Origin of the sequence: Pseudarthrobacter chlorophenolicus (genome assembly GCF_000962805.1) — a bacterium.
Classification (GTDB): domain Bacteria; phylum Actinomycetota; class Actinomycetes; order Actinomycetales; family Micrococcaceae; genus Arthrobacter; species Arthrobacter chlorophenolicus_A.
In genome coordinates, this window is the sequence record NZ_JZTW01000001.1 from 284,937 (window position 1) to 397,104 (window position 112,168).

Annotated in this window: 109 protein-coding genes and 3 tRNA genes (2 of these 112 only partly in view); 69 read left to right on the forward strand and 43 right to left on the reverse strand. The window is 66.9% G+C overall.

The features are described 5' to 3' along the window. Positions 1-584 carry the 3' end of a 2-succinyl-5-enolpyruvyl-6-hydroxy-3-cyclohexene-1-carboxylic-acid synthase gene (menD, locus tag UC32_RS01265; RefSeq protein WP_200896290.1) on the forward strand. It extends 1,207 nt beyond the left edge of the window, so only the last 584 of its 1,791 coding nucleotides appear in the window; the start codon falls outside the window, past its left edge; its stop codon occupies positions 582-584. A 19-nt stretch (positions 585-603) separates the two neighbouring features. Here menD and UC32_RS01270 read toward each other — a convergent pair whose 3' ends face one another. The 5 genes from UC32_RS01270 to UC32_RS01290 form a co-directional block, all read right to left on the reverse strand. Continuing rightward, positions 604-1,431 (reverse strand): VOC family protein, encoded by an 828-nt coding sequence (locus tag UC32_RS01270; protein ID WP_045729473.1) that lies wholly within the window; start codon positions 1,429-1,431, stop codon positions 604-606. A gap of 115 nt (positions 1,432-1,546) precedes the next feature. Next, positions 1,547-2,335 carry an amino acid ABC transporter ATP-binding protein gene (locus UC32_RS01275; protein WP_045729474.1) on the reverse strand — a complete coding sequence of 263 codons (789 nt, stop codon included), beginning with the start codon at positions 2,333-2,335 and terminating at the stop codon, positions 1,547-1,549. A gap of 11 nt (positions 2,336-2,346) precedes the next feature. Then, complete coding sequence (locus tag UC32_RS01280; RefSeq protein ID WP_015937991.1) at positions 2,347-3,138, reverse strand: amino acid ABC transporter permease; 792 nt, start codon at positions 3,136-3,138, stop codon at positions 2,347-2,349. Positions 3,139-3,256: 118 nt separating this feature from the next. Next, positions 3,257-4,057 (reverse strand): ABC transporter substrate-binding protein, encoded by an 801-nt coding sequence (locus UC32_RS01285; protein ID WP_045729475.1) that lies wholly within the window; start codon positions 4,055-4,057, stop codon positions 3,257-3,259. Between the two features lie 168 nt (positions 4,058-4,225). Next, entirely contained in the window at positions 4,226-5,659 is a 1,434-nt protein-coding gene (locus UC32_RS01290; RefSeq protein WP_045729476.1) for an isochorismate synthase, read from the reverse strand. A gap of 117 nt (positions 5,660-5,776) precedes the next feature. Between UC32_RS01290 and UC32_RS01295 the strand changes: the two genes are divergently transcribed. The 4 genes from UC32_RS01295 (at position 5,777) to UC32_RS01310 (ending at position 10,250) form a co-directional block, all read left to right on the forward strand. After that, entirely contained in the window at positions 5,777-6,550 is a 774-nt protein-coding gene (locus UC32_RS01295; protein ID WP_231994318.1) for a demethylmenaquinone methyltransferase, read from the forward strand. 3 nt (positions 6,551-6,553) lie between these two features. Further along, a complete protein-coding gene (locus UC32_RS01300; protein WP_045729478.1) occupies positions 6,554-7,885 on the forward strand; it encodes a geranylgeranyl reductase family protein in 1,332 nt (443 codons plus the stop codon). Further along, positions 7,882-8,982: a polyprenyl synthetase family protein gene (locus tag UC32_RS01305; protein ID WP_045729479.1), complete on the forward strand. Its 1,101-nt coding sequence runs from the start codon at positions 7,882-7,884 to the stop codon at positions 8,980-8,982. The genes UC32_RS01300 and UC32_RS01305 overlap by 4 nt, the downstream gene beginning before the upstream one ends. A gap of 428 nt (positions 8,983-9,410) precedes the next feature. Continuing rightward, positions 9,411-10,250 carry a DUF559 domain-containing protein gene (locus UC32_RS01310; RefSeq protein ID WP_045729480.1) on the forward strand — a complete coding sequence of 280 codons (840 nt, stop codon included), beginning with the start codon at positions 9,411-9,413 and terminating at the stop codon, positions 10,248-10,250. 157 nt (positions 10,251-10,407) lie between these two features. Here UC32_RS01310 and UC32_RS01315 read toward each other — a convergent pair whose 3' ends face one another. Further along, on the reverse strand, positions 10,408-10,833 hold the full coding sequence (locus UC32_RS01315) for a hypothetical protein (RefSeq protein WP_045729481.1): 426 nt from the start codon (positions 10,831-10,833) through the stop codon (positions 10,408-10,410). 60 nt (positions 10,834-10,893) lie between these two features. Next, positions 10,894-11,550, reverse strand: a complete 657-nt coding sequence (locus UC32_RS01320) for a trimeric intracellular cation channel family protein (protein WP_045729482.1) — start codon at positions 11,548-11,550, stop codon at positions 10,894-10,896. Between the two features lie 60 nt (positions 11,551-11,610). On the opposite strand from UC32_RS01320, the gene UC32_RS01325 reads away from it, so the two are divergent. From UC32_RS01325 to UC32_RS01375, 12 genes are all read left to right on the forward strand, one after another. Next, on the forward strand, positions 11,611-12,357 hold the full coding sequence (locus tag UC32_RS01325; protein ID WP_045729483.1) for a sirohydrochlorin chelatase: 747 nt from the start codon (positions 11,611-11,613) through the stop codon (positions 12,355-12,357). Positions 12,358-12,524: 167 nt separating this feature from the next. Then, complete coding sequence (locus UC32_RS01330) at positions 12,525-14,270, forward strand: nitrite/sulfite reductase (protein ID WP_045729484.1); 1,746 nt, start codon at positions 12,525-12,527, stop codon at positions 14,268-14,270. Then, complete coding sequence (locus tag UC32_RS01335; protein WP_152642528.1) at positions 14,270-15,088, forward strand: phosphoadenylyl-sulfate reductase; 819 nt, start codon at positions 14,270-14,272, stop codon at positions 15,086-15,088. The genes UC32_RS01330 and UC32_RS01335 overlap by 1 nt, the downstream gene beginning before the upstream one ends. Next, on the forward strand, positions 15,085-16,029 hold the full coding sequence (gene cysD / locus UC32_RS01340) for a sulfate adenylyltransferase subunit CysD (protein ID WP_045729485.1): 945 nt from the start codon (positions 15,085-15,087) through the stop codon (positions 16,027-16,029). The genes UC32_RS01335 and cysD overlap by 4 nt, the downstream gene beginning before the upstream one ends. Beyond that, positions 16,029-17,444, forward strand: coding sequence for a sulfate adenylyltransferase subunit 1 (locus UC32_RS01345; RefSeq protein WP_045729486.1), 1,416 nt, complete (start codon positions 16,029-16,031; stop codon positions 17,442-17,444). The genes cysD and UC32_RS01345 overlap by 1 nt, the downstream gene beginning before the upstream one ends. Positions 17,445-17,726: 282 nt before the next feature. Continuing rightward, the gene (locus tag UC32_RS01350; protein ID WP_045729487.1) at positions 17,727-18,863 is read left to right on the forward strand and encodes an ABC transporter substrate-binding protein; all 1,137 of its coding nucleotides are present in this window, start codon (positions 17,727-17,729) and stop codon (positions 18,861-18,863) included. A gap of 27 nt (positions 18,864-18,890) precedes the next feature. Next, positions 18,891-19,616 (forward strand): ABC transporter ATP-binding protein, encoded by a 726-nt coding sequence (locus UC32_RS01355; protein WP_045729488.1) that lies wholly within the window; start codon positions 18,891-18,893, stop codon positions 19,614-19,616. After that, a complete protein-coding gene (locus UC32_RS01360; RefSeq protein WP_045729489.1) occupies positions 19,606-20,562 on the forward strand; it encodes an ABC transporter permease in 957 nt (318 codons plus the stop codon). The genes UC32_RS01355 and UC32_RS01360 overlap by 11 nt, the downstream gene beginning before the upstream one ends. Positions 20,563-20,751: 189 nt before the next feature. Further along, positions 20,752-20,919 carry an SRPBCC family protein gene (locus UC32_RS21145; protein WP_412178011.1) on the forward strand — a complete coding sequence of 56 codons (168 nt, stop codon included), beginning with the start codon at positions 20,752-20,754 and terminating at the stop codon, positions 20,917-20,919. A gap of 30 nt (positions 20,920-20,949) precedes the next feature. Next, positions 20,950-21,237 (forward strand): SRPBCC family protein, encoded by a 288-nt coding sequence (locus UC32_RS21150; protein ID WP_412178012.1) that lies wholly within the window; start codon positions 20,950-20,952, stop codon positions 21,235-21,237. 74 nt (positions 21,238-21,311) lie between these two features. Next, the gene (cobA, locus tag UC32_RS01370) at positions 21,312-22,574 is read left to right on the forward strand and encodes a uroporphyrinogen-III C-methyltransferase (protein WP_045729843.1); all 1,263 of its coding nucleotides are present in this window, start codon (positions 21,312-21,314) and stop codon (positions 22,572-22,574) included. 87 nt (positions 22,575-22,661) lie between these two features. Continuing rightward, entirely contained in the window at positions 22,662-24,128 is a 1,467-nt protein-coding gene (locus UC32_RS01375) for an FAD-dependent oxidoreductase (protein WP_045729490.1), read from the forward strand. A gap of 73 nt (positions 24,129-24,201) precedes the next feature. On the opposite strand, the gene UC32_RS20875 is transcribed toward UC32_RS01375, so the two are convergent. From UC32_RS20875 to UC32_RS01395, 3 genes are read right to left on the reverse strand one after another with little or no spacing between them, the layout of a single operon-like run. Further along, complete coding sequence (locus UC32_RS20875; RefSeq protein ID WP_235423561.1) at positions 24,202-25,422, reverse strand: SRPBCC family protein; 1,221 nt, start codon at positions 25,420-25,422, stop codon at positions 24,202-24,204. 28 nt (positions 25,423-25,450) lie between these two features. Next, positions 25,451-26,281, reverse strand: coding sequence for a DUF1206 domain-containing protein (locus tag UC32_RS01390; protein WP_045729491.1), 831 nt, complete (start codon positions 26,279-26,281; stop codon positions 25,451-25,453). 3 nt (positions 26,282-26,284) lie between these two features. Beyond that, positions 26,285-26,575, reverse strand: coding sequence for a hypothetical protein (locus UC32_RS01395; RefSeq protein ID WP_045729846.1), 291 nt, complete (start codon positions 26,573-26,575; stop codon positions 26,285-26,287). Between the two features lie 156 nt (positions 26,576-26,731). On the opposite strand from UC32_RS01395, the gene UC32_RS01400 reads away from it, so the two are divergent. Next, on the forward strand, positions 26,732-27,268 hold the full coding sequence (locus UC32_RS01400; RefSeq protein WP_045729847.1) for a hypothetical protein: 537 nt from the start codon (positions 26,732-26,734) through the stop codon (positions 27,266-27,268). Between the two features lie 99 nt (positions 27,269-27,367). Here the strand turns inward: UC32_RS01400 and UC32_RS01405 are convergent, their stop codons facing one another. The 3 genes from UC32_RS01405 to UC32_RS01415 all read right to left on the reverse strand — a co-directional run bounded on the left by UC32_RS01405 (position 27,368) and on the right by UC32_RS01415 (position 30,658). Then, complete coding sequence (locus tag UC32_RS01405) at positions 27,368-28,531, reverse strand: AI-2E family transporter (RefSeq protein ID WP_082071851.1); 1,164 nt, start codon at positions 28,529-28,531, stop codon at positions 27,368-27,370. A gap of 108 nt (positions 28,532-28,639) precedes the next feature. After that, positions 28,640-29,320: a FadR/GntR family transcriptional regulator gene (locus UC32_RS01410; RefSeq protein WP_045729492.1), complete on the reverse strand. Its 681-nt coding sequence runs from the start codon at positions 29,318-29,320 to the stop codon at positions 28,640-28,642. 6 nt (positions 29,321-29,326) lie between these two features. Then, entirely contained in the window at positions 29,327-30,658 is a 1,332-nt protein-coding gene (locus UC32_RS01415) for an MFS transporter (protein ID WP_235423562.1), read from the reverse strand. A gap of 151 nt (positions 30,659-30,809) precedes the next feature. Here UC32_RS01415 and UC32_RS01420 point away from each other — a divergent pair, with 151 nt between their 5' ends. After that, the gene (locus UC32_RS01420; RefSeq protein ID WP_045729493.1) at positions 30,810-32,429 is read left to right on the forward strand and encodes a CYTH and CHAD domain-containing protein; all 1,620 of its coding nucleotides are present in this window, start codon (positions 30,810-30,812) and stop codon (positions 32,427-32,429) included. Positions 32,430-32,500: 71 nt separating this feature from the next. Here the strand turns inward: UC32_RS01420 and map are convergent, their stop codons facing one another. After that, positions 32,501-33,283: a type I methionyl aminopeptidase gene (map, locus tag UC32_RS01425; protein WP_045729494.1), complete on the reverse strand. Its 783-nt coding sequence runs from the start codon at positions 33,281-33,283 to the stop codon at positions 32,501-32,503. Between the two features lie 113 nt (positions 33,284-33,396). Here map and UC32_RS01430 point away from each other — a divergent pair, with 113 nt between their 5' ends. Then, a complete protein-coding gene (locus UC32_RS01430) occupies positions 33,397-33,696 on the forward strand; it encodes a helix-turn-helix domain-containing protein (protein WP_045729495.1) in 300 nt (99 codons plus the stop codon). Positions 33,697-33,730: 34 nt separating this feature from the next. Here UC32_RS01430 and UC32_RS01435 read toward each other — a convergent pair whose 3' ends face one another. After that, positions 33,731-35,167 carry a PucR family transcriptional regulator gene (locus tag UC32_RS01435; RefSeq protein ID WP_045729496.1) on the reverse strand — a complete coding sequence of 479 codons (1,437 nt, stop codon included), beginning with the start codon at positions 35,165-35,167 and terminating at the stop codon, positions 33,731-33,733. A 166-nt stretch (positions 35,168-35,333) separates the two neighbouring features. Between UC32_RS01435 and UC32_RS01440 the strand changes: the two genes are divergently transcribed. The 7 genes from UC32_RS01440 (at position 35,334) to UC32_RS01470 (ending at position 45,920) form a co-directional block, all read left to right on the forward strand. Then, positions 35,334-36,764, forward strand: a complete 1,431-nt coding sequence (locus UC32_RS01440; RefSeq protein ID WP_045729850.1) for an aminobutyraldehyde dehydrogenase — start codon at positions 35,334-35,336, stop codon at positions 36,762-36,764. A 13-nt stretch (positions 36,765-36,777) separates the two neighbouring features. Beyond that, entirely contained in the window at positions 36,778-38,148 is a 1,371-nt protein-coding gene (gabT, locus tag UC32_RS01445) for a 4-aminobutyrate--2-oxoglutarate transaminase (protein WP_045729497.1), read from the forward strand. Positions 38,149-38,664: 516 nt separating this feature from the next. Then, on the forward strand, positions 38,665-39,210 hold the full coding sequence (locus tag UC32_RS20675) for a hypothetical protein (protein ID WP_045729498.1): 546 nt from the start codon (positions 38,665-38,667) through the stop codon (positions 39,208-39,210). A gap of 2 nt (positions 39,211-39,212) precedes the next feature. Next, a complete protein-coding gene (locus UC32_RS01455) occupies positions 39,213-40,550 on the forward strand; it encodes a glycosyltransferase family 2 protein (protein WP_045729499.1) in 1,338 nt (445 codons plus the stop codon). Positions 40,551-40,569: 19 nt separating this feature from the next. Beyond that, entirely contained in the window at positions 40,570-42,342 is a 1,773-nt protein-coding gene (locus tag UC32_RS01460) for a polysaccharide deacetylase family protein (protein WP_045729500.1), read from the forward strand. Between the two features lie 56 nt (positions 42,343-42,398). Beyond that, complete coding sequence (locus UC32_RS01465) at positions 42,399-44,192, forward strand: polysaccharide deacetylase family protein (protein ID WP_045729501.1); 1,794 nt, start codon at positions 42,399-42,401, stop codon at positions 44,190-44,192. 42 nt (positions 44,193-44,234) lie between these two features. Then, entirely contained in the window at positions 44,235-45,920 is a 1,686-nt protein-coding gene (locus UC32_RS01470) for an endo-1,4-beta-xylanase (RefSeq protein ID WP_045729502.1), read from the forward strand. Positions 45,921-45,930: 10 nt separating this feature from the next. On the opposite strand, the gene rarD is transcribed toward UC32_RS01470, so the two are convergent. Continuing rightward, entirely contained in the window at positions 45,931-46,974 is a 1,044-nt protein-coding gene (rarD, locus tag UC32_RS01475) for an EamA family transporter RarD (RefSeq protein ID WP_045729503.1), read from the reverse strand. A gap of 105 nt (positions 46,975-47,079) precedes the next feature. On the opposite strand from rarD, the gene UC32_RS01480 reads away from it, so the two are divergent. The 8 genes from UC32_RS01480 to UC32_RS01515 all read left to right on the forward strand — a co-directional run bounded on the left by UC32_RS01480 (position 47,080) and on the right by UC32_RS01515 (position 56,711). Then, complete coding sequence (locus tag UC32_RS01480; RefSeq protein WP_045729504.1) at positions 47,080-48,078, forward strand: DNA topoisomerase IB; 999 nt, start codon at positions 47,080-47,082, stop codon at positions 48,076-48,078. Positions 48,079-48,130: 52 nt separating this feature from the next. Further along, positions 48,131-49,603 carry an FAD-dependent oxidoreductase gene (locus tag UC32_RS01485; RefSeq protein ID WP_152642529.1) on the forward strand — a complete coding sequence of 491 codons (1,473 nt, stop codon included), beginning with the start codon at positions 48,131-48,133 and terminating at the stop codon, positions 49,601-49,603. A gap of 175 nt (positions 49,604-49,778) precedes the next feature. Beyond that, complete coding sequence (locus tag UC32_RS01490; protein WP_045729505.1) at positions 49,779-51,125, forward strand: helix-turn-helix domain-containing protein; 1,347 nt, start codon at positions 49,779-49,781, stop codon at positions 51,123-51,125. A gap of 151 nt (positions 51,126-51,276) precedes the next feature. Beyond that, on the forward strand, positions 51,277-52,800 hold the full coding sequence (gene exaC / locus UC32_RS01495) for an acetaldehyde dehydrogenase ExaC (RefSeq protein WP_045729506.1): 1,524 nt from the start codon (positions 51,277-51,279) through the stop codon (positions 52,798-52,800). A gap of 37 nt (positions 52,801-52,837) precedes the next feature. After that, on the forward strand, positions 52,838-53,860 hold the full coding sequence (gene adhP / locus UC32_RS01500; protein WP_200896291.1) for an alcohol dehydrogenase AdhP: 1,023 nt from the start codon (positions 52,838-52,840) through the stop codon (positions 53,858-53,860). Continuing rightward, a complete protein-coding gene (locus UC32_RS01505; RefSeq protein WP_045729508.1) occupies positions 53,860-54,267 on the forward strand; it encodes a DUF779 domain-containing protein in 408 nt (135 codons plus the stop codon). The genes adhP and UC32_RS01505 overlap by 1 nt, the downstream gene beginning before the upstream one ends. 192 nt (positions 54,268-54,459) lie before the next feature. Continuing rightward, on the forward strand, positions 54,460-56,022 hold the full coding sequence (locus UC32_RS01510) for an amino acid permease (protein ID WP_045729509.1): 1,563 nt from the start codon (positions 54,460-54,462) through the stop codon (positions 56,020-56,022). A gap of 89 nt (positions 56,023-56,111) precedes the next feature. Then, entirely contained in the window at positions 56,112-56,711 is a 600-nt protein-coding gene (locus UC32_RS01515) for a TetR/AcrR family transcriptional regulator (RefSeq protein ID WP_015937945.1), read from the forward strand. Between the two features lie 3 nt (positions 56,712-56,714). Here the strand turns inward: UC32_RS01515 and UC32_RS01520 are convergent, their stop codons facing one another. The 3 genes from UC32_RS01520 to UC32_RS01530 form a co-directional block, all read right to left on the reverse strand. Further along, entirely contained in the window at positions 56,715-57,350 is a 636-nt protein-coding gene (locus UC32_RS01520; protein ID WP_045729510.1) for a DUF2461 domain-containing protein, read from the reverse strand. A gap of 160 nt (positions 57,351-57,510) precedes the next feature. Further along, complete coding sequence (locus tag UC32_RS01525; protein WP_045729511.1) at positions 57,511-58,995, reverse strand: catalase; 1,485 nt, start codon at positions 58,993-58,995, stop codon at positions 57,511-57,513. A 7-nt stretch (positions 58,996-59,002) separates the two neighbouring features. After that, the gene (locus UC32_RS01530) at positions 59,003-59,488 is read right to left on the reverse strand and encodes a Fur family transcriptional regulator (protein ID WP_045729852.1); all 486 of its coding nucleotides are present in this window, start codon (positions 59,486-59,488) and stop codon (positions 59,003-59,005) included. Between the two features lie 116 nt (positions 59,489-59,604). Between UC32_RS01530 and UC32_RS01535 the strand changes: the two genes are divergently transcribed. Together UC32_RS01535 and htpX are read left to right on the forward strand one after the other, a co-directional pair. Beyond that, positions 59,605-60,876, forward strand: coding sequence for an MFS transporter (locus tag UC32_RS01535; protein ID WP_045729512.1), 1,272 nt, complete (start codon positions 59,605-59,607; stop codon positions 60,874-60,876). Between the two features lie 28 nt (positions 60,877-60,904). Further along, a complete protein-coding gene (gene htpX, locus UC32_RS01540; protein ID WP_045729513.1) occupies positions 60,905-61,774 on the forward strand; it encodes a zinc metalloprotease HtpX in 870 nt (289 codons plus the stop codon). 202 nt (positions 61,775-61,976) lie between these two features. Here htpX and UC32_RS01545 read toward each other — a convergent pair whose 3' ends face one another. Further along, on the reverse strand, positions 61,977-62,468 hold the full coding sequence (locus UC32_RS01545) for a YajQ family cyclic di-GMP-binding protein (RefSeq protein WP_045729514.1): 492 nt from the start codon (positions 62,466-62,468) through the stop codon (positions 61,977-61,979). Between the two features lie 185 nt (positions 62,469-62,653). On the opposite strand from UC32_RS01545, the gene UC32_RS01550 reads away from it, so the two are divergent. The 3 genes from UC32_RS01550 to UC32_RS01560 all read left to right on the forward strand — a co-directional run bounded on the left by UC32_RS01550 (position 62,654) and on the right by UC32_RS01560 (position 63,794). Continuing rightward, positions 62,654-62,908: a hypothetical protein gene (locus tag UC32_RS01550; RefSeq protein ID WP_015937938.1), complete on the forward strand. Its 255-nt coding sequence runs from the start codon at positions 62,654-62,656 to the stop codon at positions 62,906-62,908. Positions 62,909-63,087: 179 nt separating this feature from the next. After that, a tRNA-Tyr gene (locus UC32_RS01555) sits at positions 63,088-63,169 on the forward strand. 199 nt (positions 63,170-63,368) lie between these two features. Then, positions 63,369-63,794, forward strand: coding sequence for a CBS domain-containing protein (locus UC32_RS01560; protein WP_045729515.1), 426 nt, complete (start codon positions 63,369-63,371; stop codon positions 63,792-63,794). A gap of 101 nt (positions 63,795-63,895) precedes the next feature. Here UC32_RS01560 and UC32_RS01565 read toward each other — a convergent pair whose 3' ends face one another. Both UC32_RS01565 and UC32_RS01570 read right to left on the reverse strand, forming a co-directional pair. Further along, the gene (locus UC32_RS01565) at positions 63,896-64,930 is read right to left on the reverse strand and encodes a LysM peptidoglycan-binding domain-containing protein (RefSeq protein WP_045729516.1); all 1,035 of its coding nucleotides are present in this window, start codon (positions 64,928-64,930) and stop codon (positions 63,896-63,898) included. Between the two features lie 346 nt (positions 64,931-65,276). After that, complete coding sequence (locus tag UC32_RS01570) at positions 65,277-66,011, reverse strand: potassium channel family protein (protein WP_045729517.1); 735 nt, start codon at positions 66,009-66,011, stop codon at positions 65,277-65,279. 85 nt (positions 66,012-66,096) lie between these two features. On the opposite strand from UC32_RS01570, the gene UC32_RS01575 reads away from it, so the two are divergent. Continuing rightward, positions 66,097-66,642, forward strand: a complete 546-nt coding sequence (locus tag UC32_RS01575) for an acyl-CoA thioesterase (protein WP_045729518.1) — start codon at positions 66,097-66,099, stop codon at positions 66,640-66,642. A gap of 89 nt (positions 66,643-66,731) precedes the next feature. On the opposite strand, the gene UC32_RS01580 is transcribed toward UC32_RS01575, so the two are convergent. Both UC32_RS01580 and UC32_RS01585 read right to left on the reverse strand, forming a co-directional pair. Beyond that, positions 66,732-67,556 carry an ABC transporter permease subunit gene (locus tag UC32_RS01580; protein WP_045729519.1) on the reverse strand — a complete coding sequence of 275 codons (825 nt, stop codon included), beginning with the start codon at positions 67,554-67,556 and terminating at the stop codon, positions 66,732-66,734. After that, complete coding sequence (locus tag UC32_RS01585) at positions 67,553-68,476, reverse strand: ABC transporter ATP-binding protein (RefSeq protein ID WP_045729520.1); 924 nt, start codon at positions 68,474-68,476, stop codon at positions 67,553-67,555. The genes UC32_RS01580 and UC32_RS01585 overlap by 4 nt, the downstream gene beginning before the upstream one ends. Positions 68,477-68,623: 147 nt before the next feature. Between UC32_RS01585 and UC32_RS01590 the strand changes: the two genes are divergently transcribed. Continuing rightward, positions 68,624-69,046 (forward strand): thioredoxin family protein, encoded by a 423-nt coding sequence (locus UC32_RS01590; protein WP_015937931.1) that lies wholly within the window; start codon positions 68,624-68,626, stop codon positions 69,044-69,046. 67 nt (positions 69,047-69,113) lie between these two features. Here UC32_RS01590 and UC32_RS01595 read toward each other — a convergent pair whose 3' ends face one another. Then, the gene (locus UC32_RS01595; protein WP_045729853.1) at positions 69,114-69,392 is read right to left on the reverse strand and encodes a putative quinol monooxygenase; all 279 of its coding nucleotides are present in this window, start codon (positions 69,390-69,392) and stop codon (positions 69,114-69,116) included. A gap of 102 nt (positions 69,393-69,494) precedes the next feature. Here UC32_RS01595 and UC32_RS01600 point away from each other — a divergent pair, with 102 nt between their 5' ends. Then, on the forward strand, positions 69,495-71,171 hold the full coding sequence (locus tag UC32_RS01600) for an AMP-binding protein (RefSeq protein ID WP_045729521.1): 1,677 nt from the start codon (positions 69,495-69,497) through the stop codon (positions 71,169-71,171). A 25-nt stretch (positions 71,172-71,196) separates the two neighbouring features. Here UC32_RS01600 and UC32_RS01605 read toward each other — a convergent pair whose 3' ends face one another. Further along, positions 71,197-71,751, reverse strand: coding sequence for a hypothetical protein (locus UC32_RS01605; protein ID WP_052690498.1), 555 nt, complete (start codon positions 71,749-71,751; stop codon positions 71,197-71,199). A gap of 49 nt (positions 71,752-71,800) precedes the next feature. After that, a complete protein-coding gene (locus UC32_RS01610; protein WP_045729522.1) occupies positions 71,801-72,811 on the reverse strand; it encodes a DNA-3-methyladenine glycosylase family protein in 1,011 nt (336 codons plus the stop codon). Between the two features lie 121 nt (positions 72,812-72,932). Here UC32_RS01610 and UC32_RS01615 point away from each other — a divergent pair, with 121 nt between their 5' ends. Beyond that, the gene (locus UC32_RS01615; protein WP_045729523.1) at positions 72,933-73,367 is read left to right on the forward strand and encodes a VOC family protein; all 435 of its coding nucleotides are present in this window, start codon (positions 72,933-72,935) and stop codon (positions 73,365-73,367) included. Positions 73,368-73,397: 30 nt separating this feature from the next. Continuing rightward, a complete protein-coding gene (locus UC32_RS01620; protein ID WP_045729524.1) occupies positions 73,398-73,775 on the forward strand; it encodes a DUF1304 family protein in 378 nt (125 codons plus the stop codon). 40 nt (positions 73,776-73,815) lie between these two features. On the opposite strand, the gene UC32_RS01625 is transcribed toward UC32_RS01620, so the two are convergent. Beyond that, positions 73,816-75,003 (reverse strand): SLC13 family permease, encoded by a 1,188-nt coding sequence (locus UC32_RS01625; RefSeq protein WP_045729525.1) that lies wholly within the window; start codon positions 75,001-75,003, stop codon positions 73,816-73,818. A 59-nt stretch (positions 75,004-75,062) separates the two neighbouring features. Here UC32_RS01625 and UC32_RS01630 point away from each other — a divergent pair, with 59 nt between their 5' ends. The 5 genes from UC32_RS01630 to UC32_RS01650 all read left to right on the forward strand — a co-directional run bounded on the left by UC32_RS01630 (position 75,063) and on the right by UC32_RS01650 (position 80,435). Further along, positions 75,063-76,448, forward strand: coding sequence for a cystathionine beta-synthase (locus tag UC32_RS01630; protein ID WP_045729526.1), 1,386 nt, complete (start codon positions 75,063-75,065; stop codon positions 76,446-76,448). Positions 76,449-76,513: 65 nt separating this feature from the next. Then, positions 76,514-77,677, forward strand: a complete 1,164-nt coding sequence (locus UC32_RS01635; protein ID WP_045729527.1) for a cystathionine gamma-synthase — start codon at positions 76,514-76,516, stop codon at positions 77,675-77,677. Positions 77,678-77,728: 51 nt separating this feature from the next. Beyond that, on the forward strand, positions 77,729-78,235 hold the full coding sequence (locus tag UC32_RS01640) for a winged helix-turn-helix transcriptional regulator (RefSeq protein ID WP_045729528.1): 507 nt from the start codon (positions 77,729-77,731) through the stop codon (positions 78,233-78,235). Further along, on the forward strand, positions 78,232-79,629 hold the full coding sequence (locus UC32_RS01645; RefSeq protein ID WP_045729529.1) for an MFS transporter: 1,398 nt from the start codon (positions 78,232-78,234) through the stop codon (positions 79,627-79,629). The genes UC32_RS01640 and UC32_RS01645 overlap by 4 nt, the downstream gene beginning before the upstream one ends. 35 nt (positions 79,630-79,664) lie before the next feature. Continuing rightward, positions 79,665-80,435: an SDR family oxidoreductase gene (locus UC32_RS01650; protein ID WP_045729530.1), complete on the forward strand. Its 771-nt coding sequence runs from the start codon at positions 79,665-79,667 to the stop codon at positions 80,433-80,435. A 115-nt stretch (positions 80,436-80,550) separates the two neighbouring features. On the opposite strand, the gene UC32_RS01655 is transcribed toward UC32_RS01650, so the two are convergent. From UC32_RS01655 to UC32_RS01670, 4 genes are read right to left on the reverse strand one after another with little or no spacing between them, the layout of a single operon-like run. Next, a complete protein-coding gene (locus UC32_RS01655) occupies positions 80,551-81,738 on the reverse strand; it encodes an acyl-CoA dehydrogenase family protein (RefSeq protein ID WP_045729531.1) in 1,188 nt (395 codons plus the stop codon). Continuing rightward, a complete protein-coding gene (locus UC32_RS01660; RefSeq protein WP_045729532.1) occupies positions 81,735-83,228 on the reverse strand; it encodes an APC family permease in 1,494 nt (497 codons plus the stop codon). Before UC32_RS01660 ends, UC32_RS01655 begins: the two co-directional genes overlap by 4 nt. Continuing rightward, on the reverse strand, positions 83,225-84,436 hold the full coding sequence (locus UC32_RS01665) for a glutathionylspermidine synthase family protein (protein WP_045729533.1): 1,212 nt from the start codon (positions 84,434-84,436) through the stop codon (positions 83,225-83,227). Before UC32_RS01665 ends, UC32_RS01660 begins: the two co-directional genes overlap by 4 nt. Positions 84,437-84,438: 2 nt before the next feature. Further along, a complete protein-coding gene (locus tag UC32_RS01670) occupies positions 84,439-85,089 on the reverse strand; it encodes a hypothetical protein (RefSeq protein WP_045729534.1) in 651 nt (216 codons plus the stop codon). Between the two features lie 140 nt (positions 85,090-85,229). Here UC32_RS01670 and UC32_RS01675 point away from each other — a divergent pair, with 140 nt between their 5' ends. The 9 genes from UC32_RS01675 to UC32_RS01715 all read left to right on the forward strand — a co-directional run bounded on the left by UC32_RS01675 (position 85,230) and on the right by UC32_RS01715 (position 94,921). Further along, positions 85,230-85,886 carry an MOSC domain-containing protein gene (locus UC32_RS01675; RefSeq protein ID WP_045729535.1) on the forward strand — a complete coding sequence of 219 codons (657 nt, stop codon included), beginning with the start codon at positions 85,230-85,232 and terminating at the stop codon, positions 85,884-85,886. Positions 85,887-86,293: 407 nt separating this feature from the next. Further along, on the forward strand, positions 86,294-88,378 hold the full coding sequence (locus UC32_RS01680) for a DEAD/DEAH box helicase (protein ID WP_045729536.1): 2,085 nt from the start codon (positions 86,294-86,296) through the stop codon (positions 88,376-88,378). Positions 88,379-88,746: 368 nt separating this feature from the next. Next, positions 88,747-88,818, forward strand: a tRNA-Thr gene (locus tag UC32_RS01685). Between the two features lie 61 nt (positions 88,819-88,879). Beyond that, positions 88,880-88,953, forward strand: a tRNA-Met gene (locus tag UC32_RS01690). Positions 88,954-89,047: 94 nt separating this feature from the next. Beyond that, positions 89,048-89,854, forward strand: coding sequence for a membrane protein insertase YidC (gene yidC, locus UC32_RS01695; protein ID WP_200896292.1), 807 nt, complete (start codon positions 89,048-89,050; stop codon positions 89,852-89,854). Next, positions 89,851-90,507: an SDR family oxidoreductase gene (locus UC32_RS01700; RefSeq protein ID WP_045729538.1), complete on the forward strand. Its 657-nt coding sequence runs from the start codon at positions 89,851-89,853 to the stop codon at positions 90,505-90,507. Before yidC ends, UC32_RS01700 begins: the two co-directional genes overlap by 4 nt. 15 nt (positions 90,508-90,522) lie before the next feature. Next, entirely contained in the window at positions 90,523-92,094 is a 1,572-nt protein-coding gene (locus tag UC32_RS01705; RefSeq protein ID WP_045729539.1) for a Na+/H+ antiporter, read from the forward strand. A gap of 138 nt (positions 92,095-92,232) precedes the next feature. Then, positions 92,233-93,945, forward strand: coding sequence for a glycoside hydrolase family 13 protein (locus UC32_RS01710; protein WP_045729540.1), 1,713 nt, complete (start codon positions 92,233-92,235; stop codon positions 93,943-93,945). A 34-nt stretch (positions 93,946-93,979) separates the two neighbouring features. Further along, a complete protein-coding gene (locus UC32_RS01715) occupies positions 93,980-94,921 on the forward strand; it encodes an aldo/keto reductase (RefSeq protein WP_045729541.1) in 942 nt (313 codons plus the stop codon). 55 nt (positions 94,922-94,976) lie between these two features. Here UC32_RS01715 and UC32_RS01720 read toward each other — a convergent pair whose 3' ends face one another. Together UC32_RS01720 and UC32_RS01725 are read right to left on the reverse strand one after the other, a co-directional pair. After that, complete coding sequence (locus tag UC32_RS01720) at positions 94,977-95,618, reverse strand: winged helix-turn-helix transcriptional regulator (protein ID WP_045729542.1); 642 nt, start codon at positions 95,616-95,618, stop codon at positions 94,977-94,979. Positions 95,619-95,623: 5 nt separating this feature from the next. Beyond that, the gene (locus UC32_RS01725) at positions 95,624-96,058 is read right to left on the reverse strand and encodes a VOC family protein (RefSeq protein ID WP_045729543.1); all 435 of its coding nucleotides are present in this window, start codon (positions 96,056-96,058) and stop codon (positions 95,624-95,626) included. Positions 96,059-96,193: 135 nt separating this feature from the next. On the opposite strand from UC32_RS01725, the gene UC32_RS01730 reads away from it, so the two are divergent. The 8 genes from UC32_RS01730 (at position 96,194) to UC32_RS01765 (ending at position 102,898) form a co-directional block, all read left to right on the forward strand. Next, complete coding sequence (locus tag UC32_RS01730) at positions 96,194-97,375, forward strand: DUF1648 domain-containing protein (RefSeq protein ID WP_052690499.1); 1,182 nt, start codon at positions 96,194-96,196, stop codon at positions 97,373-97,375. Between the two features lie 70 nt (positions 97,376-97,445). Next, on the forward strand, positions 97,446-98,309 hold the full coding sequence (locus UC32_RS01735; RefSeq protein ID WP_015937903.1) for an HpcH/HpaI aldolase/citrate lyase family protein: 864 nt from the start codon (positions 97,446-97,448) through the stop codon (positions 98,307-98,309). A 29-nt stretch (positions 98,310-98,338) separates the two neighbouring features. Beyond that, on the forward strand, positions 98,339-99,280 hold the full coding sequence (locus UC32_RS01740) for a DUF2797 domain-containing protein (RefSeq protein WP_082071855.1): 942 nt from the start codon (positions 98,339-98,341) through the stop codon (positions 99,278-99,280). Between the two features lie 59 nt (positions 99,281-99,339). Further along, positions 99,340-99,564: a DUF3188 domain-containing protein gene (locus UC32_RS01745; protein ID WP_045729544.1), complete on the forward strand. Its 225-nt coding sequence runs from the start codon at positions 99,340-99,342 to the stop codon at positions 99,562-99,564. Between the two features lie 61 nt (positions 99,565-99,625). Further along, the gene (locus UC32_RS01750) at positions 99,626-100,087 is read left to right on the forward strand and encodes an FAS1-like dehydratase domain-containing protein (RefSeq protein ID WP_045729545.1); all 462 of its coding nucleotides are present in this window, start codon (positions 99,626-99,628) and stop codon (positions 100,085-100,087) included. A gap of 2 nt (positions 100,088-100,089) precedes the next feature. After that, positions 100,090-100,527, forward strand: coding sequence for a MaoC family dehydratase (locus UC32_RS01755; RefSeq protein WP_015937899.1), 438 nt, complete (start codon positions 100,090-100,092; stop codon positions 100,525-100,527). 10 nt (positions 100,528-100,537) lie between these two features. Continuing rightward, positions 100,538-101,818, forward strand: a complete 1,281-nt coding sequence (locus UC32_RS01760) for an MFS transporter (RefSeq protein WP_045729546.1) — start codon at positions 100,538-100,540, stop codon at positions 101,816-101,818. A 12-nt stretch (positions 101,819-101,830) separates the two neighbouring features. After that, complete coding sequence (locus UC32_RS01765; protein WP_045729857.1) at positions 101,831-102,898, forward strand: UDP-N-acetylmuramate dehydrogenase; 1,068 nt, start codon at positions 101,831-101,833, stop codon at positions 102,896-102,898. Here the strand turns inward: UC32_RS01765 and UC32_RS01770 are convergent. Further along, positions 102,879-103,379 carry a hypothetical protein gene (locus tag UC32_RS01770; protein WP_152642530.1) on the reverse strand — a complete coding sequence of 167 codons (501 nt, stop codon included), beginning with the start codon at positions 103,377-103,379 and terminating at the stop codon, positions 102,879-102,881. The two genes, UC32_RS01765 and UC32_RS01770, sit on opposite strands and share 20 nt — an antisense overlap. A 54-nt stretch (positions 103,380-103,433) precedes the next feature. Between UC32_RS01770 and UC32_RS01775 the strand changes: the two genes are divergently transcribed. Both UC32_RS01775 and UC32_RS01780 read left to right on the forward strand, forming a co-directional pair. Further along, a complete protein-coding gene (locus tag UC32_RS01775; RefSeq protein ID WP_045729548.1) occupies positions 103,434-104,570 on the forward strand; it encodes a winged helix DNA-binding domain-containing protein in 1,137 nt (378 codons plus the stop codon). 149 nt (positions 104,571-104,719) lie between these two features. After that, positions 104,720-105,697: a type IV toxin-antitoxin system AbiEi family antitoxin domain-containing protein gene (locus tag UC32_RS01780; RefSeq protein ID WP_045729858.1), complete on the forward strand. Its 978-nt coding sequence runs from the start codon at positions 104,720-104,722 to the stop codon at positions 105,695-105,697. Positions 105,698-105,754: 57 nt separating this feature from the next. Here UC32_RS01780 and asd read toward each other — a convergent pair whose 3' ends face one another. From asd to UC32_RS01820, 8 genes are all read right to left on the reverse strand, one after another. After that, positions 105,755-106,897 (reverse strand): aspartate-semialdehyde dehydrogenase, encoded by a 1,143-nt coding sequence (gene asd / locus UC32_RS01785; RefSeq protein ID WP_045729549.1) that lies wholly within the window; start codon positions 106,895-106,897, stop codon positions 105,755-105,757. A gap of 124 nt (positions 106,898-107,021) precedes the next feature. Further along, positions 107,022-107,240, reverse strand: coding sequence for an NF038396 family protein (locus tag UC32_RS01790; RefSeq protein ID WP_045729550.1), 219 nt, complete (start codon positions 107,238-107,240; stop codon positions 107,022-107,024). A gap of 4 nt (positions 107,241-107,244) precedes the next feature. Further along, complete coding sequence (locus UC32_RS01795; protein ID WP_045729551.1) at positions 107,245-107,829, reverse strand: dihydrofolate reductase; 585 nt, start codon at positions 107,827-107,829, stop codon at positions 107,245-107,247. Continuing rightward, a complete protein-coding gene (locus tag UC32_RS01800) occupies positions 107,826-108,629 on the reverse strand; it encodes a thymidylate synthase (protein ID WP_015937891.1) in 804 nt (267 codons plus the stop codon). Before UC32_RS01800 ends, UC32_RS01795 begins: the two co-directional genes overlap by 4 nt. A 9-nt stretch (positions 108,630-108,638) precedes the next feature. Further along, positions 108,639-109,133: a DUF1648 domain-containing protein gene (locus UC32_RS20000; RefSeq protein WP_052690500.1), complete on the reverse strand. Its 495-nt coding sequence runs from the start codon at positions 109,131-109,133 to the stop codon at positions 108,639-108,641. Next, on the reverse strand, positions 109,123-109,527 hold the full coding sequence (locus UC32_RS01810; protein ID WP_045729552.1) for a GntR family transcriptional regulator: 405 nt from the start codon (positions 109,525-109,527) through the stop codon (positions 109,123-109,125). Before UC32_RS01810 ends, UC32_RS20000 begins: the two co-directional genes overlap by 11 nt. Continuing rightward, positions 109,524-111,143, reverse strand: coding sequence for a hypothetical protein (locus UC32_RS01815; RefSeq protein ID WP_235423563.1), 1,620 nt, complete (start codon positions 111,141-111,143; stop codon positions 109,524-109,526). The genes UC32_RS01810 and UC32_RS01815 overlap by 4 nt, the downstream gene beginning before the upstream one ends. A gap of 84 nt (positions 111,144-111,227) precedes the next feature. Then, positions 111,228-112,168, reverse strand: partial view of an NUDIX hydrolase gene (locus tag UC32_RS01820; protein ID WP_045729553.1) — the 3' portion only. Its footprint extends 28 nt past the window's final position; the window shows 941 of its 969 coding nt (coding positions 29-969); its start codon lies beyond the right edge, outside the window; its stop codon occupies positions 111,228-111,230.

The window sequence follows — 112,168 nt, forward strand, 5'->3', positions numbered from 1 at the left end:
AGCACGCCCGCGGCCAGCTGCTCCTGGGCTCCTCCAACGGCATCCGCGACGCTGACCTGGCGGCCCTGCCTGCCCCGGACCCCGCCGCAAACGTGTACGCAAACCGGGGCCTGGCGGGCATTGACGGCACCATTTCCACGGCCACCGGACTGGCCATTGGCGGCCGCCAGGAAACCACCGTCCTGCTGGGCGACGTCACGTTCCTGCACGACGCCGGCGGCCTGCTCCTCGGCACCGGCGAGGAGGTGCCCGACCTTCGGATCGTGGTCCTCAACGATTCCGGCGGAGCGATCTTCGACCTGCTGGAGCACGGCGCGGTGCGCGACGGCGGCCGCTACGGAGACGCCGTCGAACGCCTGTTCGCCACCCCGCACTCAGCCGACATTGCGTCTCTCGCAGCGGGCTACGGCGTCGGCCATTCTCTGGTGACCACGACGGCGGGAGTCGCCGAAGCGCTCGGCAGGCCGGTCAAGGGACGCAGCATTGTGGAGGTCCGTACCGACCGCAGCGCCCTGCGGCAGCTCCACGGACGGATTAAGGATGCAGTGTCCGCAGCCGTGACAGGCGTGCTCGCTGGGCAGTAGGCGGTAAACCCCGGGGCGGTCAGCCGCCCGGGGGAGTGAACTGGCTGGCGGAGAAGATGGCTCCCTGCGGGTCCCGGATGAGCGCCTCGCGTGTCCAGTCGGACTCGTCCCGGCGCAGAACCTCGGCACCCAGCCGCTCGGCGTCGGCGGCGGTTTGGTCCCGGTCAGCCACGGTGAAGGTGACGTGCCAGTGCGGCGGCCTGTCCGGACCTGTGGTGACGATCCAGGCAATCGCGTCCTCAAAACCGGGCGGAGCAGCGATGTCCGACTGCCGCGCCCTGATGTCCGGGTCAACCGTCGCTTCCAGATGGTCTCCGTAGCCGGGCCGCCGGACCAGCATTCCGAAGCCGAGGTCGTCCACCTCCCACCCGAAGGCCTCCTGGTAGAAGCTGATGGCCGGGCCCGGGTCCGGTGTATGCAGGTCGCTGAAATTCCAGGATCCCGGCACGTTCGCCACCTGCACACCTGGCCTCCGTCTTGCCTGCCAAACGTGGAACCCGGCCCCCTGCGGATCTGCCAACGCCGCGTCCCGTCCGCCCTCGCCCGCGTCCTCTGGCTGGGAAAGCAAGGTGGCACCTCCGGCAACAAGCCGCTGGACGGCGGCATCGGCGTCGTCAACGGCAATGTACGTGCTCCAGGCGGCTTCCGCGCCGCTGCCGTTTCCCAGGCCTGCGACGTCCCGGCCGTCGAGCTTGGCGATCAGGTACCGGCCGGGGGCGCCGGGCGGCAGGACGTCCTCGAATGTCCAGCCGAACAGCCCCGAGTAGAAGGCCGCGGCGGCGTCAACATCGGGCTGCGTGGTATCGATCCAGCACGGGACGCCCGCCGGATAGGTCCTGGGATTCATGCTTCACTCCTGTTCCTGGATGGCCACATTGTCCCATGACGCACGAAATCCCCGGCGCTGCGGCGATACCGCAGCGCCGGGGATTCCTGGCGTTTTATAGCCCGAAGGACCTGGCCTAGTCCTCGATGTTGATGTGCGTGGGGTCGAGCACGCGGCGGAGGAACTCCTTGGTGCGCGGCTGGGCGGGGGAGCCGATGACCTGCTCGGCCACGCCTTCCTCCACCACAACACCGCCGTCCATGAAGACCACGCGGTCAGCCACCTCGCGTGCGAAGGCCATCTCGTGGGTGACCACCAGCATGGTCATGCCTTCCTTGGCCAGGTTCCGCATGACGGAGAGGACATCACCAACGGTCTCCGGGTCCAGCGCCGAGGTGGGCTCGTCAAAGAGCATCAGTTCGGGGTTCATGCTCAGGGCGCGGGCGATGGCCACGCGCTGCTGCTGGCCGCCGGAGAGCTGGTCCGGGAAACGGTCGGCGAGGTGCCCCAGGCCCACGCGTTCCAGGTTGTGCAGCGAGACCTTGTCCGCTTCGGCCTGGGAGCGCTTCAGGACCTTGGTCTGCGCAATGGAACAGTTGCGCAGGGCGTTCAGGTGCGGGAACAGGTTGAACTGCTGGAACACCATGCCCACCTTGCGGCGCATCTTGTCGATGTCCACATCGGGATCAGTGGCTTCGAAACCGCCCACGTGGATGCTGCCCTGGTTGGGCTGTTCCAGCAGGTTGACGCAGCGCAGCAGGGTGGACTTGCCGGAGCCGGAGGGGCCGATCAGGCACACCACTTCACCGGGCTTCACGTTCAGGCTGATGCCCTTGAGGACCTCGTTGGAACCGTAGGACTTGCGGAGGTCTGAGATGTCCACCCCGGCTGCGTGCACGGTGGTGGTGGGTACGACGTCGTTCATGGCTTCCCTGCCTATCGCTTGGTCCGCGCGGAGCGGCTTTCGAACTTCCGGGCCAGGAGGCTCAGGGGGATGGTGACCACCAGGTAGAAGGCACCGGCCACCAGGAGCGGCGTGAGGCCGGCGCCCAGGCTGGAGATGCCGTCGCGGCCGAACTTGGTGAGCTCGTACTGCGAAGCTGTCAGGCCCAGGACGTAGATCAGCGATGAGTCCTTGGTGAGGAGGATGACCTCGTTGGTCAGCGGCGGAAGAACGATCTTGAAGGCCTGCGGAATGACAATGGTGACCATGGCCCGCCACTGCGGCATGCCCAGGGAACGGGCTGCCTCCAGCTGTCCCTTGGGCACTGCCTGCAGGCCGGCGCGGAGGGTTTCGGCGATGTAGGCCGAGGCGACGATGCCCAGCGAGATCATCACGATGATGGTCACGTTCCACTGGACGCCGAAGGCCAGCGGGACCCCGTAGCCGAAGGCGATGAAGACCAGCAGTGCCGGGATGCCGCGGAAGAACTCGATGTAGCCGGTGGCAATCCAGCGGTAAAGCGGGAAACTGGACAGTTTCATCAGGGCCAGCAGCAGGCCGCCGCTGAGGCCCACCACGAAGCCGAGGAACGTGTAGATCAGTGTGTTCTTCAGGCCCACCAGGAAGATGTCCGGGAACATCGGCCCGATCTTGCCGAAGTTGAAGACGTTGGTGGCCATGGTCTTCCAGTCCGTGGCCAGGATCAGTGCGGCGATGGCCACCACAAAGATTCCGGCCTGGACATACAGGCTTACTCTGGCTCGCTGGCGTGCGGTCATTGCCATTGGGGTGCTCACATTCGTTGTGCGTGGCTAAGGCCCCGGGCGGCTGCCGTGCGTGCCGACCGGGGCCTCATTGCCTGAAACTCTGTTCACCGGGGCCCGGGGTGGCCCCAAGCGGTGGCTACTTGGCGGTTTCGCCGAACCAGGTGGTCTTGAACTTCGCCAGGCTGCCGTCATCGGTCAGGCGCTTGAGCGTGCCGTTGACCTGGTCAAGCATTGCGGTGTTGCCCTTCTTGATGGCAATGCCGAGCTTCTCGCCGGTGGCGTAGTCCTCAACGCGGGTGAACTGGGTGTTGTCCTTGATGGCGTAGCCGAGCACGGACTGGTTGCCCAGGGCGGCGTCGATGGTGCCGGCTTCGAGGGCCTGGACCAGGAGGCCGGAGTCCTCGAACTGCTGTGCCTCAATGCCCTTTTCCTGGGCGTACTTGGCGCCGGTGGTGGCCTGCTGCACGCCCACCTTCTTGCCCTTGGCGGAGTCGATGTTCTCCACGCCGGAGCCTTCCTTCGCCACAAGGGTCAGGTCGTCATCCATGTAGGGGTCGGAGAAGTCCATGACCTGCTTGCGGGTGTCCGTGATGGACACGGAGGAGATGGAGACATCGCAGCCGGTCAGCGCGGTACCGGTCTCGATGGCCTCGAAGGAGCTGTCCACGATGTTGAGCTCGGCCTTGAGGTCCTTGGCCACCTCATTGGCGATGTCGATGTCGAAGCCCACCGTCTTGCCGTCCTTCTGGAACTCGAAGGGCTCGTAGGGGACATCGGAGCAGACCGTGAGCTTGCCTGCGTTGATGAGCTGGATGCCGCCTTCGGAAGCTGCGGGGGTGGAGCTGCCGCCGCACGCCGTGAGGGTGAGGGCTCCGACGGCGAAGAGTGCTGCTGCCTTGGCGGTCAATTTGGCCGTGGCCAGGGACTTGAGCTGCATGTTTCTTACCTTTTGTTGCAGGGGTATGCGGTACTAAATCGGTTGATAGTGTATCGCCGATTGTGAGATGTGCATCACAGGAAACTTAGTTTCACTATTGGATAACTAAATTACCCGCAGTTTCAAGCCTAGGCGAAGCAATGCTGTCTCGGATACCGGACGTTTGGGCTAACTGCGGATGCCGAGGGATTCAAGCATCGGCCTGAACTTGGCCCAGGTCTCGGCCAGCTCTGCCTCCGGCTGGGAGCCGTCCACGATGCCGCAGCCGGCATACAGGCGAACCGTGTCCGGGGCTTCGATCACTGCGCCGCGCAGCGCGATGCCCCACTCCCCGTTGCCTGCGGCGTCCAGCCAGCCCACTGGGCCGGCGTAGGGTCCGCGGTCCAGGTGCTCCAGTTTGCGGATCAGGGCACCGGCCACCTGGGTGGGTGTTCCGCAGACAGCAGCCGTGGGATGCAGGGCGTTGATGAGGGCCAGGCAGGTGGGAACGTGGCCTTCCACCTCGGCGAGTTCGGCCTTGACATCCGAGGCCAGGTGCCAGACGTTGGGCAGTTCCAGGATGAAGGGTTCGTCGTGGGCGTTCATGGCCTCGGAGAATGGGGCCAGCTGGGAGGTCAGCGACTGGATGGCAATCTCGTGCTCATGCCGCTGCTTCTCCGAACCAGCCAGTACCCGGGTGGCGTAATCCATGGGCAGGCCGTCCTCGCCGTGTGCGTCCCGGCGGTCCAGGGTGCCGGCCAGCACGCGCGCCTGGGCGGTCCGGCCTTCCACCTGGATGAGCATCTCCGGAGTGGCGCCCACCAGTCCGTCCACACCGTAGGTCCAGCATTCGCGGTAGCGGGCGGCCAGTTCGCGCAGCACCCGGGAGGCGTTCACGCCGCCGGGAATCGTGGCCACCACGTCGCGCGCCAGCACGAGTTTCTCCAGGGCACCTGTCCGGATTTCCTCCACGCCCGCAGCCACGGCGTCCATCCACGCTTCTTCGCTGAGCGAGCCGGTGTGCAGTGTTGCGCCCGCGGCCAGGGGGAGGGGGCGTACGACGGCGCCGCCCTCCTTCGCGGGGACCGCACCCTGGCGGGCGTCGCCGGCTGCTTCCGCTGCCGCCGTCGTAATTCCTGAAGCTTTGGCTCCCGCCGACGCACCGGAGCTGACGGGCCCTCCGCCGAGCCAGCGCTCCAAGGCGGCGAGGGCGCCGGCTTCGGTGAGCGGACCGTCGTCGAACGTCAACTGGGTGAGCCACGCCGTGTTGTCCCGCACTCCCACGACGATTTCCGGGACGATGAGCCGGGACTCGTGGGCGGAGGTTTTGGAGAAGGCGAAGGACCCGAAAGCCACGGGCCCGGTGCCGGGAAGCTCTACGGAATCGGTGACGCGGGCTTCGAGGACCAGATGGCGCCACCAGATATCGGCCTCGAGGAAGCGCTCGGGGCCGGTTGCGGTGAACCGGGCGATCTCGCCGAAACCTGCAAGGCCGGCTTCCCGCCGGGTCCAGCAAAGGACGTCGTCCCGCACCAGAAACGCAGGAAGCCCCCCGGGGAAATCTTTTCCATCCAGGGGGACTGTCAGGCTTTTCAGGAGTCCGGTGCCGAGCGTGCTTGTCATGATGGATCAACAGTACCCCCGACAGTAATTCGCAGTACTTCGCAGTAACTATCCGCCCCTCGCCGCGGCGAACCCGCACTGGTCCGGACCCGCCGGAACATTTGAGACAATGTCATGGTGAACCGAGCATCCTTGGATAAGCGTCCGGACGAAGTAGCCACGATGTTTGACGACGTCGCACCGAAATACGACGTCGTCAACGATGTCCTGTCCATGGGGCAGACCCGCCGCTGGCGGAAAATCGTGGTTGATGCGATGGAAGTCTCCAAGGGCCAGCGGGTCCTGGACCTTGCCGCCGGAACCGGAACGTCCAGCGAGCCATATGCCGATGCAGGCATAGACGTAGTGGCATGTGATTTCTCGCTCGGGATGCTCAAGGTGGGAAAGCGCCGCCGCCCGGACATCGACTTCATTGCCGGTGACGCCACCAACCTGCCCTTCGCGGACAACACCTTCGACGCCACCACCATTTCCTTTGGCCTGCGCAACGTCAACGAGCCCAAGAAGGCCCTCGCGGAGATGCTCCGGGTCACCAAGCCCGGCGGTCGGCTGGTCATTGCCGAGTTCTCGCAGCCCGTTGTCCCGCTCTGGCGCACCATGTACACCGAATACCTGATGCGTGCCCTGCCCGCCATCGCCGTCAAGGTTGCCTCCAACCCGGACGCGTACGTCTACCTCGCCGAGTCCATCCGGGCCTGGCCGGACCAGGACCACCTGGCTGCGTGGCTGCAGGACGAGGGCTGGGAGAACGTCAACTACCGCAACCTCACCGGCGGCATCGTGGCGGTCCACCGCGCGTTCAAGCCGGCTGGCGCCCCGGATAGCGCAGCCGCCGCGATCGCCGCGCACAAGGGCCCGGTGGCCAAGCTGCGCCGCAACATCGCCCGCTGACCTGTGAAGGTACTGATTGTCGGCGCGGGTCCGGCCGGATCCACCGCCGCGTATTACCTGGCCAAAGCCGGTCTCTCTGTCACGGTGCTGGAGAAGACCAGCTTTCCGCGCGAGAAGGTCTGTGGAGACGGGCTGACGCCCCGGGCGGTCCGCGAGATCCAGAAGCTCGGCCTCCCGCATCCTGAGGGCGAGGGCTGGCGCCGGAACAAGGGACTGCGGCTGATTGCCGGCGGCCGGACCATCGAACTGCCCTGGCCCGAGGTGTCCGACTTTCCGCAATACGGTCTGATCCGCACGCGCTTGGGCTTCGATGAGGAACTGGCACGGCATGCCGAGTCCGCCGGCGCCACCATCCTGGAACGGCACAGCGTCACCGAGGCACTTAGGGACGACGCCGGCCGCGTGACCGGTGTCCGCGCAGCCATCCTGGACGAGTCTGGACGCAAGACGGGGGAGACGCGCGAGTTCAGTGCCGACGTCGTCCTTGCTGCAGACGGCAACTCAACCCGCACCGCCGTGTCCCTCGGCATCCAAAAGCGCGACGACCGTCCCCTGGGCGTGGCCGTCAGGACTTACTTCACCTCGCCCCGCACGGACGACGACTGGATGGAAGGCTGGCTGGAGCTCCCCGGCCGCGACGGCAAGCTGCTCCCCGGCTACGGCTGGGTGTTCGGCGTCGGCGACGGCACCTCCAACGTGGGCCTGGGCATCCTGAACTCCTCCAGGGACTTCGGCAAGCTCGACTACAAGCAGGTCCTGCGCGAATGGACCGCAGGCATGCCCTCCGAGTGGGGCTTCACCCCGGCGAACCAGGTGGGCGAAATCCGCGGCGCGGCCCTCCCTATGGGTTTCAACCGCACCCCGCACTACTCACCCGGTCTGCTGCTGCTGGGTGACGCCGGCGGCATGGTCTCGCCCTTCAACGGCGAGGGCATCTCCTACGCTATGGAGTCCGCGCGCTTCGCCGCCGAGTTCATCATCGACGCCTCCTCGCGCACGGCTTCCTCGGGCGGATCGTACGACGCCGATGCCCACCTTTCCCGGTACGCGGAGTACGTGCGGGACCAGTGGGGTTCGCACTTCACCCTTGGCCGGGCGTTTGCCACGCTGATCGGAAAGCCCGCCATCATGAAGCTCGCGCTGCGGACCGGCATGCCTATTCCGGTGCTGATGCGGTTCGTGGTCCGGCTCCTGGCCAACCTGACCGACCCGTCCGCGAAGGGTTTCGAGGACCGGGTGATCCGGGTCCTGGAATCACTGGTGCCGGCCACATCCAATGCCCCCGCGGCGACGAACCAGCGGTATCCGCAACAAAAAGTTAGGGTTAACCCGTGACCAACTCCGCAGACCACAGCTGGACGCATGCCGGGCACGGCCTGCCGGACTCCGAACCCAGTCTCAACACCACCGCCATTGCCACCGGCCTCCAGCTGCCGGCGGGCTTCGCCGCCATCGCCGGGGACCCCGAGCTGGGCCCGGCCATCACCAACAACCTGGCGCGCGTCGAAAAGAAACTGCGTGAGGCCATCGCCAACTCGGATCCGCTGGCTGACGCGACGTCGCGGCACCTGGTGGAAGCCGGAGGCAAGCGCATCCGGCCGCTGCTGACCCTGCTCTGCGCCCACCTCGGGGACGCATCGCTGCCCGCCGTGGTGCAGGCCGCCGTCGTGGTTGAACTGACGCACCTTGCCACGCTGTACCACGACGACGTCATGGACTCCGCGCCGTTCCGCCGTGGGGCTCCCACGGCCCACGAGGTGTGGGGCAACTCGGTGGCCGTCCTTACCGGCGACCTGATCTTTGCGCGCGCCTCCATCCTGGTGTCCGAACTGGGCGGCCGCGCGCTGGGCATCCAGGCGCGGACGTTCGAACGGCTGTGCCTGGGCCAGCTCCACGAGACCGTGGGGCCGCGGCCGGATGAGGACCCCATTGAGCATTACCTGTCCGTCATCGCGGACAAGACCGGCTCCCTGGTGGCCGCCTCCGGCCAGTTCGGTGCCATCTTCTCCGGCGCCGATGAAGCGTTTGAGGACGTGCTGGTGGAATACGGCGAGAAGGTAGGTGTTGCCTTCCAGCTCGCCGACGACGTCATCGATGTCACTGGTGTGAAGGTGAAGTCCGGCAAGTCCCCGGGAACCGACCTGCGCGAAGGCGTCCCCACGCTGCCGGTCCTGTTTCTCCGGCGCGATGCCGCGGCCGGCGACCAGTCCGCCGTCGAACTTCTGAAGCTCATTGACGGGGACCTCTCCTCCGATGAGGCTCTGGCCGCCGCTGTGGCTGGACTGCGGGAGCACCCTGTGACCGCCGAATCCTGGGTTGTTGCCCGCCGGTGGGCCGATGAAGCCATCGCTGCGCTGGCGCCCCTGCCCGAGGGAGTCGTCAAGGACTCGCTGTCCAACTTCGCCGTTGCCGTGGTGGACCGCGCCAGCTGAGTACTTTATGCGTCGAAGCCCGGTGCCTTTCAATGGTGCCGGGCTTCTGCGTGTAGTGGGGTTCTGCGTCGGTGGTCCTTGGTGGTCCGGCTGCAGGTTGCTGTTAACGGGATAGCCCCGGTGCCCAGCAACCGAAGCTGCTGTGAACCGGGGCTATCTCTCCGTTCGCATCAGATCCGCCGGAGGCGTTTAGCGGATCCGTGAATAGCTTATGACACATCTGTCACAGATTGCAACTCCTAATTTACTGAGAGTGTCACAAGCTTTTCGTGCTGAGATTCCCCGCCGTCGTGGGGCACTTTGAGCATCTATGAGGACGCCACGACGCCTATTTGCAGTGTGTCCGCGTCAATGTGACCCGGGGCCGTTGTCCACATGGCGCCAAATGCCCTTCCAGCAAACTGCGGCTTCGGGCGACCGTTGGAAACATGAACATCGAAGAGTTTCTCCAGCACAGGGGAGGCATGGCGAGAACAGTCACCCTTCGCGCAGCGGGGCACACCCGGACTGACGTGGATAAGGTGCTGGCGGCAGGTACGGTTGTCCGGATCCGCAGGGGCGTTTACGGCCTTCCGAACCAGGCGGGTGCACTGAGCTTTGCCCTCGAACACAACGCGCTCCTGACCTGCCTTTCCGCCGCCCCGGCCTATCATCTGTGGACGGTTCGGGAGCCGGTGGCCCTGCACGTGAGCCCGGGGCACAAAAGGACAGTGCCTGGAACTGTGGCCCATGGAAGGCCCCGCCACCCTGCCCACCCATGGCTGCCAATTGCCGGACTGGCGGACGCTTTGATTCATGGCCTGCATTGCTTGCCGGAGATCGAGTCGCTGGCTATGGTCCAGTGTGCCGCGCAACGGGGTGACGTAACGGTGGAATTCCTGCGCCGCAAGCTGACCGGGAACCGGAATGCCCGGGCGAGGTCGGTCCTGGACCACGTCGTTCCGCGGGCTGACTCCATCCTGGAAGTCCTGGCCAACTACCATTTCCGGCGGGCCGGACTGCACGTGCGAAGGCACGTGGAACTTCCCGGTGTGGGGGAAGTGGACTTCCTCATCGAGGAATGCCTGGTAGTGGAGACGGACGGCGCCACCCACCTGGAGCCCAAGCAGGTCAAGAAAGACCGGTCGCGGAACAACGCGACGGTTGTTGGAGGACGTTTGGGCCTCCGGTTCGGTTACGACGACGTGGTCCACCACCCGGAGCGGATGGTGGCACAGGTTCTGGCTGTACTTGAGCAGAGCCGCCGAGGATCCTACCGCGCAAGGTAAGTCCCGCCGTCGTGGGGCACTTTGAACGTCTAAGAGGGCGCCAGGGAGCTTTCCGCCGGCGTGTCCGTGGCAATGTGCCCCGTGACGGATGCCCAGGTTGCTCGGACTCCGAGTCAGGCGCCAGGTAACCCGGCAGTCGGCAACCCGGGGGAGGTCCCTAGTCTTCCTCGTCCCCGAAGGCCCACTCGAACATGTCGAAGACGAACTCGGAGAAGGTTCCTTCTTCGGACTTCCACTGGCCGCGGGCGTTGTTGCGGCGGTAGACGATGGGGTCAGGGACGCTGAGGTCGCCGGCGCGGAAACCCCAGGTGTATTCCTCTTCCTCGTCCTCAAGGAACATCAGGAAGCCTTCGTCATCGACTTCGAGCTCGTCAGGGTCCCAGAAGTAGTGGTAGGCCTCCATCAGGTCCTCGCAGCCACCCACGGCGAGGTAGAACTCGCGGAGGACCAGCGGGATCTGGAACTGGTGGTCGGCCAGGGCCTTGTCCAGCTCCTCGGCGGACAGGCCATCCTCTTCCTGCCATTCGTCCTCGAGATACTTTGGAACAAGCGCGCGGAACTTCTCGAGGAACATGTCAGTCATGCTCATATCCTAGCCAATTGCAGGCCGTCCCAAATGCCACCGGGGGCGCCCTCGACGGCGTCAGAGGCTGCTGTCTTTGCCCCGCCGGTTCAGCCCGTGGACGGCCAGGGGAGCCTGCCAGGACCGGCGCCAAGCCAGCACGCGGAAGGTGAAGACGACGGCGGCCACAACCGCGGCGGTGAGGACATTGAAGACCCCCGCCATCCACAGCACCGTGGTCATCACGGCCCCTACGAAGGCAGGCACCGCGTAAATCGATTTCGCGTTAAACAGCTCGGGTACCTCGTTGGCCGTCACGTCTCGGAGCAGGCCGCCTCCCACTGCTGTTGTGACCCCCAGGAGGACTGATGCCACGGGGTTCATGCCCGCGGCCAACGCCTTCACGGTTCCGGTCATGCAGAACAGGGCCAGCCCGCCGGCGTCGAACAGCGTGAGCATGGAGGTGTAGCGCTGGACGTAGGGAAAGAGGAAGTACACCAGCGCCGTGGCCAGGACCGGGGGCACGAGGTACGCGGGCGTGGTGAACGCCGCCGGCGGGCCGCTGTTGAGGATGATGTCCCGGATCACGCCGCCGCCAAGCCCCACCAGCGAGGCCAAGAGCAGGGAACCCACAATGTCAATATGCTTCCGCGCGGCGAGCAGTGAGCCCGACACGGCAAAGAAGAAGACACCGAGCAGATCCAGCCATACCGGGGCGTTGTCAAAGGCGAAGGTCATCAAAGGTCCAGGTAATTCAAGTAGGGCGGACGGGGCGGCTCCAACGTTACGCTAGCCCCTATGAACAGCCCCATCATGATCGCCTGTGCCCACGGGACGTCCAGCAGCCAGGGAGCGGCCGAGGTCAACGCCCTGCGCTCCGCCATCGCCGAGCTCCGGCCGGGACTTGATGTCCGCGAAGCCTACGTCGATGTGCAGCAGCCGGACCTGGTGGACGTGGTGGCAGGCCTGCCTGAGGGGGAACCTGCAGTGGTGGTGCCCCTGCTGCTCAGCGTGGGCTACCACGTGAAGGTGGACATCGCGAGGGCAGTGAAGAGCCGCCCGGGAAGTGCGGCCGCCGCACCCCTGGGTCCGGACCCGCGGCTGGCCCAGCTGCTGGACCAAAGGCTGCGCGAGGCAGGCACCACGGATAACGACGTCATTGTCCTGGCGGCCGCCGGTTCTTCCAACCCCAATGCCGCCGTCAGCGTCGAGGAACTCCTCGGACAGCTGCGGGAGCTGCGGTCCAACCGGATGGTGGCCGCCTATGGTGCCTCCGCCCAGCCGTCCGTGCCCGACGCCGTCGCGATGCTTCGCGAGGAACTGGCCGGAGGTGCCGGGGCGGGGGAGTCCGCGGGAGCGGTCGACGTCGGCGGGCGGGTAGTGATCGCTTCCTACCTTTTGGCGCCGGGCTTCTTCCACGACCAGCTGGGCAAGGCGGGAGCGGATGTAGTCACCGAGCCACTTCTTCCGTCGCGGGTGCTCGCCGAGATTGCCCTGGACAGGTACGACGCCGCCGTCGTCCAGCAGCACGAAACCGCTAGTTAGCGCGGCGGCGGGAGAACCCTCAACAGGGTGTTCCAGCGGGCCCCGCCCATGCACAGCCGGGGTGACCGTTCAAGGGCATGCGGCGTTTCGTGACGAAATGTTTCCCTAGGTGACCTCGCATTTCCGGTCCTTTGTGACGCTATTCGAGCGGGACCTACAGTCGTTGCATGACTGATACAGCTCTAGCCGGAGCGTCCGCGGACTCCGCTGCCTCCAAGCGCCCCGCCCGCCCGTCCCGCCCCGCTGCAAAGCCGCACGGGCAGTGGAAGGTGGACGGCAAGACGCCCCTGAACGCCAACGAAACCTGGAAACAGGAAGACGACGGCCTCAACGTGCGCGAGCGTATCGAGACCATCTACGCCAAAGAGGGCTTCGACGCGATCCCCGGCCAGGACCTGCACGGCCGGTTCCGCTGGTGGGGCCTCTACACCCAGCGCAAGCCCGGGATCGACGGCGGCAAGACCGCAACCCTTGAGCCGCACGAGCTCGAAGACAAGTACTTCATGCTCCGTGTGAGGATCGACGGCGGTGCACTCACCACCGAGCAGCTGCGCGTCATCGGCCAGATCTCCGTGGACTTCGCCCGCGACTCCGCCGACCTCACCGACCGCCAGAACATCCAGCTGCACTGGATCCGGGTGGAGGACATCCCCGAGATCTGGAACCGCCTGGAGGGTGTCGGCCTGTCCACCACCGAGGCCTGCGGCGACGTGCCCCGCGTCATCCTGGGCTCGCCCGTGGCCGGCATCGCCAAGGACGAGATCATCGATCCAACCCCGCTGATCGCGGAGCTGGGGGAGCGGTTCATCGGCAACCCGCTGCTGTCGAACCTGCCGCGCAAGTACAAGACCGCCATCACCGGCCACCCCAGCCAGGACGTTGTCCACGAGATCAACGACTTCGCCCTGGTGGGGGTCCGCCACCCCGAACTGGGTATCGGCTACGACCTATGGGCCGGCGGCGCACTGTCCACCAACCCGATGCTGGGCAAGCGCCTGGGTGCCTTCGTGAAGCCCGAAGAAGCTGCCGACGTGTGGCTAGGCGTCACCAGTATCTTCCGCGACTACGGCTACCGGCGCATGCGCACCAAAGCCCGCCTGAAGTTCCTGATGGCCGACTGGGGTCCGGAGAAGTTCCGCCAGATCCTCGAGGACGAATACCTGGGCTACAAGCTGGCCGACGGTCCTGCCGCGCCCAGGCCCACCACCCCCGGCGACCATGTCGGCGTGCACGAGCAGAAGGACGGCAAGTTCTTCATCGGCGCCACCCCGCTGGCCGGCCGGCTGTCCGGCGCCGCGCTGGTCAAGCTCGCCGACACCCTCGAGGCCCGCGGCTCCTTCCGCCTGCGCACCACCCCGCACCAGAAGCTTGTTGTCCTGGACGTCGAGAAGGACCAGGTGGAGCCGCTGGTGGCCGAGCTGGACGAACTGGGCCTCTCCGCCCGCCCGTCCGTGTTCCGCCGCGGCACCATCGCCTGCACCGGCATCGAGTACTGCAAGCTGGCCATCGTGGAGACCAAGCACACGGCCGCCACCGCCGTGGCCGAGCTGGAACGCCGCCTGGCGGACCTGGCCACGTCCGGCGAACTTCCGCAGGCACTGTCGCTGCACATCAACGGCTGCCCCAACTCCTGCGCCCGCATCCAGACCGCGGACATCGGCCTGAAGGGCATGATGCTGCCCACGCCCGACGGCGATCCCTCCCCGGGATTCCAGGTCCACCTGGGCGGCGGGCTGGCATCCAACGAACGCGGCGAGGCCGGCCTGGGCCGCACTGTCCGCGGGCTCAAGGTGTACGTTGACGACCTGCCCGACTACGTGGAACGCGTGGTCCGCACGTTCGTGGCCCAGCGTGCCGAAGGACAGACCTTCGCCGAGTGGGCCCACGCAGCAGACGAGGAGGCACTGCAGTAATGTCCAAGCACGCACTCGGAGTGGACCCCGTAGCGGCCCCGGCCGAAGCGAAAGCAGCGGTGGTTGACCTTGTCGAAACCAAGGCCGCCGAAACTCCGGTCCCCACAAGCTCAACCAGCAAGCGCTCCAAGGAAGAACTCAAGGCCCTCGCTGAAGCCGGCGCCGCCGAACTCGGCTGGGACGCCCCCGCCCGCGACGTGATCGCCTGGGTAGAGCGGAACTTCGACCTGCCCGCCGTCTCGGTGGCATGCTCCATGGCCGACGCCGTCCTCCCTGCGCTGGTCGCTGACCAGATGCCCGGTGTCGACGTCCTGTTCCTGGAGACCGGCTACCACTTCCCGGAAACCTACGCCACGCGTGACGAGGTGGCCGCGAACCTCCGCGTCAACGTGGTGGACGTGCTTCCGGAGAACACGGTGGAGCAGCAGGACCGGCTGCTGGGCAAGGACCTCTTTGCCCGCGACGCCGCCCAGTGCTGCGCCCTCCGCAAAGTGGCGCCGCTGCAGCGCACGCTGGCCGGCTACGAACTCTGGTTCACCGGTGTCCGCCGCGACGAAGCCCCCACCCGCACCAACACGCCGCTGGTCAGTTGGGATGACAAGAACGGCCTGGTCAAGGTCAACCCGATGGCTGCCTGGACCTTCGACCAGTTGGTCGAATACTCCGAAGACAACCTCCTGCCCGTCAACCCGCTGCTCGCGCAGGGTTACCCCTCGATTGGCTGCCAGCCCTGCACCCGCAAGGTGGCGCCAGGCGAGGACCCCCGCGCCGGCCGCTGGGCTGGTTCCGACAAGACAGAATGCGGACTTCACGTATGAGCACTTACCTTTCCGAGGAGACCCAGGTGACCGACGCCGCCGTATCCACGCGCCTCTCCAGCCTGGACACCCTCGAGTCCGAAGCTATCCACATCATCCGCGAGGTTGTTGCCGAATTCGAGAAGCCCGCGCTGCTGTTCTCCGGCGGCAAGGACTCCGTGGTGATGCTGCACCTGGCCACCAAGGCGTTCTGGCCCGGGAAGGTCCCGTTCCCCGTCCTGCACGTGGACACCGGGCACAACTTCCCCGAGGTCATCGACTTCCGCGACCGTACCGTGGAGCGCCTGGGCCTGAAGCTCGTGGTGGGCTCCGTGCAGGAGTTCATCGACCGCGGCGAGCTTGCAGAGCGTGCCGACGGCACCCGTAACCCCCTGCAGACCGTCCCGCTGCTGGACGCCATCCAGCAGAACAAGTTCGACGCCGTGTTCGGCGGCGGCCGCCGCGACGAGGACAAGGCCCGCGCCAAGGAGCGCATCCTGAGCCTGCGTGACGAGTTCGGCCAGTGGGATCCGCGCAACCAGCGCCCCGAACTGTGGAACCTGTACAACGGCCGCCACACCGTGGGCCAGCACGTCCGTGCGTTCCCCATCAGCAACTGGACCGAGCTGGACATCTGGCGCTACATCGAACGCGAGAACATCGAACTGCCCGGCCTGTACTACGCCCACGAGCGCGAGGTCTTCGCCCGCGACGGCATGTGGCGCGCAGTAGGTGAAGTCTCCCAGCCGCGTGACGGCGAGGACGTCATCACCAAGACCGTCCGCTACCGCACCGTGGGCGATATGTCCTGCACGGGCGCCGTCGAGTCCAACGCCTTCACCGTGTCCGACGTCGTGGTTGAAGTTGCCGCATCCACCCTCACCGAACGTGGCGCCACCCGAGCAGATGACCGCATCTCCGAGGCCGCCATGGAAGACCGCAAGAAGGACGGGTACTTCTAATGAGCACCGAAACTGTTTTGTCCGGCTCCGCCGGTGGCCTGGAAACAGCCCTGCCCACCACACTCTTCCGTTTCGCCACCGCCGGATCGGTCGACGACGGCAAGTCCACCCTGGTGGGCCGCCTCCTTCACGATTCCAAGGCCATCCTCGCTGACACGCTCGACGCCGTGGCCCGCACCTCGGCCGACCGCGGGTTCGGCGGAGAAAAGGGCGGGATCGACCTGGCCCTGCTGACCGACGGCCTGCGCGCCGAGCGCGAGCAGGGCATCACCATAGACGTGGCCTACCGCTACTTCGCCACTGACCGCCGCAGCTTCATCCTGGCGGACTGCCCCGGGCACGTTCAGTACACCAAGAACACGGTGACCGGCGCGTCCACCGCGGATGCCGTCGTCGTGCTCATCGACGCGCGCAAGGGAGTGCTGGAGCAGACCCGCCGCCACCTGTCCGTGCTGCAGCTGCTGCGCGTGGCGCACGTGATCGTGGCCGTGAACAAGATCGACCTGGTGGACTTCAGCGAGTCCGTGTTCCGCGACATCGAAGCCGATGTGCAGCAGGTGGGCCGCGAACTGGGCCTGGGTTCCGATGGAATCAGCGATCTGCTGGTGGTCCCGGTGTCCGCGCTCGACGGCGACAACGTGGTGGAGCGCTCGGAGCGCACCCCCTGGTACACGGGCCCCGCGCTGCTGGAGGTCCTGGAGACCCTGCCCGCCGCTGACGAACTCGAAAGCCACTTGGAAAGCTTCCGCTTCCCTGTCCAGCTGGTGGTCCGGCCGCAGGGAGCACTGGCTCCCGACGCCGTAGCAGCGGGCCTGGACGTGGAGGCCTACCGCGACTACCGTGCGTACGCCGGCCAGATCACCGAAGGCTCCGTGAAGGTGGGGGACCAGGTATCCGTGCTGACGCCGGGCCAGGCCCCGCGCACCACCACCGTGGCGGGCATCGACTTCGCCGGCAAGTCGCTGGAGGAAGCCGCCGCGCCGCAGTCCGTGGCCGTCCGCCTTGCTGACGAGTTCGACGTCGCCCGCGGTGACACCATCGCCGCGGCCGGGACGGTCCGTGAAGCCTCGGCCGACCTGTACGCCGCCCTGTGCTGGCTGTCCCCGAAGCCGCTCCGCGAGGGCCAGAAGGTCCTGGTCAAGCACGGCACCCGCACCGTCCAGGCGCTGGTCCGAAGTGTGTCCGGGAAGCTGGACCTGGCCTCCTTCAAGCTTGAGGGCGCCTCCAGCCTGGAGCTCAACGACATCGGCCACGCGCAGCTCCGGCTCGCCGCGCCGCTGCCGCTGGAGAACTACCTGCACCACCGCCGTACCGGTGCGTTCCTGGTGATCGACCCGTTGGACGGCAATACGCTGGCCGCCGGCCTGGTCAAGGACCACCCGGGCGACCACGAGGATGAGCGCTACAGCATCTAGCTGTCACCGAAATCGCTGGAACGCTGCGAAATCGCCGTACCTTTACGGCGTCCCCGCAGCGTTCCAGCGATTTCGCGTTTCCAGACCGTATCGGCGGCACCGCCGCGATGCGGCACAAGCTGCGCCGATTGGTCAACGTTAAGGGCAGCTGACGCGCCAAAACCCGGTGACTGTGCGGCTGAATATGACGCCGCGTGAACCCGCGTGACCCCCGGTTTAGGCTTCGTTGAACGGCTTTGGGCCACTCCCTATGGTGAAACAATGACTAGTTCCAAGCCCGGGATGACCCGCATCGTGGCAGGCGAAAGCGCAGTTCCCAAGCGCAAGCGTGCCATCGAGGCCGCCCTGGCCATCGGGCTGGTCCTGCTGATCGCTGTCGGGGCCATTGTTGCCTCCAACATTTCCCGCAACACCGAGGCCCAGGCAGCCGAACCAACGCCGGCGGCCGCACTCAAGCTCGGCTACTTCGGAAACGTGACGCACGCTCCCGCACTGGTGGGCATCAAAAAGGGTTTCCTCGCCGAAGCCCTCGGCAACACGCAGCTCAGCACCGAATCGTTCAACGCCGGCCCCGCGGCCATCGAAGCCCTCAACGCCGGGGCCATCGACGCTGCCTACATCGGCCCCAACCCGGCCATCAACTCCTTCGTCAAGAGCTCCGGCCAGTCCGTGAAGGTCATCGCCGGCGCAGCCGCGGGCGGGGCGCAGCTGGTGGTCAAGCCGGGGATCAACTCGGCCGCGGACCTCCGCGGAAAGACCCTCGCTTCCCCGCAGCTGGGCGGCACCCAGGATGTGGCCCTCCGCGCCTGGCTCGCAGACCAGGGGTACAAGACCAATGTGGACGGCAGCGGCGACGTTGCCATCAACCCCACGGACAACGCCCAGACGCTCAAGCTGTTCCAGGACGGGAAGCTCGACGGCGCGTGGTTGCCTGAACCGTGGGCCTCACGCCTGGTGCTACAGGCCGGTGCCAAGGTACTGGTGGATGAGAAGGACCTTTGGGATGGGACCGGCACGGGCAAGCCCGGTGAATTTCCCACCACCATCCTGATCGTGAACCAGAAGTACGCCGCCGACCACCCGGACACCGTCAAGGCATTGCTGGCCGGCCACGCAAAGTCTGTCGCCTGGCTGAACGAGGCCCCGGAACAGGAAAGGGCCAGCGTCATCAACGCAGGCCTTCAGGAGTCCGCCGGTGCCACCCTCGCCGACGACGTCCTGGCCCGCTCGCTGGCCAACATCACCTATACCCTGGACCCGTTGGCCGGAAGCTACCCCCGGCTGCTGCAGGACGGCGTTGAAGCAGGGACCACCAAGCAGGCCGACCTCAACGGGCTGTTCGACCTCCGGGCCCTCAACGAAGTTGCCGCCGCCACCGGCACCAGCAAAATTTCAGCAGCCGGCCTCGGCCAGGACTGATCCACCCCACTACCTAAGGACGGCACCATGCCAGTCGTACTGGAGAACCTGGGCAAGCGCTTCGGCGACGGCGCCCCGGTACTGGACGACGTCAACGCCAACATCGGGAAAGGCGAGTTCGTCGCCCTCCTCGGTGCGTCCGGCTGCGGCAAATCCACCCTGCTGAACATCATCGCCGGACTGGAAGCGCCGTCGTCGGGCGCCCTCGAAGTCCCCAGCGACGGCGCAGCCTTCATGTTCCAGGACGCCGCACTCTTCCCCTGGCTGACGGCCCGGGAAAACATCGAGCTGGCCCTGAAACTGCGTGGCGTGGGCAAGGCCGAACGCCGTACCAAGGCCCAGGAACTCCTGGAACTGGTCCACCTGGGCGCCGCCGGAGACAAGCGCCCCCACGAGCTGTCCGGCGGCATGCGCCAGCGGGTGTCGCTGGCCCGTTCGCTCGCCCAGGACAGGCAGCTGCTGCTCATGGACGAACCCTTCGCCGCCCTTGACGCCATCACGCGTGACCTGCTGCACGACGAACTGGAGCGGATCTGGAAGGAAACCGGACGCACCATCGTCTTCGTCACCCACAACGTCCGCGAAGCTGTCCGGCTGGGACAGCGCGTCCTGCTGCTCTCTTCCCGTCCCGGCCGCGTGGTCCAGGAATGGGCCGTGACCGAGGAACACCGAACCGACGCCGGGCTCGCCGGCCAGCTCACCGGGGTCATCACCGCCCGGCTGCGTGAGGAGATTCGCCGCCATGCCAAGTAACCCCACGCCCCTTGCCGAGACCGAACCGGTGGTTGAGCCCGTCAAGAACCCTGAGCATGTCCATGCCGCTTTGACAAGGACTTCGAGCGGAAACGAGGACCTGCGGGAGCTGGAGTCCGGGCTGGATTCGCTGCAGTCCGATGCCGAGCGTAAGCACCGGGTCGACTGGAGCCGCATCCTCCTGCCGGTGGCCGCCCTGGTGGTCCTGGTGCTCGTGTGGCAGTTCTACGTGTCCCTGGGCGTCAAACGCCGCGACCTGGTCCCCGGCCCGCTTGACGTGGTGGGCCAGATGGGCGTGCTCTGGGGCGAAGGCAAGCTGCAGGAAGCCATGTGGACCTCGCTGCAGCGCGGTCTGGTGGGCTTCCTGATCTCGGTGGCGATCGCCACTCCGGTGGGCCTGCTGCTGGCCCAGGTTGCGCCGCTGCGCCGGGCCTTTGGACCGCTGATTTCCGGTCTGCAGGTGTTGCCCTCCGTGGCCTGGGTTCCTGCTGCGATCATCTGGTTCGGCCTCACCGACGCCACCGTCTACTTCGTGGTGTTCATGGGCGCCATACCCTCGATCATCAACGGGCTGATCTCGGGTGTGGACCAAATCCCGCCGCAGTTCCGCCGGGTAGGAACCGTCCTTGGCGCCAACCGGCTTCAGATGGCCCTGCAAGTGGTCCTCCCCGCCGCGCTGCCCGGTTACCTGGGTGGCCTCAAGCAGGGCTGGGCCTTCTCCTGGCGCTCCTTGATGGCCGCGGAAATCATCGCCGTGGGCGGCACCATCGGCTTCGGTCTCGGCTCACTGCTGGACCAGGGCCGTGCGCTGTCCGACATGACGGTAGTGATGTCGGCGATCCTGCTGATCCTCGGCGTCGGCATCCTGATCGAACTGCTGGTCTTCGCACCCATCGAAAAGCGCCTCCTGCGCCGCCGGGGCCTGCTGGCTGGCAGCACCCGCTGACCCAGCACCTCCCCAACGCACCTTAGGGCCCGACGGCGACTTCCCGCCGTCGGGCCCTCGCAGCTCCGCCGCCAAACGGGGGCACTTCGACACGGACACGCCGGGAATAGGGCCATCACGACGCCGAAGCCCGCCAGTGTGCCCCACGACCGGCCCCGAGGCGGCCGGGAAGAATGGCAGACTGGCGCCATGACCGTCAGCTTCGTATGCCGCACCGAGTCCCCGCTTCCGGTGGAGGAGCTGTTCGACCGGGCCCGCAGCGTCGACCTGCACCTGGACTCGCAGAAGGACTCGGGGGAGCGGGCCATAGCGGGCATCACGGAGGGACTGATCGGAGAGGGCCAGGAGGTCACCTAGCGGGCGCGGCACTTTGGCGTCCCCCTCACCATGACCAGCCGGATCACCCGCCTTGACTTCCCCCACAGCTTCACGGACGAACAGGTGAAGGGGCCGTTCAAGGCCTTCCGGCACGTGCACGGGTTTGAACCCACGGCCGGCGGCAGCATCATGACGGACCGGGTGGAGTTCACCGCCCCGCTGGGAGGCCTGGGCCGCGTCGTTGAGCGGCTCGTCCTTGTGCGCTACCTGGAACGGCTCATCCGGGACCGCGGCCGGTTCCTCGCGCGAGCGGGCCAGGACGGAAGCAGGCACGACGGCGGCAGCCCGGCTATGTGACGCAGCGTTACCTTACGTGAACTGGTGTTGCTGAGCCTTTGTGGGCCATTGTGACGCAGCCCTACCGTTGGTCCATGGCAATTCAGGATATTTACCCCACGGCGCTGCGGCTGCTCGGCCGCCCCGTGCTGGTGGTGGGCGGCGGACCCGTAGCCACCCGCCGCGCCAAAGGGTTGCTCGACGCCGGTGCCCTGGTCACCGTCGTGGCCCCGGTTGCCTCGCCCGCGCTGCAGGAGATGGCCGACGCCGGCCTGCTCACTTGGGAAGCGCGGCCCTACCGCTCCAGCGACGTGGACGGCGTCTGGTTCATCCAGACGGCCACCGGCGCTTCGGAAGTGGACGCACAAGTATCGGCCGACGCCGAGGCGCAGCGGGTCTGGTGCGTCAACGCCTCCGACCACGAAGCCTCCGCCGCCTGGACGCCCGCCGTCGCCGTCGTTGATGACGTGAAGATCGCCGTCAACGCCGGGGGAGACCCGCGCCGCGCCATGGCAGTCCGCAACGCCGTCGCCACAGCCCTCGAAACCGGAGACCTGCCGCTGCGCCGGCGCCGCGCCCACCGAGGCTCCGTTGCCCTCGTAGGTGGCGGCCCCGGCGACACAGGCCTCATCACCGTCCGCGGCCGCCGGCTGCTGGGCCAGGCCGACGTCGTCGTCGCAGACCGGCTGGGCCCCCGTGAACTCCTGAACGAACTCGCCCCCGATGTCCGCATCATCGAAGTGGGCAAGACCCCCGGCCACCACCCCGTACCGCAGGCAGGGATCAACCGGATCCTCGTCGAGGAAGCGCTGAAGGGCCACCGGGTGGTCCGGCTCAAGGGCGGCGACCCGTACGTCCTGGGCCGCGGCGGCGAGGAAGCCGAACACTGCCGGCAACACGGCGTAGAGGTTGAAGTGGTGTCCGGCGTAACGTCAGCCATTTCAGTACCCGCGGCCGCAGGCATTCCCGTCACCCACCGCGGACTCGCCAAGGGCTTCAGCGTGGTCACCGGCCACGAGGAACTCTCCGAGGTTCCCGCCCGCGCAGACCACACGATCGTCCTGCTCATGGGAGTCGGCCAGCTGCGGGAGTCGGCATCCGCGCTGGGCGAAGCCGGCCTGCCCGCCGGGACCCCTGTTGGTATCGTGGAGAACGGCTATTTGCCGGACCAGCGTGTCACCATCGGGACGCTCGGTTCCATTGCGGACCAGGCCGAAGCCGCCGGCGTCGCGAATCCCGCAGTGATTGTCATTGGTGACGTGGTGCGCGTGAGCCCGTTCGCGCCGTCGCACTTCAAAACCGCTGACTACAGCACCACAAGCCCCAACCAGCCCCGCAAGACCGTCGTCACCACCTGAAACCCATCAACTGCTCCGTACTTGTCGTTATGAGCCTTCTAAACGACAAGTACTCAGCAATCGATGCAGAAGAAAAGGAACACAGCCGTGTCATCTAGCACCACCGTAGGCTCTGCCGAGCGTCCGCTGCGCGTCGCCGTCGTGGGTTCCGGCCCGGCCGGCGTCTACGCCGCAGACATCCTCACCAAGAGCGAGGCCGTCAAGAGCGGCGAGCTGACCGTCAGCATTGACCTCTTTGACCGCTACCCGGCACCCTACGGCCTGATCCGCTACGGCGTGGCCCCGGACCACCCCCGCATCAAGGGCATCGTCAACGCCCTGCACAAGGTCCTGGACCGCGGCGACATCCGCTTCTTCGGCAACGTGGACTACGGCACGGACCTCACCATCGAGGACCTTCGCACCCACTATGACGCCGTCATCTTCGCCACCGGCGCCATCAAGGATGCGGACCTGAACATCCCGGGCATCGAGCTGGACGGCTCCTACGGCGGCGCGGACTTTGTGTCCTGGTACGACGGCCACCCCGATGTCTCCCGTGAATGGCCGCTCGAGGCCAAGGAAATCGCCGTGCTCGGCAACGGCAACGTGGCCCTGGACGTGGCCCGCGTCCTGTCCAAGCACGCCGATGACCTCCTGGTCTCGGAAATCCCGGACAACGTCTACGCCGGCCTGAAGAATTCTCCGGTCACGGACGTCCACGTCTTCGGCCGCCGCGGACCGGCCCAGGTGAAGTTCACCCCGCTGGAACTGCGCGAACTGTCCCACTCCAAGGACGTGGACATCATCCTGTACCCGGAGGACTTCGAGTTCGACGAGGAATCGGACCGCCAGATCCAGACGAACAACCAGACCAAGACCATGGTGGGTACGCTCACCAACTGGATCGCCGAGCAGCCTGAGGACGTCTCCGAGCTGAAGGCCTCCCGCCGCCTGCACCTGCACTTCCTGCACAGCCCGGTGGAGATCTACGACGACGCCGAGACCCCCGGCAAGGTGGCAGGCATCAAGTTCGAGCGCACCGAACTGGACGGCACCGGTAACGCCCGCGGCACCGGCGAGTTCGTGGACTACCCGGTCCAGGCCGTGTACCGCGCCATCGGCTACTTCGGTTCCGCCCTGCCGGACGTAGAGTTCGACCACAAGAAGGGCGTTGTGACGAACGACGGCGGTCGCGTCCTGGACGCTGACGGCAACCACGTGCCGGGCATCTACGCCACCGGCTGGATCAAGCGCGGACCGGTGGGCCTGATCGGCCACACCAAGGGTGACGCCCTGGAGACCGTGACCTACCTCCTCGAGGACCGCGAAAACCTGCCCGTAGCCGCGGCACCGGCCGAGGACGCCGTCGTCGAACTCCTGGACGCCCGCGGCGTGAAGTTCACCAGCTGGGAAGGCTGGCTGGCCCTGGACGCCCACGAGCTCGCCCTCGGTGCCGCAGCCACCGAGGCCGGCGGATCGCACGGTGTTGAGGTCAAGCGTGAGCGCATCAAGGTGGTGCCGCGCGAGGACATGGTTGCCATCTCCCGCGACGGCGTCGCAGCACAGGTCTAAAGCCCGTGCAAAGGCCCGCGGAACCTACCGGTTCCGCGGGCCTTTGCCGTTAATCGAGCTTGACCCAGCGGCGTTATTTGCCCGCCCCGCCGGCCGCCATCAGTTCCAGCCTGCGGAGCGTCTCCCGGTTGCGGGCGGAGATGGCCGCATTCCGAATGGCCTTGGGCACCAGCCTGCCAGGTCCGCGAATGGCATCTTCGGCGATGGTCACGCGGCATCCGTCCCCGGCTTCCTCAAGGGTGATCTCCACTTTGGCCTCGCCCATCGGCCAGCCCCGGGCCACCAGTTCCAGAGAACGGCCGGGCACCATGGCGGAGACCCGGGAGCTGTCATCGATCACCAGCGGCCAGGCGCCCACAGAGTGGTGCAGCCGGGATCCCACCTGCGGCCACTCTGCGTCCACGTCCCGGATGCGTGACGCGCCAACTACCCAGCCGGAATACAGCCAGCCGTCGGCGATGACCCGCCAGACGTCGCCCGGCGGGGAGCTGAAGTGCTGCGAAACGGTGGACATGGCGTTCCTTCCGGTTGCGGGGGTGCTGGCGATGTTTCGCTTGGGCCGTTCCGGCTGCCGGCCGGTGTTGCGTACGACGGCGGGAGGTGCGGTCCGTTGGGCCGCGCGGTACGAGGGCTTCCGCAGGCGCCGCGTCCACGCGTAGGCCTGAGCCCCGGGCGGCTGGTGTCCGAGCGGATCGAACCGCAGGGGACTGTCACTTGGAGTGGGTCCGGCGTGCAACCGCAGCTCGCCGCATTCCCGCCACCGCCCGGATGGGGTGGCCCAGTGCAGCCCGAGGACCCACTCACCGGACGCGAGGGATCCGGGCGGGAGGCTGCGGGTGCGCAGGCCCAGGAGGACCGGGCCCTGCCGGCCACGGTAGGGCATCAGCGTGGTCATGGTGGCGCCCGCAACGTCCAGCCGGGGCCTCAACAGGAAGCGCCACGGCAGCCGCCACCCGGTGGAAGCGAACAGGACATCTGCCGGGCCGGGACGGAGGTCGCCGTTAGCGGAGGGTGTGACCCTTAGCGCGAGCCCCAGGATGTCGGGCAGTGTCTGCGGCAGGCCCACTGAGCGGGAGAACCGGGCTTCCACGGCGTCCACTCCGGCGTTGTCGAGCCAGTCGATGCCGCTTGGCGCCGCCGGGTTGCCGGTGCGGGTGAGCTCGCCGGACAGTCCGAGCCCGTGCGGGTGGATGGGCCGTTCGGGCCGGGCAACCTTCAGGAGCCGGAACAGGGCGGCGAACGCCTGCCCGGCGCTGCGTGTGGCGGCGGGTGCGCCGCCCGGGTGCTGGGTCATGTCTACTCCCTACCCATAATCACGCGGGCTACATGTGTCCGAACCGGGCACGGATCAGGGCGAAGATCCCATAGGCAATGAAGCCGGCACCAATGGCCACCAGCAGGTAGGGGCCGAAAGGGTGGTCGCGCAGGGCCTGGAGGCTTCCGTCCAGGCCGGTGGACTCTTCCGGGCTGTGCTTCGCCGCGGCGATGATGAACAGCAGCCCGGTGAGGCCAAGGGCAATGCCTTTGGCGATGTGCCCCACCACGCCAAGGCTGTCAACGATCCTTCCCCGCCTGGTCCCGTTGAAGTGGAAGAGTTCTTCTTTCTTGAAGCCGCGGGTAACTCCCTTGGCCACAAAGTAGACGCCTATCCCGATGATCGTCAGCCCCACCGCCACCAGTACCCACAGTCCCAGCGGGTGGCCCATCAGGGCAGCGCTGAAGTCCCGGGTGCTGTCCCCGGAGTCCCCACGGAGCCCCACGGCGAAGCCTGCGAAGCTCAGCCCCACACTGCCGTAGGCGATGGCCAGGAATCCGGAGGAGACAAGCTTCGAGACCCGTTCCTTGCGCGGTTCGCCGCGCATGCGGAGGGTGGCCTCGCTGGCCTGCCACAGTGACAAGCCGGCGCAGGCCGCTACGCAGGCCCACATGATGGCAGGGCCCCAGGGGTTGCCGGCCAGCTGTTCGATGGCTCCGGTGGCGTCGGCCTGGCCGGGCTGGCCGAAAGCGATGGCAACGGCGATGGCGCCCACGATCACGTGGAGCAGCGCCATCACTGCGAAGCCCAGCCGGGCAAGGACGTCCAGGACCTTATGGTTGGACGCCTCCTCGACGGCATCGGCCGCCTGGCTGAGCGTGGATTCGCCGTCGGACACCGGTCAGCCGTTCATGGGCCCTTCGGCACGAAGCTTCTCCGCGCCGGGTCCTTCGACGTGCACGGTGCAGCGGACCACCAGGCGGCCCGGCGCGTTGTCCAGTTCCACCAGGGAATCGTCACCGCTGAGGACGGTGAAGACCTCCGAGCCCGCCACCACGTCCACCTGCTTGGCCTTGGCAGTCTCGCGGGCGTTCCGGAGTGCCTCGTCCTGGAGGCCGTCCACGTACTTGCCTTCACTTTCACGGGCGGGGTCCCCGAAGGCCCAGCCGAACAATGTCCCTGTATTTCCCATGGCCACGATATTACGCGTTTCAGGAAGCGAAGACGGGGTTTCGTAACATTAGTAAGTGTGCTTACCATAGGCGGACGGTGGCCGTGGTTGGGCCACGGAAAGCCAACGCCGCTCCGGCGGCAGCTCGGAACCGGTTCAACGTTAGGAATGTACAACATGGCAGGAAACCTCATTGCCCGGTCAGTCCACGATCTGACGGCAGCAGCATGGTTCGGCGGCTCATTGATGGGCGCCATCGGATTGAACGGCGCGGCAGCGGAAGCAAAGGATCCATCCGAACGCACCCGGCTTTCGAGTGCGGGCTGGATGCGGTGGGCTCCGGTCCAGACGGCAGCGTTCGCCACGCACCTCGCAGCCGACCTCGCCATAGCTTTCGAGAACAAGGGCCGCATCGCCAAGCAGGACGGCGTTGCCCGGGACACGGTGATCAAGACGGCCGTGACCGTGGCGGGCGCGGCCGTCACGCTCTATTCCGGGATCCTCGGCAAAAAGGTGGAGAAGCTTGCCGGCGAGGGGGCGGAAGGCGCTACTGAGCCGCGGCCCGGCGCGTCGGATGAGCTGAAGGCCGCGCAGCAGCAGCTGAAGGCCCTTCAGTGGGTCATCCCCGCCTTCGCGGGCGCAGTGGTGGTCCTTGGCGCCAAGCACGGCGAAATGCAGCGGCCCAAGAACGTCTTCGCCGGCTTGCAGCGCTGACCGCGGCATTGCCCGCTCCGTTAGGCGGGCAGGGGCGTACGACGGCGGCCCCGCACCCTTCACTGCGAAAGGTGCGGGGCCGCCGTCGTGCGTTAGGGGCTACTTCGCCGCGGTTTCGGCGACCATCGGGTCCCGGCCTGCGCCCTGACCGTCGTCGGTGGTCCAGACTTTGATGATGGCCCAGGCAACGGCAGTGATTGGTACGGCCAGGACCGCGCCCACAATGCCTGCCAGGAGGGTGCCCGCGGTGAGGGCAAGAAGGATAACCAGTGCGTGCAGCTGCAGGGACTTGCCCATGACCACCGGCTGAAGCAGGTTGCCCTCAAGCTGGTTGACGGCCACCACCACTGCCACCACGATCAACGCCACCACCGGACCATTCGCTACCAGGGCTACCAGGGCGGCGAGGATACCTGCCATGGTGGCACCAACAATCGGAATGAACGCGCCGATAAACACCACCATGGCAAGGGGCAGCGCCAGCGGAACCTGGAGGATCAGCAGTGCGGCGCCAATGCCCACCGTGTCCACCAGGGCAACGATGGCGGTGCCGCGGACATAGCCGCCCAGCACTTCCTGGCTGCGCGTACCCACACGGCGCAGGCGGCTGGCGCGATCGCCCGTGAAGGGGCTGATCAGGAAGCTCCAGATCCGCTCACCGTCCTTGAGGAAAAAGAACAGGATGACCACCAGGAGCACGGCCCCGGTCAGGAATTCCGTCACCACGGACAGTCCGGTAATGGCACCGGAGCGGGCCTGGCTGCTGGTGGCGAAGTCCACGATCGCGTTCCGGGCGGCATCGATTTGCGCTTCGTCAACGTGCAGCGGCCCGCTTTGAAGGAAGCTTTGCAGCTGGTCCAGCCCCGAACTGGCCTGCTGGACCAGGTCGTCCCATTGGCTCCGGACCGAGAAATAGATGACAGTGAAAACCCCGCCCAGGACAACCAGGAGCGACACGAAAGCGATGACGGTGGCTAGCGCGTCGTTGATGCCGCGCCTTTTGAGGACGTTCACGAACGGGCTGATGGCGGCCGCCAGGATCAGGGCGATCAGCATGGGGATCACCAGCAGCTTGACCTGCAGGAGTGCGAAGACCGCTACTACGGACACCGCGAGGATGAGCAGAGTCTGGGCCGCGCGGATACCCACCCGGCCGTAGCCGTCACCCCACAGCTGCTGCGGGGTTTTGCTGCCGCCCTCCGGGGTGGCGGCAGTTCCGTGCTCGGAACATGTGCGGCGGGGATGGCGGGAGAACAGGGCCATGTGAAGGGTCCTCAGGGTTAGCGAATTCCACCGGGGCACAGCGGAAGGGGGGAGCTGGGTCAGCTAGTAAGCCTACTGACCGGTCCGGCCCAGGCGAAAACGAGCCGCCTACGCGGTGAGCCATTCGGCGCAGGAGTTGAGGTTCCGGTTGACGGTGGCCACCGCGGCGTCGGCGTCCCCGCGCTCGATCGCATCCACCAGGATGCCGTGCCCCTCCAGGGGAAGCCCGTCGAACCCCGGCCGCTTCTGCTGCGCCAGGAGGTCCTGGTGCAGGGCCGGGCCAAAGCTGACGTACAGCTCATGCAACAGGGGATTGCCCGACGCCTGGGCCACGCGCGCGTGGAAGCCCCAGTCTGCCGTTGCCCAGGCTTCGCAGTCGCCGCTGCGCCAGGCCTGGTCCCGGGCGGTGAGGAGCGTCCGGAGTGCCGAGACGTCGTCGGACGTGGCGTGCCTGGCGGCGAGCCGGGCCGCCTGGGTGTCCAGGCCCAGCCGTACCTCCAGGATGTGTTCGGCGGTGTGGTCCTGGAACAGCCGGCGGGCGGCGCCGGAAATCTCGCTGGTGGCGCGCACGTAGGTTCCATCACCCCGCCGGACCTCCAGCATTCCGCTGTGCGCCAGGGCCTTGACCGCTTCGCGGAGCGTGCCTCGGGAAACGCCCAGGCGGGCCATGAGCTCTGACTCGGAAGGGATCCGCTGTTGGAGCGGCCACTCGCCGGAGTGGATCATGGCGCGCAGTTTGGCGGTGACCTCGTCCGCAAGCGGCGGACGGACGGACGGGCTAAGGCTCATGGCTTGCTACTTTACTTTCCCGGACGTGAGCAGGTGTGCCACTGCCATCTGCACCACGGCCAGCACCAGCAGCAGTGCCAGCGGAAGGGTCCAGCCGCCGGTGGCACTGTGCAGCATGCCCATGCCGAAGGGGCCGGCTGTGGCCAGGAGGTAGCCGGTGGACTGGGCCAGCGTAGAGAGCGCCGTGGTTTCGGCGGTGTCCCTTCCGCTGCGGCTGATCATCACCATGACCAGCGGAAAAATGCCCAACCCGAATCCCAGCAGCACTGCAGGAATGATTGACAGGCTGACCGGCAGGAACAGCAGCAGCGCCACGCCCGCGGCCATGGTGGTGCTGACCAGGTAGAACGCGGGACGCAGCATCCCGGGCCGGGAGCCAAGGGCAATCAGCAGCACGCCGGCGGGGACGGACACCAGTTGCATCACGCCGAACATCAGGCCGCTCTCGGAGGCACTGAGCCCCAGCGTGGTGAGCATGTAGGGGAACCAGCTCAGCAGGGCGTAGGCCAGCAGCGCCTGCAGCGTGAAGATCGCCGTGAGGAGCGCACCCTTGCGGGTCCGCAGCAGGGGCCACGGCAAGGTGCCGCCGCCAGTGGGCCGCGCGCTGTGCCGGTGGGCGTGCAGCGCAACGGGCAGGAAGCCCAGCAGCGCGGCCAGGGCCATGATGCCGATCGACCCCACCGCCGCTGACGGTGAGCCGAGGGCCTGTGCCAGCGGCACCACGGCCACAGCCGTCACCGTACCGCCGGTGGTCATGGTGACCGTATAGACCGCCGTCATCAGCGACGTGCGGGCCGCAAAGTGTTCGCGGATGAAGGATGGCATGGCTACGTTGCAGACAGCCAGCCCGGACATGCCCACCACGGTTCCGGCCACCAGCATCCCCGTTGCGGGGATGCCCCGGAGGAGGAGTCCGCCGGCCAGCAGGGCCAGGGAGAGCAGGATGGCCTTCTCCACGCCCATCTTGCCCGTCAGCCACGACGTCGCCGCCCCAGCCAGGGCAAAGCACAGCGTAGGGATTGAGGGGATGACTGCCGCCACCAGGGGGCCGTAGCCGAGTACCAGCTGCAGGTCGTGCAGCAGCGCCGAAGCCCCTGTAATGCCGGCGCGCAGGTTCAGGCCGATGAGCACCAGGGCGATGATGCTGAACACGACGGCGGTGCGCGTCTTTGGCGTTGCCAGCAGCTGCGCCACATTGCCCTGAATTGGGCTGGGCTGCACTGCGTCGGGCTGCGCTGGGTTCTGCTCCGCTGCTTTGAGCTGGGCTTCCCCAGCGGTGAAGGCAGGTGCGGGCGGGCGGGACGCGCGGGCGGGGGCGGGCGGTGGTGAGGCGGACATTTTTCCAGACTAAAGGTTAGACGTTTGATGTCTAGGGTTTTGTGGGGAACCTCTCCCGACCCCGCAGGTGGGGGCCATAGAATGCGAGCGGGAGCCCGGCGGCCCGGCCGGTAGGGCCGCAGCCGGTACCGGACGCGTGGGAGGAGCGATTGTGAAGGCTGTGCAGGCAGTGGAGGTAGAGAAGAAGTACGACGTCGGCGATGATGCCGTGGTGCCGCAGCTCCAACATCTTCCCGGAGTGGCGCGGGTTGGGGAGGCCCACACCGCCGAACTGGAAGCCGTCTACTTCGACACCGCCCAGCAGGCCCTGCGGTCCCGCCGCATTACCCTGCGGCGGCGCACGGGAGGGACGGATGCCGGATGGCACCTGAAGCTGCCGGTGGAGGCGGCGTCAGCCGAGGAAACCAGCTCCCGGAAGCCTCCCGCCCAGGCCCCCGTTCCTGAGGGAATGACCCAGACGGAGCCCGCACCCCGGCGGCGCGAGATGCGCGCCCCGCTGGGCCAGCCGGACGTCGTACCCGACAGCCTGCTGGCCTACGTGCAGGCCTTCGTGCGCGGCAACCCCCTTGTGCCTGTGGTGCGGCTGAAGACCGGGCGGACAACCTACCCGCTCTACGGACCTGATGGCGTGCACCTGGCAGACCTGGCCGACGACAGGGTGGAAGCCCAACCCCTCGGCGGGCCGGCCGCCGCCGGGAGGCACTGGCGCGAATGGGAACTGGAACTGGTCCATGGATCAACCAGCCTCTTTGAACCTGCCGGCCAGGTCCTCGCCGCCGCCGGCGCCCGTCCAGCAGGCCATGCGTCCAAGCTGGCCAAGGCCCTGGGCGCAGGCGGAACCTCGAAGGCCCCGGGCAGTGAACCGGGCGCCGGCACAGCCCTGCTGGCGGGGAAGAAGGCTCCGGCCGCCGCCGTCGTCACAGTCTTCCTGGCGGGCCAGCTAAACCAGCTTCTTGAACGCGACGCCGGGGTGCGGCTGGAAGAGCCGGAAGCGATTCACGACATGCGTTCTGCCGCCCGCCGGATGCGGTCTGCGCTCGCCGCCTACCGCAAGCTTTACCGGGCCGTTCCCGTGCGGCGCCTTCGCGACGAGCTCTCATGGCTTGGCGGGGTGCTGGGTGCGCCCCGGGATGCCGAGGTGCTGCGCTCACGTTTGCTGGGCCAAATCGATGAACTGCCGCCGGGTGAGGGCACAGAAGCGGCCCGGGACTTCCTGGACCGCCGCGCGGGGGCAACGTTCGACGCCGGCTACCGGCTCCTGCAGGAAGCGCTGGCATCCGAGCGCTACTTCCGTCTCCTGGACAGCCTCGAAGATTTCCGGGACACCCCGCCGGTCCGCGGCACCGCCGTGGAGCCGGGGCGGCGCGCGGTGGCGAAAGCGGTGGACAAGGCGGCAAAGCGGATCCGGCGCTCCCATAAGGCGGCCTCGCACGCCCGCCGGGGACCCGAGCGTGACACCGCCCTCCATCAGGTGCGCAAGGACGCCAAGCGGCTGCGGCATGTCGCAGAATCTGCGGCGGCCGTCAGCGGCAAACGTGCGCGAAAAGTTGCCAAAGCCGCGCACCGGCAGCAGAAGATTCTTGGCGATTACCACGATGCCGTCATTGCCCGGGAGCTGTTGGCCGGGCTGGGCTCCGAAGCGCCGCCGGCGGCCACGGAAGTCCTCGCGGACCTGCTGGCCAGGCAGCGTGAGCTCATGGCCGCGGCGGAGAAAAAGTACCGCAAGGCCCGCAGGAAGTCGCGGGACCTCTTGCGGGGCGGCGTACTCTAACCCCCGGTTGCCCTATCAGATTTGGTCCCTAAAACCCTGTGTTAGGGACCAAATCTGATAGGGCAACGGGGTTAGGGGCGTGTTCCCGTGGGCAGGGTCAGGATTTCAGCCCCGTCCTCGGTGATGGCGATGGTGTGTTCGGTGTGGGCAGTCCGGCAGCCGGTGGCGCTGCGGAGTGTCCAGCCGTCCGAGTCGGTGACGAGTTCAGCGGTATCCGCCATGATCCACGGTTCGAGGGCCAGCATCAGGCCGGGGCGGAGCTTGAAGCCGCGTCCGGGCCGGCCCATGTTGGGCACGTGCGGGTCCTGGTGCATGGTGGAGCCGATGCCGTGGCCGCCAAACTGCCTGTTGATGGGGTAGCCGGCATCGGTGAGGACGCGGCCGATGGCGTAGGAAACGTCCCCGATCTTGGCATTGGGCCCGGCGGCGGCGATGCCTGCGGCCAGGGCGCGCTCGGTAGCGTCGATCATGGCGACGCTCTCGGCCGGAGCGGAACCGCCCACCAGGAAGCTGATGGCGGCGTCGGCAGCAATGCCGTCCTTGACGACGGCGAGGTCAAGGGTCAGCAGGTCGCCGTCCGCCAGCGCGTAGTCGCGGGGGAGTCCGTGCAGCACGGCGTCATTGACTCCCGTGCAGATGTAGTGTCCGAACGGACCTCGGCCAAAGGAAGGTGCGTAGTCCACGTAGCACGATTCCGCGCCCGCTTCGGTGATCATCTCCGCGGTCCAGCGGTCGATCTCCAGCAGGTTTGTGCCTACGGTGGCCCGGCCTTTCATGGCCTGGAGGATGTCGGCCACCAGGGCGCCCGTCACCCGGGCCTTGGCGATCTCGGCGGGGTTGAGGATCTCGATCATGCGGTGCCCTTTCCGGTGGCTGGCCCGTTCCAGGGTGGCTTTCCTGTGTTTCCAGCGGGGTTTACGGCCAATAACTATACCGGCCATATTATCCCGGTATTATTATTGGAACCATGGTCAGATTGCCGCTTACCCCCGAAGAAGTCCAGCGCGGACAGCGCCTCGGTGCGCTGCTGCGGCGTGCACGGGGGGACCGCTCGATGCTTGGGACTGCGCTAGAGGCCATGGTGTCTCCGGAGACCCTGCGGAAGATCGAGTCGGGCCGCGTGGCCACGCCTGCTTTCCCTACCATTGCGGCCATCGCCGACGTCCTGGGGCTTTCCCTCGACGAGGTGTGGGCCGAGATCAATCAGCCCTCGTCAGGGGCGGGCCGGGCCACCGCCCGCACGGCTCCGCAGCGGCTCGCGTCCTAGGTTCCAGGGCGGTCCGTGCCCAGCGGTCGGGCCGCTATTTCCCCTGCCGTGCGGACAGGCGGGCCACGGCCAGGGCCAGCCACAGCTGCACCCGGTCCGGCGTGACCGAGGGGTCGTACCCTGTCAGTTCGGTGATCTGGGCCAGCCGGTAGCGGACGGTGTTCCTGTGCAGCGTGAGCTGCTCCGCCACGGCCGCCACCGAACCGTTGTTGGTGAGGTAGCTCTCCAAAGTGGTCATCAGCTCGGCACCGTGGGCGGCATCGAAGGCCCGCAGCGGGTTCAGCGATTCGTGGGCCATGTCCGCCAGGGGCACGTCCTCGCTGGCCAGCAGGAGCGAGGTCAGGCTTAACCGTTCAGGCTCGTTGACAGGCAGTCCGTGTCCTGCCGCATCACGGGCCTCGAAGTAGCTCCAGCGCAGGCCGTTCGGCTTTGTGTAGGCGCCGCCGATGCCGATGATCGCGTGGATTCCCGCCTCCGCCAAGTGGTCGCTGAGCTGGCGCGCCAACGCCGGCGCCGCGCCGCCGTCGTCGTTGATCACCACCACCAGGTCCTTACCCACGACGGCGGCCACCGCGCCTTCCAGCGCGCGCGGAACCGAGGTGCTCCCCAATGCCTTGTGGTGGGCGGGGGAGACGGCCAGCAGCACGACGTTTTTGCGGGTGCTGTTGATGCCCACCCCGGCAAGCCTCCGCTGCGCCTCGCTGGTCTCCAGGGCGCCGTGGATGACGTCCTCGAGCACCTGCCCGCACAGGGCACGCTGAGACTGCCGCTGCTTGACCATGTTGTTCAGCTCCACGCTGATGAGGTTCTGGGCATAGCCCACGATTCCGGTGTCCTCGAATGGCTGGCGGACCCAGAGCGTGCAGGCGTCGCGGCGGCCCGTGGGGATGGGAAAGGAGGACCAGGAATCGGCTGCGGGCGCGGCGGAGCTGCTGTTGTACAGCTGGGCCGTGAACTGCGTGAGGGCGATGTCCGTGCGCAGCATGCTGCCGAGTTGCTTGAGCAGTTCGGCGAGGCCGCCGCCGGTCAGCAGCGCACGGGCCAGGATCTGGTGCCCGGCGATCAGGCGTTCAAGCTTGGAGTAGTGGTCCGCGGACTGCGCATCGGCCACCAGCTTGGTGATGGCGATGAAGGGGGTCTCGTAGGGGACTTCCACCACTGGCAGGCCCCACCGGTTTGCCTCTGCCAGCAGCGCCGGCGGGACCGCCTCGTGCGAGAGTCCCACCCCGAACCCGATCCCCACGGCACCGGCCCGCTGGACCTGGCGGACGAAGCGGCGCTGCTCCGGGGCGGACTTCAACCTCAGTCCCGTGGTGAGGATCAGTTCGCCGCCGTTGAGGAACCGTTGCGGGTCCTCCAGCTCCGTGACAGCAACCCAGTTAATGTCCTGGTGCCAGGTGGTCTCGGCTACCCCTGCCTTGGACAGCTTGAGGGAGTTCACGCCCAGCAGGGCTGCGAGGGAAATGGCCATGGAACAAGGATACGGGGATGCTGGACAACCGCACTAAGCCCCTGCGCGAAGGGTGTGCAGGTGGCTATTCACTCGGCTTGGGGGCTGGCATAGGCTCAAGGCAGTTCCATCCATCCGCCGTGGTCTCCGCCGGGCGCGTTGGCCCCTATGAAAGAGGTTGCACACCGTGGTCCAAACCTTGCAGAACTTCATCAACGGGAAGTTCGTCACTCCCGCCGGCACTGAGGTGCTGGACGTGGTCAACCCCACCAACGGCGACGTCGTGGCGCACTCACCGATCTCCGTGCAGGCTGACGTGGACGCTGCCATGGCAGCGGCTGCGGAGGCGTTCAAGAGCTGGAAACACGCAACCCCCGGCCAGCGCCAGCTGATGCTGCTCAAGCTCGCCGACGCCGTCGAAGCCAACAGCGACGAACTCGTTGAGGCCCAGCACCGCAACACCGGCCAGGTCCGCTCCCTTATCGCGTCCGAAGAAGTTGCCGCCGGTGCCGACCAGCTGCGGTTCTTCGCCGGTGCCGCCCGCATCCTTGAGGGCAAGTCGGCAGGCGAATACTTCGAGGGCCACACCTCGTATGTCCGCCGCGAGCCCATTGGCGTCGTAGCCCAGGTGGCCCCGTGGAACTACCCGTTCCTCATGGCCATCTGGAAGATCGGCCCGGCCCTGGCCGCGGGCAACACTGTGGTCCTCAAACCCTCGGACACCACGCCCGAATCCACGCTGGTGCTGGCCCGGCTGGCCGGAGAGATCCTGCCTGCAGGCGTCCTGAACGTTGTCCTCGGCACCGGCAAGACCGGCGCCATGATGGTGGACCACAAGGTCCCCGGCCTGGTGTCCATCACCGGCTCGGTCCGTGCCGGCATTGCCGTCGCTTCCGGCGCCGCCAAGGGCCTCAAGCGCGCCCACCTGGAACTTGGCGGCAAGGCGCCGGCCATCGTGTTCGCCGACGCCGACATCAAGAAGAGCGCCGCGGCCATCGCCGAATTCGCCTTCTTCAACGCAGGCCAGGACTGCACCGCCATCACCAGGGTCCTGGTGGAGGACTCCGTGCATGACGACGTCGTCGCCGCCATGGTGGAGCACACCCGGACCCTGCACACCGGTTCGCAGAACGACGAAGACAACTACTTCGGCCCGCTGAACAACGTGAACCACTTCAACGCCGTCACCTCCGTGGTGGAGAACCTGCCGGCCAACTGCCGCATCGAAACCGGTGGCCACCGGGCGGGGGAGAAGGGCTACTTCTTCGAGCCCACCATCATCACCGGCGCCAAGCAGACCGATGATGTGGTGCAGCAGGAGACCTTCGGCCCTGTGATCACGGTCCAGAAGTTCAGCACCGAGGAAGAAGCCGTGGAGCTGGCCAACGGGGTTGAATACGCCCTCGCCTCCAGCGTCTGGACCACCAATCACGGCACCGCCATGCGCCTGAGCCGGGACCTCGACTTCGGCGCTGTCTGGATCAACACCCACATCCTCCTCACCGCCGAAATGCCCCACGGCGGCTTCAAACAGTCCGGCTACGGCAAGGACCTCTCCATGTACGGCGTGGAGGACTACACGCGCATCAAGCACGTGATGTCCGCCCTCGACTCCTAGAAGGAAAACCCTCATGACCACCACCGCATCAGACCTCACCTTCCGCCTGGAGCAGAAGCGCAACGTCCAGGCCGACTTCCCGGGCCCCAAGTCCGTGGCACTGACCGAGCGCCGCAAGTCCGTGGTGGCTGCCGGCGTCGCCTCCAGCGTCCCGGTCTATGTTGCCGACGCCGACGGCGGCATCATCCACGACGTCGACGGCAACTCCTTCATCGACCTGGGCTCCGGCATTGCGGTGACCAGCGTGGGCGCGTCCGATCCCGCCGTCGTCGGTGCCGTCAAGGAAGCCGTGGAGCACTTCACCCACACCTGCTTCATGGTCACCCCGTACGAAGGCTACGTGGCCGTCGCCGAGCAGCTGAACCGGCTCACCCCGGGCGACCACGAAAAGCGCACCGTCCTCTTCAACTCCGGCGCCGAGGCCGTGGAAAACGCGGTCAAGGTGGCCCGCCTGGCCACCGGACGTGACGCCGTCGTGGCCTTCGACCACGCCTACCACGGCCGCACCAACCTCACCATGGCGCTGACCGCCAAGGCCATGCCGTACAAGACCAACTTCGGCCCGTTCGCGCCCGAGGTCTACCGGATGCCGATGAGCTACCCGTACCGCGAGGAAAACCCCGCCATCACGGGTGCCGAGGCCGCCAAGCGCGCCATCACCATGATCGAGAAGCAGATCGGCGGCGACCAGGTGGCCGCGATCATCATTGAACCCATCCAGGGCGAGGGCGGCTTCATCGTCCCGGCCGAGGGCTTCCTGCCGGCGCTGGCAGCCTGGGCCAAGGAGAAGGGCATCGTCTTCATCGCCGATGAAGTCCAGTCCGGATTCTGCCGCACCGGCGAATGGTTTGCCGTCAACCACGAGGGCATCGTCCCCGACATCATGACCATGGCCAAGGGCATCGCCGGCGGCATGCCGCTGTCCGCCATCACCGGCCGGGCAGACCTGCTCGACGCCGTCCACCCGGGCGGCCTCGGCGGCACCTACGGCGGCAACCCGGTGGCCTGCGCCGCTGCGTTGGCCTCGATCGGCTCGATGGAGGAATACGACCTCAACAACCGTGCCAAGCACATCGAAGAACTGGCCACCGGCCGCCTCCGCGAACTGCAGGGTGAGCTTGCCGGTTCGGGGAAGTCGGTGATCGGCGACGTCCGCGGGCGTGGTGCCATGCTCGCCATCGAACTGGTCCAGGCCGGCTCCAAGGAGCCCAACCCGGAACTGACCAAGGCCGTTGCCGCCGCCTGCCTGAAGGAAGGCGTCATCATCCTCACTTGCGGCACCTACGGCAACGTCATCCGTTTGCTCCCGCCGCTGGTCATCACGGATGAGCTCCTGACGGACGGCCTCGAAGTCCTGGCCGTCGCCATCAAGGCCCACGCCTAGACAGCAGGCCGACAAGCACCACGGCAGCACCCCCGCATTGCGGGGGTGCTGCCTTTTTGGTTAACACGTATTTTCCCCTTTCAGCAGCCCACCTCCCCGGGTAACTACCCACTCCCGGCGGCCGGGAAGGCGGACTACCTAATGCCCCCTACTTGCCTGCCCGGCAAACACCTAACCACCCACTGGTTAAGGCCGGTTGCGGTAAGTATCCCCAAGAATTTTTTGGAGTACTTGGTACTCGTGTTAAGCGTCCTCAGCTACTCGTAACTTGGACACACCGGGACCCCGGAAAGCGGCCCCTGGAGTGCAACTTTGAGGAGTTTCCGGACAGCGAAGCCCCTCCACAATGACGAACGCCTCACAGCGAAGCGAGTAAGCGCCTACCAACATGCGGACGGCGGCAAAGGGCTCGGGCGGCGGCAGCCGCATCACCCCAGGCCGGCCATGGACATCCTGCACAACACAGAGGGGAAATGACGCGATGCAGTTCTCGTACACAGCAAGGGAGGGCCTCCGATGAGGGGCATCGAAAGCATTGCAGTGCCTGCACAGGCCACCTTCGGCCGGGACGGGGCCATGTTCGAAGGCCTGCTCGATTTCGTAGCCCAGCTGAGCCTGGTGCTGTGGGGGCTGGTGGTCCTCACTGTGGTGATCCGCTTCGTTGGCGTAGGCCTGTACCGCAGGGGTGCCACCCGCAGGGCACTTGCTGCTGCACTGGCACCGCCTGTGCTGAAGCCCGTTGTTACGGCACCGCCGGCGCTGGCGCCCGAGGCTCCGACGCCCGGGGCTCCGACGCCCGGGGCTCCGGCGCCCGGGGCCCCGGCACGCGGGGCGCTGATGCCGGCAGTGCTGACGCCTGGTCCTGCCGCCGCGGCGGACACCCAGGCTGAACGTTCCCAGGCCGGACTCATCGAGGTCATGGCGGCGGACGCCACCTTCAGGGACGACCTGCAGCCCGCCGAGGTATCGGCCACCGTGGCCGCGCCGGTTCAGGTGCACCGCCGCATCTTCCGCGGCCGGCGCCGGCACATTCCTGCTCTCGCCAGCTCCACGGAGGGGTGAGCATGGACTTCGCACTCGTCATCTTCTGGCTGTTTGCCGGCGTCAGCATCCTCTACGTCGTGCACTTCGGCCTCTACCTGGCGGGCGCCAACTTCTACGACATCTGGCAGCAGCGGCGCAAGGGAATGAGGGGCGTGCGGGCACCCGGCCAATTCCAGCCGGAATGCGCCGCGACGGCCACCTGGACCCGGCGGGCCCGCCCCGAAGTTCCGGGGCTGGTATCGATCGTCATCGCCGCCCACAACGAGGAAGCGGTGATCGTCAGGACACTCGAGTCCATCGGCACAAGCATCTACCGTTCCTTCGAGGTCTTCGTCGCCGATGACGCCTCATCGGACCTGACCGGCAGGCTGGTCCGGGACTACCAACTGCGGCACCCCACCATGGACCTGCACCTGGTCCGGATGCGCCGCAACATCGGAAAGGGTGCAGCGCTCAACTCGGTGCTCCGCCGGCACGCCCGTGGCCAGTTCGCCATGACCCTGGACGCCGATTCAATCATCGGGCCGGAAACCATCACCAACGCGCTGTCCTACTTTGATGATCCGTGCGTGGCCGGAGTCGCCGCCAACGTGCAGATCCTGGAGGAGACCACCGTACTCGGCATCCTGCAGCGCTTTGAGCACATGATCGGCTACCGCTCCAAGAAGTTCTACTCCCTCCTGAACGCCGAGTTCGTGGTGGGCGGTGTGGCCTCCACCTACCGGATGCGCGTGCTGCGGAAAGTGGACTTCTACGACACGGACACCGTGACCGAGGACATCGGGCTGAGCGCCAAGATCACCAACCTGGGCAACCGGCGTTTCCGCATGATCTACGGTGCCGACGTGGTGGCCAAGACCGAGGGCGTGCTCTCGCTGCGCGCCCTGGCCAAGCAGCGCTACCGGTGGAAGTACGGCAGCATCCAGAACCTCATCAAGTACCGCGGCATGATGCTGAACCCGAGCCGCAGGTACACGCCTACCCTGACCTACTACCGGATGCCCATGGCCCTGCTGAGCGAATTCACGCTGTTGATATCGCCACTGGCCTGGACCTACGCGGTTTACTGGTCGCTGACCACGCACACCCCTGCGCTGGTCCTTGGTGCCTATGCCACCATTACCGCCTACACGCTGCTCACCGTGTGGATGGACGAGAACCTGACAGTGCGTGAACGCAGCCGGCTCTCCGTCTACGCCCCTACGGCATACTTCCTGTTCTACATCATGGACCTGGTGCAGCTGACGGCGGCGCTTCGCTGCATTTTGCGCTCCCGCGGCCTCTTCCGGCGTCCCGAGATCAACACCTGGAAGTCACCGCAGCGGGCCGGCAGCCTGGTGGTGGCCAATGCCACGTAAGCGGCGGCGGTTACTTCGTGTGCTGTTGAACCCCCTCGTGGTCATCCTGGCTGTGGTGGCACTGATCACCGCCGGTTGGCTGGTGTACACGCGGGGCAGCGGCAGCATGGCCCAGGCACGGCCCGGCGCCAACCTGCTCCCCGCCTTCGACCCGTCAGCGGGGGTCATCCCCGCAGCATCCGGCCAGCCGGACCCGGCCGGGCAGGTGGGCGGCTGGACCGTCCGGCGCAGCGGGACCGCCGAAACCTCGCTTGAGCTGGCCGCCGGAGAGCTGCAAAGCCAGGCGCTCCGGCTGGACATCAGCGGCTACGGATCGGGCGACGTTACGCTGACAACCCCCCGCGTGGACGTCCAGCCCCACCAGACTTACCTTTTCAAGGCCTTTGCCTCCAGCGACACCGACTTCACCCTGCTGGCCCGCCGGTTCCTGGCCGATGGCAGCACCGTTCTGGAGCAGCTCCGGAACCCGCTGGAGCGGCCCGGGAACACCCCTTACACGGTGAGCGATGCCTTCGACAGCGGCGAGGCGACAACCGCCGTCGAGTACGTCTTCAGGCTGGCATCCGAGGGCGCACTCAAGATCGAAGGAGCCTACCTGGAACCGGCCAGCGACGTCCTGCTCCTGCCCTCACCGCCGCCCGGCCCGAACCTCATCCCGAACCCTGGAATCACAGGGATCCAGCCCTCCGGACCCGATGCATGGTCCCCCTATTCCTCCGGGGCGCTGACGGCGGAGTCCGGCCGGAGCCAGGACGCAGGCGGCAGCTACCTCTGGACGCGCATTTCCAATTACAAGTCCGGCGAGGCGAAATGGCAGTACCAGCCCATCCCGGTGACCGGTGACAGGTCCTTCGAATTCGGAGCCACCTACCGGTCCGACAGGGAGGTGGATGTGGTGGCCGAGTTCGAGCTCGCCAACGGTGGCCGCGCATTCCACAGCCTGGAGACCGTGCTGCCCGCCGGAGAATGGACCACCGTCAGCGAGGCATTCCAGGCACCCGCCGGAGCCACCTCGGCAATGGTCACGCTGGTGGCCCACGGGGACGGCACCACCAGCGTCCGCAACTACTCGCTCACCGACACCACGAAGCCCGGTCCCCTCCGCTGGAGCCAGCCCATGGTCTCGATCACCTTCGACGACGGCTGGCAATCGGTGTACGACCGTGCACTTCCGCTGCTGGACCGGCATGGATTCCGGTCCACCCAGTACGTCAACGCCAGTTCCATCGAGACACCCAACTTCATGACCGCGGCCGAGGTGCAGCAACTGCACCAGGCCGGACACGAGATCGCCGCGCACAGTTACGAGCACGTGGACCTGACCTCCATCGGGACGGACCGCCTGGACGAACAGGTGCGCAAGAGCGAAGAGGCGCTGGCAGCGGCCGGCTTTGAAACCAGGGACCTGGCGCCCCCGTACGGCCGCCACGACCCGCAGGTGGACTGGTATGCCAAAAAATACTTCGACATCGTCCGCGGCACGGACGACGGCATCAATACCCGGCAAAGCCTGGACCAGCAGGACCTGAAGGTCTTCTACGTGACGGACCAGACCACCATGGCCACGTTGTCTGAAGCGTTGGCCGAGACGGCCCGGATGAACGGATGGCTCATCCTCGTCTACCACCAGATTTCCACGGCGCAGTCCACCGGCACCCAGGAACACAGCATCGCGGCGGACCGGAGCACCATCACCAGCGACGTCCTCGCCGCCCAGCTGCAACTGATCGACGACAGCAATATCGAGGTCCAGCCGGTGATGCAGGCCTTCGAAAAGCTGCAGGGACCCTGACCAGACTTCGGCGGTGTAACCCGGCGCCGCCGGCCCCAAAAAGAACGGAACAGCACATGACCGGAACCAGATCCAGCCTGGCGCCCTGGCGCGTCAAGCTCATGAGCACCGTGGTGGCGGTGGTGGCCATGGCCGCCGCGCTGCTGACGCCGGGGGCGGCCAACGCGGCCGTGGACAACCCCGCACCAGGGCCCCTCGTGTCCTTCACTTTCGATGACGGCGCCCAAAGCGCACTGACGCAGGCCGCGCCCACCCTCCAGAAGTACGGGCTGACGGGCACGAACTACGTGATCACCGGCTGCGTCGGCATGACGACAGTACCGAACACCTGCCGCGCCAACACCGATGTGCCCTACATGACCTGGAGCCAGATCCTGCAGCTGCAGAACACCTACGGCTGGGAGATCGGATCACACACCGTCAACCACCAGTGCCTCGTCAGCGTTGGCGATGACTGCCAGGCGAACAAGCTGACCGCAGCGCAGGTGGAAGCCCAGCTCGCCAACAGCAAGTCGGCACTGGCCGCCCAGGGCATCAATGCCACGGCCTTCGCGCCACCCTACGGCGACTACGACATGTCGGCGGTTGCGCGGGTGGCCAAATACTACAGCTCCATGCGCGGCTTCGCCGACACGGGCAACAACATCTGGCCGCTGGGCGACTACCTGCTCCGCAACGTCCCGGTCCAGGAAGTCACCACCCCGGTGACGGCGCTGAAGGCCCAGGTGGACGCAGCCATCGCCAACAAGCAGTGGGTGGTCTTCACGTTCCATGACATCCGGCCCAACCCCAGCCAGGTCCCCGATGACTACCAGTACGGCACCGCGGAACTGGACCAGCTCGCCGCCTATGTGAAGACCAAGGTGGCTGCCGGGCAAATCCGCAACGTCAACGTCAGCAAGGGCCTCGTGACCGGTTCACCGAACCTGATGCCGAACCCGTCGTTCAACACGGGAATCGCCGACGGATGGCGCACCGATGCACCTGCGGCCATCACGGCCGACGCCGCAACCAACGGCAGCTTCCCGGACGCTGCCCGGTCCATCAAGATGGTGTCCGGGACGGCAACGGGGCACCTGTTCTCGCCGGCTGTGGCAGTGTCACCGACCACGAACTACCTGTTCAAGTCCTACCTGAACGTCGCTGCCATCACCAGCGGCGAAGTGGGCTTCTACGTGGACGAGTACAACGCGGCCGGGCAGTGGATCTCCGGACAGTTCCGCAAGCGCGAGAACACCAGGTGGGTGGAGGCCATGAACTTCACCTACACGCCGAGCTCCACCAATGTGGCCAAGGCCAGCCTCCAGGTGTGGGTGACCGGCAGCGGAATTACGGCCTACCTGGACAACGTGCAGTTGCTGGCCCTGACCGCGGGGACCACCCCGCCGCCGCCAACGTCCACCAACCTGGTGGCCAACGGCACCTTCGACGCCGGGATCAGCTCGGGCTGGACCACTGACTCCGCGCCCACCATCGTGGCGGACGCAGCCAACCACGGAAGTCCCGCCAACCCGGTCAACTCCGTCAAACTGGCGTCCACGACGGCGAACAAGCATCTGTTCTCACCCCAGGTGGCGGTTACGGCCGGGACCTACAACATCGCCGGGTACCTGAATGTCGCAGCCCGCACCAGCGGTGAGGTGGGCTTCTACATCGACGAGTACAACGCCGCAGGACAGTGGATCTCCGGGCAGTACAAGCTCGGCGTGGCGGCCGCTGGAGTGACCAACGTGGACCTGACTTACTCGCCAAGCACCACCACGGTGGCGAAGGCAAGCCTGCAGGTCATCGTCCAGGCCAACTCCGGGCTGCAGGCGTATTTCGACGACGTCCGCTGGACCAAACCCTGACGCCCGGCCCAGGATTGAGGGCACCGGATGGGAGGAGACAGGATGGCCTGGCGCCCGCGCGTAGCGATCGTGCTGGCGTCCGGCGTCCTGCTCGCCCTTGCAGGCTGCACGCCGGACAGTCCGGAGCCTGACATGGTGGTCAACCTGCTCCAGCAGGACTGGCAGCATACGTCAGGGGTGACGCCCGACGACGGCGGGTTGCGGGTGGCGGCCACGTCGCGGAGCATCGTGGAACAGGACGGCGGGGGAGGGCAGCCAAACCCGCCGGTCAACCTGGCCGGAACACACCTCGTGGCCACCGGTGACTTCACCCTCAGCGCATCGTTCACCGACGTGACGGCCGATGCCTCCCTGACGGTCTACGACAGCCCGCCGGTGATCGCCGACGAGTTCCGGATAGAACCCGCGGGCCTGCGGCTCACCCTGCGCGGCGACGACCTGGATATTGCGGTCTTTGACGGCTCACGCCAAAAGTCCGTGACCAATCCCCAACCGGCGCATGACGAGCGGGTCCGGCTCCAGGACCCCGGGGCGGAGCTCACAGTGCGACGGTCCGGGGACAAGCTTGAGGTGGGCAGCGGCGGGAACACTGTGCTGTCCCGGTCCCTGCACGGCATTTTCGGCTCCGGGCAGCTGTGGCTGGGGCTCGCGAGCGACGCCGGATCGTTCCAGGTCAGATCCCTAACTGCCACCGCTCCCGGCGGTGTCTCCCTGACCGCGGCGGGTCCCGCCGTCGAGCAGGCAAGCCAACTGCCCGATGGCCTGCAGGCGCTGGCGGCACGGATCCGTCCGGACTTCAGGATCGGTGCCGCGGTGGCACTCGGACCGCTGGCCTCGGACGCCGACTACGGGCGGGTGCTCGTGGGGAATTTCGGCGCCATCACCCCGGAGAACGCGATGAAGGCGCAGAACCTCTCCCCACAGCAGGGCGCCTACACCTTCGAAGAGGCGGACGCGATCCTCGCGGTCGCGGAAAGCAAGGGCATGGCCGTGCACGGCCACACCATTGCCTTCACGGAGGCGATGCCCCGCTGGATGCAGGAACTTCCCTCGGGCACCGAAGCGGAGCGCAGCGCCAGTGCGGAGGCCCTGCTCGACTACGTCACCGCCGTCGTGACGCACTTCCGGGGCCGGCTCGATTCCCTGGACGTTGTCAACGAGCCCTTTGACACTGACCAAGGCACGGACCTCCAGCAGAACATCTGGTACCGCGTCTTCGGACCGGCCTACCCGGCCGCCGTTTCGCAGGCCGTCTACGCGGCCGATCCGCAGGTGAAGCAGTTCATCAACGAGAACGGGGCGGACGTTCCGGGGCGCCGCCAGGACGCGCTGCTCAAGCTCGCCCTGGACACGAATGCCGCAGGCGGGCACATTTACGGCGTGGGCCTCCAAGCCCACGTCTACAACCTCGAAACCGACGCCATCCCGGCCGGCGAGCTCACCAAGACCCTGCGGAACTTCCAGGACGCCGGGCTGCGCGTCCGCATCTCGGAAAACGACGTGGCGGACGACGACGGTACTGACGTCCAGGCGGCGCAGTATGCCACCATCCTGGACACCTGCCTGCGTTCAAGCGCCTGCGTCTCCTACACGACGTGGGGCGTGGACAACCGCTACGACTGGCTGATCGACGACGACGGAAGCCTGCAGCAGGGACACGACTACCTGTTCGAAAACGGCAAGCCGACCCCGCCCTACGACGCGATAAGGAAAGTGCTGGGCGGTTGACCCGGACCGTTCAGCCGGCGGCCTGCAGCGGAGTCCGACGTTTGGCCAGAGCATTCTTACGCGCGGTCCGGAGCATGTCCACCGTGAGCAGCAGCAGCGCCACCCACACCACGCCAAAGCCGATCCAGCGCTCCGCGGTCATGGCTTCGCGGAAGACCACGAGGGCCACGATGAACTGCAGGACCGGGGCGAAATACTGCAGCAGGCCGATGGTGGTCATCGGCAGCCGGCGCGCGGACGCGCCGAAAAAGACGAGGGGAACCGCGGTAATCACGCCGGAGGCCAGGAGCAGCCAGAAGTGGCCGGCTCCCTGGGTGGTCAGCGTGGCGGCCCCCGAAACGCCGAGGGTCACCATGGTGGCGGCCGCGAACGGTGCCAGCACCACGGTTTCCACGCTGAGGCTGGTCACGGCGTCCACGCGGGGGCCCACGCGCTTCTTTACGAAGCCGTACAGGCCAAAACTGAACGCCAGCGTCAGGGCAATCCAGGGCAGCTTGCCGTAGGAATAGGTGAGCACCCCGACCGCAATGAAACCGATGGCTACGGCGGCCCACTGCAGCGGGCGCAGCTTCTCCTTGAGGACGAACACGCCGAGCAGCACGGAGACCAGCGGGTTGATGAAGTAGCCCAGCGAGGTTTCCACCGCCTGGTTGGTGGTCACCCCGTACGTATACGTCAGCCAGTTGACGGCGATGAGGAAGGCCGCCAGCGCCAGGGAACCGAAGACGGCACGGGTGCGGAGTGCGGCGATCAGGGCTGGCCACGCCCTCGTTACAGTGACCAGCAGGGCGCAGAACAGCAGGGACCACACCACGCGGTTGGCCACGATTTCGACGGCGCCGGCGGGCTTGAGCACGAAGAAGTACAGCGGGAGCAGCCCCCACAGCCCGTACGCTCCGATGCCGAAGAGGATTCCCGCCGTCGTGTCCCTGTCATTGACCGCGGCATCCGCCGCCCTGGCGGTCGCCGCGTCCGGACGGGCCGGGGCATGGGCGGAAGCCGGGAGAGGAGATGCGGGGGAGGAGGAAGGATCGGGGTGCGGCACGGAACCCATAACATCAGCTGCAGGCCCGGTATTCCAAGCAGCGGGGTCCGAAATCCGGCAATTAGTCAGTACGCTTGCTTTCATGGATTCAGCCAACCTGCCGAAAGCTTCCCGATGAGGCTCCGGCGCAGTAACGCCTCGGGCCGCGGCTACCGCCGTATCGCCGCCGGAAAAGGCTTCAGCTACAGGGACCTCGACGGGTCCACGGTGCCGCCGGGACCTGTCCGGGAACGGCTGGAGGGCATCGGCATCCCGCCGGCATGGACTGACGTGTGGATTGCTCCGTTTGAGAACGGGCACATCCAGGCCACCGGCGTCGACGCCGTGGGCCGGCGGCAGTACATCTACCACCCGCAGTGGCGGGAACGGAAGGACCGGCTCAAGTTCGACCGGTCGCTGCAGCTTGCCGAGTCCCTGCCGACCGCGCGGCGGCGGGTCACCATGGACCTGCGCAGTGACGGGTTCACCCGGGAACGCGTGCTGGCTGGCGCTTTCCGGATGCTGGACAGCGGGTCCCTGCGCGTGGGGTCCGAGCGGTACACCAACGAGAACGGCAGCCGCGGGCTGGCTACCCTGCTGTGCGCTCACGTCCAGGTGCGCAAGGACCGGATCCTGCTGAGCTTCCCGGCCAAGAGCGGCAAGGACTGGGAATCGGAAATCCGCGACGCCGATCTCGCCGCCCTGGTGCGGCTGCTCAAGCGGCGCGGTGGCAACGCCCGGCTGCTGGCCTACAAGGACGGCCGGAGCTGGCGGCCGGTCACCAGCGCGGACATCAACGCCTACGTCAAGGAACGCACCGGCTCCGACTTCACGGCGAAGGACTTCCGCACCTTGCGGGGCACCCTGGCAGCGGCCGCCAGCCTGGCCCGGACCGGAACGCAACCGACGGTGGCCAAGCGGAAGCGGGCTGTCAGCCGGGCCATGATGGACGCGGCCGAGGTGCTGGGGAACACGCCGTCGATAGCCCGCAAGAGCTACGTGGACCCACGCGTCGTGGACCACTTCAACGACGGCGAAACCATCGACCCCCACCGGATCGAGTCGGCCGAAGCAGAGCTTCGGGCACTGCTGTACCGCGAAGGTGACGTTGTACCGCTGGCGAAAAGCGGCTGAGCCCTAGAATGGGAAGCTGTTGCGCCACCCAATACGGCGCAGCCCGCGAAACATGCACATGACCACGCCAGAAGGGCTCCCGGTGTCCAATCCCAGCGAAAACAGCTCCACCCGTCCGCTCCGCGTCGCCATTGTGGGCGCAGGACCGGCAGGCGTCTATGCTGCGGACATCCTCACCAAGTCCAGCGGCGTGAAGGACGGCGATTTCGAGGTCAGCATCGACCTGTTTGAGGCCTACCCCGCGCCCTACGGCCTGATCCGCTACGGCGTGGCTCCGGACCACCCCCGGATTAAGGGCATCGTCAATGCCCTGCACAAGGTCCTGGACCGCGGCGACATCCGCTTCCTGGGCAACGTGACCTACGGCCGGGACCTGACGCTGCATGACTTCCGGGCGTTCTATGACGCCGTGATCTTCTCCACCGGCGCCATCAAGGACGCGGACCTGAACATCCCCGGCATCGACCTGCAGGGATCCTTCGGCGGCGCGGACTTTGTTTCCTGGTACGACGGCCACCCGGACGTTCCCCGTGACTGGCCCCTGGACGCCAAGGAGATTGCCGTCATCGGCAACGGCAACGTGGCCCTCGATGTTGCCCGCATGCTGGTCAAGCACCCGGAGGAGCTCCTTACCACCGAAATCCCGGACAACGTCTACCAGGGCCTGAAGTCCTCCCCGGTAACGGACGTGCACGTCTTCGGCCGCCGCGGCCCGGCGCAGGTGAAGTTCACCCCGCTGGAGCTGCGCGAACTCAGCCACATGAACGATGTGGACATCGTCCTGTACCCCGAGGACTTCGAGTTCGATGAAGCCTCGGACGAGGCCATCCGCAGCAACAACCAGATCAAGACCATGGTGAACACCCTCACCAACTGGCTGGTGGAGGAGCACGCGGAATCGGAGAATCCTTCCTCCCGCAGGCTGCACCTGCACTTCCTGCACAGCCCTGTGGAGATACTTCCGGAGGCTGTGGATGCCGCCGGCGGCAAGGTGGCGGGCATCAAATTCGAGCGCATGCAGCTGGACGGCACCGGCAATGCCAAGGGCACGGGGGAGTACGTGGAGTACCCGGTCCAGGCTGTCTACCGTGCCATCGGCTACCACGGCTCGGCGCTGGACGAACTGGAATACGACGCCAAGCGCGGCGTCATCCCCAATGAGGGCGGCCGGGTGCTGGACGCCGAAGGCAACCCCGTCCCGGGCATTTACGCCACCGGCTGGATCAAGCGCGGCCCCGTGGGGCTCATCGGCCACACCAAGGGCGACGCGCTGGAAACCATAGGTTTCCTGCTGGAAGACCGCCTTACCCTGCCGGCGGCCAGCAACCCTGATCCGCAGGCCATCATCGACCTGCTGGAGGAACGCGGCATCGAGTACACCACATGGGAGGGCTGGAACAGGCTCGATGCCCACGAGGCCGGCCTCGGAGCAGCATGGACCGGACCGGAAGGCCTGGACCACGTGGTCCGTGAGCGCATCAAGGTGGTTCCGCGCGAGGACATGATCCGGATCTCCCGCGGCTGACCCCCGGAGTTTTCGGACAGTTACAAGGACTTAAACGCCCCCCAGCCCCTCGTAGCTGTCCAAAAACTCTGCTGCCAGGAAGGAGGGGCGCCCGCTACAATGGCGAGCATCCCTTGGCCGGCGTGCTGACGCCGTGTCCTCAGACAGCACCGCAGCGCAGCAGCACAGGAGTTCGATGAAGAACCTCACCCAGCCGGAGCCGCTGCAGCGCAGTGCCCTGGCCGCCCACGAGAAACTCGACGGCGGCCGGTTTCCCGACGCCCCCGACGTTCCCGGCCTGCGTTCCCTGATCCGTGAGTCGTGGCTCCGCTCCGCCGGGTTCAAGGCCAACCCGGACAACCCCGCCGCGCCGCTGGCCATGGACCACGATGAACTTGATGACTACCGGAGCCGGCATCCGCTGGCCACCATCATGCCGGTCATCAACAAACTCCTGGTCCAGCCCAGCCACGACACCGGGCTCCTGGTGGCGGTGGGTGACGAAGTTGGCCGGCTGCTGTGGGTGGACGGGGATCCTTCGCTGCAACGCCGTGCGGAAGGCATGATGTTCGTTGCCGGGGCCGACTGGTCCGAAGCCACCGTGGGCACCAGCGCCCCGGGCACTGCCCTGGCGCTGGGCCGCGGGATCCAGATAGCCGGCGCGGAGCACTACCAGCGGGCCGTCCATCCCTGGAGCTGCACTGCCGTCCCCTTCCACGACCCCGATTCCGGCGCGCTGCTGGGGGTTGTGGACATCACCGGAACAGCGGCGGCAGTGGCCCCGCACACCTTGTCGCTGGTAGAAGCCACCGTGGCGGCCGCGCAGGCGCAGCTGCGGGTGGAGCGGCTCCAGGCCGCCGCGCAGCTTGCGGCCACGCCCGTACGACGCCGGTCCACGGCATCCGCTGCCCGCGCACCGGGCGCCGGTGCACGAGAGGGCAGCCTGTACCGCAACAGCCTCCAGTTGCTGGGCCGCGACCAGGCACTCCTGAGCATCGACGGCAAGACCGTTGCGCTGTCCGCCCGGCACAGCGAGATCCTGGCCCTGTTGAGCACGCACCCGGACGGGCTGAGCGCCGAGGAACTGTGCGTCCTGCTCTACCCGGCGGAGGGTTCCAGCATCACCCTGCGGGCCGAAATGGTGCGCCTGCGGAAGGTGCTGCAACAGCTCAACCCCGGGGCCGTGCCCGAATCCAGGCCCTATCGGCTCCCGCTGGACCTGGTGCCGGACAGCGGCCAGGTGCTCAGCTGTCTGCAGCGCGGTGCCCACCGCATTGCGCTGGAAATCTACCGGGGCGCGGTGCTGCCGCGGTCCGAGGCGCCGGGCATCGTCGACCTACGGAACAAAGTGTCCTCACTCCTTCGCGAGGCTGTCCTCACCGACGGCAGCGCCGATTCGCTGCTCCGCTATGCCGCGCTCCCGGAGGCAAGGGACGACGTCGGGATCCGCCGTGCCGCGCTCCGCCTCCTGCCGCCGCGCTCGCCCAAGCGGGCCGCCGTTGTCGCCGAACTGGAACGGCTGGAAGCCGAACTCCGCGCCTAGTCCTTTCGGTGGTTGAGCCTGTCGAAACCTGATTTCGGCAGGCGCAATCACCGGGGAGGTTGCAACCTTGCTGCAACCCCCCTGCTCCTACGCTGGCTGCATCGGCTCATCCCGTACGGGAAAGCCTTCTGCACAGCAAAGGAGCTACGCAATGACCGTTTACGCACAGCCGGGTACCGAGGGCTCGAAGGTAACCTTCAAGGACCGTTACGAGAACTGGATCGGCGGCGAATGGGTGGCCCCGGTCAAGGGCCAGTACTTCGAGAACATCACCCCGGTGACGGGCAAGGCGTTCTGCGAAGTGGCCCGCGGCACCGCAGAGGACATCGAGCTTGCGCTGGATGCCGCACACAAGGTTGCACCGTCCTGGGGCAAGACGTCAGTGGCCGAGCGGGCCGCCATCCTGAACAGGATCGCGGACCGCATCGACGAAAACCTCGAAATGCTGGCAGTCGCCGAATCCTGGGACAACGGCAAGCCCATCCGCGAAACCCTCAACGCCGACCTCCCGCTGGCCGCCGACCACTTCCGCTACTTCGCCTCGGCAGTCCGGGCCCAGGAAGGGTCCCTTTCACAGCTTGACGAGGACACCACCGCGTACCACTTCCACGAGCCGCTTGGTGTGGTGGGCCAGATTATCCCCTGGAACTTCCCCATCCTGATGGCCGTCTGGAAGCTGGCCCCGGCGCTGGCCGCCGGCAATGCCGTGGTGCTCAAGCCCGCCGAACAGACGCCGTCCTCCATTCTGGTCCTCATGGAGCTCATCGGTGACCTGCTGCCCGCCGGCGTGGTCAACGTGGTCAACGGCTTCGGCGTGGAGGCAGGCAAGCCCCTCGCCTCAAGCTCCCGGATCCGCAAGATTGCCTTCACCGGCGAAACCACCACCGGCCGCCTGATCAGCCAGTACGCCAGCCAGAACCTCATTCCGGTCACCCTGGAGCTCGGCGGCAAGAGCCCGAACATCTTTTTCGGCGACGTTGCCCAGGCCGACGACGCGTTCTACGACAAGGCCCAGGAAGGGTTCGCACTGTTCGCCTTCAACCAGGGCGAAGTCTGCACCTGCCCCTCCCGCGCCCTGGTGCAGGAAGACATCTACGACTCCTTCATGGCCGACGCCGTTGCCCGCGTCGAGAAGATGGTGCAGGGCAACCCGCTGGACACCGAAACCCAGGTGGGTGCGCAGGCCTCGAACGACCAGCTCGAGAAGATCCTCTCCTACATCGACATCGGAAAGCAGGAGGGTGCAAAGATCCTCACCGGCGGGGCCCGTGCCGAACTGCCCGGCGACCTGGCCGGCGGCTTCTACGTCCAGCCCACCGTCTTCGAAGGCCACAACCGGATGCGGATCTTCCAGGAGGAGATCTTCGGCCCCGTGGTGGCCGTGACCAAGTTCAGCGACTACAACGACGCCATGGGCATCGCTAACGACACCCTCTACGGTCTCGGCGCCGGCGTCTGGTCCCGCAACGGCAACATCGCCTACCGCGCGGGCCGTGAAATCCAGGCCGGCCGCGTCTGGGTCAACAACTACCACGCCTACCCGGCGGGTGCCGCCTTCGGCGGCTACAAGTCCTCAGGCATCGGCCGTGAAAACCACGCCATGATGCTGGACCACTACCAGCAGACCAAGAACCTGCTGGTCAGCTACAACGAGAACAAGCTGGGCTTCTTCTAAGCCCGGGTCCACACCTCCATCAACGCAAGGATCGCCAATGACGACGACAATGCAAGCAGCAGTGGTCAATACCTTCGGAACCGAGCTTCAGGTCCAGGAGCTGCCCATCCCCACCCCCGGCCCGGGGGAGGCCCTCGTGAAGCTCCTCACCACCGGCGTCTGCCACACCGACCTCCATGCCGCCGAGGGCGACTGGCCCGTCAAGCCCACGCCGCCGTTCGTGCCCGGCCACGAAGGCGTGGGTGAAGTGGTGGCACTCGGCGAAGGCGTCACCGACCTCGCCGTGGGCGACATGGTGGGCAACGCCTGGCTGTGGTCCGCCTGCGGCGATTGCCAGTACTGCCGCACCGGCTGGGAGACCCTGTGCGAGGCGCAAAAGAACGGCGGTTACAGCGTGGACGGGTCCTTTGGCGAGTACATGCTCGTCAACACCCGGTACGCCGCCCGCATACCGGCGGGATCCGACCCCGTCGAGGTGGCGCCGGTGCTCTGTGCCGGCGTCACCGTCTACAAGGGCCTGAAGATGACGGAGGCGCAGCCCGGCCAGTGGGTCACCATCTCCGGGATTGGCGGCCTGGGCCATATTGCCGTGCAGTACGCGGTTGCCATGGGACTTCGGGTGGCCGCCGTTGACATCGCCGATGACAAGCTTGCCCTGGCCAAGGCCCACGGTGCGGCATTGACGGTCAATGCCCTGCACGAAGACCCGGCGGAGGTGATCCAGCGCGAGACAGGAGGTTGCCATGGGGTGCTGGTTACCGCGGTGCACCCTTCAGCGTTCGGGCAGGCAATTGGCATGGCCCGTCGTGGCGGCACCATTGTGTTCAACGGGCTGCCGCCGGGCGATTTCCCGGCGCCGATCTTCGAGATTGTGCTCAAGGGCCTGACCGTCCGCGGTTCCATCGTGGGTACGCGGCAGGACCTGGAGGAGGCCCTGGACTTTTACGCCCAGGGAAAGATCCACCCCACCGTCTCAGTCCGGGAACTGTCCGAGGTCAACGCGGTCTTCGATGAGATGAAGCACGCAAAGATCGACGGCCGCGTGGTCCTGAGGTTCTGATGTCCCAGGACAGCCTGCAGGCCGCTGTGACGCTGCCCGGGGAGGATTTTTCCCGGGTGGCGCTCACGCCGGACGCAGTGGAGCTGCTGCGCCTGCTGTGGCTGCAGCACGGCCCGCTGATGTTCCACCAGTCCGGCGGCTGCTGCGACGGATCCTCGCCCATGTGCTACCCGGCCGGCGACTTCCAGACCGGCGATGCGGATGTCCTGCTGGGGCTGTTCGACCTGTCCGAGGGGCTGGAGCCGCAGCCCCTCGAATTCTGGATGTCCCGGGAGCAGTTCAACTACTGGAGCCACACCCACCTGACCGTGGATGTGGTACCCGGCCGGGGCAGCGGCTTCTCCGTGGAGGCGCCGGAAGGCAAGCGCTTCCTCATCCGCTCAACCCTGATGGACTGGCCGGCCTAAGCAGAAGCCGGCAAATTCATTGATTCGGTTCAAAAGCCCTTGGGGCCCTCACTTTGAGGGTCCCAAGGGCTTTTGGCAGAACAAAGTTCTGCAGTTTGGCCGTCTCACTATTCGGGACGATTGGGACCGTCCACTGGATGGACACTACGGTTGATAGGTCTGTTTCCTTCACAAATCAGGATTGTGATCCCTATGAACCTTCTCCGGACCAAATCCATCGAGCAGTCGATTGCCGACGCCGATGAACCCGGACGCAAGCTCAAGCGCTCCCTCAGCACGTGGGACCTGATGATCATGGGCGTCGCTGTTGCCGTCGGCGCCGGCATCTTCTCCGTGGGTGCGAAAGCCGCCGCCAACTTCGCCGGCCCGGCCGTGACTGTGTCCTTCGCCATTGCTGCCGTTACCTGTGCGCTGGCCATCATGTGCTACGCCGAGTTCGCCACTGCCATTCCGGTAGCCGGCTCAGCCTATGTGTTCACCTACGCCACCATGGGCGAGCTCCTCGCCTGGATCATCGGCTGGAACCTGATTCTTGAGCTGTTCACCGCCGCGGCAGTGATCGCCAAATACTGGGGTATCTACCTCAGCAAGGTGTTCGCCCTGATGGGTGCCGACGTTCCGCCGGCGCTGACCATCGGCGGCGTGGACCTGTACTGGGGTGCCTTCCTGATCGTGGCCATCTTCACCGTGCTGCTGGTGCTGGGAACCAAGCTTTCAGCCCGGGTAGGCAACATCTTCACCCTGATCAAGATCGGCGTCGTGCTTTTCGTGATCGTTGTGGGCTTCACCTACGTCAAGGTTGAGAACTACGCCCCGTTCGTCCCGGCAGCTGAGCCCACCGGCGGGACCGGTGCCGCAGACGTCCTGAAGCAGTCCTTCTTCGGCTTCCTGACCGGTGCCGCGCCGGCGCAGTACGGCACCCTCGGCATCTTCGCCGGCGCCGCCCTGGTGTTCTTCGCCTTCATTGGCTTCGACGTGGTGGCCACCTCCGCCGAGGAAGTCAAGAACCCGCAGAAGACCCTTCCCCGCGGCATCTTCGGCGGCCTGGCCGTGGTCACCCTGCTCTACATCCTGGTCTCATTGGCCCTGACCGGAATGGTGTCCTACACCCAGCTGGCCGAAGCGGAGAACCCCACCCTCACCACCGCCTTCGAAGCCGTGGGTGACACCTCCGCCGCCAAGGTCATCGCCTTCGGATCGCTGATCGGCCTGACCACAGTGATCATGGTGCTCCTCATGGGGCTGTCCCGCGTGGTCCTGGCCATGAGCCGCGACGGCCTCCTGCCGCGTTCCCTGTCCAAAACCAGCGACAAGCGCTCCACCCCGGCGCGGCTGCAGATCATCTGCGGTGCAGCGGTTGCCCTGGTGGCCGGCCTGACCAACGTGGACCTGCTCGAGGAAATGATCAACATCGGCACCCTCTCCGCCTTCGTGGTGGTGAGCCTGGGCATCCTGGTGCTTCGCCGCAAGCGCCCCGACCTGAAGCCGTCCTTCCGGGTTCCGTTCGGCAACGTCCTCCCGGTGGTCTCCGCCGTGCTGTGCCTCTACCTGATGACCAACCTGGCCGTGGAGACCTGGATCTTCTTCGCCATCTGGCTGGCCATTGGCCTGGCAATCTACTTTGCCTACGGCCAGCGGCACTCACGCCTCAACGAACGCTTCAGCGCCGCGAACGCCGCAGTCAACGGCGGCCCGGCCGACTCTGCCAGCACCGCTTCCAAGCCCGGCGACGAGGACGAATTCACCCGCGCCTGACCTGCTCCTGCCAATGCCCGCCCGGCTGCCGTCCGGGCGGGCATTTGCATGTTCCGCTCCGGGATGGAGCCCGCTCTTAGGATGGATGCATGGCACGCCCCACACGACCCGAACGCAAAGCCGAACTGCTGGGCGCCATCCAGGACTACCTCATGGACAAGACCCTCACCCAGCTGACGTTCCGGAGCCTGGCGGAGGGGCTGGGCATGAGTTCCTACGTGCTGGTGTACCACTTCGGCAGCAGGGACCAGCTGATCAACGACATTGTGGTGTCCATCGAGTCCCGGCTGGACCGGCTGCGCAGCACGGACGTGCGTGAGATCGACCGGGCAGCATGGCGTGCTTTCCTCCTCGATTCCTGGCAGTGGACCATGGCCCAGCGCAACCGGCACCTGACCCGCCTGGAGTTTGAGGCCGCAGCCCAGGACATTGTGGCGCCGGAACCCCGCGGGACCTCCCGGGAGCATTTCCGGATGCTGCACCACCAGACGCGCGACTGGCTGATGGTGCAGGGCATCGAGGAAGAATTCGCGGACACCGATGCCCGGCTTTTCACGTCCACGTTCTACGGGCTGCAGTTCGACTTCGTGGTCATGAACGAGCCGGAGGCCGCCACCCAGGCCTTCGAACTGATGCTGACGGTGTTCTTCAACAACCTCGAGACCCGGCTGGCGGCGGCCGGGCAGTAAGCCTCATGGGGCGGCGTACCGGCCCACCCACTCCACCAGGGGACGCAGCTCCCGCCACCTGCGGGCAATTTCTTCGCTGGCTGCCGTCGTGGACGCCCACCCGGGCTGCCCCAGCTCAACTCCCGCGGACAGCGTCTTATGCTTGAGCAGCTCCGCGCGCGGGTGGTCCCGGTCAAAACCGCGGGGGACAGTCTTGAGCTTTTCGCCCTCAATGGCGAACCCGGCGCCCGCCAGCGAATCCACAATGTCCTGAAGCCCGGACCCGCTCGCCGAGGCATCTGCTGCGGCCCGGTACCTGGCCAGCTGGGCCGGCGAGTGCGAGTGGTAGCCGCCGCCCACCAGCAGCCCGTCGGCGCTGACCTGGAGGTAGAAGCCCACCCCTTCCTGCCGGGTGGCGAAGGCGCCCTGGGCGGTCTTGTACGGGGATTTGTCCTGTGAGAACCGGACGTCCCGGTAGGGCCGGAACAGTTTGGCCGGTCCGAATTCGGGCTCAAGCCCGGCCAGGAGCAGTTCCAGCGGCTCCCGGACCGCGGAGTCGTAGGTGGACTTGTGCTCCAGCCACCATTCACGGTTGTTGTTGTCTTCGAGTTCCTCGTAGAAGCGGAAGGCCTCCGGCGGAATCCCTGCGAAAGTGTCCATGAACGGAGCCTAGGGCGGGCGGGCACGGGCGAACAGTGGGCCCGGCGCCGTATGTGCACAACGCCGAAGACGCGGCAGGTTATGTGGACAAACGCAGAACACCCCGCCCGGAAAAGTCCGTAGCGGGGTGTTCTGCGTTATGTCCGGGGCCGGAACCTGGCTAGAGCTTGTTGGCTGCCTCGGCGTCGGATTCCGTCTGGCCTGCCGCACCCAGGTTGGCGCGCAGCTTGGCGCCGAGCTCTGCGTCAACGTTGGTCCAGTACTGGATGGCGCGTTCCTTGATGTCGGAGCGCTTCACGCCGCCCACGGCACCCGTGATGGTTTCGAGGAAGCGGGCCTTGGTGGCTTCGTCGTAGACCTCGCGGTACAGCGCGCCGGCCTGGACGAAGTCGCCGTCCTCAGCGTGCAGGGAGTGCGCGGCGAGGGTGAGCTCGCCGTCGTTCTCCCAGCCGCCTGCCGCGTTCTGCGGCTCAACTGCGGCCGGACCGCCGAACGTGTTCGGGGCGTAGACCGGAACGGAAGGTGCGTTGAACAGGAACCGCCCCTGGCCGTCCTGGCTGTAGTTGTTGACCTCGTTCTTCGGCTGGTTCACCGGGATCTGGGCGTGGTTGGTGCCAACGCGGTAGCGGTGGGCGTCCGCGTAGGAGAAGATGCGGGCCTGCAGCATCTTGTCCGGGGAAGCGGCGATGCCCGGCACGAAGTTCGACGGCGCAAAGGTGGCCTGTTCGATCTGCGCGAAGTAGTTCTCCGGGTTGCGGTTCAGCTCCATGGTGCCCACCTTGATCAGCGGGTAGTCAGCGTGCGGCCAGACCTTGGTCAGGTCGAACGGGTTGAAGCGGTAGGTCTTGGCATCTTCGTACGGCATGACCTGGACGTGCAGGTCCCAGGAGGGCAGGTTGCCGGCTTCGATGTTTTCGTGCAGGTCGCGGATGTAGAAGTCCGCGTCCGAGCCGGCCAGCGCTTCGGCTTCGTCGGAAGTCATGCTCTTCACGCCCTGGTTGGACTTGAAGTGGTACTTGACCCAGAAACGCTCGCCCTCGGCGTTGATCCACTGGTAGGTGTGCGAGCCGTAGCCCTGCATTTCGCGCCAGGATGCCGGGAGGCCGCGGTCACCCATCAGCCACGTGACCTGGTGGGCGGACTCGGGGGACAGGGTCCAGAAGTCCCACTGCATGTCGGCGTCGCGCAGGTGGGTGCCCGGCAGGCGCTTCTGGGAGTGGATGAAGTCCGGGAACTTGATGCCGTCGCGGATGAAGAACACCGGGGTGTTGTTGCCCACGAGGTCGTAGTTGCCTTCGCTGGTGTAGAACTTGACGGCGAAGCCGCGCGGGTCACGCCAGGTGTCGGGGGAGCCGTTCTCGCCGGCAACGGAGGAGAAGCGGATCAGCATCTCGGTCTCGACGCCCGGCTGCAGGAATGCGGCCTTCGTGTACTTGGAGATGTCCTCGGTGGCCTTGAACGTACCGAATGCGCCGCCGCCCTTGGCGTGCACTACGCGCTCCGGAACCCGCTCGCGGTTGAACTGGGCGAGCTTTTCCACCAGGTAGTGGTCAGTCAGGATGATGGCACCGTCGGCACCAACTGACTTCGAGTGGGCATCGGACGTAACCGGTGCACCCGACTGTGTGGTCGAAATGGCAGTCATTGTTCTCCTATTTCTTGTTTATCTGTAGGGGAGGATTGAAAGTCTGTTGTTGGGACTGCTGGCAGTCTTGGCAGATGCCCTGGTACATGACATCGGCGATCTGGATGGTCATCGGCTTGGACTTTTCGTCCCAGTGCGGGGTCAGGCACGGGGCATGGCCCACGGCGCAGTCCACATCCTCCACCCGCCCGCAGCTGATGCAGATGGCGTGGTGGTGGTTGTCATCCACCCGCGTTTCATAGAGGGCGGGGGAGTGTGGAGGCTCGAACCGGCGGAGCATGTGCAGGTCCGTCAGGTCTCCGAGCACCACGTAGACGGACTGTGCCGTCAGTTCCGGAAGCTCGGCGCGGGCTGCAGCCAGGATGCTTTCGGCGGGGGAGTGGGGGTGGCGTTCGACGGCGGCGAGTACAGCGAGCCGCTGCTTGGTCACCCTGCGGCCGTGGGCACGCAGGGCTGCAGCCCATGCGTCCTGGCCGTCAAAGTGTTCCGTCATGAAACCCATTAGACCACTTATTTTGACTATCTCACAATAAGGCGTGGCTTACTTCCGAAGCGTGGCGGACCTGCGGCTTTGCCGGCCGGGCCGGGGCTGCCCACTAGTGTTGCAGGGTGGGGAAACTGCTGGCCGACATCACACCGCTGCGCGAAAGCCCGGAGTTCCGCCGGCTCTGGCTGGGTTCGGCGGTCTCTGCCGTCGGCAGCCAGCTCACCCTGGTGGCGGTGAGCCTCGAGGTCTACCGGCTGGCCCAGGACAGCTTCTACGTGGGCCTGCTGGGCATCTTCGCGCTGGTTCCCCTGGTGATCGGGGGCCTGCTGGGCGGATCCATCGCGGACTCACACGACCGGCGCAAGGTGGCGCTGCTGGCCACTACCGTGCTGTGGCTGACCACCGGCCTCATCGCGCTGCAGTCGTGGCTGCACGTGGGGAACGTCTGGGTGCTGTACCTGCTGGTGGCGCTGCAGAGCGGAGCGCAGGCCATCAACCAGCCCGCCCGGAGCGCCATCATCCCGATGCTCATCCGCAAGGAACTCCTGCCCGCTGCGAACGCCCTCAGCATGCTGGTATTCGGCCTCGCCATGACCGCCGGGCCCCTGCTGGCCGGCGTCCTGGTGGCCTGGATCGGCTTCGGCTGGACCTACACCATTGACTTCGTAAGCTTTGCGTTCGTCCTTTGGGCGGTGTACCGGCTCCCGCCCCTGGCCCCGACAGGTGCCCGCAGCAAGCCGGGCATCAGGTCGGTTATCGAGGGATTCCGTTTCCTGGGAACCCGGCCCAACCTCCGGATGACCTTCGTGATCGACCTGGTGGCCATGATCCTGGCCCAGCCGCGCGCCCTGCTGCCTGCCGTCGCCGCGCTGATGATTGGCGGCGGCGAGGCGACTGTGGGCATCCTGCTCGCGTGCACCGCCGTCGGGGCCTTCCTTGCCGGCCTGTTCTCCGGGCCGCTGGGCACCGTGCGCGCACAGGCTACTGCTGTGGTTGTCTCCGTGATGGGCTGGGGTGCGTCAATCGCCGGATTCGGCCTGGTGGTGCTCCTCGCCGGCAGGGCGGAGGGCGAAACGGCAACGCCTTGGCTGCTGCCCGCAGCGCTGTGCTGCGTGCTCGCAGGTGTGGCCGACTCGGTCAGCAGCGTTTTCCGCAACACCATCCTCCAGGCCGCCACGCCGGACCACCTGCGCGGCCGGCTGCAGGGTGTGTTCATCGTGGTGGTGGCCGGCGGGCCGCGGGTTGGCGACCTCCTGGCCGGGGGCGCGACTAAGCTCCTCAATGAGGGCTGGGTGCTGCTTTTCGGCGGGCTGCTCTGCATTGCCGGGGCCTGGACCGCGGCCAAGCTGCAGCCGGGTTTCCGCCGCTACGACGCGCGGAACCCGGCTCCGTAGCGATCCGTTCCCTTAGTAAGGAGGAATCGTGCACAAACATCACAACGGGCTCAAGACCGCGGCGCTGTTCGGCGTGCTCTGGGCGGTTTTGCTGGCTCTGGGCGCACTGATCGGGGCGGGGACGCGCAGCTCGGCGCCCATCTGGATCATGGCCCTGGTCGGCGTCGGCACCACGTTCTACGGCTACTGGAACAGCGACAAGATTGCCATCCGTTCCATGCAGGCCTTCGAGGTCTCCGAAGCCCAGGCGCCGCAGCTATACCAGATCGTGCGGGAATTGTCCGCCCGGGCCAACCAGCCCATGCCGCGGATCTACGTTTCTCCCACCATGAACCCCAACGCCTTCGCCACCGGCCGCAATCCGCAGAACGCCGCCGTCTGCTGCACCGAAGGCATCCTGCAGCTCCTGGACGCCCGCGAACTCCGAGGCGTCCTGGGCCACGAACTCATGCACGTCTATAACCGCGACATCCTCACCTCGTCGGTGGCTGCCGCCGTCGCGGGCGTCATCACCTCGGTGGGCCAGATGCTGCTCTTTTTCGGCGGCGGCGACCGGCGCAACACCAACCCGCTGGCCATGATCGCCATGGCACTGCTGGCACCCTTTGCGGCGTCGCTGATCCAGATGGCCATCTCCCGCACCAGGGAGTACGACGCCGACGAGGACGGTTCGCAGCTCACCGGCGATCCGCTGGCGCTCGCCTCAGCCCTGGCCAAGATCGAGCGGGGCGTCACCATGGTTCCGCTGCCGCCGGACCAGCGGCTGGTCAATGCTTCACACCTGATGATTGCCAACCCGTTCCGGGGTGGTGCCATGAACAAGCTGTTCGCCACCCACCCGCCCATGCGGGACCGGATCGCGCGGCTGGAACGCATGGCCGGACGGCCCCTGCAGTAGTCGGCGTCCCGCCGTCGGACGCCTGTTTTGCGGAGTTGGCTGGTTGGTGGGCAGGCGACGCGCGTGCCCGTCCTCGACGACCAAACCCGTCCCCGACGCGCAAAAAGGCCGGCGCCCCCGGAATACGGGGTGCGCCGGCCTTTTTACGCAACGGTAGAACATACGCGCGTCGATAACGGCCGCTACATGGGCCGCAGGACGGTCAGCTGCGGAAGTTCACGAACTGCAGGTCCGCTTCGTCGAAGTCCTTCAGCAGCGCCATGGTGGCCTGGAGGTCGTCGCGGGACTTGGAAGTTACGCGGAGCTCGTCGCCCTGGATCTGGGACTTGACGGACTTGGGGGCCTCGTCGCGGATGATCTTGTTGATCTTCTTGGCCAGGTCCTGCGCGATGCCCTCCTTGATGGACGCCTCCAGCCGGTACTCCTTGCCGGAGGCGAACGGCTCGCCTTCCTCCAGGGACTTCAGCGAAATGCCGCGCTTGATCAGCTTGGACTGGAAGACGTCCAGGACGGCCTTGACGCGTTCCTCTGAGTTGGCCTTCATCAGGATCTTTTCACCGCTGAAATCGATCTCGGCGCCGACTCCCTTGAAGTCATAGCGCTGGGCGATTTCCTTCTGGGCCTGGTTCAGGGCGTTTGCCACTTCCTGCTTGTCCACCTTGCTTACGACGTCGAACGTTGACTCGCCTGCCATGACTCTCCTTATTCCGGCTGGAGCCCCGTCCACGGACAGGGCACTATTCACTGCATTCCAGACTAGTACGGTTGCTTCGCACCGGGGGTCCGAAGATTCACAGTTCCCTCTCAGCGGACACCCGGAGGGAACGAAGGCAGGGTGGGAACAGTTGTACGTGTTGGTAAGTCGCGAAGGGAACCACCATGCACCGCAAGGCCGTCAGTTACGTCACCCGGACCACCTCGGCGGCTGCAGGAGCAGTGGCAACGGCGGCAACCTCCGTAGCGGCCGCCGCTGTTGCGGCGTCCATCGTCTTCAGTCCGGTAGCTGACGCGTCCTCGCGCATGGCAGGAGTCAGCGAGGACCTGCTGCGGGCCGTACAGCTGAACCAGATCACCGAGGAACAGGCCATCAAGTTTGAAGCCAGGCTGGCCGGGAGGATCAGCGGCGAGGCCTGACGCACGCCGAATTTCCGCGCCGTTCCGGGCTTTCCGGGGTGTCAGCCCACCCGATTCGATTCTTGGGCGGAAGTTCTGTAAAGTTGTCTTGCCCGCGGTTACTGGAAGCGGAACGGACCGGACTGGAAACAGAAAAGGTGTGTTTCACAGACTGTAGCCAGGGTCTTCTTATGAAGTTCGGCAGATTACCCGAGCGGCCAAAGGGGGCTGACTGTAAATCAGCTGGCAACGCCTACGGGGGTTCGAATCCCTCATCTGCCACCCAAGGAGAAGCCTCCGGAACCAACAGGTTCCGGAGGCTTTTTCGTTCCCCCGGGACATCTTCTCCCGCTTCAGCTCCCGCGTGATCCGCCGCCGCAGCCCGCCGTCGACATCCCTGTTGGACCGGGCGTAATCTGGCACCATCGGCGCACGTGCCCCGATGCCCTGCGTCGATATTCCATCGATGAAGGAGGATTCAATGAGTGCTGTACGCGAATTCATGACCACTGATGCGCGATGTATCAAGGAAAATGAATCCCTCGTGGAAGCTGCCCGGACAATGCGGGACATGGACTGCGGTTCGCTGCCTATTTGTGGAGACGACGGCAAGCTGAAAGGCATGATCACCGACCGCGACATCGTGCTCAAGTGCGTCGCTGCCGGGCGGGACCCGGGGCAGGTGATGGCCCGCGAGCTCGCCTCCGGCACGCCGCACTGGATTGACGCCGACGCCAACGTGGATGCCGCCATCGACATGATGGAAAAGCACCAGATCCGCCGGCTTCCCGTGATTGCCGACCATAAGCTCGTCGGCATCATCAGCCAGGGTGACATTGCCCGCAACTACTCCGAGCACCGGGTGGGCGAACTGGTGGAACACATTTCGGAGCGCCACGGGGTGTAGCCGGTGCACCACATCATGGCCTTGTCCGCGGATCAGGACCCTCAAGGTCCGGAGCCGCGGACAAGCTTCTGGGAACCTGGTCCGTGGGGCCAGGCGGCCCCTCAGTTCAGCGCGATCACCAGCATCTGGCTGGTCCCCGGAATGCAGGTCTGCAGGATGGCCCGGGGGAAGCCGCCGAAAACTGCTATGACATCGTTGGTGGTACCGGGGTTGGGGACCTGGCCCCGGCCCGTCACCTTGTACGTTCCGTAGCCCGGGATGCTCACCGTCTCGCCGACGCCAATGCCGGAGAACCGTGCCCAGCCGCCGCAGAAATCGTGCTCAGTAATGAAGAGCGAGTAGCCGTCGTTCGGGGTGTAGTGGATGGGGCCGATGCAGGCGTCCACCATCGACTGCCCGCCGGCGCCGGCCACATAGATGGTGCGCACTGCAGGGGCGGCCGGCGCAGCAGGGGCGGCCGGCGCAACTGGCGCGGAAACCGGTGGCGGTGCAGCGGCGACGGGTGCAGGGGCTGCTGCCGGGCTGGGCGCAGGTGCAGCCACGGGCACGGCCACCGCGGGACCCGTCAACACAAGGACCTGGCCGGGGACGATGATGCTGTACGGACCCAGCCCGTTGGCAGCCAGCATGGCGTTCATGTCGACGCCGTACCTGCCGGCAATGGCGCCGACCGTGTCGCCGGACACCACCGTGTACCGGTTGGAATCGGCCGCAGGTGCTGGTGCTGGTGCAGGTGCAGGTGCAGGAGCGGGCTCGGGGGCCGGCGCCGGAACCGGATCGGGCGCGGCGGCCGGTGGTGCGGCAGCCTCGGCCGTGGCCGCCGGCGAATGGTCGGGAGCCGGGGAAACCTGCCCAGACGGAGCGGACGGTGCGTCGCCGGCTGCGGCGGGTTGCGCTGCAGGTGCGGCGTTGGCAACCTGGCCGGCCGCCGTCGTGCCCTGGTCTGGCGGACTTGTGAGAGGGGTGGACGGGCCTGCTAAGGCTCCTACCCCCACGGCCGCCACTACTGCCGCGGTTGCCATTCCGGCCCAAAGCCTGTGGCTGATAGCCGGGCGGCCGGGCGTGATGGTGTCGCGGGGTTCGTCGGTGGCGAAGCTTCTGCTGCTGGGATCGGTGGTGACATATGGCTGGTTCATGGTGGCCCATCCGGGTGCGCTCCCGCCGGCCGGACGCAAACGCCGGCTGCGGCAGGAAGAATTAAGATCTGACGCGTCGTGGCCGCCGGTAACGGGGGCCACGCGGTGCGTTCGATGAGGCCGGCCGCATACCCAGAAAATGCGGGGGGCTCCTTGTTGCGGCGGAGGGCCCGGGGAGCAAACCCGGGGAACCGCCGGTGCGTGGTTCTGTCCTAGGAATCCCGAGTCTAGGAACCGGGGGAACAGCCCGGCATCAGTAGGAATTACCCGACTTTTCCCGCCCGCTACTTGGCCGCCGCCGGCCCGCGTACTCAGGAACCGGCCGCCGCCTACCTGCGGGCACCCTTTAGAGGGTCCGGTTTTCCTTCAGCTCGGCGATCTCGCGGCGGAGTGCGGAGATCTCGGCCACCAGCTCCGCAACTTCGGCGCGGACGGGTTCCTCGACGGCCTCGGCCACTGTCTCCGCGGTGTCTTCCACGCGCTGCACCAGCCACGAAGCAATCGATGCCGTGACCACGCCGAGCACGGCAATTCCGCTCATCATCAGCGCGGCTGCCACCATCCGGCCGATGGGGGTCACCGGGTAGAGGTCGCCGTAGCCCACGGTGGTGATGGTGGTGATGGCCCACCAGAGCGCGTCTCCGAAGGTGACGATCTTGGCGTCCGGTGCGGACTGCTCCACATCCAGGACGGCGAGCGCGCCCACGAAGATCAGCATTCCTGCCGAACCGGCCACGTAAGTAACTACGCGGCCCCGCAGGGTTTCGCCCACGGTCCGGTGGAGTACGGACAGCAGTGTCACCAGCCGGAGCAGGCGCAGCGGCCGGAAAAACGGCAGGGCCACGATGAGCAGTTCGTGGAGGTTGCGGACGAACCAGTCCCACCGGCGCGGTGCCAGCCAGAGGTTGGCCGCATAATCGACGGCGAACACTATCCAGGTGGCCCACATGACGGCTTCCAGCCAGCTCGCGCCGCTGCCTTCGAGGCGGCCGATCACCTGCCACGCGTAGGCTGCCAGGAAGACGAGCGCAGTGCCCATCAGCGGCCATTCCGCCAGGTCCCGGTAGCGTTGGTGCGTCATGCTGGAAATCCTACGTGCACGGCCGGCGTCGGGTACCTCCACGCCTGTCCGCGCCAGCAAAGTTACCAGCGGGTAACATCGAGTCATGCACCTTCTCCTGAGGACCCTGCTCCTGCTGTTCCGTTCAGCCCGCCGCCGTCCGCTCACGGTATGGGACAGTGCTTCCCTGCCCCTGCGCGTCCTGCCCACGGACATCGACATCGCCATGCACGTCAACAACGGCATGTACCTGTCCCTGATGGACCTGGGCCGGTTCGACCTGATGGTGCGCAGCGGGGTCTGGAAGCGGATGCGCCGCCGCGGCTGGAGTCCCGTGGTGGCGGCCGAGACCATTGCCTTCCGTAAGTCGCTGCAACTGTGGCAGGAGTACGCCATCGAGACCCGGATCATCGGGCTGGACACCAAGGCAATTTTCTTCGAGCAGCGGATGGTGGCCGACGGCGAAATCTACGCGCGTGCCTACATCGCCACGCGGCTGGTCAGCAGGTCCGGTCCGGTCAGCCAGGACGAGATCCTTCGCGAATTCGGCCAGCCGCCCGCAGACCTGGTGCTGCCCGGGTGGATCCACGAATGGCGCGAATCCAGCCAGCTGCCCGGCAGCCGCACGCCGGCTCCGCACTCCTGGCCCTGAGCCGGGCGCAAACGACGGGTCCAAACGACAGGCCCTGACGCCATGCCCATAAAGCCAGCCCCTAAGGGGTCCTGAATTAGCGGTGCCGGCTACGCGCCGACGTCGCGCTGTTCGAGGGCGACGGCGGCCAGCACCACCAGGGCCGCAGAGATTCCCCAGAGCCACCCGGCAGCAGCCCAGTCGGCCCCGTTGACCATGGGGGAGTTGCCGTAGGCCCAGTGGTAGGGGCTGACCCTGAGCAGCCACTCCACGTCCGGGCTTTGCCGGCCCACGGCGTTGAACACGTAACCGAGCACGGCCACTGCCGCTCCGGCCGCGAGCCCGTATGTGCGGCGTCCGGTGGCCGCGCCGACGAACAGCGCCGAGGTCCCTGTGAGCAGGCCAAGTCCGGCAAACAGCACCACGGCGCCGAAGAGGTTGGCAGTATCGATGTCCAGCTGGGAGGGGCCGTTCAGCAGGGCCACGATGACGAAAGCCAGGGCGGCCAGCACCAGCACCCGCAACAGCAGTGCCAGTGCGCGTTCCAGGACTACCTGCACCCGCCGCACGCCGTGGGCCAGCGTCAGTTCAAGTTGTCCCGACTCCTCATCGCCGCCCACGGCAGCGGCGCCCCAGGCTACCGTGGCGATGCTCATAAGGAGGAAACCGATCAGCCCGAACAAAGTAGCTTGCGTGTAGCCGGGCCCGGAGGCGATCTGGTCGTAATTCAGGGCACGGGTCATCTCTGCCGGCAGGGCATTGATCATTTCCTGCATCTGGTCGCTGCCTCCGATGGAGGGGTACAGCGGGAGGTACAGGAACGCGGCCGCAGCGAGGCCGGCCGCCCAGGCAAGGGTGGAGCGCCACGAATCGACGAAGGCCCGCCGGAACAACGGAAGCCGGGTGCCCGCAGGGCTTTTCCCTGGGTGACTCACAGGACTTCCTTCTGCGGCATGGCGTACATCTTCAGCACGGACTCCTCAAGGTCCGGCTCTTCCAACACAAGGTCGGTCAGCTCCAGCCGTCCCAGCGCATGGAGCAGCGGCTGGATGGCGCCCTCAAGGACCGCGGACAGGGTGACGCCGCCGTTGGACTCCAGCACCTCGATGTTCCCGATGCCTGGCACCGCCGTGAGCAGCGCAACGGCGTCGGGTGCCGCTGTGTGGGAGGCCGTGAAGCGGAGGTGCCGCACGGCGCCTTCCCGCAGCCCGGTCACGGATTCGATCGCGATGATGCGGCCGTCCCGGAGGATTGCCACCGTGTCAGCGGTCTGCTGGATCTCGCTGAGGACGTGGGAGCTCAGGAAAACGGTCTGGCCGTTGTGGCGGGCCTCCCGGAGCATGGCGTGGAACTCCTGCTGGATGAGGGGGTCCAGTCCGCTGGTGGGTTCGTCCAGCACCAGCAGCTCCGGCTGGTGCATGAAGGCCTGCACCAGGCCGAGTTTCTGCTTGTTGCCCTTGGACAGCTTGCGGGTGTGACGGTCCAGGTCAAGGTCCAGCCGCTCGGCCAGCTCGTCAATCCTGCCGGGCGGCACCGGTCCGCTGACCGCCTCATAGTGGGACAGCAGCTTCCGCCCAGTCACCCGCCCTTCGAGGAAAAGTTCGCCCGGGAGGTAGCCGATGCGGCGGCGCAGGTCCGGCCCGCCCGCCCTGGGGTCCAGGCCCAGGACCCGCACCTCACCGCTGTTGGGCCGGATGATGTCCAGGAGGCAGCGCATGGTGGTGGTCTTGCCTGCGCCGTTGGGGCCGATCACACCAAAAACACTGCCCGCCTGCACCTCGAAGTCGACGCCGTGCAGGACTTCGCGGCGGCCAAAGCTCTTGGTCAGGGAATGCGCGGTAACCGCGATGTCCATGGGGCCCTCCCGGGTGCTGCTGCGGGGCTGATGACCATAGGGTAGGCCCGGGAAGCAGCTGTGTACATGTGCAGAGCCGGGTTATTCCCGATGACGCGTGCAGCGAACAGCGGCACACGGCGGCGGCATCACGCGTACCGTAGTTCCATGGCTACCCTTGACATCACAGGTGAACAGTTCGCATCGACGATCGAAGGCAACGACATTGTCCTGGTCGACTTCTGGGCAGAATGGTGCGGCCCCTGCAAGCAGTTCGGGCCCACGTACTCGGCTGTTTCCGAGAAGCACCCTGACGTCCTCTTCACCAAGGTGGACACCGAAGCCGAGCAGCAGCTCGCCGCGGAGGCAGGCATCTCCTCCATCCCCACCCTGATGGCTTTCCGCGAAAAGGTGCTGGTGTTCTCCCAGCCCGGCGCGCTGAACGCCCAGCAGCTGGAGCAGGTGGTGGACGCCGTGAAGGCCCTGGACATGGAGGAAGTCCACGCCCACGTGGCCAAGCAGCGTGAAGAGGCTTCAGCCGCGGCCAAGCCCTCAGGCCCCCAGGACGGCTCGCAGATCCCGGACCTGTAAAGAATCCATAAACCAAAGAGCGGGACCTCCCAACAGGGAGGTCCCGCTCTTTCGTCTTCGTGGCCCGTTAGATGCGTTCCACCTTGGCCGGCTCAGCCAGCAGGGCGCTCAGCGATTCGTTGAGGTCCTGCACCGCGATGCCCTTCGAATGCTTGGCCAGGTCTTCCTCGGAGGCCCACTGTTCGGTCAGCACCAGCTTTTCCTCGGTGGCTTCCGTCAGTTCGTAGCGGATGCAGCCCGGCTCGTTCACCACCTCATCAATGGCGATTTCCAGGGCCAGCTTCACGCGGAAGAACTCGCCCTCGTTGGGGATAAACGTTGCCTGCAGGTCGATCGGTGCACTCATGGATTTCACAATACCGGGCACGGGCACCGCTTCCCGCCGTGTTGCGGCGGACATGGGTCAGGGATGCTGTCATTGCCGCCTCCCTGTTGGTAGCGTGCCTGCATGCGTGCTTACACAGCCGGGGACACTGACGTTCCGCTGCTCGAGGAGACCATTGGTGCGAACTTCGAGCGGGTGGCCGCCAGGTTCCCGTACCACGACGCGTTGATCGAGGCCGCACCGGTGCCCGGCGCCGACGCGCGCCGCTGGAGCTACAGCAAGATGAACGACGACGTCGACCGGCTGGCCCGCGCGCTCCTCGCCCTGGGCGTGGCCAAAGGGGAGCGGGTGGGCATCTGGAGCCCCAACTGCGCCGAGTGGACGCTGCTGCAGTACGCCACCGCGAAGGTGGGAGCCATCCTGGTCAACGTGAACCCCGCCTACCGCAGCCACGAGCTTGAATTCGTGGTGAAGCAGAACGGGATGCGCACCCTCGTGACTGCGCCGCCGGACACCAACAGCGATTATGTGGGGATGGCCCGGCAGGCGCTCGCCGGCTGCCCGGAGCTGCGGGAACTGGTGTTCCTGCCGGTTCCGGGCGGGGACTTGGACGACGCCGTGTCCCCGCTCAGCGACGCGGAGCTGACGTACGCCGAGCTGCTCAAGCGGGCTGACGCCGTCGGGCACTCCGCACTGAAGGCGCGGATGGCGGAACTGGATCCGCACGATCCCATCAACCTGCAGTACACCTCCGGCACCACCGGCTTCCCCAAGGGCGCCACCCTCACGCACCACAACATCCTGAACAACGGCTTCGCCATCGGGGAACTGCTGGGCTACACCGAACACGACCGCGTGGTGATCCCGGTGCCGTTCTACCACTGCTTCGGCATGGTGATCGGGAACCTCAACGCCCTGAGCCATGGCGCCGCCACCATCATCCCGGGCCGGGGGTTCTCGCCCGCCGCGGCGTTGGAGGCGGTCCAGGATTTTGGCGGCACGTCCCTGTACGGGGTGCCCACCATGTTTATTGCCGAGCTCGCCCTGCCCGATTTCGCCTCCTACGACCTCTCCACCCTCCGCACGGGGGTGATGGCGGGTTCGCTGTGCCCCATCGAGGTGATGAACCACGTCATCGCGGACATGAACATGACGGACGTGGCCATCTGCTACGGCATGACGGAGACGTCGCCGGTATCCACCATGACGCGCAAGGGCGACACCCTGCAGCACCGGACCGAAACGGTGGGCCGGACCATGCCGCACCTGGAGAGCAAGATCGTGGACCCCGTTTCCGGCGCCGTGGTGGAGCGCGGGGAGATCGGCGAACTCTGCACGCGCGGCTACGCGGTGATGGACGGGTACTGGAACCAGCCGGACAAGACCGCGGAAGCCATCGATGCCGAGGGTTGGATGCACACCGGAGACCTCGCCCGGATGGACGCTGACGGGTATGTGCTGCTGGAGGGCAGGATCAAGGACATGGTGATCCGCGGCGGCGAGAACATCTATCCCCGCGAAATCGAAGAGTTCCTCTACACCCACCCGGCAGTCCAGGACGTCCAGGTGATCGGGGTGCCGGACGACAAATACGGTGAGGAACTGATGGCCTGCATCATCCTCAAGCCCGGCGCTGAACCACTGGATGCGGCAACACTTGCCGACTTCTGCCGCGGAAAGCTGGCGCACTACAAGGTGCCCCGCTACGTCGAGATCCGCAGCAGCTTTCCCATGACGGTCTCGGGGAAGATCAGGAAGGTGGAGATGCGGCAGGAAGCGGTGGCCCGGCTGGGCCTCTGACCCTTCGCCGTTTCGCGGGGCGGGCTTATTTTGCCCGGCCCGCACCCCGGCGGGTGGCCCGCGCGGCAACAAACGCCAGGACGACGGCGGCGGCCAGCGAGGCCGCGATGAGCAGCGGGCGGAAGCCGGCACCGTTCCCTTCCGGACCGCGGGAATGAGGCCCGCCCGGCGATGGGGCGGCGTCAGCTGTGGTCACCTCGTCCGGCGACAGCTTCCATTCGGACGCGGCAGGGAGTGTGCCCGGCGGCAGCTTTTCGTGCCGGAGCTCCCTCCGCAGTTCGAGCTGTTCCCTGACCTCATCGGTGGGGGCGGGCACGGCATCATCGGCGGCAACGGCAGAGGGGAGGTCCACGATATACGGCTTTCCGTAGAACGCGGCGGATGCCACCGAGTCCAGCCAGGTGCCCGGCGGGGACTGGACGCCACGGCGGGCGAATTCTGCCCGGAGCCTCTCCTTGATCTCGTCAAGGTCGTGGCCCTCCGCATCCCGGGTGACGTCAAAGATGGCCAGTTGAAGCTGGACATGGCTGTCCTCTCCTGGCTCGTTGGTACCGGGGGTCGCATTCGTTGCCGCATCCATCCGGACACCCTACCCACATGTGGGCCGCCTTACGCGTTAAGTCCGGTGGCTAGTGCCCGCGGTGGTCCTGGATGGTCATCCGGGGGCCAAAGGTCGGCTTGCGGAAGCCGGAGCTCTGGATCATCCTTACCACCCTTTGCCGCTGCCCGTTCCAGGGCTCGAGCAGGCGGAGCATCCCGGCGTCGTCGGTCCGGCGTCCGGTCAGGGCCGCCCCCACGTAGGCCGCCAGGTGGTAGTCACCCACGGCAATGGAATCCGGGCAGCCGTGGGTCCGCTGCACCACTTCAGCCGCAGTCCAGATCCCGATGCCCGGGATGGTCTGCATCTTCAGCCCGGCTTCTGCTGCCGGCAGCCCGGCCAGCCGTTCAAGCGCGGCGGCGGAGCGCAGTGCCCGCATCACCGTGGCCGAACGTTGGGGTCCCACGCCGGCTTTGTGCCACTCCCAGCTGGGGACATGCAGCCACTGCGTGGCCGTAGGCGGCACCAGCAGGCCCTGGGGTGTGGACATGCCGGCCTGCGGGGCGGGCGTTCCATACCGCTGCACCAGGTACCTGTACCCCCGCCGGGCTTCGATGACCGTGACCTTCTGCTCCAGGATGATGGGCACCAGCTGGTCCACCATCCGGCCGCTGGCCGGGAGGCGCAGCGCCTGGCTCCGCCGCCGGGCCTCGCGGACCATCCGGGGCAGCGTGGCGTGGAATACCGGCTCATCAAAGGAAGACCAGTCGTCATCCGCGCCCATCAGCCGGGGAGCTGCACGTGCCGCCAGTTCCGCACCGGGTCCCCACGCCTGGACATCCACCCGGGCTGGGACCCGGGGGCCGTCGTCGTGCGCTCCGGAGGCAGTACCTCCCACCGGGCTGAGCCGCAGCGTGGCGGGACCGTCCGGCGTCGTAAACGCATTCCAGATCACATCCCCCTGGACGCTGAAGGAGGGGTCGCTGTGGCCGCGCAGCAGCGAGCCAAGGGTGCGGGCCAGGCTGTAGGGGCCCTCCGGATACCAGCACAGGGACACGTCCGCGCCGGCGGCAAGCCGGGGAGGTGCTGCTGCGATGGTCATGCCTTAATCGTCCCACGGCCCTGCGACACGGCGGGCCCTTATCAGCGGAGACCGGCCGGACTAGAATCCCAGCGTGAGGCGCGGAGCCGCCGCGCCCGGCCGGGAAAGGCAGGAAGACGCCATGGGCGGAGTAGTGCATTTCGAAATCCCCGCGGACGACCGCGGACGGGCAGCGGAGTTCTACCGGCAGGCACTGGGCTGGACGCTGGAACCGGTGCCGGGGATGGATTACTACACCAACGTGACCACCACGCCGATGGACTCCTCTGGGAGGCCCACGGAGCCGGGTGCGATCAACGGCGGCATGATGGACAGGGAGGCAGACCTGGCCTCTCCGGTGATCACCGTGGACGTACCGGACATCGACGCCACCCTCAAGGCCGTCGAATCGCTGGGCGGAGCGGTGGTGCGGGCCAAGGAGACCATCCCGGGCATGGGGCACTTCGCCTATTTCAGGGACACCGAAGGCAACGTCATGGGGCTGTGGGAAAACCTTCCCGCCAACGAGGCCAGTGAAGCCGGCGAGGCAGGGCAGGCAACGGCGGACGGCGCCTAGCAGCCCGCCGCCGAGCCAGGAGGGCCACGCATGAGCACGCTGATCCAGGTGCTGGCAATCATCACCGGGATGGTCCTCGTTTCGGTGGGCCTGCTGGAAGCCTTCGCGTACAAAAATCCACGGCTCTACCCAATCTTCCTGATCAAGCCTGAAGACACCGGAGCGGTTCGGCTGTGGACCGTGAACGTAGGGTTCTACAACATTGTCTGGGGCCTGTTTGGGATTGCCGGGGTGGTCATTGCCAACTCAGGAGACCTCGCGACAGACCGGACCATCGTGGCCATGATGTGCATCGCCCATGCAATCCTCGGAGCTGTTCTGGTCATCAGTGAACCAAGGCTCTGGCTCAGCGGGATCGGGCAGGCCCTTCTGCCCGCCATCATTCTCTGGCTGATGTTTGCCGCCTGACCGTCGCCCATGCAGTCACTGTTATGGGGCAACGGAGGAATCAGTGCATCCCTGACACGGACCAGAGTGCCAGTACGGCAAGGGGGAGCGTCAGCAGCACGGCCACCAGCCCTGCCAGCGCGAAACCGCCCCACCTGACGGGGACGTTCAGCACCCGAAGCCGCTCGTGCCACAGCAGCGTGGCCAGGGATGCCCACGGGCTGATCAGTGGCCCGAGGTTGACCCCGATCAGCAGCGCGGCAAGCCGGGCGGGGGAGTCCGCCACGGGCTCCAGGGCCAGGTAGGCCGGCAGGTTGTTAGCCACGTTTGCAGCGCCCGCCCCAACGCCGGCCAGCTGAAGGAGTGCAGGAAGGCCATCCCCGGAACCTGCCACGCCATCAAGCAGGGCGGTGAGGCCACTGGCATGCAGGGCTTCCATCAGCATGAACAGCCCGGCCGTCAGCATCAGGGGCCGCCACGGCACCATGGACCACTTCAACGCCGCCGGACGGCGCCAGATGAATACCGCCACCAGGAAAGCTGCCGCGGCAAGCGCCGGGTACTGGACCGGCAATCCGGAGACCAGCGCCGGCAGCAGGACCAGGAGCGTTGCCCCGGCAATCACCAGCAGGGTCCGGTCCCCGGCCGGGCGGACGGGCCGTGGCCGGTACTGCCCGCGGAGGTCGCGCCGGAAGGCCAGCCACAGCAGGACAAGGGGGACCAGCAAACCCACCACTGCCGGAGCCCACACCAGCCCGGCAAACTGCACCGGGCTCAGGCCCAGCCGCTCCTGGGCCAGCAGGTTGGTCAGGTTGGACACGGGCAGCAGCAGCGATGCCGTGTTGGCCAGCCAGATGCTGGTCAGGGCGAATGGCAGCGGCGGGATTCCGGCATGCATGGCCAGGAGGACAACCACCGGCGTCACCAGCACCGCGGTGGTGTCCAGGGACAGGAACACCGTGGACACGGTAGCCAGCGCGATCACCAGCAGCCACAGGGTAAACACGCTGCCCCGGCCCAGGGCCGCGAGCCTTCCCGTCACGGCCCGGAAGAGCCCTGCCTCGTCCACCAGTTCGGTGACCAGGGACATGGCCAGGACAAAGCCCAGGATGGGCACCGTCCGCCCGGCCAGTTCACTGAACGCCGGCAGGGGGAGGATGCCTGTGGCCAGGGCTGCCAGGCCTGCCGCCAGCGCGGCACCGGGCAGCAGGTAACTGCGGGCAGCCTTGGCCCATGCGAACTGCTTCACCGCCTTATCGTCGCACCCCCGGCCGGGTGGCGCGTGCAGGAAGCGGTAGCTTTATACCTATGAAGTACGCCCAGTCCATCCTGGACCTCATCGGCAACACCCCGCTCATCAAACTCAACCACGTAACCGGGGGCATCAAGGCCACCGTCCTGGTGAAAGTCGAGTACCTGAACCCCGGCGGATCCATCAAGGACCGCATCGCGGCGCAGATGGTCGAGGACGCCGAACGGGAAGGTAAACTGCAGCCCGGCGGCACCATCATCGAACCCACCTCCGGCAACACCGGAGTGGGCCTGGCACTCGTGGCACAGCAAAAGGGCTACAAGTGCATCTTCGTCGTTCCGGACAAGGTGGGCGAGGACAAGCGGGCGGTCCTTCAGGCCTACGGAGCCGAGGTTGTGGTCACACCCACCGCCGTGCCGCCGGACAGCCCGCACAGCTACTACGGCGTCTCGGACCGGCTGGTCCGCGAAACGCCTGGTGCCTACAAACCGGACCAGTTCTCCAACCCTGCAGCGCCGGGCAGCCACTACAGGACCACCGGTCCGGAGATCTGGCAGGACACCGACGGCAAGGTCACCCACGTGGTCATCGGGGCAGGCACCGGTGGCACCATCACCGGTACCGGCCGCTACCTCAAGGAGGTTTCGGCGGACCGTCCCGAGTCCGACGGCGGCGTGGTCCGGATCATCGGAGCGGATCCGTCGGGTTCGGTCTACTCGGGCGGTACCGGCCGGCCGTACTTCGTCGAGGGCGTGGGCGAGGACATGTGGCCGGCGAACTACGACATATCCGTTCCGGACCAGGTCATCGCCGTCACCGACGCAGACTCTTTCGCCATGACCCGCAGGCTTGCCCGCGAGGAAGGACTGCTGGTGGGCGGTTCGTCGGGGATGGCCGTGGTGGCCGCCCTGCAGGCGGCAAAGGACCTCCCCGAATCAGCCGTCGTCGTCGTGATCCTGCCCGACTCAGGGCGCGGTTACCTGGCCAAGATTTTCAACGACCAATGGATGCGCTCGTACGGCTTCCTGGCCGGCGGCGAGGAAACCTCCGTGGGCGAGGTCATCAAGTCCAAGAACGGTGAACTGCCGGACCTTGTGCACATCCACCCCAACGAGTCCGTCCGCGACGTCATCAACATCATGAACGAGTTCGGCGTCAGCCACATCCCGGTGCTCTCGCAGGAACCGCCGGTGGTGATGGGCGAGGTCCTCGGTGCCGTGGACGAACGCAGCCTGACGGCCAAGCTCTTCCGCGGCGAAGCCAAGCTGACGGACAAGATTGCTGAACACATGGGTCCCAAGCTGCCCGTCATCGGATCGCTGGAAAGCATCTCGGCGGCCCGCGAGCTGCTCTCCGACGTGGACACCGTCATGGTCACGTTCGTGGGCGCCCCCATCGGCATCCTCACCCGGCACGACCTCCTGGCGTACCTCAGCAACTAGTATCCGGTGGCTGGGCTGGCCGAAACCCGGTTTCGGTACGCTCAACCACCGCTGAAAGGAACATCATGACTGTTTCCGGAAACCAAGGTTTCAACACCCGTGCCGTACACGCCGGCCAGGCCTTCGAGCCCCGCACCGGCGCCGTGGTTCCGCCGCTGCATTTCAGTTCCACTTACGCGCAGGACGGCATCGGCAACCTTCGCGCTGGCTACGAGTACGGCCGCGGCGGCAACCCCACCCGCGACGCCCTGCAGGAACAGCTGGCGGCACTGGAACTGGGAACGCACGCCTACAGCTTCAGCTCAGGCCTGGCCGCCGAGGACGCCCTGATCCGTGCCCTCACCCGGCCCGGTGACCACATAGTGCTCGGCAACGATGCCTACGGCGGGACGTACCGGCTGATCAGCCGTGTGCTGGGCGACTGGGGCATCGGCAACACCCCGGTGGACATGGCCAACCTGGACACCGTCCGCAGCGCCGTCGCCGCCAACAAGACCCGGTTCGTGTGGGTAGAGACGCCCTCCAACCCCCTGATGAAGATCACGGACATCGCCGCGCTCGCGGACATCGCGCACGACGCCGGTGCCCTCCTGGTGGTGGACAACACCTTCGCGTCTCCCTACCTGCAAAACCCGCTCGGCCTGGGTGCCGACGTCGTGGTCCACTCCACCACCAAGTACATCGGCGGCCACTCCGATGTGGTGGGCGGCGCCGTCGTGGTCAAGGACGCGGAGCTGGCGGACAAGATCGGCTTCGTGCAGTTCGCCGTCGGTGCAGTGTCCGGGCCCATGGATGCCTTCCTCACCACCCGCGGCCTGAAGACCCTGGGCGTGCGGATGGACCGGCACAGCGAGAACGGCCAGGCTGTGGCCGAATGGCTGCTGGAACGCCCCGAAGTTGAGGCCGTCCTGTACCCGGGACTTCCGTCCCACCCCGGGCACGAACTGGCCAAGAGCCAGATGCGCAGTTTTGGCGGGATGGTCTCGGTGCAGTTCAAGGGCGGCGAAGCTGCTGCCCGCAAGGTGGCGGAGTCAACCTCGGTATTCACCCTGGCCGAGTCCCTGGGCGGCATCGAGTCGCTGATGAATTACCCATCGGAAATGACGCATGCTTCGGTCAAGGGCACCGAGCTTGCCGTGCCGGTGAACCTGCTGCGCCTGTCCTGCGGTATTGAGGATAAAGAAGACCTGATCGGCGACCTGGAGCAGGCGTTCTCCGCGATCCCGTAACGGTAGGCTGGGCTATGGCTTTCTTGAAGAAAGTCAGCTAGCGTTTCCGGCATGCCACTTCGATCCGACTGGTCCCGCCGGAACTGCAGCATGGCCCGCGGCCTGGACGTCCTGGGAGACCCCTGGACCATCCTTGTCCTCCGCGAGGTCTTCTTCGGCAACGGCCGCTTCGACGCCATGAAAGCCCGCCTTGAGGCGGCGGACTCCGTACTCACCAGGCGCCTCGCGGGTCTGGTGGACGCCGGGCTGCTGGCGAAGCAGGCCTACGACGACGGCGGCCGAACCCGCCAGGAGTACGTCCTCACTTCCAAGGGGGAGGACGTACTCCCGGTCCTGAATGCCGTGACGATCTGGTCGGAGAAGCACCTGCCGGCGCCATCGGAGAAGGCCCATATGTTCGTGATCCATTCGGACTGCGGGCAGCGCACCACGTCCGCCGATACCTGTATGTCCTGTGGCCAGCGGCTCACCGCCGCCAACACCAGCTGGCACAGCCAGACACGGTCCGATACTCCCGTGGCCCTTGCCACCTCCCCCCGCAACGGAGCCGCAGCATGAGCACCCTGCCAGACGAAGCGGCCGTCCCCGGCGACCGGGAGGCAGCCGACGCCCCGGAACGTCCCGGCGGCGCGGAGCAGGCACGTCCTCCCCGCCGGCTGCACCCCGCCTGGATCGTGGCAGCCGTGGCCTTTCTCGCCCTGGTGGGCGCAGCCGGCTTCCGGGCAGCCCCGGGCGTCCTCATGGTCCCGCTGCAGCAGGAATTCGGCTGGAGCACCACTGTCCTGTCTGCGGCGGTCAGCATCAACCTGGTCCTGTTCGGCCTGACGGCACCGTTCGCAGCGGCCCTGATGGAACGCTTCGGCGTCCGGGCCGTGACGGCCACGGCACTGGTGCTGATCGGCATGGGCAGTGCACTCACCGTCCTGGTGAACCAGTCCTGGCAGATCCTGCTGACCTGGGGCCTGCTGATCGGACTGGGCACCGGCTCCATGGCGCTGGTCTTCGCCGCCACCATCGCCAACACCTGGTTCACCAGGAGCCGCGGGCTGGTGATCGGCATCCTGACAGCCGGGAGCGCCGCGGGCCAGTTGGTCTTCCTGCCTTTCATCGCAATGCTCGCCCAGGACCCGGGCTGGCGGCAGGCTTCGCTGCTGATCGCCGCCGGGGCCCTGGCCGTTGTTCCGCTGGTGCTGAAGTTCCTCAGGAACTCGCCCGCTGAGGCCGGCGTCCTGCCCTACGGCGCCGAACCGGCAGTAACGCAGTCTCCAACAGGGGCGCCGGTGCAGCCTGCGGATGCCGGCCCGCGTGTCAACGCCGCCGTCCGCGCCCTGCAGGTGCTCCGCCGGGCCAGCAGGGTGCGTACCTTCTGGGCCCTGGCTGCCGGCTTCGCGATCTGCGGTGCCACCACCAACGGCCTGATCGGCACCCACTTCATCCCCTCCGCACACGACCACGGGATGCCCGAAACCACTGCCGCGGGCCTGCTGGCCGTCGTCGGGATCTTCGACATCCTCGGAACCATCGCCTCAGGGTGGCTGACGGACCGGTTCAACCCGCGCATCCTGCTGGCCGTCTACTACCAGTTCCGCGGCATCGGCCTGCTGGTGCTCCCGCTGCTGCTCAGCGCCGAGGTCCAGCCCAGCATGATCGTGTTCGTGGTGATCTACGGCCTGGACTGGGTGGCCACCGTGCCGCCGACGGCCGCCATCTGCCGCGAAACCTTTGGCGCGGACGGCAGCGTGGTGTTCGGCTGGGTCTTTGCGGCCCATCAGCTGGGGGCCGCCGCTGCGGCGCTGGCGGCAGGTGCGCTCCGCGACGCCACCGGACACTACACCTACGCGTGGCTGGGTGCAGCCGCCATGTGCACTATCGCCGCCGTCATCAGCGCCACCATCCGGAAGCACCGCCGGGCCGGCGAGGCGCAGTCCGGGGCGGAGCACGCAGCGGCGTGAGCGGGGTCCCTGCCCGGCGCGGCTAGGCTGGACGCATGGAATCCACGGCTCCGGTCCCTGCCCGCAACGTTGCCCTTGTTACGGGCGCTGGCCGGCTGGCCGGCATTGGGGCGGGAATAGCCCGCCAGCTCGCGGCCGATGGCTGGGACCTGGTGCTTGCCGGCTGGCAGGAGTATGACGGCCGCATGCCGTGGGGGAGTGACCCCGAGGACGAAGTCCGGCTGACCGCGGAACTCGAAGCCATAGGCGCCAAGGTCCACGTCCTCTCAGCGGACCTGCAGGATCCCGCGGTGCCGGAGCGCCTGGTCGCCGAGGCCGTCGAGCTTGCGGGGCCCCTGCAGGGCCTCGTGCTCAGCCACGCCGAGTCCGTGGACTCCGGCATCCTCGATACCAGCCTCGAATCCTTTGAACGGCACTTCGCCGTCAACACCCGGGCCAGCTGGCAGCTGATCGCCGCCTTCGCACGGCAGGCAACGGACGACGGCGGCGCGATCGTTGCGCTGACCAGTGACCACACAGCCTTCAACCTTCCCTACGGAGCGTCCAAGGGGGCGCTGGACCGGATCGTCATTGCCGCGGCGCGCGAGCTGGGACCGCAGGGCATCTCCGCGAATGTCCTCAACCCCGGCCCGGTGGACACCGGTTGGATGTCGGACGAGGTGCGCGAGTCAGGAACTGCGCGCCAGCCCACCGGACGGTTGGGAACCCCAGCCGACGTCGCCGGGACCGTGGCGTTCCTGCTGTCGCCGGCGGGCCGCTGGGTGTCCGGCCAGCTGATCAAAGCCGACGGCGGTTTCTCGGCCTAGGTGCCCGGGCCCCTTTCCCAACTTCCCTCGCAACCAGGTCGCAGTAAGTGCTGTTTTGAGCCCCCAAAACGACATCTACTGCTACCTAGTTGGGAAGGCAGGGCCCCGGGAGGGATCAGCGGAAGGCGGGGAGGCCCGTGATGTGCTGGCCCAGGATCAGGGTGTGGACCTCGTCGGTGCCCTCGTAGGTGCGCACCGACTCAAGGTTGGCGGCGTGCCGCAGCGGCGGGTAGTCCAGGGTGATGCCGTTGCCGCCCAGGATGGTGCGGGCTTCGCGGGCGATCTTGATGGCCTCGCGGACGTTGTTCAGCTTCCCCAGTGAGATCTGTTCGGGCCGGATGGTGCCGGCATCCTTGAGCCGGCCCAGGTGCAGCGCCAGCATGGTCCCCTTTTGGATTTCCACCAGCATGTTCACCAGCTTCTCCTGCGTGAGCTGGTAGCCGGCCAGCGGCCGGCCGAACTGAAGGCGGTCCTGCGAGTAGGCCAACGCCGCTTCGTACGAATCACGGGCCGCGCCCATGGCGCCCCAGGCGATGCCGTACCGGGCCTCGTTCAGGCAGGTGAACGGGCCGCGCAGGCCAAACGCGCCGGGAAGCAGCGCCTCGGGACCCAGCCGGACGCCGTCGAACGTTATATCGCACTGGATCGATGCGCGCATGGACAGCTTCCGCCCGATGGGCGTGGCGGTGACGCCGGGAGTGCCTGCGGGTACCAGGAAGCCCCGGACACCGTCCTCCGTCATCGCCCACACCACCATCACGCCGGCCACCGAGGCCAGCCCGATCCAGCGCTTGGCACCGTTCAGCACCCACCCGGCATCCTCGCCGCTGCCGTCTCGCGTGGCCGTGGTGGCCATGGAGGACGGGTCCGAACCTGCACTGGGCTCGGTCAGTGCAAAACAGCCGACCACCTCGCCGGCGGCCATCCGCGGCAGCCACTCCTCCTTCTGTTCCTCGGATCCCCAGGTATGAATGGCCGTCATGGCCAGCGAGCCCTGGACCGAGACGAAGGTGCGGATCCCGGAATCGCCTGCCTCCAATTCCATCGCCGCCAGCCCGTAATCGACGGCGGTCCGGCCCGGGCAGCCGTAGCCCTCCAGGTGCATACCCAGCACGCCGAGCTCACCGAGTTCCGGGGCAAGTTCCACCGGGAAGACGCCGTCCTCGTACCACCGGGCAATGTCCGGCCTGATCCGCTGCGCGGTGAAGTCGCGGACTCGTTGCCGGACCGCCAGTTCCTCGTCGCTCAGCAGGGAATCGAGGTCCAGGACGTCGGATGCGCCCGCGGTCAGGTCACCGGTCACCGCTTGGCCAGGAAGTAGCCGCGGGTGGAGGGCAGGAACCGGCACACGGCGGCGAGCACCACACCCAGGGCCAGCAGCACCACGCCGCTGACAAACGCCCCGCCGATGCCGAAGATCTGCGTATCGCCGTAGGCCGGGTCCCACATCTGCACAGCGGAGACGAAGAACGCCGCTGTGAGGAGCAGTGCGCCCAGCAGCGGGAAGATGCCGCGGAACCAGAGGTTGCGGGCCGATGCGCGCAGCGTGCCGCGGAAGTACCAGAAGCAGGCGAACCCGGTCAGCGCGTAGTAGAACGCGATGAAGAGGCTGATGGCGCTGATGGAATCCGCCAGCAGGTTCTCGCTGAGGAAGCTCATGGCCACGTAGTACGCCCCGGCCGCGATGCCCATCACCTTGGTGGAGAAGCCCGGAGTCTGGTTCTTCGGGTGCACCTCGCCGAACTTGGGCGGAAGCGCTCCGTGGGTTCCCATGGACAGGGTGCCGCGGGCGGTGGGCAGGATGGTGGTCTGGGTGGAGGACAGCACCGAGGCCAGGACCGCGACGACGATCAGCCAGCCCCACGGACCCAGCACCACGTCCTTCATGGCCAGGAAGACATCGTCCTGGTTGGCCTCGTTGCCCAGGCCGATGCCGTCGCTGCCCACGGTGGCGTACATCATCACCAGCAGCGCCACGGAAACGTAGATGGCCACCAGGACGAACGCCGAGATCACGGCGCCCCTGCCGGGGGTCTTTGACGGATTTTCGGTTTCCTCGTTCAGGGCCAGGCAGGTGTCCCAGCCCCAGTAGATGAACAGGGCCAGGAGGGCGCCGTGCACCACGGCCCCGGGATCGGCGAAGGCGCCCACCGGGTTGAACCACTCGAAGTCGAACGCCTGCCCCTCCGGCGGGCCGCCCACGATCCTGATCACAATGGCCAAAGCGAAAATGCCGAGCGCAATGTACTGCACATACGTCAGGACCCGCTGCACATGCTCGCCCAGCCGGATGCCCCGGTAATTCACGAGGGTCATGAGCGCGATGAAGAGCACGCCCGTGCCGGTGACCACCAGTTTGTTCTGGGCCAGGGACCCGTCACCGATGAGCAGCCACAGATACTGCCCGGCCACCTGGGCGAGGTTCGCCAGCACCACGATTCCGGCGAGCGCAACACCCCAGCCGCCCAGCCAGCCGGCCCACGGGCCGAAGGCCCTGCGGGACCACGTGAACGTGGTGCCGCAGTCGGGCATGGCGCTGTTCAGTTCCCGGAACGCATAGGCGATGAACAGGACCGGGATGAACCCGAGCAGCAGGATGAAGGGCGTGTAGTTTCCGTTGACCGCCACGATGAGTCCCAGCGTCGCCGCCAGGGAGTACACCGGCGCCGTGGAGGCAAGGCCGAGCATGACGGAGTCGCCGAGGTCCAGGATGCCGGCGCGCAGCCCCTTCGCCTGGACCGTGGTGCCGGTCGGGCCTCCCGGGCCGCCCGCCGTCGTCATGTCTGTGCTCATAGGGTGATACCTGCCTTGCTGGAGGAAGTTCCGGCACTCAGCGGTGCGGGCGCGTCAATGGTGTTGGGCACGAAGCGGCAGAAGTAGTCCGTGATGGGGCCATCCGATTCCCGGATGCCGCAGCCCACGGACTCGCCGTCCACCACCCACAGGCCGAGGACCGGATGGTTGCCGTCGAAGTCGGGCAGCGGGTGGTACTGCTGGTAGCACCAGCCTTCGCGGCCGTACCCGCCGGGCTGCTCCAGGCTGATTCCCGGTGCGTGGATCTTGATGTTGTCCCCCTCGCGGCCGTGCAGCGGCTTGGCCACCCATTCCTTCAGCGGACCGGGATTGTCCAGAAACGCGGGCAGCAGGTTGGGGTGGTCCGGGTAGAGGTGCCAGAGCGCGGCCAGCAGCGCCTTGTTGGAGAGCAGCATCTTCCATGCAGGTTCCACCCAACGCGGGTTATGGGCTCGTTCCAGCAGCCGCGGACCAAACGGTTCCTTCATCATCAGCTCCCACGGGTAGAGCTTGAAGATGGTGCTGATCATGAAGTTGTCCATGTCCACGAAGCGGTTCAGGTTGGGGTCCCAGCCGATATCGGACATGTTGATGCCGATGGTGGTCCAGCCGGCCTGGCTGGCGGCGTCCCGCATGTAGGCGGCGGTCATCCAGTCCTCGCCGGATTCCTCCACCTCGGAGTGGGCCACGTGCAGGGTGGACATGCCGGTGCGGTACTGGAACTTCTTCCATTGCCGGATCAGGGCTTCATGGATGCCGTTCCACTGGTCCTTTTCCGGGAACACGTCCTGGAGCCAGAACCACTGCGCCACGGCAGCCTCGATCAGACCGGTGGGGGTGTCCGCGTTGTATTCGAGCATCTTGGCCGGGCCGCCCCGCCCGTCGTAGATGAAGTCGAACCGGCCATAGACGTCAACGTCGCCCGCCTGAAGCGACTCGGCCGCAAGCTCAAGGGCCTGCGGTCCGATGCCGATAGGGCCCATCGCGCCGGTGGCAAGGAACTTGGCCGCTTCGAGGCACATGCGGTGCATCTCTTCGGCCGTTTCCTCGAGCTGTTCCACCTCATCCTCGGTGAACTCGTAGTACGCGGACTCGTTCCAGTAGTCGATTTTCCGCCCGTCATCCATCGTGGTGGTGGAGAAGACCAGGCCCTGCTCTTCAATTTTCTGTTTCCAGCCCGGCCGGGGGCTCGACAGCAACCGCTTCACGCTCAGCCCCCCGAACTCTTGCCGCCGCTGGTGCCGCTCTTGGCGCTGGTGCCGAAGCCGCCGCGGCTGACCGTGCCGCCCTTGCTGCTGTAACCGGTGGAGGCTTTCGCGCCGCTGGGCATGGTCCGGGTGTAGTTGGGTGCGGTGGACCGGTTCTGGCCCACGGCGGGGACGGAGGCACCGCGGGAGTAGAAGTACCAGGCGTAGAGGCCGCCGCTGCGTCCGGAGGAGCTGTCGCAGTTGCGGTCCTCGACGCGCTCGCCGGTTTCGTCGTTGAAGCACACCTGGGCGTATTCGGGATCGTCCTGGTTGCTCGCCACGACGGCGGTGATGGTGCCGGCGAGCAGTGCCGTCACACCCAGGCCCACGACGACGGTGCGCCGCTGGGAGCGCTTCTTCCGGGCTGCTGCCTCGTTCTGCTGCTTCTCCCGGTCCCGGGCGAACGGGTCCACAGGGGTGACGGGTTCATTGAGGAGGTCAGGGCGGAGCTCCGGCTTGGGCACCTGCCACGGCGGAGGTTTGGGGGTATTGCCCCCGTTTGGGGACGGAGCACCGTCGCCGGGCAGGCCGTTGCCGGCGTTGCTGCCCGGTTGGTTGTCCGGCCCGTTCTTTGGACCTTTGTCGTCTGGATCCACGGCGTCCCCCTCAGTCATCCACGTGAAATGGGCACAGCGCTGCACCCCAAGTTGTGATCTGCACATCAGCGTAGTCCCTGCCGGTGCCGGCTGCGAGCCTGAAACAGGGGAGAACTGCCCACGGCAGGGGCAGGTCCGGGGAACCCTAGACTGTTGCCATGGAAACCGCTTCACTGCTTGCCGTCTGCCGCGTCCACCAGCTCCTGCCGGATGCCTCAAACGTGGGTGTGACCGCCATCGACAAGCGTCCGGCGGAGGGCCCGGTCAAGGTTCACCGGCTGGGACTGACGGGCGACATCCAGGCCAACCGGGTCCACCACGGCGGCCCGGACCAGGCCATCTACGCCTACTCGCAGGCCGACGCCGACTACTGGGCCGGCGTGTTGCAACGGGAGGTGCCGCCGGGGGAGTTCGGCGAGAACCTCCGGGTGGCAGGCATCGATGCCACCTCCGCGGTGATCGGCGAGCGGTGGAGGATCGGGCTCGACGTCGAGCTGGAAGTCACCTCGCCGCGGACCCCCTGCGCCACGTTCCAGCGGCGGCTGGGGGAGCGCCAGTGGGTCAAGCGCTTCACCGACGAAGGGCGGGTGGGAGCGTACCTGCGGGTCATCAAGACCGGCAGCATCCAGGCGGGAGACCACATCCACCGCACTTACGTTCCGCGGCACGGTGTCACAGTGGGCAAGTGGTTCAGCGATCCGGACCTGGAATCCATGGAAGCGCTCCGGGATGCCGAGGCGGATGGTGAGATCAGGCTGCAGCAGCCAGAGTTCGGCAAGAAGTTCGAGGCCCTGCTGCGCCGGCTGGGGCAGTAGCACCGGGTTGCAGTACCCCGTTGCGACCGGGCCATGTGCGCAACCTCACCGCCGTCGTCGCCCGTTGAATTACCTACGCGGGCCGCGCATACCCTACACTTGAAACATCCCCCACTCCGGAAATCCCTTATTCCTGCCCAATTTTTGAGGCAGGACTGGTAAGTGTTGGGGCCCGCGCAAGCGATGCGGGCATTTTCATAGGGAGAGCCGGCTAAAGAAAACGCTGTACAGACTGCTGGGATAGCAGCCAAGAGATGCAGCGAGAAGTCCTGCCATGGGATTGCGAAAGCGCCGGACTTCTGTGACCGGCCGGTCAACGTTTGCCCGGCACCATCGGCACGTGTACTGCGGCTCCGCTCACCTCGGGTAGTGCCGCCTGGCCCCCTATGGATGAGGAATAAATCCCTATGCCCGAAAACCAGAACGAAACCACCAGCGTCATCGACGAGGCAGCAACCCCAGCCGCCGGGGAAGCCGCCCCGGCTGCTGCTCCCGCAGCTGACGCCCAGGACACCACCGACGTCAAAACCGGCGCCGACGCTGACGAAAACGCCGTCAAGTTCGCCGATCTCGGCATCGATGGCCGCGTCCTCGCCGCCCTGCAGGACGTCGGATACGAGAAGCCCTCGCCCATCCAGGCCGCTACAATCCCGCTGCTGCTCGAAGGCCGCGACGTTGTTGGCCTGGCGCAGACCGGTACCGGCAAGACTGCAGCATTCGCAGTGCCGGCACTGTCCCGCCTGGCTGAACTCCACGACCTCAACGGCCCGTCCCGCAAGACCCAGGCCCTGGTCCTCGCCCCCACCCGTGAGCTGGCGCTCCAGGTTGCCGAGGCGTTCACCTCCTACGCCAAGCACATTGACGACTTCACGGTCCTGCCCGTGTACGGCGGCTCCGCGTACGGTCCCCAGCTGGCCGGCCTGCGCCGCGGCGCCCAGGTTGTTGTGGGTACCCCCGGCCGCGTGATCGACCACATCTCCAAGGGTTCCCTTGACCTGTCCGAGCTGCAGTACCTGGTGCTGGACGAGGCCGATGAGATGCTGCGGATGGGCTTTGCCGAAGACGTGGAGCAGATCTTCCAGCAGACGCCGGAAGACCGCCAGGTGGCGCTGTTCTCGGCCACCATGCCGGGCCAGATCCGCCGGATGTCCAAGCAGTACCTGAACGACCCCGCCGAGATCTCGGTCAAGACCAAGACCTCCACGGGCACCAACATCCGCCAGCGCTACCTGCAGATCATGGGCCCGCAGAAGCTGGACGCCATGACCCGCATCCTCGAGGTTGAAGAGTTCGACGGCGTGATCGCCTTCGTCCGCACCAAGATGGCCACCGAGGACCTGGCTGACAAGCTGAAGTCCCGCGGCTTCCAGGCTGCCGCCATCAACGGCGACATCCCGCAGCAGCAGCGTGAGCGCACCGTGGACGCGCTGAAGGAAGGCCGGATCGACATCCTTGTGGCCACCGACGTCGCGGCCCGCGGCCTGGACGTGGAGCGCATCAGCCACGTCATCAACTACGACATTCCGCACGACACGGAGTCCTACGTGCACCGGATCGGCCGCACCGGCCGCGCCGGCCGCAACGGTGACGCGATCCTGTTCATGACGCCCCGCGAGAAGTACCTGCTGCGCGCCATTGAAAAGGCAACCCGCCAGTCCGTGGAGCAGATGCACCTGCCCACCGCGGAGACCGTGAACACGCTTCGCCTGGGTAAGTTCGCCGAACGCATCACGGAAACCCTCGCCTCCGAGGACGTCTCGATGTTCCGCGACCTCATCGCTTCCTACGAAGAAGAGCACAAGGTGCCGGCAGCAGAAATCGCTGCGGCACTGGCCGTCATGGCCCAGGGCGGACAGCCGCTGCTGGTCAAGGAACTGGCTGCGGCTCCCGACTTCCAGAAGCGCGAGCGCTCCAAGGACGGCTTCGGCTCCCGTGGCCCCACCCGCCAGCTGACCGAGGGCAACGCCACCTACCGCATCGCGGTGGGCCGCCGCCAGCGTGTCATGCCGGGTTCGATCGTGGGCGCCATCGCCAACGAGGGCGGCATCTCCTCCGCGCAGATCGGCGGCATCGATATCCGCTCGGACCACTCCCTGGTGGAGCTGCCCGCGGACCTGAGCCCCGAGCAGCTGCGTGCACTGTCCCGCACCCGGATCGGCGGCGAGCTGATCCACCTCGAGCTGGACAACGGCCGCAGGCCCTCCGGCGACCGTGGCGCCTACCAGGGCAACCGTGGCGGAGACCGCGGCGGCAACTTCAAGGGCAACGGCGGGTTCAAGAAGGAATTCCGGAAGAACGACGGCGAGCGTTCCTCGGCGGACCGCGGCGGCCGCTCCTACAGCGAGCGCTCTGAGCGCAGCTTCGGTTCAGACAACTACAGCCGCGGCCAGTCCAGCGATTCCCGCTTCGGCGGCCACGGCGACGGCTCCCGCAAGCCCCGCAGCGGCGGCGACAGCGGTCACCGCGACTTCAACCGCAAGGGCAAGTGGTAAACCTTCCGCGGGTTAGCTCCATGCACGACGGCGATGGGCCGGCTTTCGAGCCGGCCCATCGCCGTTTAACTGCCCGGAACCTTCGTCCGCGCCGGCACGGTTCCGGTCCCGGGATGTCCGCAGCCGGGGGCCAGCACGTGCGGCCGCATGTGGGGCTGGACACATTCGGAGCCCCGAGCGGCTGCGGGGGGCTCCCAAAGGTGCTTCCCGCCGTCGTTCGCCCTGCCCTCCGGCGTGCCGGGAAACCCCGGAATCCCGCGGAATTTGGAGATATTTCAGCGCCGAATCGCAACTGTTGCGGGCCGCCAGGACGGCCGTTCAGGCCGATTTGTTGGTGCGTAAATCTTCCGGTAGAGTATTTACTCGTTGCCCCCCTAGCTCAGTGGTAGAGCGCGTTCTTGGTAAGAACGAGGTCACCGGATCGATTCCGGTGGGGGGCTCTGAATGAGGGCCTGCGTCAAGGCGGTTTTGACCGGCTTGACGCAGGTTTTTCTCATTCGTGGCGGTGTAGCTCAGTTGGTTAGAGCGCACGACTCATAATCGTGAGGTCGGGAGATCGAGCCTCCCCACCGCTACAGGCTAAGCCCCCGGAATCCCCCGAGATTCCGGGGGCTTTCCTGTTTGTCCGAAGGGCAGTAGTTTTGCAGCAACTGTCGAACGGGGGAATCGGTGGACGCTCTTGCACAGGTCATGGAGCCGTTCAGGTGGCTGATGTCCGCCGTCCTGGTGGCCTTCCACAACGGACTGGCCGCCCTGGGCCTGCCGGGGGACGGAGGATGGACCTGGACGCTGGCCATCATCGGCTTGGTGCTGGTGGTCCGTGCCGCGCTGATCCCTGTGTTCCTGGCGCAGGTGCGGGCCCAGCGCCGCATGCGCCAGCTGCAGCCTGACCTCAGGGTCCTGCAGGAGAAGTACGCAGGCAGGACGGACCAGCAGTCCCGGCAGGCCATGGCCCAGGAGCAGATGGCCCTGTACCGGAAGCACGGCACCAACCCGTTCTCCGCCTGCCTGCCGCTGTTGATCCAGGCACCGTTCTTCCTGGGCCTCTTCCAGGTGCTGGCCGGCATCCCGGACGCCGTGGGACGCGGCACGGGAATTGGCGCCATGGAGGCCGCCCAGGCGGCGCAGTTCAACGCGGCCACCATTTTCGGCGCGCCGCTGTCCGCCTCCCTGCTGCACGGCGGAGGCGACCCCGCCGCGGTCGCAGTGCTCGCCCTGGCCATGATCCTGGTGATGACCGCCTGCCAGTTCCTGACGCAGAAGCTCGTCACGGCCCGCACCGCCATCGGGGCCGACGTCCCCGCTCCGCTGCTGCAGCAGCAGCGGGTCATCCTTGTGGCGCTGCCGCTGGTTTTTGCCGCCGGCGGGGCGTTCTTTCCCATCGGGGTCCTGGTCTACTGGACGGTGTCTAACCTCTGGACGCTCGGCCAGCAGTACCTGGTGAACCGCGGAGCAGGGGGCAGAATGGGTCCATGACCCGAATCGCAATCATTGGCGGCCACGGCAAAGTGGCCCTGCACCTGTCCACCCTCCTTACCGGGGAAGGCCACAGCGTCACCTCGTTTATCCGCAACCCGGACCATGCAGCCGACGTCGCTGCAACCGGTGCCACGCCGTCGGTCCTGGACGTGGAAAACGCCCCGACGCCGGCCATCGCCGAAGCGCTGCAGGGGCACGACGCCGTGGTGTGGTCGGCTGGAGCCGGTGGCGGCAACCCGGACCGCACCTACGCCGTGGACCGGGACGCGGCCATCCGCTCCATGGATGCCGCAGCGCAGGCCGGCGTGAACCGGTACGTCATGGTGTCCTACCTGGGCGCCGGCAAGGACCATGGGGTACCGGCGGACAACAGCTTCTACGCCTACGCCGAGGCCAAGGCGGATGCGGACGAGTACCTGCGCGGCACGGACCTGGCGTGGACCATCCTTGGCCCCGGCTCCCTGACGGAGAAGCCGGGCTCGGGCCGCATCGACGTCAACCCGCCCAAGGAAGGCGGCGGGGAAACGTCCCGTGCCAATACGGCCATCGTCGCCGCAGCGGTGCTGGACCTGCCCGAAACGGCGGGCCGCACCATCGAATTCCGTGACGGGTCGCTTCCGGTGGCGGCAGCATTGGAGCCGCAGGCTTAAGCGGAACCACAGCAGATGGACCAGTTGGCACTGATTATTGGGCTCCTCCTGGCCACCGTTGTAGCCGTGGGGCTGGGGGACAGGCTGCGCCTGCCGTACCCGGTCCTCATGCTGCTCCTTGCGGTGGCGCTGACCTTCATTCCGGGATTCCCGGACCTGGAAATCGAGCCGGAACTGATCCTGCCGATCTTCCTGCCGCCGCTGCTGTTCGCCACGGCCCAGCGGAGCTCCTGGGCCGTGTTCCGGGTCAGGTGGCGGACGCTGATCATGCTGGCGGTGGCGCTGGTGGTCATTACCACGGCAACGGTGGCCGGAGCCGCGTGGCTCATGATTCCCGGAATCGGCATCCCGGCTGCCATCGCGCTGGGCGCCATGGTGGCACCGCCGGATCCGGTTGCCGTCGAGTCCGTGGCGAGCCGCGTGCACATGCCGCGCCGGCTCACCACGGTCCTGCAAAGCGAAGGGCTGTTCAACGACGCCGCGGCCATCGTGATCTTCCAGGCGGCGGTCGCGGCGGCCGTGGGCGGCACCAGGGTGGAGGCCGACGTCGTCCTGAAGTTCGTGGTGGGCGCGGCACTTGCGGTGGTGGTCGGCGTCGCCATGGGCTGGGTCATTGCCCTCGCGTACCGGTTGGTGAACTCGATGGTGGCACGCAGTGCCATCACGCTGGTGGTGCCCTTCGCGGCGTACATCCTGGCCGAGGAGGTGCACGCTTCGGGCGTGATCGCCGTGGTGGTCACCGCCCTGGAGATGCAGCGCCACTCCCGCCCGCAGGATGCCGCCGAGAGGGTTACCCGCAACGCCTTCTGGGATGTGGTGGAGCTCCTGGTCACCGGGCTGGCCTTCGGGCTTGTGGGCCTCGAAATCCGGCACGTGATCAGGGACGAGGGAACGGCAATCTTCGGCATGATCGGCGTGGCCCTGGTGGTCTGCGTGCTGGTGTTCGCCGTGCGGTTCCTGTGGCTCGCGGTGCTGGCCCTTGGAGCACGGAAACGGCGGAACCTGCTGCAGCCCAGCTCCCTGAAGGAAGTGGTCATCCTGACCTGGTGCGGCATGCGCGGCCTGGCGACGCTGGCCCTTGCCCTGGCTTTGCCGGTGACCCTGGCGGACGGGAGCCCGTTCCCGGGACGGGACTACCTGCTGGTCATAGCCTGCGCCGTCCTGCTCGCCACCCTGGTCCTGCCCGGGCTGACCCTGCCGTGGCTGATGCGGGTCCTGAAGGCCACCGGCGACGGGTCGGAGGAACGCGACGCTGCCCGGCTGCTGGCCAAGCGCGCCCAGGGTGCCGCCGTCGCAGCACTCAAGGACCACGACCTCATGAAGGACCTGCCACCCGAAAAGGTGGAACTGGTCAAGGCAAGGATGAAGCGGCTGCAGGCCGAACTCCTGGACGGCAGCCTCCGGAACGAGTCCCTGCCGGAGAAACGCCAGCGTGGCCGCGAACTGGCCATCGCGGTCCAGACCATCGCCCTGGACGCGGCCAGGCAGGAGGTGGTGGCGGCGCGGAGCGAACCTGACACGGACCCCGAAGTGGCGGACCGGGTGCTCCGCCAGTTGGACCTGCGGACCATGATCATGCCGGAGTGATCCGGCCTGCGGCGCCGGGACTGCAAACGGTCCCCGCCGCCACTGTTGACCTCCCGGGGCAATGCACCAGATAATGTTCAGGCAAGTAAATTTAGATCCAATATAAAAACGCCGCGACCAGCAGAAAAGGATCCCTCCTTGTCCACCACCGCCACCCTGGCAACCCTGTCCGACTCCGATCGCCTGTCCGATCCGAACTGGTGGCGACAGGCCTCGGTCTACCAGATCTACCCCCGCAGCTTCGCCGATTCGAATGGCGACGGCATTGGTGACCTGAAAGGCATCACTGCCAAGGTTCCGTACCTGAAGACGCTGGGCATCGATGCCGTCTGGCTGAGCCCCTTCTACCCGTCCGCCCTCGCCGACGGCGGCTACGATGTGGACGACTACCGGGACGTGGACCCCAAGCTGGGCACGCTCGAGGACTTCGACGCCATGGCCAAGGCGCTGCACGACGCCGGCATCAAGCTGATTGCCGATATCGTCCCCAACCACTCGTCCAACCGGCACGAGTGGTTCAAGGAGGCACTCGCCGCGCCCAAGGGATCCCCGGCCCGCGACCGGTACATCTTCCGCGACGGCAAGGGTCCCGACGGCGAGTTCCCGCCGTCGGACTGGGACTCGGTCTTCGGCGGCCCCGCGTGGGAACGGATTACCGAACCGGACGGTACGCCGGGCCAGTGGTACATGCACATCTTTGCCAAGGAGCAGCCGGACCTGAACTGGGCCAACCGCGAAATCCGTGACGACTTCCTGAAGACGCTCCGTTTCTGGTCCGACCGCGGCGTGGACGGCTTCCGGGTGGACGTGGCGCATGCCCTCACGAAGGACCTGACGGAGCCGCTGCTGTCCAAGCTGGAGCTCAGCGCAGCCAACACCGGTGTGGACGGGTTCGACGACGGCACGCACCCGTTCTGGGACCGCGACGAAGTCCACGAGGTCTACACGGAATGGCGGGAGGTCTTCAACGAGTACAACCCGCCGCGCACGGCCGTTGCCGAAGCCTGGGTGCACGCCAGCCGCCGGGCCCGCTACGCCAGCCCGCAGGGTTTGGGCCAGGCCTTCAATTTCGACCTCCTGCAGGCCGACTTCGACGCCGCCGAGTACCAGGAAATCATCACCCGCAACCTCGCCGAAGCCGCCGCCACCGGGGCTTCGTCCACCTGGGTCTTCTCCAACCACGACGTCGTCCGCCACGCCACCCGCTACGGGCTGCCCCAGATCGAGAAAACCAAAGCCGGCGCGAAGGGCCAGGACGGTAAGGACTGGCTGCTGGCCGGCGCCCCCGCCGATCAGCTGGACGTTGAACTCGGCGAACGCCGTGCCCGGGCGGCAACACTCCTGATGCTGGCCGTCCCCGGATCCGCATACCTGTACCAGGGCGAGGAACTCGGCCTGCAGGAAGTGGCCGAGATCCCCGAGTCGGAGCGCCAGGACCCGTCCTTCTTCCGCAACAAGGGCGTGGAAATCGGCCGCGACGGCTGCCGGGTGCCGCTGCCGTGGAAGGTTGAGGGCACCTCGTTCGGGTTTGGCGAGGGCGGCTCCCACCTGCCCCAGCCGGACTGGTTCAGCAAGTACGCCGTGGAGGCGCAGGACGGCACGGACGGCTCCACCCTGGAGCTCTACCGCAAGGCGCTGAAGCTCCGCCGGGAACTGCAGACCGGCGAGGAGCTCGAGTGGGTGGACAGCGGCAACCCGGACATCCTGCACTTCAAGCGCCCCAACGGCTGGCAGTCCGTGACCAACTTCGGGGACACGGCCGTGGCACTTCCCGCCGGTGATGTCCTGGTCAGCAGCGCGCCGCTGGAAGACGGAAAGCTGCCGGCCAACACCACCGCATGGCTGCGCTGAGGATGATCGCCGGACGGCCGGACGCGAATTCCTGATGCAGGAACTCATCTACGGGTGCATGGGTCTGGGCGGCAGCTGGACCGACGAACCGCATGGCCCCGGCCATGTGGACGAGGCAGCAGCTGCCGTCCAGGCGGCCCTGGACGCGGGCATCACCCTGTTCGACCATGCCGACATTTACCGCAGCGGCAAGTCCGAGGCCGTCTTCGGCGAGGTGCTCGCCTCCACCCCGGGCCTGCGCGGGCGGATCCGCCTCCAGACCAAGTGCGGCATCAGGCTGAACGAACGAGGCCTGCAGACGCACTACGACCTCAGCCGGAACGCCATCCTGGAACGCGTGAACGGCAGCCTGGAGCGGCTCCGGACAGATTACGTGGACGTCCTCCTGCTGCACCGGCCGGATCCGTTGGCCGATCCCGCTGAGGTGGCCTCCGCCGTCGGGCAGCTCATGGCCGAAGGGAAGGTGCGGCAGCTGGGCGTGTCCAACATGTCCGCGGCGCAGATCGAGGTGCTGCAGGACCGGTTGGAGACACCTGTTGTGGCCAACCAGCTGGAGATGAGCCTGCTCAAGCGGGCCTGGCTTGAAAGCCAGGTGCTGGTCAACCACGCCGAACACCTCGATTACAGCTTCCCGCACGGCACGCTGGAGTACTGCACGCGCAATAACATCACGCTCCAGGCCTACGGGTCGCTGGCGCGGGGTCTCTACACCGGAGCGGAGCTTGAAAGCCCCGCATCACCCGAAGCCGCCACCGCGGAACTCGTGGCGGCGTTGGCAGCCGAACAGGGCACATCCGGGGAGTCGGTCCTGCTGGGGTGGCTGATGAAGCACCCTGCGGGCATCGCGCCCGTGATTGGCACCGTCAACCCCGGCCGCATCAGGGCGTGCGGGGACGCGGCCCGCGTTGCCAAAGCCCTGACCCGCGCCGACTGGTACCGGCTGTGGGTCGCCGCGCGGGGGAGCAACATCCCCTGAGCGGCCCGCGCGGCCGCAGCCGGGGATTGCCTGAGAGGGGACTTCGCCTGAGGGGCTAGGCAGCGAGGTGGAAGGTGTTGGCGAAGCGTTCCAGGAGATCGCCGCGGCCGGCCAGCACCTTAATCGCGCCGGTGGTGATGGCGCGGCCCGGTGACAGTTCGCCGGAAATGAGCCGGCGGACATCGGGGCCGGCTGAAAAGGCGAGGTCGGCAGGACCGCCTCCGCGCTCCACGTCGAGGGCGGGGCCGTCCACCCGGATCAGCAGGCTGGCAGGGCCGAAATCTGCGGCGTAGGAGGTTGGGGGCAAGCTGGCGGCCACCTCCGGACGGAAAGCCGTGCGCAGCGCCATGGTCATTGAATCGGGGGTGATGACCTGGTCCTCCCTGGGCTCGCCCATCGCCTTGAACCCCCAGGCGCCGAGGGCCAGCACCAGGGGCTCAAGTTCGCTGCCGTACGGCGTGAGTTCGTACACGATGACGCGCGAGTGCGGTACCCGGCGGATGATGCCGGCCGCCTGCAGTTCCTTGAGCCGCGCCGCCAGGATGTTGCTCGGAATCCGCGGAAGTCCCGCAGCGAGTTCACCGTAGCGGCGCGGCCCCACCAGGAGGTCGCGCACGATGAGCAGGGCCCAGCGTTCGCCCACGAGCTCGAGGGCCCGTGTGACGCCGCAGTACTGGCCGTAGTCCCGTGCCGCCATGTGCCTTAGGACTGCTGGTTTACAAAAGCCTGGGGGCCCTGCTCGGCCGCCGCGGGGTGCATGTAGCCAAATTCCAGGACGTTGCCGTCCGGGTCCGTGAGCTGGCGCTGGTACATGAATCCGAGGTCCGTGGCCGGGTGGTCCTCGGAGCCGCCCGCGGCCAGGCCCGCAGCCATTGCGGTGTCCACGGCTTCCCTGTCATCCAGGAAGATTGCCGTTGACACGGACACTGCGGCGGCCGGATCTCCGATGGGCCGGCTGGTGAAGGTCTGGAAGAAGTCGCGGACCAGGATCATGAAGTAGCTGTGGTCCTCTTCAACAACCACGCAGGCAGCATTGTGATCCGTGAAAAGCGGGTTGATGGTGAATCCGATGGCCGTGTAGAACGCCTTGGCACGGTCCAGATCGGTGACCGGCAGGTTGACGAACATGGAAGTCATGATGGTCTCTTTCGTAGGCACTTAGGGTGACGCAAGTAACACTTGCAAAAAACAAGTAACAGGTCAAGGGGCTGGGACCAGGGCATTCCCTTTGGCAGACATTTCTTCTACAACTGGAAGGAGAAAGGACATGCCGTGACTGTCGCCATCATCCTGACCTCAGCGCTGCTGGCCATGGTGACTGTGCTCGCCCTCGCCCTGCCGGCCATCAACAATGCCTCGGTGCCGTTCGGGGTCCGGGTGCCGTCCCGCTACGCCGCTGATCCGGTCATCGCGGGCCAGACCCGCGCCTACCGCAAGCGGGTGTTGATCAGCGCCGTGGTTGTGGCCGCGGCGACCGCTGCCGTCTCCGCCGCCAGCGGGGAGGCGCTGCTGCTGCCGTTGTCCGTCCTTGTCCTCGTTGGGATCTGGTACGCCTGCTTTGTCCTGGCCAACCACGCAATTCGTGCTGCCAAGGCCGCCGGGGGATGGTTCGACGGCGTCCGGCAAGCCGCAGCAGCGGACGCGGGGCCGGAAGCATTGCCGGAGCGGGCGCCCTTCCCGTGGCTGTGGCTGCTCCCGGCGCTTGCCATCACGTCCGCCACCCTGGTGATCGGTGTTCTGCTGTATCCATCGATGCCGGCGCTGCTCGCCGTGCACTACGGCGCGGACGGCGTGCCTGACCGGTTCGCCGCCAAGTCCATCGGCAGCGCCTTTTCGCTGGTCTTCGTGCAATGCGGACTGACGGCGCTCCTGGCCATAGTGGCTTCGGCTGTCCATCGGAGCCGCCCGGACATCGACCCCGCGTACCCGGTCTCCTCCGCCCGCTGGCACCGCCGGTACACGGCGCAGAGCGTCAAAGCCCTGCTGGGCCTGGTGGCCATGATCGATCTCGGGATGCTCTTTTCATCGCTGCTCATGTGGACGGGCACTGTGAGCACCTGGGCGCCGCTCGCCGTCGTGCTTCCCGTCCTGGCCGGAGTCATTGTTGCTGCCCTCGTGCTGGCGCGGAACAACCGCGTACCGGGGGACGGGGAGCCGGATACCGGCCTGACACACGCGGATGACGACAGGTTCTGGCGCGGCGGCCTGGTCTACGTCAACCGTGAGGACCCCGCACTCATGGTGCCGCGCCGGTTCGGCCTGGGCTGGACCCTGAACTTCGGCAACCCCGGTGCGGCGATGTTCCTGGTGGGCGTACTCGCGTTCGTTGGGCTCGTCATCAGCATCGTGGCCGCCCTGCGGCTGGGGGGGCTGACCTGGCAACCTCCGGTGGCCGAGGCAAGGAGACCGGTTCAGCCCGGACGGGCAACCGGGACGCAGTCACAACCCGTTTAGTTCGTATTGATCCTCACACCGAAGCCCATTTCTTCCGCGTGCCGGTGGCCGGGCAGATACTGTAGAAGCCATGACGTCTACCACCGCCGCCGAGACCGTACGGCCCGAACGCAACATCCCCGCAGAGATCGCCCGCTCCTGGCTCCTCGTGAACGCCATGAAGACCGAGCTCTTTGACCAGTCCGCCGTCTCACGCGCAGATTCGATCATCCTTGACATCGAAGACGCCGTGGACCCGTCCCAGAAGGACACGGCGCGGGGCAATGTGGTGGACTGGCTGACCCGCGGCGGCCAGGCCTGGGTCCGCATCAACGATGCCACCAGCCCGTTCTGGGCCGACGACCTCGCGGGCCTCCGCGGCACCCCCGGCCTGCTGGGCGTCATGCTCGCCAAGACCGAATCCGCTGACCAGGTCACCGAAAGCTTCCACCGTATGGACGGCAAGACCCCCGTCATTCCCCTGGTGGAGTCCGCCGTCGGCATCGAAGAAGCCAACAACATCGCCAAGGCCCAGGGCGCCTTCCGCCTGGCCTTCGGTTCGGGCGACTTCCGCCGGGACACCGGCATGGCCGCAACGCCCGAGGCCATGGCCTACCCCCGCGCCAAGCTGGTCGTGGCCAGCCGCGTGGGCAACCTGCCCGGCCCCATCGACGGCCCCACCGTGGGCACTAACCACCCCATCCTGCGCGAACAGACCGGCATCACCGTGATGATGGGCATGACCGGCAAGCTCTGCCTGGCCATCGACCAGACCCCCGTGATCAACGAGGTCATCAGCCCCACGCCGTCCGACGTCGCCTGGGCCACCGACTTCATGAACGACTTCGAAGCCAACGGCCGCGTCATCCGCGACGGCTCGGACCTGCCCCGCCTGGGCCGCGCCGAAAAGATCATGAAACTGGCTGTAGCCTTTGGGGTGCAGCCCGCGCTGTAGCGCCCGCCCCCAGCACTTCAGGAGACCCCGTGACCGATACCCGCTATCTGGTCCACGGGGTCTTTTGGGATGGCCTGCCGGCCGCCGCAGCAGCGGACGACGGCGGCGCCCCGGTGCTGCGCCTCCAGTCACCATCCGGGGACTTCCGGGAGTTGGACCTCCGGCAAGGGGCACGGCTTGGCTTTCGCGTGGCGGAGCTGGGCAAGTCCTGCCTGGGGCACCTGGTGGTCCACTCGGCCAGCCGGCGCGACCACATCCTGTGCAAGACCGCCGCCCCGGCCATCAGGGGACGGCAATGCGAACGCTGCTTCGTCCAGGACGAATCCCGGCTGATCCACGACTTCCACCGCGGCGGCCGGGTGACTCCAGGGCTCCGTGACTACCTGATGCAGGAGCACTGGCTTTACCTGGCCACCTTCGCCGGAGGCGCCACGAAGGTGGGTACGGCTTCCGGTCCCCGCAAATGGAACAGGCTGGCCGAGCAGGGCGCCACCGTGGCCCGTTACGTGGCACAGGCGGAGGACGGCCGGGTGGTCCGGGTCCTGGAGGACCTCGTCACGGCCGAACTGGCCTTGACCCAGCAGGTGCGCTCCAGCGCCAAAACCGAGGCCCTCCTGCAACCGCTGGCCGCACGAGACCTGGACGCCATCAGCAGCCGCCATGCAGGCGACGTGCGGCACCTGCTGGCCCGCACCGCCGTCGGCGGCTTTACCGTGGTTGACGAAACGTGGGTGCGTCCCGCCCAGGCGGACGCCATCTACGGTCCGGCGGCCCGGCATGCCTACCCCCATCCACTGGACGGCGGAGAGCACGGCTTTACTGTCGCAGCCATCAGCGGCTCCAATGTCCTGGCCCGGCTGGACGGCACCGAGTCGCTCTTCGTGGTGAACCTGTCGCACCTGACGGCCCGGACCATTGAACCGGGGGACTTCGCCTCGGCAGTGCCGGCCGTGCAGGAAGCGCTGTTCTAGGTTCGGCCGGAGAGTAGGCCCTGGCGGCCGGGCCAGGGCAACCCCGCTAGACTTGGACGGTGCTGAACGAATTCTGGGCCACCGCGCCCACCTCCTACAAGGTCATGGTCTTCAGCGCCATGGGCCTGATCGCCGTCGGCATCATCCTGAACCTCGTGGGCAACACCAGCGGCAACCAAGGCCTGGCCATGGCGTCCCTGCCGCTGATCGGGCTTGGCCTGGTCCTGCACGTTGTGGGCATGGTGGTCCGCGGCCAGTCGATCCGGAAGAACCTGCGCCGCTAGCTGCGCTGCCCCGGCTGCTCCGTTTTCGGCCCGCCATGACGCGGACGATAGGCTTGGGGCCATGACTATCAATCCGGATCTGCAGGGCCGGAGCTACCCTGCCGCAGAGGTGTACGACGTCGGCCGCGAGAAGATCCGCGAGTTCGCCCGGGCAGTCAAGGCCACCCATCCCGCACACTTCGACGTCGATGCCGCCACAGCGCTGGGCCACCGCGACCTCGTGGCACCGCCCACCTTCGCCATCATCATCGCCCAGCGTGCCGACGCCCAGCTCATCGAGGATCCGGACGCCGGCATCGACTTCTCCCGCGTGGTCCACGCAGACCAGCGCTTCACCCACCACCGGCCCATTTTCGCCGGTGACCGGCTCGTGGCCGAGCTGCACGTTGACGGCGTCCGGGCCATGGGCGGCGGCGCCATGATCACCACCCGCTCCGAAATCTTCGCCCTCGGCGACGGTGACGCCCGCGAGCAGGTCACCACCACCACGTCATCCATCCTGGTCCGCGGAGAGGGACAGTAACCATGAGCCCCAGCATCACCGACCTGGCCGCCGGCCAGGAGATCGGCAGCCGCACCGTCGAGGTCACCCGCACGGATCTGGTCAAGTACGCAGGCGCCTCCGGCGACTTCAACCCCATCCACTGGAACGAGGCCTTCGCCACCGGCGTCGAACTGCCCGGCGTCATCGCCCACGGCATGTTCACCATGGGTTCGGCCGTCCAGCTGGTGACCGACTGGGCAGGCGACCCGGCCGCCGTCGTCGATTTCCAGACCCGGTTCACCAAGCCGGTCCTGGTCACCGACACCACCGGCACCGCGGAGCCCGGCGCCACCATCGAGGTCAGCGGAACCATCGGAAAGCTCGACGCCGAGGCGGGCACCGCACGCGTGGACCTCACCGTCACCGCGGCCGGGCAAAAGGTACTGATGAAGGCCCAGGCCGTCGTCAAGCTCTCCTAGCGGAACCTCCTTGACCAAAACGGCAGCGCCCCAGGCAACCGCGGCCAACGTCACCCACTGGCGCAACGCCGTCGTGGTGGCCTACGGCGCCAGCGGACTCGCTTTTGCGTCCTGGGTATCCAGGCTCCCGGCAATCCGTGACGCCCTGGACCTGACCCCGGGGAACGTGGGCGTCCTTCTTCTCTGCCTGACGCTGGGCTCGTTCGCGTCAGTGTCTGCCTCGGGGCTGATCGTGCTCCGCCTGGGCTCCAAGCAGACCATCCGGACCGGCAGCATCATGGTGGGCTTCGGACTGCTGCTCGCCGGCCTTGGCACCTCGGTGCTGGCCAGTCCCGTGGTGACCGCGGCGGGCCTGGCCGTTATCGGGTTGGGCACCGGAAGCTGGAACACCGCCTCGAATGTGGAGGGCGCGGCGGTGGAACGCGCTGTGGGCCGGCACATTATGCCCAGGCTGCACGGTGCCTTCAGCCTGGGGACCGTGGCGGGTGCTGGTTTGGGGGCGGCAGCTGCCGCGGTGTCCCTGCCGGTGGCCTGGCACCTTGGCGCGGCCGGCCTGGTGGTCGCCGTTTCGGTCGCCACGGCGGCGTCCTGGTTCCGTGCGGACATCACCCCGGTCGCAGGGGAGCGGACCTACACCCCTGACCACTTCGAGGACCCCACCACCGGGCCCATTCCCCTTATCACCGCCGGGGAAGGGGAGGCTCCCCTCGACAACAAGCGCAAGATCGCCCAGGCCTGGCGCGACCGGCGGACCCTACTCCTTGGTGTCCTGGTGCTCGGCCTGGCACTGGCCGAAGGCGCAGCAGGGGACTGGGTGGCCCTCGCCCTGGCGGACGGGCACGGGCAAAGCGATGCTGCCGGCGCCGCCGGGTACGGGCTGTTCGTCACGTTCATGACCATCGGCCGGTTCGCCGGAACCCTCGTCCTTGACCGCTACGGCAGGGTTCCGGTGATGCGCTGGTGTGCCGCGCTGGCGGTCCTGGGGCTGGGACTGTTCGTCTTCGCGCCGGTGCCGTGGCTCGCCTTTATTGGCCTGGCTATCTGGGGTCTCGGTGCCTCGCTAGGATTCCCCGTGGGCATGTCCGCCGCTGCCGACGACCCCGCCAAGGCCGCCGCCAGGGTCTCTGTGGTCTCCACCATCGGCTACGGCGCATTCCTGTGCGGGCCGCCGCTGCTGGGCCTTCTCGCCGAGCATGTGGGCATCCTGCACTCGCTGCTGGCCGTCATGGTGATGCTGGCCGTCAGCTTCTTCCTTTCGCCGGTGGCCCGGAAGCCCGCAGGGATTGCCTAGTAAGGTGTTGTGGTGACTTCCACGCTGCTTTCCTCCCTGACCACGTCCGCCGTCGGTGGCCCCGCCGGCAAATACATCGAGGCGCGGACCGAGGCTGAGATCATCGATGCCGTCCGCACCGCGGATGCCGCCGGGGAACAGGTGCTGATCATCGCGGGCGGTTCCAACCTCCTGATCTCCGACGACGGGTACCCCGGGACGGTGGTGAAGATCGCCTCCGAGGGCTTCACGGTCAACGCTGAAGACTCCTGTGGCGGGGTGGCTGTGGTGGTCCAGGCCGGGCACAACTGGGACCAGCTGGTGGACTACGCAGTCCGCCACGCCTGGTCCGGGATCGAAGCGCTGTCCGGGATCCCGGGGTCAACGGGCGCGACGCCGGTCCAGAACGTAGGTGCCTACGGGGCCGACGTCTCGCAGACCATCGCCGCGGTCCGGACCTGGGACCGCGAGCGGAACGCCGTGCAGACCTTCACCAACTCCGAGCTGAAGTTCGGCTACCGGGACTCCATCCTGAAGCAGACCACCGTGAACGGGTCGCCCCGCTACGTGGTGCTGACGGTCGAATTCCAGCTGCCGCTCGGCCGGATGAGCGCCCCCATCCGGTACGCCGAGCTGGCGCGGTCCCTCGGCGTGGAGGCGGGCAAGCGGGCCTACTCGAACGATGTGCGCCGGGAAGTGCTGCGGCTGCGGGCTTCCAAGGGCATGGTCCTCGATCCTGCAGACCGGGACACCTATTCGACGGGCTCGTTCTTCACCAACCCGATCGTTCCGGAGTCCGAAGCCGCCTCGCTGCCTGACAACGCGCCACGGTACCCTGCCGGCCAGGACGGAATGGTTAAGCTGTCCGCTGCATGGCTGATTGACCAGGCCGGCTTCGGCAGGGGCTTCGGGCTCGAACCGGACAGCGTGTCCGGGGGACGGGCTTCGCTGTCCACCAAGCACACCCTGGCCATCACCAACCGCGGCGGCGCCGGCGCCTCCGATGTGGTGGCCGTGGCACGCGAGGTGCGTGCCGGCGTCGAACGCCGGTTTGGCGTCCGCCTGCACCCGGAGCCGCTGCTCATCGGCCTGGAACTGTAACGTCTTCTTCCGCGGACGCTGGGGTGGCTGCCGGGTCCTGTCGCAGGGATGCGGCCGCACCCATGACCGCTGAGGCCCACCCGGCCAGGGCAAGGTAGATGCCCATGAAGATCCAGACCAGCTGCCCCGGCGCCAGCGGGCTCGCCGTCCCGGCCACGATGCACGTGGCCAGGCCAGCGGTGGCGACCGCCAGGGACAGGACCCAGAGCACCCGTCCGGTCATCGGGTGGCGGCGCCAGTCCCGGCGGATCCGCACGCCCTGGCAGCCGGTCCGAAGGCCGGGAAACAGAACCGCGTAACCCCCGCCCAGGCTCAGGGCCAGTGAGGGAAGAAGGATCCGGGGTTCGGACTGTCCGCTGCCCAGGAACCTGGTGAGGGAAAGGCTTCCCAGCGCCGTGCCGGCCAGGACGCTGAGGGTCCCGCCGATCATCCACATCCTGGTTTTACGCGCGAGCAACAGCCACAAACTCCCCAAAGTCATGGTTCCACCCTAACCGCCGTAGGCGCCCGGGGGCGCGGCGCCTAGGATGAAGCAATGTCACCAACCGCCGTGCGGCTGAGCCGTAACGTCCTGGGCCGGCTCCGGCTGGCGTCCCAGGGGCTCACAGCTGCCGGACCTGCGCCAGCTGCCGGACCAGGCGGTGCTGTTCCCGGCTCCGCCGCGGACGTGGTGCGGTGGATGACGGCGATGCAGGCGCAGGACCTGCAGGCGTCGCTGTGGGCCGTGGGTGTGCGGCACCCCGGCTCCGGCCTGAGCGATGTGCGTGCAGCCCTTGATGCCGGCGCGATCGTCCGTTCCTGGCCCATGCGCGGAACGCTGCACCTGGTGGCACCCGAGGACCTTGGCTGGATGCTGGACCTCACTGCCGAGCGCCTCACCAGGAGCATCGCCGCCAGGCACCGGGAGCTGGCCATCAGCTGGGCCGACATCGAGGCGAGCCGGGATGTGGCGCTGGCCCGCATCGCTGCCGGTGGCCCCGTCAGCCGTGCAGACCTGTTCAAGGAGTTTGATGCCGCGGGCCAGCCAACAACGGGCCAGCGTGGCATCCACATCCTGGGCACGCTGTGCCGGCACGGCTGGCTGGTGCAGGGGCCGCTGGCTGTAAACCAGCAGCTGCTGGTCGCCTTCGACGAGTGGATTCCCGTATCACGGCGCCTCGAACGGGCCGAGGCGGTGGCGGAGTTCCTGTTGCGCTACATCCGAAGCCACGGACCGGCAACGGTACGGGACTTCGCATGGTGGACGCAGATCCCGCTGACAGAGGCCAGGGCCGCGCTTGAAGCCATCCGCCACCAGGTAGTGGAAGTTGAGTTTGGTGGCGTGGGCTACTGGATGTCGCCGGAGACCGCCTCCCTGCTGGACAGCGGGGTCCCGGGAGCCAGGTCGGTCCTGTTGCTGCCCGGCTTCGACGAGTTCGTCCTCGGCTATCAGGACCGCGGCCTCGTCCTGGCGCCGGAGCACTTCAACAGCATCGTTCCCGGCGGCAACGGGGTCTTCAAGAAGGCTGTGGTTGCGGCGGGGGAGGTGGTGGGCACCTGGGCGCGGGAAGGCACCGGCCGTGCTGCCGCCGTCGTACCCGAACTCTTTGACGGGATGCGGCCACTCGGGCCGGCAGCGCAGGCAGCATTCAGCCGCTCCGCCGGCAGGTACCTCGAGTTCCTCACCACCTGACCGGCCCCCACCCGCATAACCGGCCCCCACCCGCATAACCGGTGCCAGTCAGCAACGGTTATGCGGGCCAGGGCCGCTCGTGGTGATGACTGTCCACATAGGCGGGCTGCCGGCTGCCATCTGGAGTGCTGGTTGCCCATGCTGGCACCATGAATTCCGATAAAATCGCTGCCTTGGTGGAAGGACGGTGGCCAGGAGGGCCGGTGGTTTCCACCGGGCAACTGGCGGAGGCCGGATTGGAAAGCCGGATGGTGGCGGCGGCGGTGAAGGCTGGCGTGATCCTCCGGCTGCGGCGGGGTGCCTATGTCCGGGGCTCTTACTGGAGCACGCTCAAACCCTGGAACCAGGACCGGCTGATGATTATGGCGCACTATGAATCCACGGGGGGCCGGGCCCGCTACACCCATGTCAGCGCTGCCATGCTGCACGGCTGCGATGTGTGGAACACCGGGTCCACGGTCCACGTGACAACGCAGTACTCCAATTCGCGGACCAGCGCGGGCGTGGATGTCCGGACCCACCGGCTGCCGCTCGCAGCGGGCGATCTGGCTACCCTCTGGAGGCCAGATGGCCGCGGGATCCTGACCACCGGCCTGGAACGGACGGTCCTGGATTGCGCGCGGATCCTTCCCCGTGCCAAGGCAGCCGTCATCGGTGACCATGCGCTGGGCAAGGGTGCATCGTTGGAGGGCATGCGGCGTTTGCTGGACGACAGCACTGTGAAGCGTGGGAGCCGCAGGGCCGCCGAGCTGCTGGACGTATTGGATGCACGTTCTGAATCGGCGGGGGAGACGCGGACCAGGTTGCTCCTGTACTCGTTCGGGCTGGACAGGTTCACGCCGCAAATTGAAATTCCCACCCCCGAAGGTCTCTTTCGTGCGGACTTCGCAGATGCTGAGGCAAAAGTTGTCATCGAGTTCGACGGCGCCGCCAAGTACTTCGACTTCAACCCCACCGACGGCGTGCTGGTGGCTGAGAGATTGCGGGAAACTGCACTGACTGAGGCCGGATGGCGGGTCTTCAGGCTGCGATGGAAGCACTTGGACCGCCCCGAGGAGCTTCGGAGGCGGCTTCTGGAATTCCTGGGACAGCACCCCGGAACGCAAAAGCGGCCCCGGCCCGCATAGCCGGTCCAAGGTAGCAACGGTTATGCAGGCCAGGGCCGCTCAAGCGGCGGGCAACGGTTACAGGTTGCCGGTGGCGATCTTCAGCATGCGGCGCAGCGGCTCGGCGGCGCCCCAGAGCAACTGGTCGCCCACGGTGAAGGCGCTGATGTAGCTGGGGCCCATCTCCATCTTGCGGATACGGCCCACCGGGATGTCCAGGGTGCCGGAAGCGGCCACGGGAGTCAGATCCGCCATGGAAGCTTCCTTGGTGTTGGGAACCACCTTGGCCCACTCATTGTCCTCAGCCAGGAGCTTCTCGATCTCGGCAACGGACAAGTCTTCGCGGAGCTTCAGCGTCAGCGCCTGGGAGTGGGAACGCATGGCACCAATGCGGACGCAGAGGCCGTCCATGATGACGTGGTTGTCCTCGGCGGTGCCCAGGATCTTGTTGGTTTCCACCCCGGCCTTCCACTCTTCCTTGGACTGGCCGTTGCCAAGGTCCGCGTCGATCCAGGGGATCAGGGAGCCGGCCAGCGGCACACCGAACTGGGTGGCGTCGATGTCGGTGCGCTGGTGCGCCAGGACCTTGCGGTCGATCTCGAGGATCGCCGAGGCAGGGTCGTCAAGTTCGGTGCTGACTTCGGCGTTAAGCGTGCCGAACTGGCTGAGGAGCTCACGCATGTGCCGGGCGCCGCCGCCGGAGGCAGCCTGGTAGGTCATGGACGTGCCCCACTCGACCAGGCCGTTCTTGAACAGCCCGCCCAGGCCCATGAGCATGCAGGAGACCGTGCAGTTGCCGCCGATGAAGTCCTTGGTGCCGTTGACCAGGCCCTTGTCGATCACATCGCGGTTGATGGGGTCCAGCACGATGATCGAGTCGTCGTTCATGCGCAGGGTGGAGGCGGCGTCAATCCAGAGGCCGTCCCAGCCGCGGCTGCGCAGTTCACCGTGGACCTGCTTGGTGTAATCCCCGCCCTGGGCGGTAACGATAATGGGCAGCTTCGCCAGGGTGTCGAGGTCGAATGCGTTCTCGAGCTTGCCGGCGCTGCCTCCAGCTGTTCCAGCAATAGACGGTGCGGCACCTCCCGCGTTGGAGGTGGAGAAAAACACCGGGTTGATGTTGGCGAAGTCGCCCTCGTCCTGCATGCGCTGCATGAGGACGGAGCCCACCATGCCGCGCCATCCGACCAGGCCGACAGAAGGGGTAGCTGCTGTAGTCATTCGTCCAGTTTAGACTTCGCAACCGGAAGGGCGCAGTCGGTTACGTCACTGCCGCCAGCCACCTGCGGAGTACGACGGCGGCCCGGACCGGCAGCGGTTTTCTGCTGCTGGCAGCCGCAACAGGCTAGCCCCGGTCGGACTCTTCCAGCAGGGCGGTCTTGCGGGCGCGCAGGGCGAAGAACGCGCCAAAGGCGAAGGCCTGCGTTACCACCACGAGCACGATGGCGCCGGCGATCTTGTTGCCACCCAGAATCATGGTGAGCCCCACGATCGCGGACAGCAGCGCCAGGAGGGGAAGGAGCATGTACCCCAGGACGAACAGGGTTTCGGGTTTCTTCAGCATCGTCCTAGCTTTCGGTCCGTGACCATTTGGTGAATCGGTAGCGCGTGCCATTGGCGCCGGTCAGCCAACCGTCCGGCGGGAGGGAGGAGCTGGCCTCCCAACTGGTGCCGAGCTCCGGAGCGTATGTGTCGCCGTCGGCCTGTACGTCGATGGTGGTGACCACCGCAACGTTGGCGAGCTCGGTCGACTGGCGGAAAATCTCGCCGCCGCCAAGGATCCAGACGGTGTCGCCGCCGTCGACGAACTGGGACTCCAGCAGCGCGTCATCCAGCGAGGGGACCACCACGGCGCCCTCCGCCTCGGGTGTACCGGCCCAGCTTTCCTGCCGGGTGATGACGATGTTGGTGCGCCCGGGCAGCGGGCGGTACTTCTCCGGAAAGGACAGCCAGGTTTTGCGGCCCATGATCACCGGGTGCCCGGTGGTCAGCCGGGTGAAGTGCCTGAGGTCTTCCGGCAGGTGCCAGGGCATGTCCCCGTCTTTGCCGATGACGCCGTCCGGTGTCTGCGCCCAGACCAGGCCCACGCCCCTGATGGAGGCGGCAAGTTCGTCCGTGAAGGACTGCGGATCGGCGGAGTTCCCGGTGCTCATACGGCAATCGGCGCCTTAATGGTGGGGTGGTGCTTGTAACCGACCACCTCGAAGTCTTCCAGCGTGTAGTCGAAGATCGAGGCGGGCTTCCTGTTGATCTTCAGCTGCGGGTACTCGTACGGCTCCCGTTCGAGCTGCTTGAGGACCTGGTCCATGTGGTTCTCGTAAATGTGGACGTCGCCACCGGTCCAGACAAACTCGCCGGGCTCGAGGCCCACCTGCTGCGCCAGCATGTACGTGAGCAGGGCGTAGGAGGCGATGTTGAACGGGACGCCCAGGAACATGTCCGCCGAGCGCTGGTACAGCTGGCAGGAGAGCTTCCCGTCGGCAACGTAGAACTGGAAGAACGCGTGGCACGGCGGCAGCGCCATGTCATTGAGCTCGGAGACGTTCCAGGCCGAGACGATGTGCCGGCGGGAGTCCGGGTTGGCCTTGAGGTTCTCTACAAGCTCGGCGATCTGGTCGATGTGGCCGCCGTCCGGGGTGGGCCAGCTGCGCCACTGCACGCCGTAAACCGGGCCGAGGTCGCCGTCCTCGTCAGCCCATTCATTCCAGATGGTGACGCCCTGGTCCTGCATCCACTTCACGTTGGTTTCGCCGCGCAGGAACCACAACAGCTCCACTGCCACGGACTTGAAGTGGACCCGCTTGGTGGTGATGAGCGGGAAGCCTTCGGCGAGGTCGAAACGGATCTGGCGGCCGAAAACGCTGGTGGTTCCGGTGCCCGTACGGTCGGATTTGTGCGTGCCCTGCGCGAGGACGTCGCGCAGAAGGTCTTCATAAGGCGTGGGGATGCTCACCGTCCAAGTCTACCGGGGCGGGGTGGGTGGCGCGGTGACGTGGCGGACGGCACGGATCACCAGACGCAGCGCGAACCCCATCAGGAGGAGCATCGGCGGCCAGATGGTCCACACGCTGGTCAGTTCGAGCCAGCCCGTGACGCACAGCCAGCTGAAAAGGATTGCCAATGCCGGCGTCAGCGCCGCGAGGACGTCCTTGCCGGCGCGGGCTTCGAGAGCAGCCCGGGCCGCATCCTGCGCTCCTTTGCTGGCCATGGCCGGAAGGAACCGGTACAGCAGCCACAGGAACGCCACCACGCCGGTACCGATCAGCAGCGGCGAAAAGACAGCAAAGACTGATTTGCCGGCGAACCGGTCCGGGATGCCCGCCCCGTTCCAGTGCACGGGGACGGGATCCGGCATCCCGGGGTAGAGGTAGGCCCCCAGGACTGCCGTTGCGGCCAGGAGCAGCAGGGATGGCACAAACCAGGTCCGCTCAGATGCCCGGCCCGGATCAGTGTCCATCGGCCCGCTTCCTTCCCAGCCTTGCTCGAACCAGGTCCAGCAGCAGCCCGTCGCCGAGTCCCGCCTTCCGGCCGGCTTCCACATAGCGTTCGACGGCGGCCGTCACCTCCGGCGGCACGGCACCCGGGCTGCCGTGCCCGGCACCGCCCGGAACGGATCCGATGAAGGTGCCGCCCCGTCGTCGTGATTCAACAACCCCTGCTGCCTCCAATTCCTTGTAGGCCCTGGCCACGGTGCCGGCAGCAATTCCCAAATCTGCGGCCAGGCTGCGGACGGTGGGCAGCCTGCTTCCAGCCGGCAGTGCGCCAACGGCAACCAGCGAGCTGATTTGTGACCTGATCTGCTCATAGGGCGGGGTGGCGGACCGCAGGTCCACTGTGATTCCGGCGCTCACGGCACCTTTTCCGGTGAAGGCGCGGCCGCGGAGGCAGGCTTGGCGGTGATTCCGCGGACGGGGATCACCGCAATGACCACGCCGGCAGCCGCCAGGATCACGCCTACTCCCGGTGCCATCTGCCACAGGACCGAGGTGGGGTCGGCGGCCGGCGGGGAAAAGCGCTGCAGCCCTGGTGCTGCGCTCATGAGCAGTGCCCCGGCCTGGGCGGAGAAGAGGGCAGCCAAGGTGCGGGCCACCCTGTGCAGCGTGATGGCACGAAGGGCGGCGTCCAGGCCGCGAACCGCGGCAGGGATACTGGGGCGGCGCCGTGCCACGGCAACGGGCACGGCGGCTGTTCCGATGGCAGCAGCAGTGGTCCACGCTGTTGCTGGCCACGAGGCAGGAACACCCGCTGCTGCCTGCCGCGCCGCAATGAGGACCATGACGCAGAGCAGGATGGCCGCGGCAGCAACCACCGTGGTGATGAGGGCGGGGGAGACCGGCTGGCGGGGCCAGCGGCGGGGCTCGCCGTCCGTGCCGTAATTGCGGTGCAGGAGGACCTCCCCACCGGCCACCACCGCCAGGATAGCTATGGCCGCCAGTGCGACGAAGATCGCCGGCTGGCCGGTGAGGACGCCGGGCACCAGCGCCGCTGCAACTACGGGAAGGGCTGCAGCCACGCCCATGGCGGGCCCGATCGAGACCACCAATTTCGTGGCCGGTTGCGCGTCAGGGATCCGGCGGGTCCGGATTCGGGTCAGTCCATGGGACAGTTTGGGCGGCGCCCACCACCACATCGCCAGGAGCACCACAAGGTTCAATATGGCGGCGGGACTGGCCCAATTGCCTGTGCCTTCTGCCGGGTCCGGCAGGGCAGCATAATTGCCGGCGATTGCGGCCAGGCCAGCAGCCACGGTGGCAACGGTCCGGAGCAACCGGTTCATCGCGATGGTCCGCAACAGGCCGTTGTCCTCGGAGGAGAGCCATTCCAGCCGCCGGCGCCGGGCGATCAATGCCAGGACGGCAAAGGTTCCGGCTGCCAGGACCACCAGCGCGCCACCCAGAGGGGCGGCGAGGCCGGTGCCGGGGACCCGGCCGTCCCCGCCGTAGTACACGTAACCACCGGACGGTTCGGGACGCGGCACGTAAGGAACGGGATCAAAGCCCGGCAGGGTTGCCGTCCACGCGATCTGCCCGGCGGCAGTGACGAAGATAGCCAGCACGGTCCAGAAAAGTTTCCGGGGCAGGAAATCCCGAATCCGGCGGACGTCGAGGCTGGCCCGCCGCCGGGGAAGCCGTGGGCCGGGATAGCTAAGCTGGCCGATGGCATGCACCGCAAGGCAGCCCAGGACGGGCCACGCCAGGACGGGGAGGAGTTCGACGGCGGACGGCGCCTCGGAGGCGTCGGAGACGGGGATGAGGCCCGCCTTCGCCGCCGGCTGGAGCGAACTCACCAGCCAGCCGATGACCCCGATCCAGAGCGCGTGCTTGGCTGCAGTGTCCGCTGACCCGGGATTGCCCGGTTGCCAGATGACCCACCGGAGCAGCAGGTAGACCCCCGCCGCCAGCAGGAACGGAAACAGGAATACCGTCGGCTGTATCGCGTTGAACGCTAAGGCGTCGAGGCCTGGCACATCTTCCCCCAAATTCGTGCGGCTTTGTATCAAGTATTTGATACAAAGTGGCGCGCGGTCAACCGGGCGGACCAGCCATTACCGTCAGTCGTCGAAGGGCTTGAACCGCTCGACCGCTACAACGTTGTTGCCCTTTGCGTTGGCCACGTGGCACACCACCAGCTCGCCGGGGGACAGGTACGGGTCCGCGGCGGGGAGCTGGCTGCCCAGCCGCGCCGGCATGTGCTTGGCCAGCTGGGCGAGGACGGTGGGCAGGGCCGGACGGTGCGTGCAGACTGCCACAGGTTTCTGCTTGTCGAAAAGCGACTCGATGATGCCGGCCGTCTTCTTGGGGCTGCGCTCATGCCGGTGCTCCGTCAGTGCCTCCGCCATCTTGACCTTCGCGCCGCTGGCCTTGGCATAAGGAGCCACCGTGGCTACGCAGCGCAGCCACGGGCTGGTGACCACCCGCGGCGGTTTCCAGGCCTGCAGCAACCTTCCGACGGCTTGAGCCTGCCGGATACCCGTGGCGGCCAGGGGACGTTCACCTTCGGCCTTGGTCCAGGAGGAACGTGGCTTGGCCTTGGCGTGGCGGACAACCAGCAGCGGCCAGGTGTCCAGCCCGCCGCGGGCGTGTGCCTCCCGCAGATGCTGCAGCGGCACGGTATCGGAAGGGTTGGAGAGCAGCGCGGCCGCCTTGTCCGGGCTGCACCACATGACGGAGTCCACCTCCTTGCCGTCCGGCACGAGGCGTGCGCCATTGACCTTCACTGCCCAGTAGTAGACCACCTTCAACCCCGAAGCCACGTGGTAGTGGATGGGCGGCAGGGGAATGCCCAGCGGGGCATCAAGCCCAATCTCCTCCCGCACTTCCCGGACTGCGCACTCGGGTACCGTCTCGCCGTCGTCGATCTTGCCTTTTGGCCAGGACCAGTCGTCATAGCGGGGGCGGTGGATCAGGAGGACCTCCAGGCCATCCCGGTTGGCCCGCCAGGGGATCGCTCCGGCAGCCGTGACAGCTACTGGTTCCCCGGGGTGGTCTGTTT

What these genes read in the sequence shown, in the direction of transcription:
- UC32_RS01320 (WP_045729482.1), bottom strand. Translation starts at nt 11,550, where the DNA reads ATGACCTTCGCCTTTGACAACGCCCCGGTATGGCTGGATCTGCTCGGT.
- UC32_RS01675 (WP_045729535.1), top strand. Translation starts at nt 85,230, where the DNA reads ATGGAAACCGCTTCACTGCTTGCCGTCTGCCGCGTCCACCAGCTCCTG.
- UC32_RS01280 (WP_015937991.1), bottom strand. Translation starts at nt 3,138, where the DNA reads ATGGCAATGACCGCACGCCAGCGAGCCAGAGTAAGCCTGTATGTCCAG.
- UC32_RS01550 (WP_015937938.1), top strand. Translation starts at nt 62,654, where the DNA reads ATGCACCGCAAGGCCGTCAGTTACGTCACCCGGACCACCTCGGCGGCT.
- UC32_RS01270 (WP_045729473.1), bottom strand. Translation starts at nt 1,431, where the DNA reads ATGAATCCCAGGACCTATCCGGCGGGCGTCCCGTGCTGGATCGATACC.
- UC32_RS01325 (WP_045729483.1), top strand. Translation starts at nt 11,611, where the DNA reads ATGAACAGCCCCATCATGATCGCCTGTGCCCACGGGACGTCCAGCAGC.
- UC32_RS01545 (WP_045729514.1), bottom strand. Translation starts at nt 62,468, where the DNA reads ATGGCAGGCGAGTCAACGTTCGACGTCGTAAGCAAGGTGGACAAGCAG.
- UC32_RS01795 (WP_045729551.1), bottom strand. Translation starts at nt 107,829, where the DNA reads ATGAGCACCGGGAACTCCGCCGATCCGCAGTCCTTCACGGACGAACTT.
- UC32_RS20675 (WP_045729498.1), top strand. Translation starts at nt 38,665, where the DNA reads ATGAGGGGCATCGAAAGCATTGCAGTGCCTGCACAGGCCACCTTCGGC.
- UC32_RS01750 (WP_045729545.1), top strand. Translation starts at nt 99,626, where the DNA reads ATGACTATCAATCCGGATCTGCAGGGCCGGAGCTACCCTGCCGCAGAG.
- UC32_RS01435 (WP_045729496.1), bottom strand. Translation starts at nt 35,167, where the DNA reads ATGGCCATTTCCCTCGCAGCCCTGCTGGGCGTGAACTCCCTCAAGCTG.
- UC32_RS21145 (WP_412178011.1), top strand. Translation starts at nt 20,752, where the DNA reads ATGACCGTCAGCTTCGTATGCCGCACCGAGTCCCCGCTTCCGGTGGAG.
- UC32_RS01790 (WP_045729550.1), bottom strand. Translation starts at nt 107,240, where the DNA reads ATGCTGAAGAAACCCGAAACCCTGTTCGTCCTGGGGTACATGCTCCTT.
- adhP (WP_200896291.1), top strand. Translation starts at nt 52,838, where the DNA reads ATGACGACGACAATGCAAGCAGCAGTGGTCAATACCTTCGGAACCGAG.
- UC32_RS01350 (WP_045729487.1), top strand. Translation starts at nt 17,727, where the DNA reads ATGACCCGCATCGTGGCAGGCGAAAGCGCAGTTCCCAAGCGCAAGCGT.
- UC32_RS01345 (WP_045729486.1), top strand. Translation starts at nt 16,029, where the DNA reads ATGAGCACCGAAACTGTTTTGTCCGGCTCCGCCGGTGGCCTGGAAACA.
- UC32_RS20875 (WP_235423561.1), bottom strand. Translation starts at nt 25,422, where the DNA reads ATGACCCAGCACCCGGGCGGCGCACCCGCCGCCACACGCAGCGCCGGG.
- UC32_RS01770 (WP_152642530.1), bottom strand. Translation starts at nt 103,379, where the DNA reads ATGACTTTGGGGAGTTTGTGGCTGTTGCTCGCGCGTAAAACCAGGATG.
- UC32_RS01405 (WP_082071851.1), bottom strand. Translation starts at nt 28,531, where the DNA reads ATGGCCCTGTTCTCCCGCCATCCCCGCCGCACATGTTCCGAGCACGGA.
- UC32_RS01505 (WP_045729508.1), top strand. Translation starts at nt 53,860, where the DNA reads ATGTCCCAGGACAGCCTGCAGGCCGCTGTGACGCTGCCCGGGGAGGAT.
- UC32_RS01660 (WP_045729532.1), bottom strand. Translation starts at nt 83,228, where the DNA reads ATGAGCACAGACATGACGACGGCGGGCGGCCCGGGAGGCCCGACCGGC.
- UC32_RS21150 (WP_412178012.1), top strand. Translation starts at nt 20,950, where the DNA reads ATGACCAGCCGGATCACCCGCCTTGACTTCCCCCACAGCTTCACGGAC.
- UC32_RS01360 (WP_045729489.1), top strand. Translation starts at nt 19,606, where the DNA reads ATGCCAAGTAACCCCACGCCCCTTGCCGAGACCGAACCGGTGGTTGAG.
- UC32_RS01525 (WP_045729511.1), bottom strand. Translation starts at nt 58,995, where the DNA reads ATGACTGCCATTTCGACCACACAGTCGGGTGCACCGGTTACGTCCGAT.
- UC32_RS01430 (WP_045729495.1), top strand. Translation starts at nt 33,397, where the DNA reads ATGGTCAGATTGCCGCTTACCCCCGAAGAAGTCCAGCGCGGACAGCGC.
- UC32_RS01510 (WP_045729509.1), top strand. Translation starts at nt 54,460, where the DNA reads ATGAACCTTCTCCGGACCAAATCCATCGAGCAGTCGATTGCCGACGCC.
- UC32_RS01415 (WP_235423562.1), bottom strand. Translation starts at nt 30,658, where the DNA reads ATGTCCGCCTCACCACCGCCCGCCCCCGCCCGCGCGTCCCGCCCGCCC.
- UC32_RS01630 (WP_045729526.1), top strand. Translation starts at nt 75,063, where the DNA reads ATGAAGTACGCCCAGTCCATCCTGGACCTCATCGGCAACACCCCGCTC.
- cobA (WP_045729843.1), top strand. Translation starts at nt 21,312, where the DNA reads ATGGCAATTCAGGATATTTACCCCACGGCGCTGCGGCTGCTCGGCCGC.
- UC32_RS01615 (WP_045729523.1), top strand. Translation starts at nt 72,933, where the DNA reads ATGGGCGGAGTAGTGCATTTCGAAATCCCCGCGGACGACCGCGGACGG.
- UC32_RS01530 (WP_045729852.1), bottom strand. Translation starts at nt 59,488, where the DNA reads ATGACGGAACACTTTGACGGCCAGGACGCATGGGCTGCAGCCCTGCGT.
- UC32_RS01645 (WP_045729529.1), top strand. Translation starts at nt 78,232, where the DNA reads ATGAGCACCCTGCCAGACGAAGCGGCCGTCCCCGGCGACCGGGAGGCA.
- cysD (WP_045729485.1), top strand. Translation starts at nt 15,085, where the DNA reads ATGAGCACTTACCTTTCCGAGGAGACCCAGGTGACCGACGCCGCCGTA.
- UC32_RS01755 (WP_015937899.1), top strand. Translation starts at nt 100,090, where the DNA reads ATGAGCCCCAGCATCACCGACCTGGCCGCCGGCCAGGAGATCGGCAGC.
- UC32_RS01275 (WP_045729474.1), bottom strand. Translation starts at nt 2,335, where the DNA reads ATGAACGACGTCGTACCCACCACCACCGTGCACGCAGCCGGGGTGGAC.
- UC32_RS01605 (WP_052690498.1), bottom strand. Translation starts at nt 71,751, where the DNA reads ATGGATGCGGCAACGAATGCGACCCCCGGTACCAACGAGCCAGGAGAG.
- UC32_RS01600 (WP_045729521.1), top strand. Translation starts at nt 69,495, where the DNA reads ATGCGTGCTTACACAGCCGGGGACACTGACGTTCCGCTGCTCGAGGAG.
- UC32_RS01315 (WP_045729481.1), bottom strand. Translation starts at nt 10,833, where the DNA reads ATGACTGACATGTTCCTCGAGAAGTTCCGCGCGCTTGTTCCAAAGTAT.
- UC32_RS01575 (WP_045729518.1), top strand. Translation starts at nt 66,097, where the DNA reads ATGCACCTTCTCCTGAGGACCCTGCTCCTGCTGTTCCGTTCAGCCCGC.
- UC32_RS01520 (WP_045729510.1), bottom strand. Translation starts at nt 57,350, where the DNA reads ATGGACACTTTCGCAGGGATTCCGCCGGAGGCCTTCCGCTTCTACGAG.
- UC32_RS01330 (WP_045729484.1), top strand. Translation starts at nt 12,525, where the DNA reads ATGACTGATACAGCTCTAGCCGGAGCGTCCGCGGACTCCGCTGCCTCC.
- UC32_RS01515 (WP_015937945.1), top strand. Translation starts at nt 56,112, where the DNA reads ATGGCACGCCCCACACGACCCGAACGCAAAGCCGAACTGCTGGGCGCC.
- UC32_RS01355 (WP_045729488.1), top strand. Translation starts at nt 18,891, where the DNA reads ATGCCAGTCGTACTGGAGAACCTGGGCAAGCGCTTCGGCGACGGCGCC.
- UC32_RS01285 (WP_045729475.1), bottom strand. Translation starts at nt 4,057, where the DNA reads ATGCAGCTCAAGTCCCTGGCCACGGCCAAATTGACCGCCAAGGCAGCA.
- gabT (WP_045729497.1), top strand. Translation starts at nt 36,778, where the DNA reads ATGACCACCACCGCATCAGACCTCACCTTCCGCCTGGAGCAGAAGCGC.
- map (WP_045729494.1), bottom strand. Translation starts at nt 33,283, where the DNA reads ATGATCGAGATCCTCAACCCCGCCGAGATCGCCAAGGCCCGGGTGACG.
- UC32_RS01570 (WP_045729517.1), bottom strand. Translation starts at nt 66,011, where the DNA reads ATGACGCACCAACGCTACCGGGACCTGGCGGAATGGCCGCTGATGGGC.
- UC32_RS01560 (WP_045729515.1), top strand. Translation starts at nt 63,369, where the DNA reads ATGAGTGCTGTACGCGAATTCATGACCACTGATGCGCGATGTATCAAG.
- UC32_RS01620 (WP_045729524.1), top strand. Translation starts at nt 73,398, where the DNA reads ATGAGCACGCTGATCCAGGTGCTGGCAATCATCACCGGGATGGTCCTC.
- UC32_RS01565 (WP_045729516.1), bottom strand. Translation starts at nt 64,930, where the DNA reads ATGAACCAGCCATATGTCACCACCGATCCCAGCAGCAGAAGCTTCGCC.
- asd (WP_045729549.1), bottom strand. Translation starts at nt 106,897, where the DNA reads ATGACTACAGCAGCTACCCCTTCTGTCGGCCTGGTCGGATGGCGCGGC.
- UC32_RS01735 (WP_015937903.1), top strand. Translation starts at nt 97,446, where the DNA reads ATGACGTCTACCACCGCCGCCGAGACCGTACGGCCCGAACGCAACATC.
- UC32_RS01490 (WP_045729505.1), top strand. Translation starts at nt 49,779, where the DNA reads ATGAAGAACCTCACCCAGCCGGAGCCGCTGCAGCGCAGTGCCCTGGCC.
- UC32_RS01650 (WP_045729530.1), top strand. Translation starts at nt 79,665, where the DNA reads ATGGAATCCACGGCTCCGGTCCCTGCCCGCAACGTTGCCCTTGTTACG.
- UC32_RS01310 (WP_045729480.1), top strand. Translation starts at nt 9,411, where the DNA reads ATGAACATCGAAGAGTTTCTCCAGCACAGGGGAGGCATGGCGAGAACA.
- UC32_RS01465 (WP_045729501.1), top strand. Translation starts at nt 42,399, where the DNA reads ATGACCGGAACCAGATCCAGCCTGGCGCCCTGGCGCGTCAAGCTCATG.
- UC32_RS01700 (WP_045729538.1), top strand. Translation starts at nt 89,851, where the DNA reads ATGACCCGAATCGCAATCATTGGCGGCCACGGCAAAGTGGCCCTGCAC.
- UC32_RS01480 (WP_045729504.1), top strand. Translation starts at nt 47,080, where the DNA reads ATGAGGCTCCGGCGCAGTAACGCCTCGGGCCGCGGCTACCGCCGTATC.
- UC32_RS01335 (WP_152642528.1), top strand. Translation starts at nt 14,270, where the DNA reads ATGTCCAAGCACGCACTCGGAGTGGACCCCGTAGCGGCCCCGGCCGAA.
- UC32_RS01290 (WP_045729476.1), bottom strand. Translation starts at nt 5,659, where the DNA reads ATGACAAGCACGCTCGGCACCGGACTCCTGAAAAGCCTGACAGTCCCC.
- UC32_RS01485 (WP_152642529.1), top strand. Translation starts at nt 48,131, where the DNA reads ATGCACATGACCACGCCAGAAGGGCTCCCGGTGTCCAATCCCAGCGAA.
- UC32_RS01720 (WP_045729542.1), bottom strand. Translation starts at nt 95,618, where the DNA reads ATGGCGGCACGGGACTACGGCCAGTACTGCGGCGTCACACGGGCCCTC.
- UC32_RS01610 (WP_045729522.1), bottom strand. Translation starts at nt 72,811, where the DNA reads ATGACCATCGCAGCAGCACCTCCCCGGCTTGCCGCCGGCGCGGACGTG.
- UC32_RS01585 (WP_045729520.1), bottom strand. Translation starts at nt 68,476, where the DNA reads ATGGACATCGCGGTTACCGCGCATTCCCTGACCAAGAGCTTTGGCCGC.
- UC32_RS20000 (WP_052690500.1), bottom strand. Translation starts at nt 109,133, where the DNA reads ATGGACACTGATCCGGGCCGGGCATCTGAGCGGACCTGGTTTGTGCCA.
- UC32_RS01635 (WP_045729527.1), top strand. Translation starts at nt 76,514, where the DNA reads ATGACTGTTTCCGGAAACCAAGGTTTCAACACCCGTGCCGTACACGCC.
- UC32_RS01715 (WP_045729541.1), top strand. Translation starts at nt 93,980, where the DNA reads ATGCAGGAACTCATCTACGGGTGCATGGGTCTGGGCGGCAGCTGGACC.
- rarD (WP_045729503.1), bottom strand. Translation starts at nt 46,974, where the DNA reads ATGGGTTCCGTGCCGCACCCCGATCCTTCCTCCTCCCCCGCATCTCCT.
- UC32_RS01395 (WP_045729846.1), bottom strand. Translation starts at nt 26,575, where the DNA reads ATGGGAAATACAGGGACATTGTTCGGCTGGGCCTTCGGGGACCCCGCC.
- UC32_RS01725 (WP_045729543.1), bottom strand. Translation starts at nt 96,058, where the DNA reads ATGACTTCCATGTTCGTCAACCTGCCGGTCACCGATCTGGACCGTGCC.
- UC32_RS01780 (WP_045729858.1), top strand. Translation starts at nt 104,720, where the DNA reads ATGAATTCCGATAAAATCGCTGCCTTGGTGGAAGGACGGTGGCCAGGA.
- UC32_RS01590 (WP_015937931.1), top strand. Translation starts at nt 68,624, where the DNA reads ATGGCTACCCTTGACATCACAGGTGAACAGTTCGCATCGACGATCGAA.
- exaC (WP_045729506.1), top strand. Translation starts at nt 51,277, where the DNA reads ATGACCGTTTACGCACAGCCGGGTACCGAGGGCTCGAAGGTAACCTTC.
- UC32_RS01455 (WP_045729499.1), top strand. Translation starts at nt 39,213, where the DNA reads ATGGACTTCGCACTCGTCATCTTCTGGCTGTTTGCCGGCGTCAGCATC.
- UC32_RS01595 (WP_045729853.1), bottom strand. Translation starts at nt 69,392, where the DNA reads ATGAGTGCACCGATCGACCTGCAGGCAACGTTTATCCCCAACGAGGGC.
- UC32_RS01410 (WP_045729492.1), bottom strand. Translation starts at nt 29,320, where the DNA reads ATGAGCCTTAGCCCGTCCGTCCGTCCGCCGCTTGCGGACGAGGTCACC.
- UC32_RS01400 (WP_045729847.1), top strand. Translation starts at nt 26,732, where the DNA reads ATGGCAGGAAACCTCATTGCCCGGTCAGTCCACGATCTGACGGCAGCA.
- UC32_RS01705 (WP_045729539.1), top strand. Translation starts at nt 90,523, where the DNA reads ATGGACCAGTTGGCACTGATTATTGGGCTCCTCCTGGCCACCGTTGTA.
- UC32_RS01470 (WP_045729502.1), top strand. Translation starts at nt 44,235, where the DNA reads ATGGCCTGGCGCCCGCGCGTAGCGATCGTGCTGGCGTCCGGCGTCCTG.
- UC32_RS01775 (WP_045729548.1), top strand. Translation starts at nt 103,434, where the DNA reads ATGTCACCAACCGCCGTGCGGCTGAGCCGTAACGTCCTGGGCCGGCTC.
- UC32_RS01670 (WP_045729534.1), bottom strand. Translation starts at nt 85,089, where the DNA reads ATGACTGAGGGGGACGCCGTGGATCCAGACGACAAAGGTCCAAAGAAC.
- UC32_RS01680 (WP_045729536.1), top strand. Translation starts at nt 86,294, where the DNA reads ATGCCCGAAAACCAGAACGAAACCACCAGCGTCATCGACGAGGCAGCA.
- UC32_RS01640 (WP_045729528.1), top strand. Translation starts at nt 77,729, where the DNA reads ATGCCACTTCGATCCGACTGGTCCCGCCGGAACTGCAGCATGGCCCGC.